The organism is Gracilibacillus orientalis, assembly GCF_900114645.1.
GTDB classification, from domain to species: Bacteria; Bacillota; Bacilli; order Bacillales; family Amphibacillaceae; genus Gracilibacillus; species Gracilibacillus orientalis.
Map to the genome: position 1 here is coordinate 689,659 of NZ_FOTR01000001.1, position 84,838 is coordinate 774,496.

General features: G+C 36.1%; 69 protein-coding genes and 1 pseudogene (1 of these 70 cut by a window edge). 18 read left to right on the forward strand and 52 right to left on the reverse strand.

The features are described from left to right. The 5 genes from BM121_RS03235 to BM121_RS03255 form a co-directional block, all read right to left on the reverse strand. A protein-coding gene (locus BM121_RS03235) for an ABC transporter substrate-binding protein (protein WP_091481039.1) crosses the window boundary here: on the reverse strand, nucleotides 1-388 show its beginning. 650 nt of this gene lie to the left of the window's left edge; 388 of the gene's 1,038 nt are visible here — the first part of the coding sequence; its start codon is at nucleotides 386-388; the stop codon falls past the left edge of the window. Between the two features lie 273 nt (nucleotides 389-661). After that, nucleotides 662-1,912, reverse strand: coding sequence for a TRAP transporter large permease (locus BM121_RS03240; RefSeq protein ID WP_091481041.1), 1,251 nt, complete (start codon nucleotides 1,910-1,912; stop codon nucleotides 662-664). Next, nucleotides 1,909-2,421: a TRAP transporter small permease gene (locus tag BM121_RS03245; RefSeq protein ID WP_091481044.1), complete on the reverse strand. Its 513-nt coding sequence runs from the start codon at nucleotides 2,419-2,421 to the stop codon at nucleotides 1,909-1,911. The genes BM121_RS03240 and BM121_RS03245 overlap by 4 nt, the downstream gene beginning before the upstream one ends. Nucleotides 2,422-2,553: 132 nt before the next feature. After that, complete coding sequence (locus BM121_RS03250; RefSeq protein ID WP_091481046.1) at nucleotides 2,554-3,618, reverse strand: TRAP transporter substrate-binding protein; 1,065 nt, start codon at nucleotides 3,616-3,618, stop codon at nucleotides 2,554-2,556. A gap of 283 nt (nucleotides 3,619-3,901) precedes the next feature. Further along, the gene (locus tag BM121_RS03255; protein WP_245780714.1) at nucleotides 3,902-4,789 is read right to left on the reverse strand and encodes an SMP-30/gluconolactonase/LRE family protein; all 888 of its coding nucleotides are present in this window, start codon (nucleotides 4,787-4,789) and stop codon (nucleotides 3,902-3,904) included. A gap of 460 nt (nucleotides 4,790-5,249) precedes the next feature. On the opposite strand from BM121_RS03255, the gene codB reads away from it, so the two are divergent. Then, on the forward strand, nucleotides 5,250-6,503 hold the full coding sequence (codB, locus tag BM121_RS03260; protein WP_091481049.1) for a cytosine permease: 1,254 nt from the start codon (nucleotides 5,250-5,252) through the stop codon (nucleotides 6,501-6,503). Nucleotides 6,504-6,506: 3 nt separating this feature from the next. Then, nucleotides 6,507-7,763, forward strand: coding sequence for a cytosine deaminase (gene codA / locus BM121_RS03265; RefSeq protein ID WP_091481051.1), 1,257 nt, complete (start codon nucleotides 6,507-6,509; stop codon nucleotides 7,761-7,763). A 52-nt stretch (nucleotides 7,764-7,815) separates the two neighbouring features. Here the strand turns inward: codA and BM121_RS21955 are convergent, their stop codons facing one another. The 4 genes and pseudogenes from BM121_RS21955 to BM121_RS03280 form a co-directional block, all read right to left on the reverse strand. Then, nucleotides 7,816-7,956, reverse strand: coding sequence for a hypothetical protein (locus BM121_RS21955; RefSeq protein WP_175495304.1), 141 nt, complete (start codon nucleotides 7,954-7,956; stop codon nucleotides 7,816-7,818). Nucleotides 7,957-8,322: 366 nt separating this feature from the next. Further along, nucleotides 8,323-9,837, reverse strand: coding sequence for a transposase (locus BM121_RS03270; RefSeq protein ID WP_091481053.1), 1,515 nt, complete (start codon nucleotides 9,835-9,837; stop codon nucleotides 8,323-8,325). A gap of 67 nt (nucleotides 9,838-9,904) precedes the next feature. After that, nucleotides 9,905-10,012 (reverse strand): annotated as a pseudogene (locus BM121_RS03275) (IS200/IS605 family transposase); the annotation flags it as partial. A gap of 322 nt (nucleotides 10,013-10,334) precedes the next feature. After that, on the reverse strand, nucleotides 10,335-11,168 hold the full coding sequence (locus BM121_RS03280; RefSeq protein ID WP_091481055.1) for a metallophosphoesterase family protein: 834 nt from the start codon (nucleotides 11,166-11,168) through the stop codon (nucleotides 10,335-10,337). A gap of 488 nt (nucleotides 11,169-11,656) precedes the next feature. Between BM121_RS03280 and BM121_RS03285 the strand changes: the two genes are divergently transcribed. Then, nucleotides 11,657-12,193, forward strand: a complete 537-nt coding sequence (locus BM121_RS03285) for a GNAT family N-acetyltransferase (protein ID WP_091481058.1) — start codon at nucleotides 11,657-11,659, stop codon at nucleotides 12,191-12,193. A gap of 474 nt (nucleotides 12,194-12,667) precedes the next feature. Here BM121_RS03285 and BM121_RS03290 read toward each other — a convergent pair whose 3' ends face one another. The 3 genes from BM121_RS03290 to BM121_RS03300 form a co-directional block, all read right to left on the reverse strand. After that, on the reverse strand, nucleotides 12,668-13,042 hold the full coding sequence (locus BM121_RS03290) for a hypothetical protein (RefSeq protein WP_091481060.1): 375 nt from the start codon (nucleotides 13,040-13,042) through the stop codon (nucleotides 12,668-12,670). 24 nt (nucleotides 13,043-13,066) lie between these two features. Further along, nucleotides 13,067-13,276, reverse strand: coding sequence for a hypothetical protein (locus BM121_RS03295; RefSeq protein WP_091481063.1), 210 nt, complete (start codon nucleotides 13,274-13,276; stop codon nucleotides 13,067-13,069). Nucleotides 13,277-13,550: 274 nt separating this feature from the next. Next, the gene (locus tag BM121_RS03300) at nucleotides 13,551-14,834 is read right to left on the reverse strand and encodes an NCS2 family permease (RefSeq protein WP_091481066.1); all 1,284 of its coding nucleotides are present in this window, start codon (nucleotides 14,832-14,834) and stop codon (nucleotides 13,551-13,553) included. Nucleotides 14,835-15,096: 262 nt separating this feature from the next. On the opposite strand from BM121_RS03300, the gene BM121_RS21730 reads away from it, so the two are divergent. Then, complete coding sequence (locus BM121_RS21730; RefSeq protein ID WP_139220238.1) at nucleotides 15,097-15,243, forward strand: BH0509 family protein; 147 nt, start codon at nucleotides 15,097-15,099, stop codon at nucleotides 15,241-15,243. 99 nt (nucleotides 15,244-15,342) lie between these two features. Here the strand turns inward: BM121_RS21730 and BM121_RS03305 are convergent, their stop codons facing one another. The 21 genes from BM121_RS03305 to BM121_RS03400 form a co-directional block, all read right to left on the reverse strand. Next, nucleotides 15,343-16,308, reverse strand: coding sequence for a carbohydrate kinase family protein (locus BM121_RS03305; protein WP_091481069.1), 966 nt, complete (start codon nucleotides 16,306-16,308; stop codon nucleotides 15,343-15,345). A gap of 156 nt (nucleotides 16,309-16,464) precedes the next feature. Continuing rightward, nucleotides 16,465-17,913 carry a glycoside hydrolase family 32 protein gene (locus tag BM121_RS03310; protein WP_091481072.1) on the reverse strand — a complete coding sequence of 483 codons (1,449 nt, stop codon included), beginning with the start codon at nucleotides 17,911-17,913 and terminating at the stop codon, nucleotides 16,465-16,467. Between the two features lie 5 nt (nucleotides 17,914-17,918). Beyond that, a complete protein-coding gene (locus tag BM121_RS03315) occupies nucleotides 17,919-19,520 on the reverse strand; it encodes an extracellular solute-binding protein (RefSeq protein ID WP_245780715.1) in 1,602 nt (533 codons plus the stop codon). A gap of 29 nt (nucleotides 19,521-19,549) precedes the next feature. Beyond that, entirely contained in the window at nucleotides 19,550-20,440 is an 891-nt protein-coding gene (locus tag BM121_RS03320; RefSeq protein WP_091481077.1) for a carbohydrate ABC transporter permease, read from the reverse strand. 16 nt (nucleotides 20,441-20,456) lie between these two features. Continuing rightward, nucleotides 20,457-21,431 (reverse strand): ABC transporter permease, encoded by a 975-nt coding sequence (locus BM121_RS03325; RefSeq protein WP_091481080.1) that lies wholly within the window; start codon nucleotides 21,429-21,431, stop codon nucleotides 20,457-20,459. Between the two features lie 232 nt (nucleotides 21,432-21,663). Continuing rightward, nucleotides 21,664-22,284 carry a YesL family protein gene (locus tag BM121_RS03330; RefSeq protein WP_091481081.1) on the reverse strand — a complete coding sequence of 207 codons (621 nt, stop codon included), beginning with the start codon at nucleotides 22,282-22,284 and terminating at the stop codon, nucleotides 21,664-21,666. A gap of 163 nt (nucleotides 22,285-22,447) precedes the next feature. Further along, nucleotides 22,448-23,779, reverse strand: a complete 1,332-nt coding sequence (locus BM121_RS03335) for an ABC transporter substrate-binding protein (protein ID WP_091481084.1) — start codon at nucleotides 23,777-23,779, stop codon at nucleotides 22,448-22,450. A gap of 13 nt (nucleotides 23,780-23,792) precedes the next feature. Continuing rightward, on the reverse strand, nucleotides 23,793-25,394 hold the full coding sequence (locus BM121_RS03340; protein WP_091481087.1) for a response regulator transcription factor: 1,602 nt from the start codon (nucleotides 25,392-25,394) through the stop codon (nucleotides 23,793-23,795). Continuing rightward, nucleotides 25,372-27,183: a cache domain-containing sensor histidine kinase gene (locus BM121_RS03345; protein ID WP_091481089.1), complete on the reverse strand. Its 1,812-nt coding sequence runs from the start codon at nucleotides 27,181-27,183 to the stop codon at nucleotides 25,372-25,374. Before BM121_RS03345 ends, BM121_RS03340 begins: the two co-directional genes overlap by 23 nt. A gap of 222 nt (nucleotides 27,184-27,405) precedes the next feature. After that, a complete protein-coding gene (locus BM121_RS03350; protein WP_245780716.1) occupies nucleotides 27,406-31,191 on the reverse strand; it encodes a GH32 C-terminal domain-containing protein in 3,786 nt (1,261 codons plus the stop codon). Between the two features lie 252 nt (nucleotides 31,192-31,443). Then, complete coding sequence (locus tag BM121_RS03355; RefSeq protein WP_091481091.1) at nucleotides 31,444-32,415, reverse strand: LacI family DNA-binding transcriptional regulator; 972 nt, start codon at nucleotides 32,413-32,415, stop codon at nucleotides 31,444-31,446. Between the two features lie 398 nt (nucleotides 32,416-32,813). Beyond that, nucleotides 32,814-32,969, reverse strand: a complete 156-nt coding sequence (locus tag BM121_RS21735; protein WP_139220239.1) for a glycoside hydrolase family 32 protein — start codon at nucleotides 32,967-32,969, stop codon at nucleotides 32,814-32,816. A gap of 501 nt (nucleotides 32,970-33,470) precedes the next feature. Further along, nucleotides 33,471-34,970, reverse strand: coding sequence for a glycoside hydrolase family 32 protein (locus BM121_RS03360; protein WP_091481094.1), 1,500 nt, complete (start codon nucleotides 34,968-34,970; stop codon nucleotides 33,471-33,473). Between the two features lie 2 nt (nucleotides 34,971-34,972). Further along, on the reverse strand, nucleotides 34,973-37,183 hold the full coding sequence (locus BM121_RS03365; RefSeq protein WP_091481097.1) for a glycoside hydrolase family 32 protein: 2,211 nt from the start codon (nucleotides 37,181-37,183) through the stop codon (nucleotides 34,973-34,975). A 13-nt stretch (nucleotides 37,184-37,196) separates the two neighbouring features. Then, a complete protein-coding gene (locus BM121_RS03370) occupies nucleotides 37,197-38,039 on the reverse strand; it encodes a carbohydrate ABC transporter permease (RefSeq protein ID WP_091481099.1) in 843 nt (280 codons plus the stop codon). Then, nucleotides 38,036-38,941, reverse strand: a complete 906-nt coding sequence (locus BM121_RS03375; protein ID WP_091481101.1) for a carbohydrate ABC transporter permease — start codon at nucleotides 38,939-38,941, stop codon at nucleotides 38,036-38,038. Before BM121_RS03375 ends, BM121_RS03370 begins: the two co-directional genes overlap by 4 nt. 66 nt (nucleotides 38,942-39,007) lie before the next feature. Then, a complete protein-coding gene (locus BM121_RS03380) occupies nucleotides 39,008-40,324 on the reverse strand; it encodes an ABC transporter substrate-binding protein (RefSeq protein WP_091481102.1) in 1,317 nt (438 codons plus the stop codon). A gap of 153 nt (nucleotides 40,325-40,477) precedes the next feature. Next, a complete protein-coding gene (locus tag BM121_RS03385; RefSeq protein WP_091481105.1) occupies nucleotides 40,478-41,443 on the reverse strand; it encodes a LacI family DNA-binding transcriptional regulator in 966 nt (321 codons plus the stop codon). Between the two features lie 707 nt (nucleotides 41,444-42,150). Continuing rightward, the gene (locus BM121_RS03390; protein WP_091481107.1) at nucleotides 42,151-43,524 is read right to left on the reverse strand and encodes a multi antimicrobial extrusion protein MatE; all 1,374 of its coding nucleotides are present in this window, start codon (nucleotides 43,522-43,524) and stop codon (nucleotides 42,151-42,153) included. A gap of 182 nt (nucleotides 43,525-43,706) precedes the next feature. Beyond that, the gene (locus BM121_RS03395; RefSeq protein WP_091481109.1) at nucleotides 43,707-43,997 is read right to left on the reverse strand and encodes a hypothetical protein; all 291 of its coding nucleotides are present in this window, start codon (nucleotides 43,995-43,997) and stop codon (nucleotides 43,707-43,709) included. A 233-nt stretch (nucleotides 43,998-44,230) separates the two neighbouring features. After that, entirely contained in the window at nucleotides 44,231-44,638 is a 408-nt protein-coding gene (locus BM121_RS03400) for a VOC family protein (protein ID WP_091481112.1), read from the reverse strand. 237 nt (nucleotides 44,639-44,875) lie between these two features. On the opposite strand from BM121_RS03400, the gene BM121_RS03405 reads away from it, so the two are divergent. From BM121_RS03405 to BM121_RS03425, 5 genes are all read left to right on the forward strand, one after another. Further along, a complete protein-coding gene (locus tag BM121_RS03405; RefSeq protein ID WP_091481114.1) occupies nucleotides 44,876-45,652 on the forward strand; it encodes a MurR/RpiR family transcriptional regulator in 777 nt (258 codons plus the stop codon). 124 nt (nucleotides 45,653-45,776) lie between these two features. After that, nucleotides 45,777-46,715 carry a 1-phosphofructokinase gene (pfkB, locus tag BM121_RS03410; RefSeq protein WP_091481117.1) on the forward strand — a complete coding sequence of 313 codons (939 nt, stop codon included), beginning with the start codon at nucleotides 45,777-45,779 and terminating at the stop codon, nucleotides 46,713-46,715. Next, complete coding sequence (locus tag BM121_RS03415; protein ID WP_091481119.1) at nucleotides 46,708-48,150, forward strand: PTS fructose transporter subunit IIC; 1,443 nt, start codon at nucleotides 46,708-46,710, stop codon at nucleotides 48,148-48,150. The genes pfkB and BM121_RS03415 overlap by 8 nt, the downstream gene beginning before the upstream one ends. Continuing rightward, a complete protein-coding gene (locus BM121_RS03420; RefSeq protein ID WP_245780717.1) occupies nucleotides 48,131-48,586 on the forward strand; it encodes a PTS sugar transporter subunit IIA in 456 nt (151 codons plus the stop codon). Before BM121_RS03415 ends, BM121_RS03420 begins: the two co-directional genes overlap by 20 nt. Before the next feature lie 24 nt (nucleotides 48,587-48,610). Continuing rightward, complete coding sequence (locus BM121_RS03425) at nucleotides 48,611-49,522, forward strand: class II fructose-bisphosphate aldolase (RefSeq protein ID WP_091481124.1); 912 nt, start codon at nucleotides 48,611-48,613, stop codon at nucleotides 49,520-49,522. Nucleotides 49,523-49,945: 423 nt separating this feature from the next. Here BM121_RS03425 and BM121_RS03430 read toward each other — a convergent pair whose 3' ends face one another. The 8 genes from BM121_RS03430 to BM121_RS03465 all read right to left on the reverse strand — a co-directional run bounded on the left by BM121_RS03430 (nucleotide 49,946) and on the right by BM121_RS03465 (nucleotide 60,632). Beyond that, on the reverse strand, nucleotides 49,946-51,073 hold the full coding sequence (locus BM121_RS03430; protein WP_245780725.1) for an MFS transporter: 1,128 nt from the start codon (nucleotides 51,071-51,073) through the stop codon (nucleotides 49,946-49,948). Between the two features lie 391 nt (nucleotides 51,074-51,464). Continuing rightward, on the reverse strand, nucleotides 51,465-52,043 hold the full coding sequence (locus tag BM121_RS03435) for a YdcF family protein (protein ID WP_091481129.1): 579 nt from the start codon (nucleotides 52,041-52,043) through the stop codon (nucleotides 51,465-51,467). A 406-nt stretch (nucleotides 52,044-52,449) separates the two neighbouring features. Beyond that, nucleotides 52,450-53,412: a D-2-hydroxyacid dehydrogenase gene (locus tag BM121_RS03440; RefSeq protein ID WP_091481132.1), complete on the reverse strand. Its 963-nt coding sequence runs from the start codon at nucleotides 53,410-53,412 to the stop codon at nucleotides 52,450-52,452. 440 nt (nucleotides 53,413-53,852) lie between these two features. Next, entirely contained in the window at nucleotides 53,853-54,731 is an 879-nt protein-coding gene (locus tag BM121_RS03445) for a carbohydrate ABC transporter permease (RefSeq protein ID WP_091481135.1), read from the reverse strand. Then, on the reverse strand, nucleotides 54,731-55,621 hold the full coding sequence (locus BM121_RS03450; RefSeq protein ID WP_091481137.1) for a carbohydrate ABC transporter permease: 891 nt from the start codon (nucleotides 55,619-55,621) through the stop codon (nucleotides 54,731-54,733). The genes BM121_RS03445 and BM121_RS03450 overlap by 1 nt, the downstream gene beginning before the upstream one ends. A 98-nt stretch (nucleotides 55,622-55,719) precedes the next feature. Then, nucleotides 55,720-57,051, reverse strand: coding sequence for an extracellular solute-binding protein (locus BM121_RS03455; RefSeq protein ID WP_091481140.1), 1,332 nt, complete (start codon nucleotides 57,049-57,051; stop codon nucleotides 55,720-55,722). A gap of 334 nt (nucleotides 57,052-57,385) precedes the next feature. Then, entirely contained in the window at nucleotides 57,386-58,897 is a 1,512-nt protein-coding gene (locus tag BM121_RS03460; protein WP_091481143.1) for a response regulator transcription factor, read from the reverse strand. A gap of 10 nt (nucleotides 58,898-58,907) precedes the next feature. Next, on the reverse strand, nucleotides 58,908-60,632 hold the full coding sequence (locus BM121_RS03465; RefSeq protein ID WP_091481145.1) for a sensor histidine kinase: 1,725 nt from the start codon (nucleotides 60,630-60,632) through the stop codon (nucleotides 58,908-58,910). A 275-nt stretch (nucleotides 60,633-60,907) separates the two neighbouring features. Here BM121_RS03465 and BM121_RS03470 point away from each other — a divergent pair, with 275 nt between their 5' ends. From BM121_RS03470 to BM121_RS03485, 4 genes are read left to right on the forward strand one after another with little or no spacing between them, the layout of a single operon-like run. Further along, entirely contained in the window at nucleotides 60,908-62,008 is a 1,101-nt protein-coding gene (locus BM121_RS03470) for an amidohydrolase/deacetylase family metallohydrolase (protein ID WP_091481148.1), read from the forward strand. Beyond that, the gene (locus tag BM121_RS03475) at nucleotides 61,986-63,089 is read left to right on the forward strand and encodes a DgaE family pyridoxal phosphate-dependent ammonia lyase (RefSeq protein WP_091481150.1); all 1,104 of its coding nucleotides are present in this window, start codon (nucleotides 61,986-61,988) and stop codon (nucleotides 63,087-63,089) included. The genes BM121_RS03470 and BM121_RS03475 overlap by 23 nt, the downstream gene beginning before the upstream one ends. Nucleotide 63,090: 1 nt before the next feature. Continuing rightward, nucleotides 63,091-63,846 carry a 2-dehydro-3-deoxy-phosphogluconate aldolase gene (gene dagF / locus BM121_RS03480; RefSeq protein ID WP_091481153.1) on the forward strand — a complete coding sequence of 252 codons (756 nt, stop codon included), beginning with the start codon at nucleotides 63,091-63,093 and terminating at the stop codon, nucleotides 63,844-63,846. Then, entirely contained in the window at nucleotides 63,839-64,855 is a 1,017-nt protein-coding gene (locus tag BM121_RS03485) for a sugar kinase (RefSeq protein WP_091481157.1), read from the forward strand. Before dagF ends, BM121_RS03485 begins: the two co-directional genes overlap by 8 nt. Nucleotides 64,856-64,957: 102 nt before the next feature. Here the strand turns inward: BM121_RS03485 and yicI are convergent, their stop codons facing one another. The 5 genes from yicI to BM121_RS03510 form a co-directional block, all read right to left on the reverse strand. After that, nucleotides 64,958-67,222 (reverse strand): alpha-xylosidase, encoded by a 2,265-nt coding sequence (yicI, locus tag BM121_RS03490; protein ID WP_091481160.1) that lies wholly within the window; start codon nucleotides 67,220-67,222, stop codon nucleotides 64,958-64,960. Between the two features lie 24 nt (nucleotides 67,223-67,246). Continuing rightward, nucleotides 67,247-68,071 carry a carbohydrate ABC transporter permease gene (locus tag BM121_RS03495; RefSeq protein ID WP_091481162.1) on the reverse strand — a complete coding sequence of 275 codons (825 nt, stop codon included), beginning with the start codon at nucleotides 68,069-68,071 and terminating at the stop codon, nucleotides 67,247-67,249. Next, complete coding sequence (locus BM121_RS03500; protein WP_091481165.1) at nucleotides 68,068-68,931, reverse strand: carbohydrate ABC transporter permease; 864 nt, start codon at nucleotides 68,929-68,931, stop codon at nucleotides 68,068-68,070. The genes BM121_RS03495 and BM121_RS03500 overlap by 4 nt, the downstream gene beginning before the upstream one ends. 63 nt (nucleotides 68,932-68,994) lie before the next feature. Continuing rightward, on the reverse strand, nucleotides 68,995-70,290 hold the full coding sequence (locus tag BM121_RS03505) for an ABC transporter substrate-binding protein (protein WP_091481168.1): 1,296 nt from the start codon (nucleotides 70,288-70,290) through the stop codon (nucleotides 68,995-68,997). Between the two features lie 290 nt (nucleotides 70,291-70,580). Further along, nucleotides 70,581-71,639, reverse strand: coding sequence for a LacI family DNA-binding transcriptional regulator (locus BM121_RS03510; protein ID WP_091481170.1), 1,059 nt, complete (start codon nucleotides 71,637-71,639; stop codon nucleotides 70,581-70,583). A 277-nt stretch (nucleotides 71,640-71,916) separates the two neighbouring features. Here BM121_RS03510 and BM121_RS03515 point away from each other — a divergent pair, with 277 nt between their 5' ends. From BM121_RS03515 to BM121_RS03525, 3 genes are read left to right on the forward strand one after another with little or no spacing between them, the layout of a single operon-like run. Beyond that, the gene (locus BM121_RS03515; RefSeq protein ID WP_091481173.1) at nucleotides 71,917-72,930 is read left to right on the forward strand and encodes a TRAP transporter substrate-binding protein; all 1,014 of its coding nucleotides are present in this window, start codon (nucleotides 71,917-71,919) and stop codon (nucleotides 72,928-72,930) included. Nucleotides 72,931-72,934: 4 nt separating this feature from the next. Continuing rightward, nucleotides 72,935-73,429: a TRAP transporter small permease gene (locus tag BM121_RS03520; protein ID WP_091481176.1), complete on the forward strand. Its 495-nt coding sequence runs from the start codon at nucleotides 72,935-72,937 to the stop codon at nucleotides 73,427-73,429. 19 nt (nucleotides 73,430-73,448) lie between these two features. After that, nucleotides 73,449-74,753, forward strand: a complete 1,305-nt coding sequence (locus BM121_RS03525) for a TRAP transporter large permease (protein ID WP_091481178.1) — start codon at nucleotides 73,449-73,451, stop codon at nucleotides 74,751-74,753. A 125-nt stretch (nucleotides 74,754-74,878) separates the two neighbouring features. Here the strand turns inward: BM121_RS03525 and BM121_RS03530 are convergent, their stop codons facing one another. Together BM121_RS03530 and BM121_RS03535 are read right to left on the reverse strand one after the other, a co-directional pair. Further along, nucleotides 74,879-75,460: a thioredoxin family protein gene (locus BM121_RS03530; protein WP_091481181.1), complete on the reverse strand. Its 582-nt coding sequence runs from the start codon at nucleotides 75,458-75,460 to the stop codon at nucleotides 74,879-74,881. 151 nt (nucleotides 75,461-75,611) lie between these two features. After that, nucleotides 75,612-76,223 (reverse strand): class I SAM-dependent methyltransferase, encoded by a 612-nt coding sequence (locus BM121_RS03535; protein WP_091481183.1) that lies wholly within the window; start codon nucleotides 76,221-76,223, stop codon nucleotides 75,612-75,614. A gap of 606 nt (nucleotides 76,224-76,829) precedes the next feature. Here BM121_RS03535 and BM121_RS03540 point away from each other — a divergent pair. Further along, complete coding sequence (locus BM121_RS03540; protein WP_091481270.1) at nucleotides 76,830-77,804, forward strand: pectate lyase family protein; 975 nt, start codon at nucleotides 76,830-76,832, stop codon at nucleotides 77,802-77,804. Between the two features lie 612 nt (nucleotides 77,805-78,416). Continuing rightward, nucleotides 78,417-78,740, forward strand: coding sequence for a helix-turn-helix domain-containing protein (locus tag BM121_RS03545; RefSeq protein WP_091481186.1), 324 nt, complete (start codon nucleotides 78,417-78,419; stop codon nucleotides 78,738-78,740). Between the two features lie 157 nt (nucleotides 78,741-78,897). Here the strand turns inward: BM121_RS03545 and BM121_RS03550 are convergent, their stop codons facing one another. From BM121_RS03550 to BM121_RS03565, 4 genes are all read right to left on the reverse strand, one after another. After that, nucleotides 78,898-79,644, reverse strand: a complete 747-nt coding sequence (locus BM121_RS03550) for a helix-turn-helix domain-containing protein (RefSeq protein WP_091481188.1) — start codon at nucleotides 79,642-79,644, stop codon at nucleotides 78,898-78,900. A 51-nt stretch (nucleotides 79,645-79,695) separates the two neighbouring features. After that, a complete protein-coding gene (locus BM121_RS03555) occupies nucleotides 79,696-81,372 on the reverse strand; it encodes a hypothetical protein (RefSeq protein ID WP_091481191.1) in 1,677 nt (558 codons plus the stop codon). Nucleotides 81,373-82,004: 632 nt separating this feature from the next. Beyond that, nucleotides 82,005-83,717: a hypothetical protein gene (locus BM121_RS03560; RefSeq protein ID WP_175495307.1), complete on the reverse strand. Its 1,713-nt coding sequence runs from the start codon at nucleotides 83,715-83,717 to the stop codon at nucleotides 82,005-82,007. 113 nt (nucleotides 83,718-83,830) lie between these two features. Then, nucleotides 83,831-84,838: LPXTG cell wall anchor domain-containing protein (locus tag BM121_RS03565; protein ID WP_139220240.1), on the reverse strand; the 1,008-nt coding region annotated here is incomplete at its 5' end.

Here is an 84,838-nt window from a genome sequence, read left to right on the forward strand (position 1 = left end):
CTGTTAAAACCGTTTCCCATCCAGATTCTACTACAGGAGCTAAAGCTATAATATCTACCTGTTGAGCAATAAAATTTCTTAGTGCCTTTATCTGATTTTCTTGTTTTTGTTGAGCATCAGAAAATTTCAGTTCAAACTGTGGATCATTTTCTAATGTGTCTTTAATAGATTCTGTCTCAGCTGTTCTCCATCCACTCTCTGCACCTATTTGTGAAAAACCAATCACAATAGGACCAGAAGAGTCTTCATTTGAAGCTTCCTCACTATTGTTGTCTGATTCATTATTTTCATTAGTTGAGTTTGTGTTTTCTGAATTACATGCTGAAAGAATCAATACTAATGATAGCACCGTAACCAAGATTACAAATACCTGTTTTACACTTTTCATTTTACTCTCCCCCTTTATCTAATTTAAACTCCTCTTCATAATAAAAGGGATCTCCAAAAATGTATTTGTAATAATGCTTGTTTATTTATAAATTTCCGTACTTTTATAACGAACTAAAAAATAACCCCATTTCATATGTAGAAACAAGGTTATTATCAAACATATTAGACGTCTCCACCTTGCCAATCGAAATTCCTGGTAACAGTTCCTGCTCCATCATTAGTGGATGAGAGACGAATAATTAGCAAAAAGCATATATATTTTTGAACATTCTTATATAAACAAAAGCGATAACCCCGGTATAAATAGAATAAACAGTGCAGCAATAATCAGTACAATAATGAATGGAAAGGTTCCTTGAACAACATTAGAAAAGGGTGTTTTACTCACACCTGAAGCAACAAAAAGGTTCAGTCCAAATGGAGGTGTTAGCATCCCAATCGCTAACGTGACGATCATAATAATTCCAAAGTGAATCGGATCAATACCAAATTCATATACAATCGGTAAAAACAACGGAACGAAAATTAATACCGCAGCGCTTGTATCCATAAACATCCCAACCACTAACAAAATCACAAACACCATAAGCAGGAAAACAACCTTAGTATCTGCATATTCTAAGAAAAAGGCTGCGATTTCTTTCGGAATATTTTCATAGGTTAAATACCAACTGAACACGTTAGATGTTGCAATCACCAGCATAATCATCGAAGAGGTAATCACAGACTTTCGCGTGACGTTATATATTTTCTTCCACGTTAGTTCTTTATAGACAAACAAACCGATTAAAAAACTATAAACAATAGCTACAGCAGCCGCTTCTGTCGGAGTAAAAATACCAATATAAATACCACCAAGCACAATGATTGGCAACAAAATCCCCCAGAAAGCATGGATAAATGATCGCAACAATTCACCGAAGCTTACCCGTTTTTCTGGCTGATGTCCTTGCTTTTTGGCAATCACATAACTGACGACAATTAATACAAATCCTATAAAAACCCCTGGCATAATTCCCGCAATAAATAGATCTCCAATTGACACTTCAGCAGCAGAACCATAAACCAGCAACGTAATACTCGGAGGAATAATTATCCCTAAAGATCCAGCTGCAGTCATTAAACCAACAGAGAATTTTCTTGAATAATTTGCATCACGCAATGATGGAATCATTATGCCCCCAATAGCTGCTACAGTCGCAGGGCTAGAACCTGACAATGCGGCAAATAACATCGAGGATAAGACTCCAGCTATTGGTAATCCACCTGTCGTCCACCCAACCAATTTCCGAGCAAAATCGATGATCCTTCTTGATGTTCCTCCAGATAACATTAAATCTCCAGCGAAAATAAAAAACGGTATTGCCATCAATGTAAAAGAATCAATTCCGGAAAAAAGCGTTCGCGCAAAGACATCAAGTGAAATTCCTTGCTGATACATCGCCACAAAGCTAGCTATTCCAATGGCAATAGCAATAGGTGCACCGATCAGCAGCAAAACGATAAAAATGAATAAAATCATTTCTCCATGACCTCCTCTGGTTGTCCTTGATCATCAGAGTAAGATCGCTTTACATCAACAACTAGCATTTGAACAAAGCGAAACAACATCAATCCTCCACCAACTGGAACCGTTAGATACGGTATCGCCATTGGTACACCTAATGCAGGGGTAACATTCCCAAGCTCCACTACACTGGAAACCATTTCAGAGCCTGCCAAAATCATAATCAAGCAAAAAACAATACCTGCTAAATTAGCAAAAATGGAAAAAAACTTTTTTCCTGCCGATGGAAGAAATGCCACCAACGCATCAACCGTCGCATGCCCTTTTTCCCTGACCGCAATACTGCTGCCAATCAACACCAACCAAATAACTAAAAAGCGTGCAGTCTCTTCCGACCAAATCAAAGAAAAATTAAATAAATAACGTAAAATAACTTGTACAAAAATTAAAATAGAAGCGACTATCATGGAAAACACAGCAAAAGATTCTTCAATATGATTGACGACTTGATTGAACTTCTTCATACAAAGCCCCCTTTATGGTTAGGAAAATTTTCCATATAAGTTTTTTTATACTATAAACCATAAAATTATATACATACTTATAGCGTGAAATAAGAGCGATCCCTCGCTCTTATCCACCTCAACACTTTCCTTCTATTCGATTAACTCGATCATCTTATCCGAATCCTCAAATTTATCATGGAATTCATCAAATACTCCACTTAATGCATCCTTAAAAGCCTCTTTCTGTTCACTAGTCAATTCATTTATTTCGACGTCAGACTCTTCTAATATTTGCATGTACTCCTCTTCATCACTTTCTGACATATCCCATTGCCATTCCGTAACTTCCATCGCCACTTCTTCCACCACTTCCTGCAATTCCCCAGGCAGACTGTCATAGAAAGACTGGCTAATGATAAGAGGATACCCCATGTAACCATGAGAACTTAACGTTACATAATCTTGCACTTCATAAAATTTTTGACTGATAATGTTTGATAGAGGGTTTTCCTGTCCGTCGACAGTACCTGTCTGTAAGGAAGTATACAATTCCGAAAAGTCGATCGATACTCCACCCGCATTTAATGTTTTAAATTGCGAAATTAATAATGGACTTTGTGACGCACGCATCTTTAATCCATCTAAATCTTCTGGCGTTTCAATCAGTCTTTTCGAGTTGGTAAAATGTTTAAATCCGCCATCCCAGAAACCAATTAGTTTTAAATTTTGTTCCTCTAATTTTTCACTAAGATAATCCCCTAAATCTCCATTGACTGCTTCAAAAGCATGCTCACGATCTTCAAAAAGATAAGGCAGATCAAATACTTCAAACTCTTCTACAAAAGTTGGCAGTACACCAGTAAACGGAGCATTCATGTGGACTGTACCAGATTGCATTTGCTCCAGAATCTCTCGATCACTGCCAAGTTGAGAGTCCGGGTAAATTTCTACTGCTATTTGTCCATCTGTTCTCTCTTCAAGTAACTCTCCAAATTTTTCTGCACCCTTCCCTTTTGCAGTAGAAGGGCTCACCACATGCGCAAATTTCAAAACATATTCTTCACCGTCTTCATTATTAGCTTCCGTTTCCTCATTTGTTTCGTTGTTACCACTCTCTGTATTACCTTCTTCCGTATCTCCATTAGGCTCTGAAGAACTGCAAGCAGCTAGAGTAAGTAAAATCAATCCCATAACACTCATTAAAAGCCTCTTCATACCAAAACCCCTCTCTATAAAACTCTCCACTATTAACTATATGAAGCTCGTCCTGAAAAATAACTAAATAATAAACGAACAACATCTTGAGAGATGATGATAGAAGGATTCAAGACAGTTTGAAAGTTGAAGAATACAAAAATCCCTGATCAACTCCACTAAGAATCAATCAGGGGCAACACAATAAAATTCCCCATTTTCCACTTAATATAAGCACGCTGGATACTCCTCGTCACCAGATGAAGAAAGACCCGGAATCGCAAATTGATTCCGAGTCTTACGGTTATGCGTTGTGATTGTTTTTAAAGCGATTCGCTTCCAACCCTTTTGCATTCGGTTTAATAAAAAAGAGGCTGCCGGACAATGGAAGTTTTCCCAGTTCTTCCTCTGTCATTCCTTCCCTTGCAGTTGTAATGTATAGTGTGTCAAAATCCTTACCGCCAAAAGTGCAGGATGTAATGTTTTTGGCTGGCACTTCTACCACAGACAAAACCTCTCCAGTTTCCGGATTCCATCTGCTTACTTTTCCTGATCCCCACCCTGCGATCCAGAGCATGCCTTCGGTATCAATTGTCATGCCGTCCGGAAAACCATATGTTTCGGTGAATTGGAAAGCAACACGCTGATTCGTAATAGTTCCAGTTTCCAAATCGTATTCGAATACATAAATATTTCTAGTCGGTGTATCGATAAAATACATTCGTCTATATTTCATATCCCAGGCCATACCATTGGAGGTTCTCAGTTCAGTTAACTTTGCTTCCACTTCAAGCGCATGATTCATGCAGTACAAAGTGCCTTCTGGCTCATTATCACTTTTTTGCATCGTTCCCGCCCAAAATCTTCCTGCAGGGTCCACCTTACCGTCGTTGAATCGATTGTCTGGCCTGTCTAGTTCTGGATCATGTATAGCATTCATTTGTTTTGTTTCAGTATCATAAAAATAAAAGCCATTCTCCGCCGCCAACACTAATTGTCCATCTTCTGCTACAACAACTGCACCGACCATCTCACCAATCTCAAACGTGTCGTTCTGCTCCTTTTGCGGATTGAATCGATGAATTACTTCTCCTGTAATATCGGTCCAGTATAATACCTGATTTCTTTCATCCCAACAAGGCCCTTCACCAAGCAATGCTTTGATTTCATAAGCTACTTCTGCTTTCACCATTTTTTCCTCCTTCTTCTATTCGCATTCATACGAGCACACGGTTAGTTGAATGCTGGAGAATCTATTATAGCGCTTTCTTTTTCTAATATTATTATAGTGTAATTAGATAATAGAATAAAAGCATAATACACAGTTAGAAACAAAAGATCTATTGTTATGAGAAAAACAGAACGACATATTGACAAAGCTAGTAAACATTGAGATAATGTCTAAAATTATATATTGGTACCTTTAATTCAGTCCCGTGAGGCTGACAAGGACAACGGATTTGCTAATAGCATGCATAAGTGTGTACAAAACACGTGCATCTATTTGCCAAAAGCTTCTTGTCAGTCGGGCAGGAAGCTTTTTTTATTTGTTTAAAAACCTTCCAAACTATTAGTACAACATGTACAACTACTTTACAATCAAATAAACTGCTCGGCTTTGGTACTAATACAATGACAAGGAGGAACCAAAAATGGACAAAGAATTTTCTTTACAAGCTGTGCCACAATCACACCGAAATGGCTTTTTAAAAATGTTTGTGGTGATGCTCGGATTTACTTTCTTCTCTGCAAGCATGCTTTCAGGTGGAGAGCTAGGGTTAGGATTAACGATGAAAGAATTTATCTGGATCGTTTTACTCGGAAATCTAATACTCGGTTTATATACAGGTGGACTAGCCTTTATGGCAGCCAAAACAGGTTTATCTACTCACTTGCTTGCACGTTTTGCATTTGGTGAAAAAGGATCCTATTTAGTTTCATTTTTATTAGGTGCTACACAAGTAGGTTGGTTTGGAGTCGGGTTAGCCATGTTTGCTGTACCCGTTCATAAAGTAACTGGAATTAATATGTTAACATTAATCATTATTGCAGGAATGGTAATGACATTTTCAGCGTTCTTTGGCATGAAAGCATTAGCCATATTAAGTTTTATCGCTGTACCAGCTATTGCGATTTTAGGAAGTATTTCTGTTGGAGTTGCGATTAGCGATTTAGGTGGAATATCCGAATTATTTGCTTATCAACCTGAAACAACATTAGGTTTCGCTGCAGCTTTAACTATTTGTGTTGGGTCTTTCTCAAGTGGTGGAACTTTGACGCCAGACTTTGCCCGTTTCGCTAAAACAAAAAAGACAGCTGTTATTACAACACTGATTGCCTTTTTCATCGGAAATTCATTAATGTTTTTATTCGGTGCTATTGGTTCCATCTCAACAGGTCTAGGAGATATTTCGGAAGTAATGTTTGTGCAAGGTTTGATCGTTCCAGCGATTATTGTATTAGGATTAAATATTTGGACAACAAATGATAACTCTTTATATGCATCCGGTTTAGGTTTTTCCAACATAACAAAAATCAAAAAAAGTAAAGTGGTTATATTTAACGGAATTGTCGGTACCATCTTTGCGATGTGGTTATATAATAATTTTGTTGATTGGTTAACATTACTAGGAGCAGCACTTCCACCAATAGGTGCGATATTATTAGCTGACTTCTTCTTGTTAAGAAAAGGCCGTTACCCAGCATTAAATGAAATGACATTCCAAGTTATTCGTTGGCCAGCTATTATTGCTTGGATAGGTGGATTTGCATCAGCACAATGGTTACCAGGGATTCCGCCATTAAATGGCATTATTTGTGCAACTGTGTTATATATAGGTTTGACAATGGTATTAGAAAAATCTTTTAAAGCTGAAAAAAGCATGAAATTAGGAAAAGAGGTATAAATCATGATTCTTCAAAATGCAACATTACCAAAACAAGAAGGACTTTGGAATATTCATATTGAAAATGGGTTGTTTACAAAGATAGAAGAAGCAAAACAAATAGATGGTGCGCTAGATATTGGTGGAAAACTAGTGAGTGCGCCTTTTATTGAACCACATGTTCATCTTGATACGACATTAACAGCAGGTGATCCCAAATGGAATGAAAGTGGGACACTTTTCGAAGGGATTTCTACTTGGACCGAACGAAAAAAATCACTGACTATAGAAGATGTGAAAGCAAGGGCAACGAAAGCATTAAAATGGCAAGTCGCACAAGGTATCCAGCATGTCAGAACACATGTCGATGTTTGTGACCCATCTTTAACAGCGATGAAAGCATTGCTCGAAGTGAAAGAAGAGATGAAGGAATATATTGACCTCCAGTTGGTTGCTTTTCCTCAAGAAGGGTACTTGTCTTATCCTAATGGTACCGAACTGGTTGAGGAAGCATTGAAAATGGGAGCCGACGTTGTTGGAGGAATTCCGCACTTCGAATTCACTCGTGAATATGGTGTAGAATCGATGAAAATTGCGTTTGACTTAGCAGAAAAATATAACCGCTTAGTCGATATTCATTGTGATGAAATCGATGATGAACAATCGCGTTTTGTTGAAGTAGTAGCAGCAGAAGCATATAATCGCGGACTAGGTAGTAAAGTGACGGCAAGCCACACAACTGCCATGCATTCTTACAATAGCGCCTATGTATCAAAATTAATGAAACTATTAGGACTTGCTAATATTAACTTTATTGCAAATCCACTCGTTAATATTCATTTACAAGGCCGTTTTGATGATTATCCAAAACGACGTGGTATTACTCGAGTTAAGGAATTATCAGAAGCAGGACTTAATGTTAGCTTTGGTCATGATGACATTTTTGACCCATGGTATCCACTTGGAACAGGAAATATGTTGCAAGTATTACATATGGGAATACATGTAACCCATTTAATGGGATATCATCAAATTATAGATGCCTTTGACTTCATTACTGAAAATAGTGCAGTAACATTAGATATCCAAGATACATATGGTATAGAAGTTGGAAAACCAGCCAATTTTATCATATTAAATGCTAACAATGTTTATGATGCAGTTCGGAAACAAACAGAAGTGTTAGCATCATACCGTAATGGTGTGAAACTAGCAGTCACAAAACCAAAAGAATCTACTATTTATATAAATACGGAAGAAAAAATTGACTTTGAAAGGTAGTATCTTTTCTCTAATAAAAAGGGAGTTATCCTAAGATAGCTCCCTTTTTACATTAACCTACTATTCTATTAACAAAATGATCAACAAATTGTTCGGCATCTACTTCAAGTGCCACCTTCACATTCCCATTCTTATCTTCTGTTTCGATAGTTTGTCCACTTTCGTCTCCGTCTGTTATAACATTTACTGACATTTGTTTTGTCCTCACTAGTGATGGGAATACTGCCACACCGATTGTAAGTGGGTCATCTGACGGCTCCCACGCCTAAAGACGTGGGGTTCCCACGACCTAGACAGCAGGTGACTTACAGCTTGTGTTCCGCGAAGAATACAAGCGTTCCATCGTCTCAAAGGTACCTTATCAACCTTGCGGTTGAGTTTGCATCCTAAGTACTGAATGGGTTCAGCAAGTCTTTCACGATAGCGCATGACATTTAGTCTACTTACACATGCCTAGCCTCCGAAGAGACCGTACATCGACTTAACTATCGAATCCTTGAGTTTAAGGAGAACTCTCTTGGTGCCAGTCAGTCCAAGCGACAACCTATATCGATTCACCTTAGACCGCTACAGCGGTCTTTCTCTGTTTATCTGGTTTCACAAACCAGTGAAGTGTCTTGTTTGTAGATTGTTGAAGCCGTGCAATCTCACGATTATGCAGTTCTACAAATTGTTCCCATTGAGAGTCGCATAAATCCACATCAATGGAATCAAGACTATCAGTTGTATTTCCGATAAGGAAAGCACTATATAGGTCTCGTTGAATCGACAAGCCTTGAATGTCATTCCAGCGTTGCTCTAGTTGTTTCTTAGTATATTCGCCAGTTTTATGATTGAATTGACTGGCTTTTGTTGCGTAGGTATCAATTTTTTTAACCGATTTTCCTTGATACCCAAGTTTTCGGTCTAATATGGTGATTAACATGGCAGGTGCATGGTTCAACAAGCTCTTACCAAATCGTTTCTTCTTGTCGATACGCCCATTCTTCTTGTTTCGAGTTGTCTTTTTAGCTTTCTTCTGAAGGGATTGAAACCGCATCGTTTCTACTCGCACATCTGAACCTTGCGACAATATGTCATTCGCCAATTCTTCGTGTGCCTGTTTTCGTTTAGTAGCTATCTTGCGGTGCAAGTCTTTTCTTTTCGCTTTCCGTTTCATGTAGCGGTTAGAGAATGACCACTTTACGCCTTTCTTGACCACACCATTTTCTTTGAAGTTATGAGGATTCGTTGCACGTTTCGACCGGTCCATAGCGCGTTCCATACGACGTAGCTCTTTCGCATCAGCCTTACAGGCTTCCGCTAACTCGACGAGTTGAATTTTATCTTCAGATACGACAGCACCAGTGGAAGTCCCCATATCAATTCCTACTCGACTGTTAAATGTATCTACTGGATTCTTTTCCAAGCCAGTATCTTTATCTCGCTTAGTAGGTGGCAATCCCTCTTGAATTAGCTGTACGAAGAATCGTGGTTTCCCTCGAATCTCACGCATGACTACTCGGCAATACTTTGTCTTATCGCAAAGAGCCATGTGTGCATATTCATCATTTGGTTTGATAAAAACTTTCAGTTTGAGCGAACCCTTAGCGTTCTTCTTTCCCCAAAGCAGAAATTCACCATCGAAACGTATCCCGGTTGCATTGTTCTTGTTTTCAACCGACATATCATCAAACGGTCGTTTGAAGTGTACTCGTTTCGCTTGGTGGTATTTGAGTTTTTCAACTGATTTGAACGCTCGGGTTGCCAACTTTTGTGCTTCGAGTGACCCCATATTTTTGGCATACTTTGCCTGCATAGGAGCGACAAATGCATGGAGTTGATACTCAGAATAGCCATGTGACCGTTCTATTTCTTTGAGTCGTTTAGTTCTACCTTTGGCAGACTTATCAGCAACTAGCACATGGTATTCTTTGTCTGAACGAAGTTCAGCTAAACGCTTGAGGGCAAACCCAAGGCAAGCGTTATAGATTTGTTTAGCTATCTTTATCTTTTTCTCTAAGATGACTCGTTCAGCTTGATTTGTTTGAAGTTCTAGTTCGAGCACATAGCTTGGTGTTTTCGCTTTTGCCATGAGGTCGCCTCCTTTCTAGCGTTTTCGTTGCATCTCAACATACCTCAACCAGGTGTTTAAATCTTCAATCAACGGCTTCATTCAGGAATATCTTTCTCCTGTATCGTGGGCAGAAAACAAAATGATAGTTGAGAAGACTCACAGTTGTTTTGGTGTGCCTATAATCTTCTGTCATGGTTCTATTATACCACACAGTTCGTATGTATTAACGATAAAATCACGAAAACACACAACAAAAAAGAACTAGGATAGTGGTTATGTCGGACATGTACGACCCGCAAGGGGCCGCCCCAGTCCGAACTCACTATCATCCCATCCCTAAAGGAGTGGGCTTTCTCGTTCGTAAAATCTGTAACATTAGAGTAAGCCTTTGTGATTTAGAATATCTTAGTGAACATTGTTCTCACAAAAAGACTGCTATAAGTTAGTATTACTTATATGACAGCCTTTTAGATATCATAGTATTCATTTTTAAATAATACGTAATGGTACTTATTTTATGAAATAATATCACTGGTTGCAAGAATAGGAATTACAGATTGTACGTCTTTATCTGTACCTGCAGCTTCCGGGGACGGGCGAAAATGATTAATCTGTTCAGAGACAAAATCTGCTTGCTCTGACATAACTTTATGATGGGAGATAATGATATGATTTTCTGTAATCTCTATAGTACGCCATGCTTGTTCATCTAAACAAGCCGCAACTTGAACAAAAGTCCAGTTACCTTTATGTACAATAGAATTCTGATGATTATGACCATTAAAATAAACAGCTTGACCTTTTTTCTTATCTAAAATACGCCACATATCTATGTTAGGGTCAACAGATAATTTATCCATATCCGAGCGAGAAGTTGTATTATATACTGGATGATGTGCAAAAACAAATAATGGTTTTGTACCAGAAGCTTCGACTACCTCTTCAAACCAATCTAATTGCTCCTGATTTATGGAACCACCCCAGTCCTCATAGTCCATTTCTTTCGCAGTATTCAAAAAGGCAAAAATGGCATCATCTTTAGCAACGGTATGATACAAAGGCTGCTTGGTAATCTCCAGCACCCTTTCTATAGACTGGCCATATAAATCGTGATTCCCTAGTACATGATGAAAATGATTAGGCTTGTTATGAATAATCTGATAAACTCCTTCGAGTTCCTCAGTAGTACCAAAGTTAGTTAAATCACCTAACGAAATATGCATGTCCGCCTCATTATCAAGAAAATGGCCTAGAAAAGAACGATAAAAATCCCGCTTTGCTTCCTTTAATCCTTGAACATTTTGCTCAACTTCTGGAAAATGCAAATCACCTAATACAGAAAATTTCATTCTATCCCTCCTTACCCAGAGGATAACTTATCAATATTAATGCAATATAAATGTTTAGTTAAAAAACGTAAATTTCCTATGAGCGATACACTGTTAAGAACATTACATTTCCAGTTAAATGAGCAATTTGGAAAGAACACCTTTCAAAGATGACAACAGGATATCAGCTGTGACAGCTATTCAGTTATTAGACGAATATTAATTGACCTATATTTACGAGGTTCTTGATCGTCGATGGACGTTTGATGGTCTCCCTTTTTGCCCCTACCTAAAAGAGGATGGAAATATTTTTTGGTCTTTTGATCGGAATGATCCCTCCAAAATATTTCGCTTGTTGTAAGGAATTATTTCCACATTTGTAGGAAATAAAAATAATAACTCGTTATTTTCTGGTAAAATCTTGTTATGAGGAATTATTGGTTTGTGAAGTGTTGATCTTAAATTAACTAGCAGGTTAATGGAACAAAAGAAACGAGGGGAACTTTATTATGATTGAATTAAAATTTTTCGAGCGTTCAGATTTCCAACAACTAATAGATTGGATTGAAACACCAGAGTTTCTACTGCAATGGGGAGGTCCTAATTTTAGTTTTCCATTAGATGAACTGCAATTAGAAAACTACCTAAACAATGCAAACAGTGACAATTTTAATACTTTTGTTTATAGCGTTATAGAAAAGGAAACTGGAAAAGTCATAGGACATATTTCGTTAGGGAATGTTGATAGAAAAAACAAATCAGCAAGAATTGGAAAAGTTTTAGTTGGTGATAAGAATGTAAGGGGAAAAGGGATAGGTCAACAAATGATGACAGAAATTCTTAAAGTTGCATTCGATGAACTTCGCTTACATAGAGTTAGTCTCGGAGTGTTTGACTTCAATTCCTCTGCAATTGCATGTTATGAAAAATCAGGATTTGTAAAAGAGGGATTATTCAGAGACGCAAGAAAAATAGGTGATGAGTATTGGAATTTATGGGAAATGAGTATTTTAGAAAATGAGTGGTTTGAAATAAATAAAGGTTAGCCTTATTGTGCTAACGGGTGCGTTAGTTGAACAAGCCAAATTTAAAAAGTCGGTTCCTTAGCTTATAAAACTCGCGTTGTGTCGGCAGGCCCTATAAAATGCAAAATAAAAAAGAGTGCACATTTTTACCATTCTGACTTCAATTTTCATATCGTTACACACATGTTAACAGTGAAAGAGGAAGATTATCCTAAACTTTTTTGTAAAAAGGTATTGATAATTTTTTGATGATCTCTTCCGCAACACTAGTCGTGGCTACACTGTCATTTCATCAAAAAAATAACCACCCTAGCCTGATCAGCTAATGAGGGTGGTTATTTTTCACCTTATTAAGCAAGTCGCCCCCTTAAAGGGCTATGCACTAACCGTTTGGTGTACCAGTACCAAACGGTTTTTATTATGATATGTCTTTTCTACTTACATTATACCCGAATGCATAATTTTTAACAACTGATCAAAGCACAATAATAAATGCTAACTATATTTTTTAATAAAAACATTTACAACACGTTCCCTCGTTACAGAGTCCCAACCATCTTTTACTTTATTGTAAAGTTGCAATGCTAACCTATTATACATTTCTTTTATAATTAGTCTTAGTTCAGGAGTTATCTCTATATCTGGGGCAATACCAGAATAGTCCAAAGGTATCGGATATCTTCCCCAATAAGGAATAGCTTCTTCGACTTTTTTACATATGTCTAGTTCTTCTTCAGAAAGTCTTATCCCATCTATTTCTTTAACAAGGAGAGTGATTTTGTGAGATTTTATTTTCCCTCGTGTGATTGTTGATGGATCATCAAAAACAATAAATCCTTTCAACAAATTTTCAATAGCAAAACCAACCAATAAAAAATAAGTTCTGGATATTCCTTATATTTTCCTTGATTCATTGAATTTTATTTTTTCATCCAAAACTGGACCCCGAATTTCGGATTTCATAGAACCATTATTACTTTCCCACAAAATCTCTGCTGACTCCATTAGTTCTTCAGCATAGAATAACCATTCACTTGGAGCACCATCAATTATAAATTTTGATAATTTTGAACGGTCATCAATATTAAAGTATAGTTCATCCATATAAATCACCTCAAATTTAAGACATACCAATAGTAAAGAGTACTTGATCCTTACTTTTTTGTATTGCAATCATAACATAGTCAGAAATAACTTCTACATCCTCTTCTGGTAACCATTATTCGATTACATCTTCATTCGGATGTAATCGATTTTTAGCACCTAATATGACGAGATCAGGTTTGCTGCTTAGGCAGATTGGTTCCAACTTCTACTCATTTACAATTAATTAATTTTTTAAGAGAGTGTAAAAAAGAGCCTTTGAAATTTCAAAGGCTCAAACAGCAAACTGAATAATGAAATGGAGTAAAAACAAGCAAGCTATCACGTAAAGTGTAAAGGATACTTTTCTTGCACTGCCAGTACTCAATTTCAAAATCACATATAGAATGAATCCAATGGCAATTCCATCCGCTATACTATAGGTGAATGGTATCATCACAATAATAAATATCGCAGGGAAAGACTCCGTTAGATCACGTAAGTCTAACTGCTTAATACCTTGAACCATAAGTCCTCCGATAATAATTAATACCGGTGCAATCGCATTGGAAGGAATCATTTGGATATATGGAATAAAAAACGTTACAGCTAAAAATAAGAAACCTGTGGTAATCGTAGTTAAGCCTGTCCGTCCTCCTGCTGTAATCGCCGCCGTTGTTTCGGCAGTCGATACTGTCGGGCTGGAGCCAAACATACCGGAGAGCATAACCGAGATCCCATTTGCTTGAAAGGCTTTCTTAAATTTCTCCGGATGATTCGTTGCCGCAACATGGCTATATGTTAAGCCAATATTTTCAAACAACACAACCATTGTAATCGAAAATACCGCTACTAAATACGGAAAGGAAGACCAATCCGCCAAAGAAAAAGCCCAAAATACTTCCTGATATCCTTGCAGTGAGAACGATTCATTTGCTTTTGAAGGCAGTACTCCTAAAAAGAATGCTATTCCGGTACCAAACAAAATCGTCCATAAAAAGTTACCTTTTACATTACGAATAAATAATATTAGCGCAATGATAAAGGTAATAATCGTCGCAAAGACAGCGGGATCACTGAAATCACCTAAGGCAAGGATTGATTGGTCGCCTCGTTCAACCAGATGACCTTTCTCTAAACCGATCAACATAAGAAACAGACCGATGCCGATATTAATAGCTTCCTTCAATGACTCCGGAATCGCATTCTTGATCACAGTCGTTAAAGATGAAAATGCAATCAACGTAAACACAAGACCTGAAACAACAGTTACACCGAGCGCCTGTTGCCACGTAAGTTCCATTGATTGTACAAGCGTATAGGTAAACATCGCATTAATACCCATACCAGGAACGATCAGGATTGGTGCATTGGCCCATATTCCCATAATCAAACAACCAACAAATGAAGTAAGAATGGTTCCTAGGACTGCTCCTTCTAATGGAACACCAGCTTCTGATAAAATCAAGGAATTCACAGCAATAATATAAGCAATCGTGAAAAACCCGATTAATCCAGCAGATAGTTCTTGTTTTACACTCGTCTCATGTTGTTTTAATTGAAAAATATCTTTTCTCAATGTATTTCCCTCTATTTAATTGTCCCTCTCCCGACCCGCTCTAATAAAAGAGCCAACTTATATTGTATTAAATTTAGGGAACTTGTCAACTCTAATCGGGAAAGGTTCACTTAACCATAACAACTTCATATCACTTCATGTCCTACCGTTCTCAATTTGATATTTGCATTATCTCATATTGAGATTTATAATTAAGTCAACGAGATGAAAACGCTTTACTAAATGAATAACTCTTTGAATAGGAGCATGAGGAGGACTTAGCATGAGCCAATTAGAAAGAAATGACAAAATGGAACACCTACTAGAGAAAAACAAATTTAATGAGGAAACCATATACAACATGACAGACGAACAAATTGAATATTTTCACTGGCTCTATTTCGAAGATTCTGTATATGACTTAATGTAAAATTAATAAAAAAATATATACACAGCTCTTGGTTAAAGTAAATCCGAGAGCTGTTTTTTAATGGCAAAAATTCATACAAAATCTTGCTAGTTTAAATAATTATTCTTCTTTTACCTCTGATATAAATTTACTTATTTCATTTAAATTTGGAAGCGCTGGAATACCTCCTTGTTTTTGAGCAACATATGCCCCCATAGCGTTTCCAAATAGAAGTAATTCACTCATTTCCTTTTCCGAAATATTTTGATATGGCATGTTGTTTTCTAATATCTTGTATAAAACTCCTGCAAAGAAAGCGTCGCCACATCCGGTTGTATCGATAGCTTTTATAGACAATCCTGGTTTAAACAAAATAACATGTTTGTTACAACAATAGCTCCCTATACTACCAGCTGTAATAAAAAGTAAAGATACATCATATTGCTGAAAAATCAGTTTAGCACCTTTCTCCACCTCGTTCGTACCTGCTATAAATTCTAGTTCTTCCTCTGAGAGTTTTACTATGTCTGCATAATATAATAATTCTACTATTCTTTCCTTTGCCCCTTCTAAAGAATCCCATAAATCACGTCTAAGATTTGGATCATATGAAATAGTTACACCATTTTCCTTTGCTATTTTTAAAGCTGTTCGCGTAGCTTTTCTAGATGGCTCGTTTGTCATCGAAATAGAACCCACATGAAAAATCTTAGTTTGAGCAATTGATTCAGGCTTTAGATCATCTTTTGATAACATTGTATCTGCTCCTGGATTTCTGCAAAAACTAAAAGAACGATCTCCGCTTTCATCTATATGAACAATTGCAAGTGTTGTATGTATATCGGAATACACCATGCCCGATGTGCTGACCCCATTGTTGTACAATGTTTCTTCAAGCATATTTCCAAACTGATCATTCCCAACGGAGCCTATAAATGATGTTTCTTTACTTAATCGAGAGAGTGCTACCAATAGATTACCGGGAGCTCCTCCTGGGTTTGCAGCATAAACCGGATTCCCATGCTCACTAACTCCGTTTGGTGTAAAATCAACTAAAATCTCGCCTAATGCTGTTACATCTACCATTTTTTCACCAACTTTTTTATAATTTACTCTTTCACAAGTCTCTATAGACAGTTTAAACTTTCATTTTTTATATAGTTTCACTACTACATACTTCTAAGAAAAAAGTCAGAATCTTATTTCTCGGTCTTCTGGCTTGCTTCACACATTTTAAAATTGTTAAGTTCTAGGCTTTAAAAGATATCCCTCTTCAACCTTCATCTCACCATCTAAAGCATGAAGCGAAATTTCTTCACATGCTTTATCCGGATATACTAGGCTTGTTAAAGCAAACTCTCCTCCATTTCCAAATATTTCTATAGAAGAAGAATCAATAACCAAGTTTAGTTTAAGCTTTTGTGTATCAAATAATTTTATTTCTTGTGGCATTGAGAAATTATCTGAAAAAGAATTCATGCCTGAATTTTTACGATCCAATATTAATAATTGTTTTTGTGTATCAATTATTATGGATGTTACATTTGATTGTGTATGATGAATATCCACTCCATATTTTGTCGCATCCATATTTTCGATATTTAGCGTTATCATCCCATACGATTCATCAAAATCATATCGTAGTTCCTTATCTATCAATTTATTATTGATTACTTCTTTTCTCGTAAAATAAACATCTAATTCTTGTACAGGTTTCTGTATCACGGAATAGGAATCCTTGACTTTACGAATCCCTAGTTCCCTAGGTAATGTCATTTGACTTCTCCAACCTTGAGTTGGTACCTCATTAGCATAACGCCAGTTACTCATCCACCCTAAATAAATACGTCTACCATCTTCTACTGGTATATCAGAAAAGCTTACACCTGCATAATTGTCTTTGCCGTAATCTAACCATTTTTCATCCTCATGTTCAGCCTGAAATACAGAACCATTAAATGTCCCGACAAAATATTGAGTAAGTGAACCTTTTTCGAATTTAGGATTATCTCCTATACTTACAAAAAGTACCCACTTAGATTCTTCGCTATTTTCTACCTGTAATTCAAATAAGTCCGGACACTCCCAAACCCCGTCATGAGATCCAATGTTATCTCCAAACTCACTTTCAAAACACCAATCTATTAAATTAGGAGATGAATAAATAGATATAGTTTGACCAGTCGCCAACACCATCATCCATTTGTTAGAGGAGTGATGCCAAAATACTTTTGGATCTCTGAAATCAACATTTGAGTCATGTTCTAATACAGGATTATGTTGATACTTTACCCATGTCCTTCCATTATCATAACTATAAGCTAAACTTTGTGATTGCTTTGGTGGGATGTATACTTCGTTCTCTAAGTGATGAGTAAAAATCGCGACAAGCCCCGGTTCATCAGGAAAGAAACCTGTGGTATTATTCCAATCAACTACAGCACTCCCTGAAAAAATGGTGCCATTTTCATCGGGATATAAGGCAATAGGTAACTCTGTCCACTTAACCAGATCTTTACTGACAGCATGGCCCCAATGCATGGGACCCCATTTGCTGTCATTTGGATTGTATTGAAAAAAAAGATGGTATTCTCCTTTAAAGTAAATTAAACCGTTTGGATCATTCATCCAATTTTCTTGTGGTGAAAAATGTAAGTGTGGTCGATATTTTTGCACTTGACTTAGTGACATAATTATTACTCCTTCGCATTTCTATCATAGGCTGTTTGTTTAATTTCTAACCATTCTTGATAACCAAGACGGTCTAATTCTGTCAGATACTCTTCCCATTCCTCATCAACATTGCCATTTGAGATCCATTCCGCCTTTTTCCTTTCTACATAAGGAAATAAATCTGCTTCAATGGTAGAAAGGTCATCTAATTCTTCTAATGTCATAAATACTTTTGGATAAATATTGTCATTATTCATATATGGAACCAGCTCTTCATGAAGTATTTCTAATCTCCACGCTGCATCATCCGGCATTGTTGTGACATCACCATAATATTCATCTAGAATCGCTAACGGTCCACCAACCGAAGTTTCTTCACGCAATTCTACTGGCGCAGTTCCTTCTAGAGATAAGTGTCTTAGCATGTTTTCGCCTTCATCATATTCAAAGATATTTTGCTTTTCTTCATCACCATATGTCCCCCAGTTATTTTGTACAGACTGATGAGGATCATATAGTTGATCAATCCATTTCGCCGTTAATTCTAGATTTTCATTTGCACTAGTAATGACCATTCGGGCCCGATCAAATCCCATTCCATTCGAACGAGCAACATGTTTACGCCCATCAGGACCTTCTACCGGCGGCAACAATTGATACTTATCGTTCTGACCAGTGATATTTGCTTTATCCCAAGTAAAATACAAACCATATCTTTCTTCTTTACCCTTAGCTAGATACGAATTCCAATCTTGCTCAAAAGCTTCTACATCCATTAAGTCTAATTCATATAATTCATGTAGATAATTAATTCCTTCCCTGTATTCTTCTTGTGCAGTAGTAAATATAACCTCATCATCGTTACTTACAACAGTATGATCCCAGTTATCGCCCTCACCAAATGGAGAAAATAAAAATGAAAGATCTTCCCCACCATGGTTGATAATAAATGACATTGGAATGGTTTGGCCATCGCCAGCCATATCATTTTCTTTAAATGCAACTAGGGCCTCTTTGAGTTCTTCAGTTGTTGAAGGCATATCCAAACCAAGCTCATCTAACCATTCAACATTAATCCAACCTGTAGCATCTAGTGAATGGATACTTTCCTTGCCAGCTCCTAATTCTTCAATCCAAGGAAAAGCATAAATATGACCATCAGGTGCTGTCATCATAGCACGATATTCAGGTGCTTGCTCTAATACCGCCTGCAGATTTGGCATATATTGATCAATTAAATCTTCAACAGGTATAATTGCTTCGTCGTTCGCTAAGTCCAGTAATTCATAATCACTATAACCTGCATTCATAATTGCATCAGGTAATTCACCGCTTGCTACTGCTAAATTTCTTTTTTCAGCAAAGGATTCGCCAGTATAATTCTTCCATTCTATGTGTACTCCTGATTCTTCCTCTAAACGTTGTAAAATTAATTTATCATTAGGATCTTCAGGAGCCATTGGTGAACTTTCCGTCATGAATTTTAGTGTTACTTCCTCCTCTAAAGGGAACGTGATATCATTTAATTCATAGTTTTCTGATGAAGCTTTTTCACTATTACCACATCCAGCAATTAATAAAATACCGAGCAACACGCTCGTTAGTGTTAATAAACTTCTGTACATATTTTTCATCCTTTTAACCCTCGCTTTTATTATTTTAATGATCCAACCATGACACCTTTTTCAAAATACTTCTGGAAGAAAGGATACATGATCATTAATGGTAAACTTGCTATAACAATGGCAGAATACTTAATCATTTCTGCAATTCTTTGTAATTCTGCTCTCGCCAGTTGATCTCCAATCATACCTGGCTCTATTTCGTTTTGAATTAAAATGTCACGTAGAACCAACTGTAACGGATACAGACTTTTATCCTCTAAGTAAATCATGGCATCAAAGTAGGCATTCCACTGTCCGATAAATGAGTAAAGTGCAAGAACAAAAATAATAGGTTTCGCTAATGGCAATATAATACTAATGAAGATCTTAGCATCTGATGCACCATCAATTCTCGCAGCTTCTTTCAATTCATTAGGCAAGCCTTTAAAGAATGTCCTTGCCAAGATAATATTCCAAACAGTAATAGCTCCCGGTAAAATAATCGCCCATGGACTGTTAAGCAAACCTAAATCTTTTACCAGTAAATAGACAGGAACCATTCCCCCATTAAAGAACATGGTAAAAAGAAAATAAAGCATAATTATTTTCTTCCCCACCAGATTATCAATAGATAATGAGTAACCCGCAAGAATAGTAAACCCAACTGAAACAAGAGTAAAACCTGTTGAATATAAAATAGAATTTATAAATCCTCTCACGATCGACCCATCATTAAAAATTCGAACATACCCATCAACTGTCCAATGTTTGGGGTCGAATGAAAGTCCTTTCGTCAAAAGAACATCAGGCTGTAAAAAGGAACCTAATAGTACATACAAAAGAGGTAATGTAACAATTAGCACTACGACAACCAAAAGTATCTTATTAATAAAGAGTAGCACTTTGTCTGTTTCCGAATTATTAATGAGATTATTATTCATTTTCACTACCTCCTCTCTAATAAAGGGTTTCGCCATTTGCTTTTTTTACAACTGTATTAACTGTTACTAACAGAACCAGGCTAATTATAGAATTGAATAAACCAATTGCCGCACCAAATGACCAATCAGCAGCTTGCAGTCCTCGTTTATAAACGTAGGTATCAATAATTTCTGATGCAGGTAAATTCATCGAAGTCTGAAGTAAGTATGCCTTCTCAAATCCAATCGTCATTATTCCTCCAACAGCTAAAATAAACAACACCGCCATCGTTGGTTTCAATGTTTGCAAATCAATATGTCTGATACGTTGAAATAATGAAGCACCATCAATAGTGGCAGCATCATGTAATTGTGGATCTACATTCGATAGAGCTGCGACGTAAATAATCGATGCAAACCCCGCAGACTGCCAAATTCCAGATGCTATGAAAATGGTTCGGAAATACTCAGGCTCAGACATGAAGGAAATCGGACGATCTATTACTAATGTCAATAGTACATTTAACGGTCCTGCAGGTGATAAAAATATAAAAGTCATACCAGCAATAACCACCACAGAGATAAAGTGTGGTGCATAAAGCACTAGCTGAATATTCTTTTTAATATTCGCTCTTCTTACTTGATTTAACATTAGAGCTAATATTACAGGTACCGGGAAGCCAATCAGCAATTCGAATGTACTAAGCTTTATCGTATTCATAAAGATTTGATGAAAGTTTGGCGATTCCAAAAACTTGATAAAATGTTTAAAACCTACCCATTCGCTTCCCATAATTCCCTTTAATGGGCTAAAATCTTTAAATGCGATTGTCACACCATACATCGGAATATAATTAAAAATAAAAACTAAGATAACAGCAGGTAATAAGAACAAGTACAAAATATAATTCTTTTTGATATATTCTAATGAACTTTTCTTCTTTTCCCTCCCTTCATTTATCTGTTTGGTCAGTGCATCTGACTTAGGTGAAGTATCCCAGCCTTGCCCCATTAGAAGTCCTCCTTAGATCAATTGATTTCTTTAGAATAAAGTGAGATTTCCCTCAGTGGGATTTTTGTCCCCCACTGAGGGTTAGCGAACCCTTTCATGTGTTTAATATACCAAATAATGAAAACGTTTTATTTCAATATTTTAGGTTGATGAACTTCAAAATATTTGGATGGTAAATTTTGATAAAACAAAAAAATCACTAGTACAAACTAGTGATAGTGAATGCTTTTTATTAATATGACTCTTTAAGTCCTTGCTTTCTCGGAAAAGATAATGCCGCTATTTTCATTACGACAAAGCAAAACAAACTGATTCCAAAAAGGAGAATTAACGCCGGGATATACATATATATAAATAATATAGCGCCTAGAAAAGCGATCAACATAATAGTGTGAAAGGGTCGAGCTATTGTCAGTATGCATGCATATCGAAAATACTGTATCAACTTAAAATCGAAATGAACATACAACGGAAAAATATACAATATACTAATCGCATAGAATATCCCTATGACCAAAATCAAATTAAACATCATAATTTGCAAATAATCGTTGCTTATTTGTTGGACAATTTTAAAATCTAAAAATAAAAATACTCCTATGAAAGTAACACTGTATCCCATCAGGTTTGATTTCATAAATTCGTTTTTGAACTGTTTTATAAACTCTGGTAAAACTGGTATGTCCTCATCTTCTAATATAAATTTTCTGATAACAGCAAATAATGCTACTGTCGACGGGAAGAAACCGAACACAATGAGACCTAATAAAGAGAACGTAATCCATAATATATTTAGTAAAATTAAATTAAATCCTAAATTCCCCAGTCGTATATACCACCTTTTTTCCAGCATGTTGATTCATCCCCTCATCTAAATGCCATTAATGCCTATAACTACTTTCACTTTAACAAAAGGAGCGTTTTTAGGATTATAATATTTTTGGATAATGTCATATAAAATTTTTGGGAACTTTGAAAGTTCCTAAATACAGGAAGGGAATCTATCAATCTTATGGTTACTCTATTTCTTTTAAACGTTTATTAATTGTTTCAACTGCTTCATCAACAGAAGACCCAACATCTTTGTTAGCAATACCAATATCCTCAAATAATTCCTTTACTGCAGTGCTGATATCAGGATAAGCAGGGGTTACAGGACGATTTCTTGAATAATAATATGCTTGATGCAAAAATATATTGTAAGGATATTCATCAAATACTGGCAAAGCCTCTGCAACCGAATATCTTGCTGGAATATCTCCAGTTATGGTTACATACTTTTTCATTCCTTCATAGCTTGTGACATAACGAATAAACTTCCAAGCTTCTTCAGGGTGTTCTGTTTTAGAGGAAATACCTAACGCCCAACTTCCATTTGGAACTACCTGTTTATCTGCTTTCGGGAGCGGCGCAACTCCAAAATCTTCCCCTAATATGAATCCGTTTTTTTCCAAATCGATTAATGCCCATGAACCAAGAACTGTCATTGCCAGTTGATTGGTTTCGAAAGCTTTATCTGGTAACTCAAGTGCTGCGACTCCTTCTTTATGATACAAGTCTTGGTAAAACTGAAGAGCAGCAAGAGCTTCTTCTGAATCCAGATAACCACTTACTGTAGAGCCATCAGGGCTTAATACACTAGCACCGAACTGCCATAGGAAGGGTAACTTAAAATAAGCTGGAGATTCCCCATTACTGAAACCTTGAGCTGGATCAATCCCATACACACCTTGCTCTTTGTTTTGTACAGCTTTAGCTATTTCAATAGTCTCTTCCCAAGTCATAGGCTTTACAGGACTTTTCTCTGGAAAAGGTACACCAGCCTCTTCAAAAATATGCCTATTATAGTATAATGCAATACTAGATTCTACGATTGGCATTAAGTAGATTTCATTTTGATACGTTAAACCCTCTATGATTGATTCTGGAAAGTTTCCCTTTATATCTACATCTTCTTCCACAAAAGGATCTAATGATAGCAAAATTCCTGAATTAGCGTACAATGCTAAATTAGGACTGTCGATAGCCATAATATCAGGTCCAGTTCCAGTAACGATTTCCGTACGCAATTTCACTTCATAGTTACTATATTCTATTTCTTCCATATTAATATTTATGTTAGGATGCGCAGTTTCAAAGTCACTAATCAACTCGTTGTATGCTTCATTTTCAGCAGAATTACCAAAATTACGCCAGAATGTCAGGTGCACCTTGTCTTCCTCATTTATCACCTCTTCAGCACTATGACGACCACGATCAGATGTTAGTGGTTTTACTACCATTAATAAATAACAAGTGACAATACTAATTAATAAAATGAAGACTAAGATATAGACTATTTTTTTCATATGCATACACCCTTTATTCAAAATCAGAAAATACTGTTAGAGACTTACGATATTCTGCTGGTGTTTGACCGACATGTTTCTTAAAAACTGTACTGAAATAAGCGGAACTAGAAAAACCGACTAAATTAGCAACATCAATAATCTTTAAATGTCGGTCTTTTAGAAATTTTTTTGCTTCCTTCATTCGTCTTTCAACAAGATATTCACTAAAGTTTTGACCAACTTGAAGCTTGAAAATTTCTGATAAATAAGCACTATTAATATGAAATAATTCCGATAAGGCGGTTAAAGAAACATCATTTCCATAATGCTGATCTAGGTAGCGTTTAACACCATCAACAATTAATTTCCCATCGGTTATACGGGTATTACTTACTTGTTCAATGATTATACGTGCAAGTTGAACAAGGTGATCCATCACTCTCTTTTGGGAATTAAGTTCCCAAATTGCTTGTTGGCTTTCCCATATAAATCTTTGTGTTTGGGTCGTTTCCATATCATATTTTTTAGCAATTGCGCTTAAAGAAAATAATATTCTGTTTGACATGATGGAGAAAGATAACACAGATTGCTTATTCGTTTCGCCAAGCAACAATTCAAGTTCTGACTTAAACCGTTCCAAATTGGTTTGTTCAATTGCATTCGTTATTCTTTTTTCTAACTCTGGTGAAAAATCGGCAATTCCTTCTTTTTTCACTGTTTCATCAATAACTTGCGAATGAGTTCCTAATTGACTTTGACTCCAAGACAGTAAACTAGAAATATACCCCATTTTAAATTCGGTTATTCCCGTCACAATATTGCCGATACCAATCACCGCTTCTAATTTAAGTAAAACTTTCACATTATGCTGAACTGACTTAACTAAATAAGACGGGTTGTTTGAGTCATCTACCAATCTTAAAAAATGGATCATATTCGTATAATTGGGATCATAAAAAGATAAGACACCAGATTGTTTTTCGGCAATTTCTTTACATAACATTTGAAAAGTCATCTGTAATTGTTTAACTCGATTAGAATGCTCGATTAGATCCCGTACCTCCACTGTGATAAACTGAACCTTTACGTTTTCCTGCAGAAGACTGTGTAATTTTAATTGTTTTAATCTTTCTTTGACAATACTATGCTGCAGCCATTCTTCTTTCACTAAGTAAAGTAAATATTGCTCTTGCACTTCCTGTAGTTGGGTACTGACAAGTCTTTGCACTCTCTCTAATTCTAATTGTTTACTCTTGTCATTTTCTATTTCTTGTCTCATTCGCTTTAATACTTCTTGTAATTCGTCTGGATCTACTGGTTTTAATAAATAATCTCTCACCCCTTCTTTCATTGAATTCTTCACATACTCGAAATCTGAATAACCTGATAATACGATAACTTTCGTATTTCGATAATTTTCCTGACACTGCTTTGCTAATTCAATTCCGCCCATTATCGGCATTCTAACATCAGTCAGTACCAGATCAATTCTATTCTCAGCAATTAATGCGAGTGCCTCCTTGCCATTTGGTGCTTCTGCTACGATTTGAAAATCTTCCTCTTCCCAGTCAATCTTCCAATGTAGTCCTTTACGTACTTGCGCTTCATCATCAACAATTATGACTTTCCTCATTCATTTCCCTTCCCTCATAGTTTATACCTAACGTAATTCTTGTCCCTTTATTTATTTCTGAGTCTATCTGATAAGAGAATTGTTCTCCGTAATATAACTGTAAGCGATCCAAGACATTTTTAAGGCCAATACTATTTCCGCTACTTTCCAATGTACTAGATTTAGTATTGTTATCATCATTATCTATCAAATGATAAATAACTTCCTCGGACATTCCTATCCCATCATCTTCTATAACGATTGTGAGATGATTTGATTGATAACTCGTTTTTATATACACTTTTGCATGGTTTTTGGCAATGAAGCTATACTTTACTGCATTTTCAACTAGTGGTTGAATAATAAATTTAATAATTGGAAGATTTTTGCATTCCGGATCTTCATCAATAGATATATGGAGCGCATCTTCATATCGAAGTTGTAAAATAGTTGCATAGTTACGAATATACTGTATCTCCTCACCAAGTGTGACAGTATTAGACTTTGTATCCAAAGAATATCGCAACATTTTCCCTAAATAAACACTAACATTCATCACATCTTTATTCTTACCTTGAGCTGCCATTCCCCCCATAATTTCCAAGGTATTATTTAAAAAATGAGGATTTATTTGCAACAGTAATGCCTTATACTCTGCATTACGCCGACGAATATTAGCTTTATATTCATTATCAATTAAACTCTTTAACTGTTCGAGCGTATGAGCAAATACACGTAAAACATAACGTACTTCATTATTTTCTGATTTTATTGTTGGCATAATCTGCTTGGCACTATTAAAATCCCCCTTCTCCAGGTAATTCATTGCTTTCGTTAGCTCTCGAAGTGGATTAGTAATAGAAGATGAAAAGACAAATGAAGCAATAATGGTAATTAAAAACACTCCAAAACTCAGTAAAAGCATACTTTTCTGAATTTGATAGGGATGGGCAAACAAATCCGCTTCAGTAACTTCACTCATTAAAATCCAATCACCTACTGATAAGTGTTGATAAAATAATAAATATTTTTCATTATCACCTTCTATTTCTAACAATCCTTGCTCGTTTTGCCTGTCTTTCATCTCTTCTAAAGAATCAGTAACAATCTCTTGAGGTGTCTTTATTTCCCCTGTTAATACATTTGCTCCCTGTTCGTTGACGATAAAAGTATTTCCCTGCTCACCAATCTTTATTTTATCTAATGCATTTTCAATCAATTCTGTAGAAAAATTAACCTTAATAACACCGCTATCACCAAAGGAATTCATATCAACTAAAGGGATAAGATGACTATTAATATGCAAATCTCGCATTACAGCTGACTGTTGATTAGGGTCTATATGTGAACGTGTATATGTTTTATTATGATTCTCAAACTCGCTATACCAAGTGTTATTTTCTATATCAGCATAATCTCCCCAAATCCCTTCCCCGTCATGTGTAAAGATGGACACTGAAATATTATTAGAGTTATTGACCATCATCGAACTTAGTAAAGCGTTTAATTCATTTCTTACTAATAATCGAGCAATGTTCAGTGTATCATCATCTTTTTGTTTTGTTTCCAATTGTAACCATTCCTGCGTTATCGGGTTAACCAACACTTGTTGTCCTACATCTTCAGCCTGCTTGGTAATGGAATCAATATAAAGTGAAAATTGGTCCATTATCTCAACCGTTAATTCTTGCGTTTGATCTTTAATATAAATAGTAAATAAACTAGGAATAACTAAAGACAAAACAAGAAACGGGATGGTTAATAAACAAGAAAACACTAGAAATAGCTTATTTCGCAATGAAAAAAACATATTCGTTCCTCCAAATACAGATAGAACATTTTAAGCTTTATTAAATTAACAAATAGATTAATTTCACTTCTCATTATATCACGGGAAAGATTCCTCTCTTTAGCGTTATCATTACAAGGTGAGACTTCAATCATTGAGGGTACTACGGACGGTTAGGCCATGATAAATTAATTTAGAAAAGGGAAGTTTACCAACCTCCCTTTTCAGCCTATTGCTTACCAGTTAATCTACTTCTGAAGATAATGTCCACTGCTGATGTAATTTCGATGGGTCATATTCCTGTAACGTTAATTCACCTTCTTCTGTTACTTCCATTGCTTGACTATTAAAAACAGATATTATCGATACAGTTGCATTCTCGTTTTCTTTTATTATCCAACGTTGATTCTCGTAACCGAGGTAATCATATAGCTGAGTTTTATTCTCGCCCGTATCTAAATCGATAGTTTTTCCATCTTCATTCCTTATTGAATAGGAGTCGTGTTCATCTCCAGTAGGATTTAAGGTCCAATTTGTCAGCTCATCTTCTTTTCCTACTGTAACCAATTCACCATTATTAGAAGTAGCTGCATAGATGGATTGCCCAGTATGAGAATTGATAAAGGAAGTTTCCATTAAGTCAGCTTCCGTTACATTACTAATTTTCACATTTTGATAAGTAGCTCGCCCTCCGAATACGTTTAACCCAAAGTGTCCTTCTGCAAAGGTACCATCTTTAATATTTATAATGTTCTCACCACCTACATTAATTCGAATCTGTGGACCATTTGCTTCAATTTTTACTTTATATATTTTTCCAGGCTGAATAAATGCTGGGACTTTCTTGATTATCATACGTTCTTCAAAACGTCCATCCAATTTATAAAAAAGACGAAAAGCTTGCATATTAGGATCTAAGTTAAAGTAATATCCACTCCTCCCATCTTTGCTTGCACGGAATAGTATGGATCCAGCTCCTCCAGCTTCATCAAGCATCATGTCTGCTTCGTATATAAAATTTCCTCCATTTTCTTTTGCCATGTAATTAACATCACTGTTATGCGAACCTCGTATCCCATCTTCCGTAGTAATCCAAGTGGCACCAGATATATCTGAAGTCCAACCTGTAAGATTTGTATGAAACTCACCATCGTATACGCTTACATGAATCTCTTCAGACACTTTCTTATCTGGGGTTGATGCTGTAATAGTTGCTTCTCCATCACCTAGTGCTTTGATTACTGCATTACGATTATTAACAGATTCTATCTTTACGATATCAGCATTTGATGCCTCCCATTTTATTGGCTGCATTTCATTCTCTTTACTGCCATCAATCGTTGCATACACTGAGTGGGTATCTCCAATATTCATCTCTATCTCTTTCGTATTTGTCACGATACTTGCTTTCTCATTTATATCTCGATTCCAGATATCATTAAGTGTATGGACTTTAAGCGACACTATATTAACAGCGCCGTCTTCCGTGTAAAAGCTAACTCCTCTACTCGTTGCTTTAGGAAAGATGACATCAGAAAATACTGATTTTCCATCGTTCGCAAACACTTCAACAGACGCATTATCCACAAAAATATTCAGTTTAATGCGTCTATTTTCTAGTAGTAGCGGAGCTTCATGTAAAGTTGTAAATTGTTTAGAGAAATCTGTATAACCTGAATTGGAACGATCAATAAACATTAAATTATCTGTTATGTTGTAACCGACCAAAGTTTTTTCTTCTGTTCCCTCTCGAAGTTGGAAACCAAACTCGGTTACGTCACTATTAGATGGTATTTCAATCTCCGCTTCGATTTCATAGGATCCTTCGTTTACTTTTTTTAATAAGTTCAAGGCATCTTCAGGTTTTATATATTTATTCTCTGTTTCAAAAACTGTTTTGCGAATCATTTGTAATTCTTCAATCGGCGCTTGAGCAAGTCTAATTCCTTCATCTGTTTGTATTAACCGTAATTCTCTTGGAATAGTAAGTTGACCCTGCCATCCTTCTGTTGGAAAATCAAATGGATAGTCCCAATTTGTCATCCACGCCATCGTTACACGGCGATTATCCGGCATATTGGCAAACGACATGGAAGCATAGAATTCTTTACCATAATCTGTCTTCAATTCCTCTCCAACTGAGTTGTCATTGATGAATTTCCCATCTGGTGTCAACTCTCCAATAAAATATTCTGCATCAGAACCTTCAGTATTCGGATTTGCCCCGGTACTGATCATAAGCACCCATTTCTTCTCGTTTGTATCTTCGACTTGCAGTTCAAAAAGATCCGGACATTCCCATACTCCTCCACGAATATAATCACCATAGCCAAAGTTATCTGTATGTTCCCACTGAATAAGATCTTTAGAAGTAAAGAATCGAATATGGTCTCCGCCCGATACAACCATTATCCAACGATCATTCGCTTCATCACGTACTACTTTCGGATCGCGAAAATCCCAGCCTCCTGGATCTTCCTCGTTTTTCCCCGGATTTTCAATTACAATCGGGTGTTCTGTTGAATATTCCCATGTACGGCCTTTATCCTTACTATAAGCAAGACCAATTCGCTGATTTCCATTGTGAGCATCAGGGTTAAAAGAAGTATAGTACGCTATCAATCCTTTGCCACCAGAATCAGTAAAAAGCCCCGAATCATTATGCAAGTCTGCTACTGCAGATCCTGACCATACATGCCCATAATCATTCCACGGCAAAGCTATAGGTAGATGTTTCCAATGAATTAAATCTTCACTAACTGCATGCGCCCATTTACCACCATCTTGATGGAAGAGATGGTACTCACCTTCGAAATATACAAGTCCATTCGGGTCACTGGCGGATCCTCGAGCTGGCGTATAATGATAATCCGGTCTATAATTTTCTTTGTAATAACTATTTGTTGGAACTACATAGACATCTTGAAAATAAGCTTCCCCTTTTAAAACCGTCAATCCTGTTAAACCATCCGAGTAACTGCTATCTGTAACTTGTACTGCGGGATCTGCATAACCATCTAGATATAATGTTATTTGCTCTTTATTCACTATTATTTCCAAATGGTGCTTAGTACCATTTGGTGATTTAAAGCTTCGTGTAGATTTTCCAATCACTGTTCCATCTGTTTTTTGTAACCGAACTTCCATTTCCTCTCCATGCTTCATAAGTATAGCTTGATAACCGTCAGTCCCATCTTCATTCATACGGAATGTAAGACCTGCCTCCGCTTGTTCGTCATCAAGAGAGACATTACCTTCTAACACAAAGTCACTTGCTTGTGTTTCATATGCTTTCTTAGCTATTTCGTTCTCATCTGCTAGTCCTTTTAAACCTTTAATATTTGGTTCCCAATTCCCTTCCTCAACTAAAGTTGAACCTAAATTTGTAGTAACTTCACTCACTTTTACATTCTGAAATAATGCAGAGCCATTCCATACATTTAGTCCTAGATATCCGTTATGATAGAGCGATACATTAGAATCTATGACTGGAGTATATTGATCTTCCCAATATACTTTAATATTATCTGCTACTACTTTTATTTTTAAATGATAGATTTCTCCTTCTTGAATATTTACGTGAGTTTCTTCTTTTAATCTACCTTCATCACGAGCATCACGAAGTCGAATAATTCCTGAATCTGGAGCTATTTGAACCATATAAGAATCCCTACCATCTTCACCAGATCGAAAAATCAAGGTAGCGTCTGCTGATTGGTCCAAAATTTTTATATCTGCTTCATAAATAAAGTCTTCTGATTGAACACTTGAAATCGCCATTACATTCTCATTTGGTTCGGATGTAAGCTTTAATCCTTGTTCTGTGTCTTCAAGTGTGCCTGCTCCATGCACTATCCAATTAGCTAAATTTGTGTTTGCGTTAATCACAGAAACCTCCTTATCTTCATTTGTATTTACTACTTGCTCTGTTGCCAATGCTTCCATATAGATCAATTTAGTGATTATTAGTCCTGTTACAATTAAGAAAAGCAAACGAAAAACAACCTTTTCATTTAATGTATGATTCATCAACAAAACTCCTTTCCAAAAGAAAGATTTATTCGGATTATTGGTCAGCCATGTTTTTCTTAAATATTCACCTCCTTGACATTTTGATTTAACAATAACTTTCGCAATAAGTTTTTTTATAATGTCAACCGGTTGACATTATGCTTAAATCAGGGTCTTACTTTATTATAAAACCAATAATAAAGTAAGCGTTTTCAATTGTCAACCGGTTGACACATAGAAAATAAGCCATTAGTTGAACTATAAAGGCCCTTATGTCGTTTTATTTATGATGATCTGAGGTGATAGAAAAGTTTCCCTGTGAAGCTCTTTATCTGGATGCTTAATAAGCTCCATCATTTGCGATACAGCTGTTGAAGCAATATCTTCTATTGGCTGCTTAATCGTAGTCAACTGTGGTAATAACCTGTTTACAGTGGAAGTACCATCATAACCAACAATTTTCAGCTGCTTAGGTACTTCAATATTCATTTCCTCAGCAATTTGCAAACAGCTTGCTGCCATCAAGTCATCACTAGCAAAGATACCATCTGTTTCAGGATATTCGTTAAATATTTTTTTGATTGTTTGGATGATTTCTTCTTCATCGAAGGGACTTTTTACTACATATGTTATAGGTTTTTTGATTAAATCTTCGTATGCTTTTCTTCTTAACTGAGTTGGTGTCTCCAGTTCAGCAGGTCCATTAATATGAATAATAGATTTACACCCACGTTCAATCAAATGTTGAACTGCCATTTTACCTCCTTCATAATTATCTGATCCCACGACTGGTATCGTCTCAGCAAGGTAATGATCAATGGCTACTATCGGGAGATTTGACTTCTTATACGTCTCAACATCTCGATTGTATGAACAAACAATAATACCATCTACTTGGTTTCTTATCAGCATAACGGAATACGCTTCTTCTTTTTCCGGTTGGCCAAGACTGTTACATAAAATCACTCTATAACCCACATCGGAACAAATTCCTTCTATAGCTAAAGATAACTCACCATAGAAAGGATTCGAAATATCCGGAATGATCAAACCTACTAAATAGGTTCTTTTTTTATATAATGATCTAGCTACATCATTTGGATAGTAACTTAATTCCTTCATAGCGCTTTCAACTTTTTGTTTTGTTTTCTCACTAATATACCCGCGATTATTTATAACACGTGAGACAGTTGTGGGTGATACACCTGCAACTTCAGCAACATCATTTAGCTTAATGGTCATGTGTGTTTCTCCTTGAAAATAAATATTAAAGAATTATACTAGTCCAAATCATTCTTTTTTATGATCATACAATGATTATTTGAGAGTGTAAAATATTTTGAGTAAGTTTTTTATTAACTGTTATTCTTTATCCACTAAAATACGTTTCTAATTAAAAATATTTAAAATAGTTTTGGTAACTTTTGTATCCAAAAATTCAATATTTTTCACCTTAATAGTAATTTAAACAGAGGCAACCTCAAACGGAAAATGGTGACCATGCTACATCTAAGGGGATTTTTGTTTATCGTTCAAATGGTCCAAATGGAATTCAAGTTGGGGATGTTGCTCGCCAAACAGCAGAAGTTAGTGACAAACTGTTCTTGTGCATCATTTTCTGCGGCTAGTAACATCACCCATTAACTTGAACTTTCATGCCAGAATACTTTTGGACCTCTAAATACTGGGAGATTTTCAGTATTATGAATGACAGGATTACCTAAATATATATACCAAGTTCTTCCTTTATCCGTACTATATGCCAAACTCTGGCTTTGTCCCCAAAAACTCCGCAAATGATACTCTCCTTCGTGATTGAAGGAGCAATCCCATCTCTACTCATGATTTGCCAGCCTGTTAAATCTCCACTTTCAAAATTGGCATCGGTGATATCTTATTTTTCTCAGGGGGGATGCACAGGAGCATTTACAACATCACTGTTAATATGTCCATGAGATGGTGTAACTGTTGCTGTGAGCCATAAAGGATTGTTTATCCCAATATTCTGATTTCGAGCTGATATCTGTGTCAGTAAAAGCTGTTCCATCGACGATTTCCTAAGCTGACAAGTCTCCTGTTTCAAATCCTGGGTTTGTAATGGTATTGGCAGCTTTTACATCCGGTATATCTCCTGAGATCATCCAATGACTCCCATAAAGCAAGATTATCAAAAAACATATACTAATCTGTTTGGCCATTTTTTCTTTTCATAAAACGCTTTTATTTTGATTAACCCGTATTACCCAAACCTATTCATAAAGAGGAAGCTACCTTCTACTCCCTCTTTAATTTTATGGCTATCTAAGTTCCCACTTAATCAATTTATCAATATGTGTATGGCCTTCTGAATGAAGCAACACTTGCTCTCCTAATTCTTTTGAAAAGAATAACGAAGTAAATACGTGTTCTCCATCATTCACAAAAATTTCAATCGAAGAAACATCTAAAAAAATGTTTAGCTTAACTTTTTGGCTTAAATCTATAGAATGGCTTCTCGTAAAATCATTATGAATCGCCGTATTTTTAATAGGGAATTGAGCATTTCGACGATCTAGGACTATTTCATTTCTAGATTTATCAAAGCTTAACAATAATTTTTCTCGGTCCCCTTTAAAAAATTCCATATTAAAATAATCACTATCATTCATACAAAATTTAATCTCCATTTTCTTACAATTCCCGCGTAATTTATCGTTCTCAAAGTAATCCTTTATACTAAAATGACTCCACTCTATCCTTTCCTCTCTATACTTGTCTATCGTATGATAAGGTTTTTGAATAAGCTTTCCATCTTTTAGCAATAGTTCTCGGGGCAGTGTCATGGAACCATTCCAACTATGTCCTAGTTCATGTAAAGGATATTCCATGTCCCACATATTCATCCAAGCAATCATCACCCGTTTTCCTTCTTCTGACAAGGTAGTTTGCGGAGCGTAAAAGTCGAAACCTTTATCCAGTTCCTGTTCGTTTTCCACTATGAATTCACCTGTCTCATAATCGAACTCACCGATTAAAGCCATCGTAGAATGAATATTTTCATAGCGATAGCCGATACGCGGAATTTCTTGAGGTGAAAAAATCAATACATGTTTTCCATCTAATTCAAATAAATCCGGGCATTCCCATGCTGTTCCATACTCTGGACCTAGTGAGAGTTGATTTAAATATTCCCATGTAACGCCATCATTGGAACAATAGAATAAAACATGTCCAACATTCTCATGACTCTTTGCACCAACTATCATATAAAATTGATCATGGTGCTCCCAAACTTTTGGATCTCGAAAATCTTCCAATCTTATGTTGGAAGGAACTTGTTGGGAGGAAATGACAGGATTATGTTCATATTTTTCGTATGTTATACCATCCGCTGACTTAGCTAAACATTGAACCTGTCTAATAGGAGAAACAATTTCTTCGCTTTCTATCACCCCCTCTTTCTTTTTCAAATTTTGATCATATAAAAAATCCAGGAAAGAATCATTATGCCCGGTATAATAAAGCCAATGTTCATTCCCTACTTGAAGCCCTGATCCTGAGAAAACACCATTTTTGTCATAACTTTTATCAGGTCTTAAAGCGATTTTTTCATGATCCCACTTTATTAAATCATCACTAACGGCGTGAGCCCAATGCATTGGCCCCCATACAGTATCATATGGATAATACTGATAAAATAGATGATAGCTATTGTTAAAAAATGAAAAGCCGTTAGGATCATTCATCCAGCCATATTCCGGCATTAGATGATAATGATGTCGATAAGTCTCGTTTGTATTTTTTGTATTTATTGTCATATCTAATCACTCATTTCTTTCTGTTTCCAAATAGATTGAAGTCTGAAAATTTTGATTGATTTAATTCTAATATCAGTGTTACCAACAATAGACAAGTAATCACTATTGGATGATACGGGGTAGGCTCTGCTGGATATCATTTTTTTCTGATTCAAATAACATTCCATCGCAGAATGATCAATAAAAATATGGGCTTTAAAACCTTCATCCAGTTTTAGTGATCCGCCTTGAATGTCACCCTCTTTATCCTTTCTGCTTTCCGTTCTATCCAGCCAAACCCTATCGTTTGCTTTGTCAAAAAGCAGCTTTGTTTTTTCTTGATTAGCGGGATCCTTCTTTAACTCGAGTCCAACTAGATTCTCGGTTTCTTCAAATTCAATCATGATCTCTAGCATTTTATCCTGAATATTTTTCACTTTATGATTGACTTCTTCAATAGATTTATTGCTTTCATGGATTAACAGCTCTTCTCTTAATGAAGCTAAATTTTCTAAAGGTTGGATACGTAATGCCTGATTCTCCAAGAATAACTCAATTGGCAGGCCTGCATGATGAGCCCATCCTGCTTCATATTCTTCTTGTTCCTCTCGATCTCCTTGAAGAATGGAGAAAACAATCGTTTTATTCGTAACAGGATCCACAAATCCACTTGGACCGCTAAATTTAAATCGACCGTAATCCATTAATTCCGGCTCTATTGTATCCGGGATAAATTGGGCTTTTTGCTTATCGAATTCTCCTAAATAATAATAAGTATCCACTTCATATTTCGATTCATCATCAAAGAAACTCATAAAAATAAAGGCATACTTCACTTGCCCCTGCTGATCACGTACTGGTAATAAAACTGGGAGCTCCCAATTGGTTCCGAGGTATGGATATAGGCTACTATCTACTGAAAATAATTCCCCTTTAAAATCCCAATGCTCACAATCAGTGGATGTATATATCCAAACTGTAGGTCCCTTATCTTTCACACCGCCTCCAATGATCAAATACCATTTTTCTTCTGTTTCATCTTTCCAAACAAATGGATCTCGAAATTGTGAAGGGATTCCTTGTTGGTCGGTTTGATAGATAGCTCCTTGTGGTTTCATTTTCCAATCGACTAAATGGGTATCTTCAACATTTTCAGGACGAGCAATCGCTACACCTTGATTGTATTTTTTGTTTAAATTAGCAAAGGTGTAGAAAAGATAAGGCTTGTTATTGGGCCCTATAGTTGCAGAGCCAGACCATACACCTGATGGCGACAATTCTCCCTTTTGCGGAAAGAGAGCCGTTTTTTCATTTTGCCAAAATACTAAATCATCACTCGTCCAATGCCCCCAATGTAAATGGGAAAAATAAGGACCAGATGCATTTTTTTGATAGAATAAGTGATATTTCCCTTTATAGTAAAAAGGGGCATGCGGCTCATTCATCCAATGTTGCGGAGGAATGGCATGATATTGAGGACGATGCACATCATCTAATAGTTTTTGTTCATCGAGATCGATATCTTCTAATGGCACTGATCGCTTGTCACGTATTTTGTCATATTCTTTTTGAATGTCCTCATCTGTCAGTGCATGATCATATACCTTTATAAAATCTATCAGTCCAGCAAACATGCCCCCTTTAAACACCTCACTAATCTCAAATAGGTGATTATTTAATCCGATGGATAACGCGATATCAGCTGGACGGAAATATTTTATGTTAGTACTTTCAAGCTCCTTCTTTCCATTGATATAAATCATAACGGAGAGTTCTTCTTGGTTATATGTCACCGTTAGGAAAGATTTAGTAAACAATTCAAGTTGTCTATCGGTTCTAAATCGATAAATATTTCTTCCATCTCCTAATTCGAATTGCACTTCTCCGTGTCGAAAAATACTTAAAGCGAATCCTTGTTGACTCGACTGATTAATCTGATCGATTATGGTAGTAGGTACATCCCCGTGACATGCTTCAAAACACCGAGGTGCAAGAAAGGCAGATATAGAAAAAGACCCATTTACTTCTAAAGGTTGATCTTTGATATAAGTGGAATATCCATCAAAGTCCACTGCATATCCAGATACGGGTGATTCCACCCAATTAGGAGAAGAACTTGCTTTATATTTTGCGTGATTGAATACATAATGAATGGGTAATATATTGCCGCTAATTGCTTCTTTTGTTTGATTACCTTTTCCTTCACGAAAAGGTAGATCATATATTAAACTCATAACTCACCTCTCATTATTTAATTCCAGATGAAGAATTCTGAGGAGTAATGTATTTTTGCCCCAAAATAAAGATTAATAGAATCGGAATGGTGGTGACAGTTAATCCTGCCATGACTTGGTTTAAATAAGCAGGCTTCGTTTCATTCATAATATTTACCGCAACTGATAATGGATATTTACTCTCTTCTGTAAAAACCATTAGCGGCCAAACATAATCATTCCACGCGCCGACAAAAACCAATATACCAATGGTCATAAAAATAGGTCGGGAGATTGGTACCACTATTTTGGTAAATATCTTCCAATTAGATGCCCCATCTATATAGGCAGATTCCCTTAGTTCTTTAGGGATTCTTTGAAAAAACACCATAAACAGATAAATATAAAAGGCACTTCCAATATGAGGAAGCGCTAATCCCCAAACTGTATTCGTCAGATTCCATTGATTGATAATGATAAAAATTTGAATAAATACAGATTGAAATGGAAAAATAATTAAAATAATTAAAGCGCCTGTAATAAACTTTTTAAAGGGTACATCAAATACAGCTAAAGCATACCCTGCCAACGAATTAACGAATAAGCTTCCGAATACAATAATAAAAGTGTAATAAACACTGTTAAAGAAATGGATCGAGAAATTAAATCGGCTAAACATTTCTTGGTAAGGTATTAACCAATTTTGAATATTACTGAAATTCGGTATAAAACTTTGCATCGAACCTATTTCTTCTGAAATTTCCACCACGGTTTTTGTACTGCTTACCAACATCCAAACAGTGGGAAATAAGAACAAAATAGCAAAGGCGATTAATACGATATATTTTAATAAACGAATGACCGTAATCCCTTTCACCCTTCTTCCTCCTTTACTAGCTTTCTTTGGACAAAGGCAATCATAATCAATATGATGGCAAAAATGACGGTGATGGCACTGGCATAACCTATTTGACGATACCTTGTTCCTTGTTCAAACATATATAAAAGAATACTTGATGTACTGCCTTGCGGTCCGCCATTTGTTATAACTAAAGGTTCAATGATGATTTTAAAAGTTCCTGTGGTCACGACAATTAGTACAAATACGACCTGACCTTTTATACTAGGAAGCGTAATATGTTTGAATTTCTGCCAAGCATTTGCCCCTTCCATAGAAGCTGCTTCATAAAGAGAAGATGGTATATCCTGAAGAGCAGCCATTAAGATTAACATCTGAAAACTGATCCCTTGCCAAAGAATAATGAAGGAAATGGTCGGGAGTGCTAAATTTGGGTCAGAGAAAAACTCTTGTTTTGCAAAGCCTAATGAAGCCAAAAATTCGTTTACAATTCCTGAATTGGGATCTAAGATGTTTTTCCACAATAAGGAAACAACGATAATAGACAAAATATACGGTGAAAAGAAAGCCGTTCGAAAAAGTGTGTTCGTTTTGGACTTTTTCGCAATCAGCGTGGCCAAAAATAAAGATAAAATAACCTGTAATGGCACAATATAAATAACGTATTTCGCTGAATTAAAGAAAGCCTTCTTAGCATATTTGTCATAAGCTATTTCCATGTAGTTATCAAAGCCAACAAAAGATATATCATTTGGTTTCAGCAAATAATAATCAGTAAAAGAATAACCAACGGCTAAAATTAGTGGATAAATAACAAAGATACTGATCAACGCAAAAGCCGGAAGCAAAAATAATATTTTTCCACTAAAAATAAAATCAAGAGTTTTATTTTGTTTTATCTTTTGCTTGATATTATGCATAACAAATACTCCTTTGACGGGATAGCAAGTGTACGACTTAGCGTTACACTTGCTATTTTCTAATCCTTACTTAAACCTATCTGCCTCACGATCTACTTTTTCCTTCGCATCATTGATAAGACTTTCGAGTGATCCATTATCTAATGCAATTCCTTCCATAATGTCACCAAGTGCATCTTCCAACACTGGGAAAATGGGGGATTTTGGCTTAAGATGGTTCGTATTGACTAACTGATCTAACATAAGCTTTCTCGGGTAATCGCTATATGTTTCGGATGAATCTAGCAACTCTTTATGACCTGGAATTAATCCAGTCGCTTCTTCCATTTTGATCGCACTATCTTTGTTTGTTAAATGCGCTACTAGCTCAGCTGACAGTTCTGGATACTCTGTGTTTTGCGTTGCTGCGATATACCAGCTGCCATGAGGTGCTGATTGATGCCCATCTTTTCCATACGGATAAGGCATGATCGACCAATTTAAATCTGGATATTCATTTTGAAATACATCCACCATCCATGGTCCTTCAAAACTAATCGCCGCTTCCTCTAATGCAAAAGCGTCTTCTCTTGTTGTGGAAGCTACAATGCCATCTCTAAATAATGAGTCTATGAATTGTAATGCTTCCATTGTATTATTGCTATCTAAATATCCCTCTGTATCGAGACCATTTTCTCCGACCATTCTCGCATCATTGGAAAAAATAATAGGAGAATGGGCATACATATGCCAACCGTTATTTTCTGTAAACATATGGACAGGTTCTTGTCCCATGTGATCTTTAAGCTTTCTCGCATTCTCTAAAAATTCTTCATAACTCCAAGCTAAATCCAACGTCCAATTGCCATTTTCATCTGCCGGCACCTTAATGCCCGCTTCTTCAAATAAATCGACGTTATAGTAAACAGGTGATGATAAATCAAATGATTGCAAGGCGTAAATATTATCTCCTACACTACCAGCTGAAATAATGGTATCTAGGTATGAATCCAATGTTGCTTGATCTAAATATTCATTGAGCGGTAAAAGAATATCAGAATCCGTATACGAAGCAGCATATACGCTCTCTAATGCGATAATATCTGGCAGTTCTCGAGTAGTGATCGCTGCATTGACCCGATCATTATAGCCGCTTCCTCCTCCTGTTTTGACGATATGTTCTACCGTCACGTCTACATTTTCATGAGCTTCTTCGAATTCTTTCGCTCTCACATCATAGTTTTCTCCTTCTGGTTCATCAGCAGGAACATGGACCCATACTTCCAACTCTTTTACATCCTCTTCTGCATCACTGTTTTCCGAAGCATTATTTGATGAATTAGAACAAGCAGCTAATACCAAGAAAATCAAGGGGATCACCAGAAAACTAATTATATTTTTCATAACTTCTCCTCCTTTTATAAGGAAACGTTTCCACAATAGTAAATTTAAAAAGGGGTTAACCCCTTTTTAATGTTATGTGGAAATGTTTCCATCTTTGAAGTTAGTATATATAATCCCCTTCATATTGTCAATCCGTATTTTAATATTTTTCCATTAACGCGTTGTTTCCCCTTTTACAAATTCAACCGGGTGTATTACTGGCGTTACATAAGAACCATTTACTCTTTTGATTAATAATTCCACCAAACTTCTTCCCATTACTTCTACTGGTTGTCTAATCGATGAAAGTTTTGATTTTAACACTTCATAAACTTTAATGCCATCATACCCTATTATAGACAGCTCTTCAGGAACTTTAATATTTTGTTCCTTTGCCAGTTCAAAAAGCTCCAATGCCATAAGATCATTTTCAGCAAAAACCCCATTTACGTTTTTATATTGAGATAGAAATCGCTTTAAAAATGCTGTTTGGTCTTCTATCGGGTCTTGTTCTGTATAAATAATATAATCCATTCCATCTTCTTTTGCTGCATCTTCAAACCCTTTTTGCCGTTTCTCAACTTCTGTTAGTACGCTGTTTGAATAAGATCCAATATAAGCAAGATGCTGACACCCCGTGTCCTTTAATACTTGAAAAGCGATTTTTCCTCCACCGTAATTGTCACTGGATACATAAGGAATTGTACCAATATGGCGATCTACCAACACAATCGGCATAGAATTATGAATTTCACTTTCAATTTCGTTATAAGAAATCCCGATAATACCAGAAACTTTGTTCTGTTTAAGCATACTGATGTAACTCAACTCTTTTTGAATGTTGCCGGTAGAATTACATAAAAGCATTTTGTAACCGTTTTTATCTAGTGCATCTTCAATATAATAAGCAAGTTCCGAGAAAAAGGCATGATGAATGGACGGTAAAAATAGTGCCACAATTTTACTATTTTGCGTCACAAATGCTCTAGCCGTTTCATTGGGAACATATCCTAATTTATTAATTGCATCTTGGACTTTTATTTTTGTACTTTCACTCACATATCCAGATTTATTAATAACTCGCGAAGCCGTGCTAATCCCTACACCAGCTAGCTTCGCAACATCTTTTATCGTTGCCATAGTATCACCTCAAATAAAAGCATACCATAAATGAAAACGTTTCTCTATTTTTAGAAAAGGTATGTTTCCATAATCAATTTTTTTGTTCATGGTTCTATCTATTCCGAGCTATGGTGAAAAAGGCGACATTTTTAACCAATACGCAAATAATAGAGATGAGAGGGAATTAGAAGGTTTTTCTGATTCTTTTCCTATATTGTATGCAGGTTGCCATACTGGCCATTTTCGCTTTACTAGCAATCTAAAAAAGAAGCTGCGTATAAAGTTTCTAGCTTGCTTACGCTTTCCCCTCACATTAAAATAATCTAGAAAATCTTTAAATTGTGCTAGTACTTCTCGGTTCCTCCAACATAAAGCTATTATACAATAAGAAAAGGTAAGCGGTTACCTCCTTAACTAAATCTGCAAAGGCTTTGTATGCAATGCTAGTGTACTGATGAAGGCAAGTAAACCCTATAAGGGATTCAGTGTCTTAGTAAGCGGACATTTGTTCCGTTAAATGGCGGAATGGATCTCCGTATAATCTTTTAAAATAGGTATTTTAGAAGATTATACGGAATAAATGTCCGTTGATTGTTTTATCACTAGAAACCATTCCTTTTTTCTTCTTAGGTGGGTTCACCTTCTTTTCTCAAACATCTCATCTCCAGTGATAATTAGCTTCATGCCAATTCAAATCATAGAACATTCTTCCTTCACAATTCCGACTAGTTTACATAGGCTTTTTTCCTTCTGGTAAACACTTTTAAGAACTTCATCCACTTTGGATTTTCAGATGTAGCATTTAAAAATAATAACAAAATGATCAATTCTATTAAAAAGCCAATAGATTGCGCCAATGCTCCAATCGATCCGCCACCACTAGGAAAAACATAAATAAGGATAAACAATGCCGTCACTGCCGCAACAACGTTTCCAGTTTGTGAAAATGACATGACCTTTGTTTTATTTCTAATCATGAGTATCCCATTGGCAAAATCAATCCACGGAAAACAGAGTGTAAAGAGAACAAAAAAGCGTAATGCTAAAATACTATGATCAAGCAGTTCTCCAGAAACTCCGATAATATGTTGAAATATCCATACACCGACAGGAGAATAAGCAAAAACCGTTAACATTAAGCTAGGAATCAAGCTCATGATAACAGTAAAACGGATGACAGATCGTTGGTCTTGTTGATAAAAATTGATAACAATTTGATGAATATAAGAGGCAATACTGTTCAACAAATGTACTACAGACAAAGCAACAGCATAAGAAGCAATTGCAATTTCCGCCTTCGTACTCCAACCAAGAACAGCATTTATCGTTGGAGTAACACTAACTGCAATTAATGATGCCACCATTAAAGGACTATAAAAGCGAAAAATCTGTGATTGTTGAAAAATCCTATGTTCCTCCTTTTTTTGCGGTAATTCCCTAACAATCAATCTTCCTTCCAGAACACTGACAAGTGCCTCAATGGCCATACCAGCTAAAAAGATATAAGCACCTATGTAGCCATGGTTAACCCAACCATTCCTAAGTAAAAGCCAAGCCAAAAAAGCCATAATTATAAGTCGTACAAACATTCCAATTGTCAGCCATTTGGTTTTCAAATTCGATATAATTACACCTTGATACAAACAACGAATGCCTGAAAAAATGGTAACGAACATCAGCACGCGGTAGGCATTCAACGTTGGTTCAAGCATTCGATCACTGACGCCAAGCAATACTGAAAAAAAGCCTTTGCCTAAAGGTGAATAGGCTAGGATAAGACTCAGCAAAAAAATAGCTGACAACACATACAACGTGGCATTTTTCATTAATTTGTAGGAAATCTTATCTCGTACTAAAGTGGAACACGTTTGCCGTAATATGACTGCACAGCGTTCCAATAACCCAAATAGACTCATTGCTACAGAATAACTGGCAATAACAACGGCTGGTTCTGGCGCACGGGCCAGTGTACTGTTTATAATAACGTGTGAAATCGTCACTAAGCTTGCCGATAAGCCTAATGGAATAAAAAAATAAAGAAGAGTACGAAATGTAACTTGATCATAGTCACTTTTTGGAATCGCTTTCTCTTTGTTCATTACTTAACACTTCCTAAAGTAAGGTTTATAACACATCATAGAATAATTAAAAAAATAATGCTAGTTATTAGAACCTTTAACCTCAGGAAGAAGTTTATCTCCAAGCTAAAAAAACCCCTTACAGAATACAGTTTCATTCCATAAGGGGCTTTTTCATTATCACTTAACCTAAATATGAAGAATTACTGTTCATACATAACAGAGTTATTATTGTCATCTTCAGCAAATGTCTGAACAGCATTTTGTACTGCATTAGTTGGTTGCATCATATTTTGATTTTGGCTTTGGTTTTGGTTTTGATTTACCATATTTCGTATCGGCTGCGTAAACTGTTGCATTTGGCCATTGTTGTTCAATGCATTATTAATGGTTTCAGGTAATCGCTGAAAAGTTCCGTTTTGAACACCTCTTGTAATTCCATAAATCGCTGCACCAGCTGCGCCTGCCGCCAATATCCTATTCGTTACACCCATTATCATCATTCCCTTTCTTAAAATTTAGGAACAGTAATAGCTTTTTATTAAACGTGGATTTTTATACAATTATTCAATTTCCAAATAACAGTTGAACAAAATCCATATAAAGTGGGAATAACGTAATCAATGTTGCAAATAATAATGATGACAAGCTATTCGGATAAGTTTATGGTGTGATGTCACAAAAACTTGAAGATGCCGAGCATTTTCAGGTTTTTGTCCAAATATAATTATTTATTTAATTGCGGAGAGTCTGGATGTAGTTGCATGAATTCGATTCGGTTACCATCTGGGTCTTTAACCCAACATTGATGGTTTAAATCTAATCCTTGCTGTGGTTCGACATCTAGTGTTAAACCCTTTCCTTTTAAGTGACCTGCAATTTCATTTATATCGTCTACTTCTAAACACAAATGATTATAACCAATGGTCTCACCATCTATGTTATTTCGTTTCTTTCCGCCATAGAACAATTCTATAAATTGTCCTTCACAAACTTTTAAATATATAATCCATGGCTCATTATCTTGATTATGTAATTCAAACAGCTTTTTAAAACCCAAATGATCACAATAAAACTCTAATGACTTCTCCATATTTTGAACGGTAAATGCGGTATGACCAATGCCTTTAATCATCTTTTCTCCTCCTTTACTAACATAAATCTTATTTTCATCACTATTGATATCGCTTTCAACATTTTAACACAATACCCACGTTCCTTAAATAAAAAATACATTCTTCCAACTAGTTAGACAATAGGGATATTTCTTTCGTTCGCGCCATTATGTTACTCCAAAAAGTTAATTATCTAGTGTTCTTAGTAAATCTTCGTTAAAATATAATCAAACGTTTCAAATACAGGGGGCCCTCTCATGAGCAATATATTATTCGATATTCCTGCAAACACTTATAAAACGTTAAGCGAAACGGAAAAATATTTATTAGAATATATTCACAATCATTTAGATGAAATTTCATCTATGTCAATTGTCAAACTAAGTGAACACGCTAATGTATCCACCGCCACTATAGTAAGATTAATGCAGAAAATTGGATATGACGGGTATACTTCATTTAAGTATAGTCTAAAAGAAAAAGTGAAGCTTTCAGATGATAATAATGAAATGGAAAATATCGATCAAAAGATCAAGCATGCCATTCAAAAGAATGAGCATGAAGTCTTAAAAACCATTCAATTACAAAGTATCGGCCAAATAGAAGATGCTGTTCAAAAAATTGATGATGCTGAGAAAATATTCGTGTTTGGGCGTGGATTCTCTGAAATGATAGCTAAAGAAATGACAATTAAACTACAGTTAATGGGGAAAAATTGTGAAGAACACAACGATCCTAACATCATTAGAATAAAATCAAGAAATATACAACCAAATGAAATAGCAATCTTTGTTTCGCTAAATGGTGAAACAGAGGAATTAGTCGAAGCTTGTAAAAACTTAAATATTAGGCAAATCACTACAATCGCTCTCACTACGAGATTCGATTCAAGTCTTGGTCAGATGTCAGAGATGACTTTTGTCGGGTACAAGGGAACCCAGTCCTACTTCCCCGATTACGAAGTGCGTTCCCGTCTTCCTCTAAGTGTAATCTCACGAATTTTATTAGATGCCTACGCAATACGAATGCTTTAAAACTTGGCTGTACGCCAAGTTTTTTTATTTTACAAAGCACGAAAACCTTTACATATTCTGAAAACATTTACACTATTTCCTGTGCCATAATGAAGACAAATAGAAAAGCAAGGCAGGTGAGCACATGATTTATACACTGACCCCCAATCCAGCCATTGATCTTTATGTTGGATTAGACCAATTAAAACCTAGTGTTGTCAATCGGACATATGAAGAAGACTATCAGCCAAACGGTAAAGCAATTAATGTATCTATTATTTTAAGTGAACTAGGAATTTCCAATACTGCCATGGGCTTTATCGGTGGATTTTCTGGAGAATTTATCGAACAAGAATTAAAGAAGAAGTCTATCAACACTTCCATGGTTTACGTAGAAGGAATTACTAGAATAAATGTATTCGCTAATGCTGACAAAGAATACAAGATTGTCAATAAAGGACCTCTGATTTCAACAACAAAAAAAGTAGAACTGCTCGAAAAAATTCAGCGAATACCAGCTAATAGCACATTATTTGTTTCAGGTAGTTTACCAGGAGGTATAGAAGATGATTTTTATATCAAAATCGCCAAAATATGTTATTACAACAACATCAAACTTATTTTAGATATTAGTTCTCATGCTTTACTAGAGTGCTTGGCATATAAACCGTTACTAATTAAACCAAATGATGATGAACTTGCCTCTTTTTTTCAGCTATCAGTATCAGAACTAACACAAGAGAAAATCATCGAGCTCAGTCAAACACTTTTAAACATGGGAGCTCAGCAAGTTCTGGTTTCAAGAGGTGAAAAAGGGGCGATTTACACCTCTTCTAACCGTATTTTGAAGGTAAGTTCAACTAAAGGAACAGTAGTAAACACTGCATGTGCAGGTGATGCTATGCTAAGTACCTTTATCGGAAAATTAGATCTAAATGAGTCGTTAGAAAATGCTTTAATTTATGCTTCAGCTGCAGGAGCAGCTACCGCCTTCAGTAAAGGGATTTGTAGCCTGTCAGATATCGAGGCACTTGTTCATGAAATTCAAATCGAAAAATTAAAGGAGGAAAATATGTATGGCTAACGTAAAAATCGTTGCAACAACAGGTTGTCCGACAGGTATAGCACACACCTTTATGGCAGAAGAATCTTTAAAGAAAGCCGCTAAGAAGCTAGGTGTAGAAATTAAAGTAGAAACACATGGACAAGTTGGAGTTGAAAATGAACTTACCAAACAGGACATTGCCCAAGCTGATGGTGTCATCGTTGCAGCAGATAAAGATGTATATGCGTATCGGTTCCATGGAAAACCGACAGTTGAAGTATCTGTTGCAAAAGGAATCCATGAAGCAGAGCAATTAATTCAAACAATCATTGATGGCAAAGCAATCGTATATAAAACGAAGGAAAGTGATGCAGAGAATGAAGATGAAAGCGTATCAAGCAATAACAAAAATAATGTAGTACATTCCATTTACAAACACCTTATGAATGGTGTTTCACATATGCTTCCATTTGTCGTTGGTGGTGGGGTTCTTATTGCACTTTCATTCTTATTTGGTATACACTCTGCCGATCCAGATCACGAAAGTTATAACCCTATTGCCGCAATGCTCAATGATATTGGAAGTCTTGGCTTTCAAATGATGGTACCAATACTAGCAGCGTTTATTGCCGAATCAATTGCGAAGAGACCGGGTATGGTAGTCGGCTTTATCGGTGGTTTGATTGCAAGTAATGGTGGAGCCGGATTTTTAGGTGGTATTGTTGCTGGTTTCATTGGTGGTTTCATTATTGTATTACTAGGTAAGTTACTGGAGAAAATGCCAAAATCATTAAATGGGCTTAAATCGATCTTTTTATATCCTTTAATCGGTATTCTGTTAGTAGGTGTGATCATGACATTATTAGTAGAGCCGATGACAACAATCAATGAGGGCATGATTAATTTCCTAAGTAATTTCCAAAATGCGAACCCTGTTTTACTTGGTTTAATTGTTGGAGCCATGAGTGCCTTTGATATGGGTGGTCCTGTCAATAAAGCAGCATATGTAACGGGTACTGCTTTACTTGGAGAAGGTAATTTTTACTTTATGGCAGGTGTTTCGGCAGCATGTATTACACCGCCACTAATTACAGCATTTGCAACCGTGTTATTTAAAAAATATTTTAATCAGGCAGAACGTAATGCCGGTGGAGTTAACTTCATTCTTGGCTCCACCCACATTACAGAGGGCGCTATTCCCTTTGCAGCGAAAAACCCTATTATCGTGATTCCGATATTAATGGTTGGTTCATCTGTATCAGCTATTTTGACGTATATGATGAACATCGAAGTACCAGCTCCACACGGCGGATTCCTTGTGTTACCAGTAGTTACAGGAGCTATACAATGGGTAATTGCTATATTAATCGGCTCCTTAGTTGGAGCATTTATATATGGATTTCATAAAAAACGTGCTTATTTAAAAGACCAACAAAGTAAAGGTGGAGGAAATGATGGACAACAAATTGCTTGATATCAACCAAATTAAATTAAAACAACAGCTGACAACACAGGAAGAGGTTTTCGAACAAATAGCTGCCATTGCTGTTACTCAAGGGATTGCTTCAGATCCTGAAGAGGTAGTAGTTGGATTACAAAAGCGCGAACAAGAAAGTACAACAGGTTTTCAAGATGGATTTGCCATTCCACATGCACAAGTGGATGCGATTAAACGACCTGCTATTGTTGTTGTATCTTCTAAAGAAGGAATAGAATGGAATGCTTTAGATAGAAAACCAGCTACCTTCTTTATCGCCTTACTAGTGCCAAAAAGAGAAGCAGGTACAACACATATTCAATCACTAGCATCTATTTCAAGAATGTTAATTTATGAAGAAAAACGAGAAGTACTAGCACATGCTGAAGATGCAAACACCGTAATGGAAGAACTTGCGGGAGCTTTCGCATAAAATTTAATTTAAGGGGAGAATCATATGACACTCGTATCATCAACACCAATGTTACAAGAAGCTAGAAAATCCGGTTATGGAATAGTCGCCTTTAATGTTCACTCTTTTGATATGCTATATTCCGTTGCAGAAGCTGCAGCCGAGATAGATGCACCTGTCATCATTCAAACAACTGTTGGAACAGTTCAAAACTTAGGCCCAGATAGCATTGTAAAAACAGCAAATGCCGCATCTGAAAAATATGATATTCCAATGGCACTTCACTTAGATCATTGTACAGATTTAGATGTAATTATCCAGTGTATTCGCGCGGGCTACACATCTGTCATGATTGATGCTTCCATGCATCCATTTGAGGAAAATATAAGTCTTACAAACCAAGTTATAAATATTACAAAATATATTGATGTGAATGTAGAAGCAGAACTAGGAAAAGTCGGTGGTGTAGAAGACAATATTGTTGTCTCAAATAAAGATGCGGAAAAAGCAGTACCATCTGAATGCAAGGAATTTATTGAAAGAACCGGTGTACCTACATTAGCGCCAGCAATTGGAACGGCACATGGTATTTACAGCGGTGATCCGGATATAGACTTTAAACGAATTGAAGAAATCGCCAGCCTTGTCGATGAACCGCTCGTTCTACATGGTGGATCTGCGATACCCGAAGAAGATGTAAAACAATGCATAACATTAGGGATGGCAAAAATGAACGTATCAACGGAACTTAAAAATGCTTACTCAGAAGCAATCAAGGATCACTTTTCCCAAACACCAGATTCCTTAGACCCTAGAAAGTATCTATCCAAAGCAAAAGAAGTAGCTAAGAAACTAGCAACAGAGAAAATGACTTTAGTCGGTTGCGCTGGAAAAGCACAAGAAATAAAAACACAGGCATACCCGAATCAATATAAAATAGATTCATTACGTGTATAACAATAATAAAGGAGCCCGCTAAGAAAAGCGTAGAGCGCCCGTTTAAAAACGTAGCGACTGGAGCGAATCAACTGAGATAAAGGAATCACGGTGAGTTTACGAACCGATGATGACTTTCGCCTAAAGGCATAAGTGCGATTAAGCCTCTGGTTCCACCAATCGGCAAGTCTTCTTTATCGTAGGGGGATTCGTGAAGTCGCCTAGTTTTTGGCGCTTGGAGCTAGACATCTCCGTTTATACTTTCTTACATCATTAGAAAAAAGCGAGCTCCTTTCACATGTATAATTGTATTGGAGAATCATCCTCTTGAAAGCAGGTATTATAACGGCTCCTCAAACTCATCTAACTTCTCTACATCTGTTGTCTGAAGAATAATGTCTTCATGTTAGGTTTGTTCATTTTCACTAAATCTAGCACTTTTTATTAAACTATTTTCTTTTGCTGCACCTTTCTATCTTTCACCAACAAAGATATATATAATACAATCGAAATCATCGCTGAGGCGGCACCTGTAATATAAATGTAGCTATAACTCAATACGGATGCAATAAAGCCAAAGCCAATCGCACCGACACCTACACCTAAATCAAAAAAGGAAAAGAATGTCGCATTCGCCATTCCTTTGCGATTATCAGGCGCCTGATTTACTGCCCATGCTTGAAGCGCTGGCTGTACGGAACCAAACCCTAACCCATATAACGCAGCCGCTACATACAAAACAAATTCATTTGGCAACCATGCTAATAAAATCATGGCCAAAAAAATTAAAAACGTCCCAGGTAAAAACACCACAATATGCCCTTTTCTATCATACAATTGCCCAGCAAACGTCCTCGTGATCATTAAGAAAATAGCAAAAACAACAAAATAAACCTCAATTCCTGCAATTCCTTCTTGCTCCGTATATAACGGCAGAAACGAAGCAATACCACCAAAACATGTCGTAATAAAAAACAATAACAAGGACGGTCGTAATGCCTTTTTCTCAAACACATCAAATCTTGGAGCAACTACCTTTTTAGCTTCAGGATCAACAGGCTTGTATGTAATTAGACTAGACAACAATAACGCTACTAATCCTAACGCTGAACAAATTAAAAATAATGTCGTAAACGAGATATAACCATATAAAGTGAGTCCTAATGCAGGCCCGAAGGCAAGCGCAATATTACCAGAAAGACCGAAATAACCCATTCCTTCCCCACGCCTGCTCACTGGAATCAAATCCGTCGCAATCGTACCAGTAGCCGTTGTTGAGAATCCCCAACCTAACCCCTGTACACAACGCATTAAAATCAAAAAGACAATACTCGTAATAAATGCAAATGAACCAATTGAAATCACAAATATTCCTAGTCCTATCATATACACAAACTGTCTTCCTTTAGTTTCCAACGCATGGCCAGCAGTTGGACGTAAAAGTAATGCCGAAAATGTAAAAATACCTGTAATAATTCCAATAAATTCATCACTGCCGCCCAAGTGCTGGACGAACAACGGAATTGTTGGCAACGTCATCTGAAACCCTAAAAATATAAAAAAATTTGCCATACAAATTAGGGCAAAATCCTTCGTCCAAATCTTCTCTTTTTTCTTTTGCGATTGACTCACAAGCAGGACTCCTTTATTTCGATAGTCGAAGTAATTATAACGCAAGATACACTGACGATAAAAACAATATGCACATAATAAATGTATATCCAACTACTTTTTTGTGAAAAATGGAGAGGAAAACCATACGTATGCTCTGCGTACACGTCATTCGACATATGGACATCAAAAGAGAGGGTCGTGCGATATGTGGTGGATTATCAGCGGTTTATTTTCATTCATAACGTTTGTACTATACTGCTGTCTAGTTGTGGCTGGCAGGTGCGATCAAGAAATGGAACAGTATATGAAAGGGAAGTAGCTTTTTGCATGCTTACTTCCCTTTTTGTTGTTATAGTCGGAAAAGTTCCCAAATGAATTTTAATACTTCGCTTGCTCCCTGCTTTCTTGTTTCATGGTCTTTCCACCAATTCTTGTCATAAACGTCATCACGGACAGGGACAGAAATGACTTCAATATTTTCATCTTGTAATGTTTTTCGGAAAATCCATTTTGCCCGTGCGGAGTGAAATTTATTAGTTACGAGCATTAGGCTGTCTACGTTTAGCTGGCGTAGCAGTGGTTGGGACAATTCTGCTTCTTCTCTGGTACTTGTCACTTCTTTGAAAGAATAAATAGCATCTGCAGGCACATCCAATTCGATTAAGTGCTCCGTCATAATCTCCGATGAGTAAGTATCCCAACCGACAAGAGCACCAGTAACTATTATGGTATCGCTCCATCCTTCATGATAGAGTTTAGCTGCCTCTGCCTCTCGCTCGCCTTTTCCGCCACTTAGTACTAAAATTGCATCTGCTTTTTTTGGTTGTTGTTCTAATACCAAAAACTTATGTAAATTGATCAAAACAATCAAGCCAATTACCAGCAAAAATAGAGGCAATGAGATGAACAACCATTTTTTCCAGTCCATACCGCCACTCCCAACTAAGAAAAGCGCAGAGCGCCCGTTTAGAAACGTAGCGACTTCAGAATCAACTGAGATAAAGGAATCACGGTGAGCTTGCGAGCTGATGATGACTTTCGCCTAAAGGCACGACGAATACGATGTTCTAGTATCGACGTTGGTCACAGGACGTGACCGAATTTAGTCGATGAAAGTGCGACTAAGCCTCTGGTTTCACCAATCGGCAAGTCTTCTTTATCGTAGGGCGATTCGTGAAGTCGCCTAGTTTCTGGGCGTTCGGAACTAGACACCCGCGCAAATTTTATACTTTATTGTCTTACAAAAAATTCACTTGCCCCTCTACTTTACCATCAGAATATCGATTCAACAAAATGTTACTATGGATACAAATTCAACAACTGCTACCGAACATTTAATACCCCTTCTCAAAATCTACGACATTCACTTCGGGAGCACCATACTTAAGATAATGTCTTAAGTTAGGAATAAATATATCCCGAATAACACGCTCGGTATAGTGTTCTGTTGCTCCTGCCGTGTGCGGAGTTACAATGACATTATCCATAGTCCATAATGGACTGGCTTCCGGTAAGGGCTCCACCTGAAACACGTCAAGTCCAGCTCCGGCAATTTCCTGATTTTCTAGCGCTTGAATGAGCTCGTCCTCTTTTACAATTGGACCCCTTCCAATGTTAATCAGAAAAGCACTATTTTTCATTTGGCGGAACTCTTCTGCCCCAAACATGCCAGTTGTTTCTTCTGTCAATGGAAGTGTTATTACAACAAAGTCACATTGAGGTAAAATGTCAACCAATTGATCAGGTGTATACATTTCATCAATATGGTCTGTTGGTTTTCCTGAATGGCGAACGCCAAGGACATTCATGCCAAAAGCTTTTGCAATTTTGGCTGTTTCTTGACCAATGGCACCAACACCTATAATACCAATTGTTTTTTCATGAATTTCTAATTTTAGTCCTGCATTGTGCCACGTTTTCTCCTGCTGTTGACGCACGTATGTATGAATTTTTCGCGTTAATCCAAGCATAAGAGCAAGAATTGTTTCGGAAATCGGGTAAGCGTGTACGCCATTTGCACTCGTCAATGTCACGTTTTTTCGTTGTAACGCATCAAGCGGAAGGCCGTTTACTCCAGCGCTCCATGTTTGAATCCACTTTAAGCGATCATTTTTCTCAAGCAAAAACGGTGCAGTGGCATTTTTCCAATGCAATACTACTTCCGCCTCGACAAGTTCATTTTGAATCTTATCGATGTCTTTGTTTGCGATGATGTTCCAGTCAGGTACTTCTTGCTTTATTTCTTTGAACAAGTTTTCATCTAAATTCAAGTTTATGACTAGTGTCCGTTCAGACATAATAGCCCTCCCTATATGTGAAACTACCAAGATTTATATGTAGTTTACCACTTTTTTAGACATACCTCCTAATTATTCTATATTCTTTTACTACCTAAAAACCCCTGATCACCTTCTACTAAAAAGCAATCAGGGGCAGCATCAAAGCCCAACTGATAAAACGCCTTACCAGCCCTGTATAATTATCTAATTCTCTCAGTTCATTCCGCTCATATAGCCAAAAATATGGATAATTTTCAATTTCAAATGTATCCTCCATATATAACATCATTGTATTAAAGCCCATCAAAGCTATTTTCTTAAAAGATTTTCAAATGTAGTTATGGGAATGACTGCATTTCTGGACAAATCAAACATTGGACCAATTGTGGTTCTTCCACAATCTGAAAATCTTTATTTAGATGAAGATTTTCAATGTCTTGTTCTGTAAACCAATACTATTACCCTTTCACTGAACCTGCTACCATCCCTTTCATAATTTGCTCCTGAAAGAAGACGTACATGATAATTGTTGGAATCACAGCAATTGCCATCGCTGCCATGGTTAACGAATAATTAGTACTATATCCATCCGAAAAAATCGAGAGGCTAAGTGGTAACGTTTTAAGTGATGAATCGTTAATGAATACTAGTGCAAATACATATTCATTCCAATATCTTAAAAAAGCTAAGATAGCAACTGTTGCCATAGCAGGTATTGACATAGGTAACATCATTCGAAAAAAAATCCCCCAATAGCCTGCACCATCTATTACCGAAGCTTCTTCAATTTCTTTCGGAATAGAAGACATATAAGCGGTAATGAGAAATATTGCAATAGGCAATTCAAAAGCTGTGTAAGGTAAAATCAATGCCCAATACGTATTTAACATATCCACTTTATTCATCATCGTAAATAAGGGCACTAACGTACTATGAACTGGTATAAGCATCCCAATCACAAAAAAAACCATTACCAATCCTTTCAGACGAAAGTCAAATCGCGACAATACATATGCTGTAAGTGCACCAATAAATACCGTCAACAGTGTGCCACCAACTGTGACAATTGTTGAGTTAATCATAGCTGTACCTAGATCTGCTATTTGCCATGCCTCTATAAAATTCTGAAAGGTCCATTCTTGAGGTAGTGCATATGGAGAGGCAAAAAATTCTTCGTTCGATTTAAACCCACTAATCATTAGCCAATAAAGCGGATAAATCATAAGGAACGAGAATACAAGCAAAAAAATAATTCTTAAAACAGAACCTATTCCTCGTTTAGTAAAAAAAGGAGATTGATAAGTCGATTTATTTTCCACTCTTATATCTTGTTGCATTACTCCTTCCCTCCTTTTTTATTTCTTTTTTTCATTACCACCTGACTGACTACTATCAAAATTAAACTGATGATAATAATCATAGTCGATATTGCTGATCCAAACCCATAACGGTAAACAACAAAAGTATTATTGTACATATACGTAGCTAACAATTCCGTTGATTGAGCTGGACCTCCACCTGTCATAACAAACACTTGGTCAAATGCTTTTAAACTTCCTGATATACATAGTACAATAGCCACTTTTATTGTTGTCCACATCATTGGCAATGTTACGTAGATTAACTTTTTCAAACCATTGGCACCATCAATCTTTGCGGCCTCTTCAATTTCTGAAGGAATGTTTTGCATGGCAGCAATAAATATAATTAAATACGGACCAATATAGTTCCATATGATCGGCACCGAAACCGCATACATGTTCACGCTTGGATCAGATAGCCATGACTTAGTCCATGACTCAAGTCCAATCCATTCTAAAAACGAATTCACAATCCCAAATTGCGGATTATAAATATAACCCCAGATTAACCCTACAACAACTGTAGAGATAACCATCGGCAAAAAAACAGCCGAACGTACAAAACGCTGAAATAAAGATATTTTACGCAACATCAGTGCTAAAAACAATGCAACTGGAACTTGACCAAAAACCGAAGCAGCGACAATTATAAGATTATTCTTAAGTGCGCGCCAAAAGATAGGGTCTTTTATCACTTCGATATAATTTTCTAATCCAATAAATTTAGGGTCAGTTGTACCTGTCCAGCTAAAAAAACCATAGTACGAGGACCAAAATATTGGCACAATAACAATAACTGTATAGATTAACAAGGCAGGCATCAGCGACAGAATCAACCAATATCTTACCTTTAAAATATTCTGCATGTAAATCTCTCCTTTACCAAACTAGGAAAAGACGAACGAAATGGAACGATGAGTGATAGTCCTAAGTAACGATGTAGGACTACCACTTTTGTCAAACATTATTCTTCATTTTGGGCATTTTCTTGTGCTTGTTGTAGCTTATTTGCTACCGCTTCCACATCTCCATCTAACATAATTTCTTGCAATCCGTTATTAATTGCTTCACCCGCACCCGAAGATAAATGCAAATCATACACAGGGGCAAATTCAACGCTGCGCACCAATTCAAAAGCTTCATAATATAATGTGGATACTTTGTCTTGATCAATCTCAACATCGTACATAACCATGGAATCACTCTCAGCTATAGCTTTTTGTGCTTCGTCATTGCTTAAGGCATAAATTAAATCTAATGCTGCATCCTTTACCTCACCTTCAGCATTACTATTTAATACAAAACCTCCACCTGGACCGCCGGTTATCGTATTAGCTTTACCTTCTCCCTCAGGAATACTAGGAATAACCGTGACACCAATATTATTTAATTGATCCTCAGAAACAGTTGAACCGAAACTACTGATCGTCCAGGATCCATTAATCATCATAGCTGCATTTTCTTGCAGGAAATATTGCTCAGCTTGGGTATTATCCATGCTATTTGCTCCTTCTGGATATGCACCAGCATCAACTAATTGTTTAAAATACTCTAATGCTTCGATAAAAACGGGATCTGTAAAAGAAGCATCTTCTTGAGCAACTGCGTCCATAAACCATTCAGTACCTGTTACTCGATCAGCAATAGCTCCGAAGGTTGTAGATTGAGCTACCCATGGAGCCTTATTTCCAAGTGCTAGTGGAGTAACTTCTTGCTCATTTAAGGTGTTAATTACATCTAAAAAGTCATCCCATGTTTTTGGAACTTCAAGCTGATATTTGTCAAAAAGCGATTTGTTATAAAACAAATAAGATGTTGAAGACATTCCTACGGGTGCAGAAAATATATCTTCATTTTCTCCATATTGATAAGCTTCCAATGCAGTTGGTAAAAAGGAATCTGCCCATTCTGTATTCTCATTAATTAACGAAGTAATAGGTTGAATAAGGTCACCTTCATAAAAACGTTCCGTAAAACTGCCTGCATAAGTAAAGAAGACATCCGGCAATTCTTGAGCAGCTGCAACAGTACTAATCCGCTGTCTATAACCATCTACAGGTATCGCCTCTGCTTCAACTTGAATATCTTCATTTTCTTCATCAAATTTTTCAATTAAATCCCGTACCGTCTTAGCTCTAAGGTCATCTCCTGCGAAATTATGCCAAATTGTGACCGTTGACGAATCTGTATTTTCTTCCCCGTTATTATTCTGATTCGCATTCGTACTGTCATCATTACCACATGCCGCTAAGATCATCATTATAAATAAAATTATAAATACAATACACTTTTTCATGAAAAATCCTCCTCTTTCTTTGTAATACAATCATTTTAATGTAAACGCTTTATTTTTGAAGGGGGATAAATTAAAGGTTGTGGGTGGAATTTTCCAAGTAGTCGAATGCTGCATTTTTTTAGTTCACTACTTATGACATTCGTATTATAGGGCAAGCGCCCATGCAATACGGGTAAATCAATATTTTTGTACAATATGAATATGACGGTATAAATCGAACACAGCAATTACAGTGACAAAGGAGGCTGATGACGACTTATCTGAAGAAATGATACTAGATTTTGCCCGTTCTGTGCTAGACAGCATAATCTGAAATTTCTTTTCTTCCAGCTAATCAAACATCTTCCTTCTCTTTCTCCCTATATTGCGTTGGTGTCATTCCAGTATACTTTTTAAATTGAGATGCAAAATATTTCCAATCTGTATATCCTACTTGGGACGCTATTTGTCTTACTGGAGCCGGGAGTGAGAGAAGCAATTCTTGAGCTTTTTTCATACGCATTTCTTTCATTAATTCTACGTAGGGTTTCCCTGTTTTTTTCTTCAGTGATTCACTTAAATAATTGGGATGAACATGTACTTTATTGGCAATATCCGATAATGTGAGGGATTCATTTAGATTTTCTTCCATGACGTGTAGAGCCACATGGATAAAATTACTATGTTCATTCATCACGTTTTGATACTCTCGACGTAGTCGTTCAAAATAAGATAACAATACGTTAATGTCTGATAACCATTGATTTGTATCAGGTAATGTGATCACATCCCATTCTGGTTTTCCAATAGATTGCGCTGCACGATTCATAAATCGAATTTTGGTAATATATAACGATTGGATCACAAAATGAATGGAGTCTGGAGTTGCATGTGGATGTCGTAATAAATATTGCATGAACGTATTTAACCACATTTCTAAGTCCTCAGCTTGCCCTCTAGTGATTAAACCCACTAACTCTTCTTCTTTTTCTTTAATAAAATTTGAACTTTTAATTCCTGCTCGATGTTGTACATCATTTGGGTTAATTACATCTAAATCTGTTAAAATCCATTGGTAAAGTATAAGCGACTGGGCACTTCGATAAGAGATAGAAAGTTGTTCTAACTTATGGACAGCTTCTCCGATAAGCAATGTACTACGTAATTGTTGACAGACTTTTTTTGAAGCCATTTTTAATAAATAATCACTATTTGTCTGACTATTTTGATGAACAACGATAATGGTTTGATCTTGAATCGATACCCACAACCCGAAAAGATACTTATTCCATATTTTCTCCATTTCTTTTAATTGATCGCCAGTGATTGATTGCTTGATAATTACTACTTTATAAACTGAATGATGCGATTGGGGAATGAGTTGTAGTGCTGTCTCATTTAATGACAATGCATCGGAAGAAATAATGAGCTGCTGAATGCTTTCTTCGATTCCTCTAATATCTTCCATCTTTTTTCTGTCCCTTTCCTTTCTTTTTTCTAACAGTCGTTCCTTTGCCTCATGAACAGCTGCAAGAATCTCATCTGGGTTACTGTTCTTGAGCAAATAATCACCTACACCTTTTCGCAATGCCTCTTGAACAAACTCGAAATCATCATATCCTGTCAGTACAATCATTTCCATCAATAAATTCATCTCTTTGACATACTTAGCCAGATCTAATCCACTTTTTCCTCCCATTTTTATATCTGTAATCATTATTTCAGGAGCATATCTTTCCATTTTGAGTATCGCATCTTCCGCTGATCCAGCAGGTTCGATAACTTCATAACCGTACTCCTCCCAACAAATAACATCTTTAATAGCTTCACGAATGACAACTTCATCATCTACGATTAATACTTTCATCCTGTCACCTTCAATCTAATGGAATTTTAAATGTAATACTTGTTCCTTTATTTGGTTCACTTTTAATTTTTAGTTTCGCAACGGATCCATAATGAAGCACCAAACGCAAATGCACATTACGCAATCCGTAATGTTTACCTAGCACACTTTGCAATTTTTCATCTTCTATAAATTGTTGGTTAAGTTGTGCTATTTGCCGTTCAGACATCCCTGCTCCATTATCTTGAACTTTTACATGTAATAAAGATCCATTCCAATCACCCGATACTTCAATGATACCGTTTTCATTGTTATTTGATAAGAATCCATGTACAATACTATTTTCGATTAATGGTTGTAGAACGAGCTTCAACATATGATAAGACTTAATTTCTTCTGGAAAATTTAACTTTAATTCAAATTTATCAGGATAGCGAATTTGTTGAATGCGAACATAGTTATATAAATGTTCTAATTCTTGTTTTGCCTCACAATATTCGTCTCCTTTGTTTAAACTAAATCGCAAAACGTTACTCAATGATGAAACCATTGTTGAGATTTGCTTATCTCTATTCACTAATGCCATCCATTGAATCGATGCAAGGGTGTTGTATAGAAAATGTGGGTTAATTTGCGCTTGCAAAGCTTGCAAATCCACTTCTCGTTTATGGGCTTCTTGCCTTTTAATTTTATCCATCAACTGACGAATTCGGCTAGTCAATGAATTATAACTCGTCAATAATTGACCTACCTCATGATTATTACTTCGTGGCAGTTCTTTAATTCCTTGGTCCGGTTGAGCATGACGAATAGTATTTGTTAACCTGGTTAATGGACGAGTAACTTTTCGAATAAAAAATATAACAAGTCCTGCGATTAAAAATAGTGAAATAAAAACAACAGCTATTGTTAGGAAAATAAATTTTCGATTTTGTGCTGTATATTCTTTGGTTGGAATCACTCGAATTAATTTCCAGTTAACATCTGATAACTCCATTGTCAATATGGTACTCTCGACACCGGCTATTTTTTTGTTTAGTGTCTGTTGTGGACTACTAGTTAACGACTGTAGTAATTGAAGATCTTCCTCTTCGATCGAATGTTCCAGACTACCTGCAATAACAAAGTCATCTTGTAATATTAACGTGCTGCCTTCCCATTCAAAATTAATAGCATTCAATTGTTTTTCCAAGTATTGTTGGTCAAGAAAGATAGTTAAATATCCCGAAGTCGTATAATTATGAATACTTCGAATGGGTCGTACAAATGAAATTACATCTTGTGTTTCCATAGAATTTTGATTCCTATACCGGCCTGACCACCATTTGTTTTGATTATCATATGTCAAATGGTCTTCCTCTACATTTAGGATCGGTATATAAGAAATGGACGATATGTTATTATTTGGTTCAATCAAAATATTGGCAATATAAGGTTTTGAAAAGATTAAATTAGCTAAAAAACCACTAATGTTGCGACGTTGTTGAATCGTTGCGTCCATGGACTGAGTATAACTTTGTACTTCTTGATTACCGATTAGAAACACCGACATACTGTTCACATCATTTACTATAAATTCTACCGATGTTTTTAACTGTTGTAGTGAAGACCAACTTGACACCGTTGCACGTTCTTTAGATAAGTGATTTGCCATCGTGTAAGAAAAAGCACCTAATAAACAAATAGGAAGTATAACTGCTAAAAGTATCAACACCATCAATTGATTTTGTAAAGAACGTTGAAACCATTTTTTCATATTTTGTACGCCCTTTTCTAGAAAATTAATTCCTTTTTTAAAAACATTAATTTTAACCTTTATTTGGAAAATTAACCCATGATTTTATTAGAAAAGATTATAACACTATGTTATTATCTAGTAAATCTATCATTTAGTTTACTATTTTTTGAGTACCTCTTAAAAAAATCTTAAAATAGGTATAGACAACTATACTTTAAATTGATATTATTTTAGCTAGACATAAAAAGAAGGGAATAATAACATTTCATTATGAAAAGGAGAGCTGTAGAGTCATGGCTAACAAGTTTGCACTTCAAAATCTTAAACTGCTCTCAGGAGAAAAAGTAGATTTTGTGATTGACGACCGGAAAATTTCAGAAATCATACCAGCTGGAAGTAGCCGATTAGCTAACTCCAAAAATTTTTCTGATTGCTATGTATCTAGTGGATGGATTGATTTGCATGTCCATGCATTTGAAGACTTACAACCTTATGGAGATAACATTGATGAAATTGGCATCAAACAAGGAGTAACTACTATCGTTGATGCTGGGAGTTGTGGTGCAGATCAATTGGTGGATTTAGTCAATAATAGTCGCATTAGTAAAACAAATGTATTCGCTTTCCTAAATGTTTCTCGTATAGGGTTAACAAGAATAGATGAACTGTCCAATATGGCATGGCTTGATGAATCAAAATTAATGAAAGTTGTAGAACAGTATAATGATTTTATTGTTGGATTAAAAGCACGCATTAGTAAAAGCGTTGTCAAAGAACAAGCATTGCTTCCACTAAAAAAAGCACGTCTTTTTTCAGAACATACTAATCTTCCACTCATGATACATATCGGATCAGGTCCACCGTCAGTTGAAGAAATCCTTCCATTATTAAAAAAACACGATATCGTTACACATTTTCTTAATGGAAAGGCTAATAACTTGTTTGATAGGAGCGGAAAGCCCCTACCTGCATTTATCGATGCTATCAACCGCGGTGTACACATCGATGTCGGCCATGGAAGTGCCAGCTTTTCATTTTCTACTGGAGAACTGGCGAAAAGAAATGATATTTATCCATTCTCCATTAGTACTGATATATACAGAAAAAATCGGATGAATGGACCTGTCTACAGTTTAGGAATGACAGCAAGCAAATTTCTGTATCTAGGATATACACTTGAAGAAGTTATCCATGCCATTACCGTCGAACCAGCCAAGAGAATTAACCGAAGCGATTTAGGAAGAATTCAGGTTGGAGACATAGCCAATCTATCAATTTTTTCTGTAGAAAACACTAAAGTACAATTAGTAGATTCAGATGGTGAATCGAGAGTAGGCAATCAGATTATTAAACCAAGAGGAGTGGTCATTAATGGGGAATTCATTACATGCTAAATATGGTCTCAAACAAGTCATCAACGCAAGTGGGAGAATGAGTATTTTAGGCGTATCTGCTCCGAGTGATCGAGTGATGGAAGCTATGAAAGTGGGTGGACAAAACTATGTAGAGATAGCAGATTTGGTTGAAAAGTCTGGCAGCTATATTGCTCACATGTTGAATAGTGAAGCGGCTGTCATTGTCAACTCTGCTTCTAGTGGCATTGCACTTTCAATTGCTGGATTAGTGACAGAAGGTAATAAGCGAAAAAGTATGCGGCTCCATCAAGAACCGCTTTCCCAAAATGAAATAATCATGTTTAAGGGTCATAATGTGCAATATGGTGCCCCAATTGAAACAATGATTTATCTAGGGGGAGGTAAGGTAGTTGAAGTAGGTTATGCGAATGAAGGAAAAAAAGAACATATGGAGGAGGCTATTAATGACCAAACTGCTGCCATCTTATATGTTCAGTCCCACCATGCCGTGCAAAAAAACACCATTTCTGTGGAGGAAGCTTTTGAAGTAGCACAACAAAACAATATACCTTTGATTGTAGATGCCGCGGCTGAAGGGGACCTAAGAAAGTATATATCTTGTTCAGACCTTGTTATTTTTAGTGGATCAAAGGCTATAGAAGGACCGACATCAGGAATAGTTGCAGGTAAAAAGCAATATGTTGAATGGGTGAAACAGCAACTTCATGGGATTGGACGTAGTATGAAAGTGGGTAAAGAATCTAGTTTTGGTTTACTCCAAGCATTAAATGACTATTTTGACAACACTGATTCCAACCAAGAAGATCACAAACAGCTTGAAAAACTACTACCTTTAAATGATTTACAAGGTGTAGAAATATCGATTGTTCAAGACGAAGCCGGACGTAATATTTTCAGAGGGAGAATTTTTATTGATTCAAACTCCTTGAAACTTTCTGCCAAGCAATTAACCGCAGCACTAGAAGCAGGAGATATTGCAATCTATACAAGAAACTATGGTGTATCACAAGGATATTTTGATATTGATCCACGCCCTTTGAAAAAAGGTGATATAGACATTATTTTTGATCGTTTACACACTATCTTAGGAGGGAAATAATTTGCCATCTATATATGAACATTTCTACAAAAATCGTGTAGCACTCAATGTATTGGCAAAGGATTTAAAAAATGCAGAAGAAGTATATCTTGCTGCTAATAAATATGTTTTTATTGGTCTGTTATCTAAAGACTATCCAGACACCAAACAAGCAATTAAAAACATGAAACATTTCGGTGCAAAGCTTGATGACGCCATCTCAATTGGTCTCGGAGGTGGTGATAGCAAACAAGCAAACGCTGTGGCTGAGATTGCAAAGGGCTATAGTGCACACCACATTAATCAAGTTTTTCCATATGTAGGAATTACAAGAGGCTTACTTTCTGATGGTAGTAGATGGATAAATGCTTTGGTCTCTCCAACAGGCAAAATAGGATATGTCAATATAGCTACAGGACCTCAAAGTGAAGCAACAGGTCAACCCGCAGATATTCCAATTAAAACAGCTATTGCTCTCGTGCGAGATATGGGAGGAAATGCCTTGAAGTATTTCCCAATGAAAGGACTTACTTTTGAAGAAGAGTATCGTGCGGTCGCTACAGCATGTGGGGAGGAGAACTTTGCTTTAGAACCTACAGGTGGAATCGATCTTGATAATTTCGAACAAATTTTAGACATCGCTCTAAAAGCAAATGTCCCACATATTATCCCTCATGTATATTCATCTATCATTGATTCCACAACAGGTATAACAAATGTGGAAGATGTTAAAACATTAAGAGATAAAATGAAGAAGTTGGTAGATCAATATGTCTGATAATATCGCAGCATATGGAGAAGTGATGATGAGGTTAGAGGTTCCAGGATATCATTTATTGTCTCAATCAGATACATTATCATATACCTTCTCAGGTACAGGCGTAAATATATGTGGAAGCTTATCAAAGTTAGGACATAAAGGAATGTTAATCACTACATTACCGGAGAATACTATGGGCGATACCGCTTTAGCTTATTTAAGAAAACTCGGCATTGACACTCAATATGTAAATAGAAATGGCAACTATATCGGAATGTATTTTTTAGAAAACGGATTTGGAGTTAGGCCACCTAGAGTTACCTATTCTAATAGATTAGAGAGTAGTTTCAATACCACCCAATACGAATCAGACTATGTTGAGCATATTGCCAAAAACATAAATTTCATTCATTTTTGCGGAATCAGCTTGGCAATGAATGATACGGTCCGAAATCAGATGAAACATTTGGCCCTTTTAGTTAAAGAACGAGGAGGAACAGTATTTTTTGACTGTAATTACAGACCGTCCCTTTGGGGTGAAAACGGGCATTCAAAGGCGGAACCACACTATGAAGATATGTTAAGATTAGCAGATATCGTAATCATGAATGAAAAAGACGCGATACATACCTTAGGTTTTGAAACGACGGCTCACAATGAACGAGAAAAACTTACATCACTAATTCCACTTGTAGCTAAAGAATATAATATCTCTATCATCGCGGGAACTCGTCGTTCTGTACATACAGAAAACAAACACTCGATTCAAGGGTATATGTATAAAGAGAAAATCTTTCACTTTTCCAATCAAAAAACATTCAACGTACTAGATAGAATCGGTACAGGTGATGCATTCGCAAGTGGCATTATCCACGGTGAATGTAATGCGTACTCATCAGAAGATACAATCAATTTCGCAACATCAGCAGCAGTACTGGCACATACAACTAAAGGGGATACACCAATGTCAACCGAACGAGATATTATATCTCTAATGTCACATAAAAATCATGATGTCATTAGATAAAGTGAGAATTTCATATAAAATCATCCAAAAAAGGGGAGCATAATTGCTCCCCTTTACCTTTAATAAAGTAGTCTAGCTTATTGTTGATATTTCACTCTGAATTTAAATTTCAATCACATAAGATTCTGTTCCTTTATCTAAATGCACCGTCTTATAACCTACAATTTCAACCGTGCACTCACCTTCTATACCAGAAAGCTCGACATGAAACTGATTACTCTGACGCTTGACATGTACACTGCCAACTTCTACACCATGTTGGTTATATAATGTTCGTGTTGCACTAGCCCCATCTGCTATCTCGTAAACTTTCAATCTAATATCCTGGTTATAGTTATAAACCGGGGACTCCTCATTAAAGCCGATTGGTAAGATCGTATTTTCTCTTACAAACAGTGGCAGGCTGAAGTAGTCATATGGTTGTTTGATCCATGTACTACCTTCAACAACTTCCCCTGTTAAAAGATGTGTCCATCTTCCCTTAGGTAAGTAGAAAGAGCCAATCCCTTCCTCATTAAAAATCGGTGCAACAAGAATCGAATCGCCCAACATATACTGTCTGTCTAACGTCTCACATAATGGATCATTATGAAAGTCCAACACCATCGAACGCATAACCGGAACACCTGTCTTGCTGTTTTCGACAGCTTGACCATACAGATATGGCATTAAACTGTTTTTCAGTTTGGTAAAATAACGTGCAACATCCACAGCTTCCTCATCAAAATTCCATGGTACACGATAGGAAGAACTTCCGTGAAAACGACTGTGGCTTGATAATAAACCAAAAGCCGTCCAACGTTTGAAGACATCTGGTGTTGCAGTATTCTCAAAGCCACCAATATCATGGCTCCAGTAACCAAATCCACATGATGTTAAGGACAAACCGCCACGAAGACTTTCCGCCATTGCGTCATAGGTTGAATCACAGTCACCGCCCCAGTGGACAGGGAATTTCTGACCGCCTGTTGTTGCTGAACGTGCGAAGACAACTGCTTCTTGTTCACCCTTTTCTTCCTTTAAGAGATCGAATACGACTTCATTGAATATATAGGAATAATAGTTGTGCATCTTCTGTGGATCTGATCCGTCATGATAAACAACATCTGTCGGAATGCGCTCACCAAAGTCGGTTTTAAAGGAATCCACACCCATATCTAGTAACGCTTTTAATTTCTCTTGATACCATTTGCATGCCTCAGGATTGGTGAAATCGACAATCCCCATTCCGGCCTGCCATAGATCCCACTGCCATACATCTCCATTTGGCTTTTTTATTAAGTAGCCTTTTTCCATTCCTTCATCAAAAAGGACTGACTTTTGCGCAATATATGGATTAATCCAAACGCAAATCTTTAAGCCTTTATCTTTCAAACGTTTTAACATACCTTCTGGATCTGGGAAGTTACGGCGATCCCAAATAAAATTGCTCCATTCAAATTCCTTCATCCAGAAACAATCAAAATGGAAGACACTTAACGGGATACCACGGTCTGCCATGCCATCGACAAAATGGTTGACTGTCTCTTCATTATAATCTGTTGTGAACGATGTCGATAACCATAAACCAAATGACCATGCAGGCGGTAGTGCGGGCTTCCCTGTTAATTCAGTATAACGGCTTACTACATCTTTGGGTGTCGGACCATTGATAAAGTAATAATCTAAATATTCGCCCTCTACACTAAATTGGGAACGTGCTACCGTTTCAGAACCTAATTCAAAACTTACTTCTTCCGGATGATTTACGAAAATACCATAACCTTTACTGCTTAAATAAAAAGGAATATTTTTATAAGATTGTTCCGAGCTTGTACCACCATCTTTATTCCAAACATCGACGGTTTGCCCATTTTTTACAAATGGTGTAAAACGCTCTCCCAAACCATAGAGATGCTCTCCTACGCCAAGTCGTAATTGCCCACGCATATATGTTGTATCTTCTGGAGCCTCGATCCAGGATAAACCTTTTCCATCTGCATCGGTTAAACGTCCATTTTCATTATCAAATGCTAATGAAAAGTCTTGTTTTGAAATAGATAACGATAAAGTCCCACTTTGGAATGTTACTTTCTCTTCATGGTCTGTTACTTCAACTGCTTTCGCTTGTTCGATCACATCAAAATTTGGATACTTTGTTTTGCCGCCTTTAAAATGCCATGTTTGGACACGGATCACATCTTCGAGAGGTGAAGAAATGTTAATCGTTAGTATCGGTCCATCTAGTGTATCCCCGCGATGATTAAGATATTTACAAGGTGCATACAAAGTGAGCGTACCATCTTGCTCTTCTACTTCATGAACTATTCTCGGAAAGTGTATTTGATAACCTTCTCGCACGAGCCAATTGCCATTTGTGAATTTCATTTTTCCATCTCCTTTATCTTTATTTTATTTAACTGCTCCATCTGAGATTCCGTTGATAATATATTTCTGCAGAATCACATACAAAATAATGATTGGAATGATCGCTAACACTAATGCCGCTAAGGCTAAATGCCATTGCGTTGAATATTCGCCAAAAAAGTAAAAAGTCTTTAATGGAATAGTGTACATTCCTTCCTTATTGATGACGATTGATGGTAATAGGTAATCGTTCCAAAACCAGATGGCATTTAAAACAATGACAGTTACAGTAGTCGGCTTCAACATTGGTAGAATAATATACCAATAGACTTGCAGACGATTACAACCATCGATAATTGCAGCTTCATCCAGTGCTCTCGGGATACCTTTCATAGCACCTACATATAGAAACACCGCCATACTGGAACCCAATCCTAAATACATGATAGCTATTCCTGTTCGATTTAACATATCGACTGCACCAAACAAGGAAACTAAAGGAATCATAATTGATTGAAACGGTATGAGCATACAAATCGCAAACAAAAAGTATATGCCTGAACTCGTTTTACTTGGATTCCTGGATAGTGCATAGCCAGCCATAGAAGTAAACATGACGATAATCAAAATACTTCCTCCGGTTACCAGAAAAGAGTTCATAAAACTTTGGATAAAATCCAACTCCATAAATGCGGTTGGATAATTTTCAAGTGTTGGTATCTGCGGCAATCCTAATGTACTATTAAAAATATCTGCTTTGGTTTTAAAAGAATTGACAATTACTAAATAGAAAGGATATATCCATATTAAAGAGACGATCAAACCAATTAGGATCATACTATATTTGTGTATACGTATTTTATTCTTCATAGTTCTGTCTCCCTCTTTCTAGTAATGTATAGCTGTAGAACCGAAATAAATGTAATAATAATAAGAAATAGAATCGCCTTTGCTTGTGCATATCCCATCTCTTGCACTTTAAATGCTGTATTATAGATGTTCATCGTAACCATTTCCGTAGAGCCAAATGGTCCACCAGATGTCAATGCCATGTTCTGGTCATATACTTTAAATGCGTTCGATAAAGTTAAAAATAAACTGATTGTAAAGGCAGGTGCTATCATCGGGAACTTAACTTTCCAAAAACTTTGCCAAATATTAGCTCCATCAATCGTTGCTGCTTCCATCAGTTCTTTCGGCACATTATTGAGGAAGGATACATAAATCACCATAATATAACCGCTCATTTGCCATACAAAGAGAATAACAAGTCCCCAGAAGCCAGTCTCCGTATCAGATAACCACCCACGGAAAATATCCAATCCTGTCAAATCTGCTATACCGGTAAATGCTTTTAGAAAAATAAACTGCCAAATAAAACCTAAAATAATCCCACCAATTAAATTCGGCATAAAGTAAACTGTCCGAAACAATGTACTTATTCTTCCTAGTTTCTGCGTAACTAACATCGCTAATGACAGACCAATTACATTAATCCCAATAACAGATGCAATAGAGAATCCAGCGGTAAACCATAAGCTGTAAACAAATTGATCATCGCTAAATAGGTTCTTATAATTATCCAAACCAACAAATGCACTCACTTCAAACCCATTATATTGAGTAAATGAATAGTAAATACCTTGGCCAAAAGGTATGATTAAAACCAGTAATAAAGCCAGTAATGTCGGAAACAAAAATAACCAATACGTGCGCTTGCTAAAATTCACTTACTCCACATCCTTTCCAAGTTCAGAGTGGAGCCATTGCGGTAACTCCACTCTTCACATGATTTAGCGCATTTCTTTAAATTTCTCCGCTGCTACTTTTTCAAATTCTTCCCATGTAATTTTTTCACCTAGATATTTCTGGAATTCAGGAAATAAGGCTGTTGAGAAAAACCCATCAGGATATTGGTTGTGCGCCCATACTCTTCCTTTATCATCTAGTAACATTTCATATACTTCTTTAGATACCGGATCTGTAATAGATTCTATATCATAGCCTTCATGTGCAGGAACATATTTAAAATCAGTGACAATGAGTTCTTTTCCTTTTTCAGATGTATACATCCAATCAATGAATTTCTTGGATTCTTCTACTACTTCATCATCTTTCTCTTTATTAATTCCCCAGAACCATGATGGCCCCGCACTAATGTAGCCTTCATCATCAGAATCTGTGAACAATGGTAAAATACCAAGCTTTTCCTGTGTGAATGTTTCATCAATACTATTTAATGACGGAACAATCCAGTTACCTTGATGAATGATAGCTGTACGATCATTCGCAAACAATTCTTCTACCGATGTACCATAGTCTAAAGAAAGAATCGGCTGATAATTATATTGATTAATTAAATCTGTATACTCTTTCATACGCTCGCCATACTCAAATTGTAATTCGTCTGCCTCATATGCAACATTCACATCATTATCGAATTCTGGTGCAGTAAAGTGATTAGAAAATTGACTAACTACCCAATCTTCCATTGCACTAAAGGCAAACACTGAATCAATACCTAATTCTTCTTTTTGAGAGTCGATTGTTTCTACCGCTTCAACAAATTTGTCATAACTATCAATTGTACTCGGATCGACCCCAGCTCTTTCAAAAATATCCTTATTAATCATCCAGCCAAACCCTTCAATGTTTAAAGGAATACCGTATGGAGTTCCATCAAGGGTAGCACCTTGTAATGTACCGTCAATTGCCGTTTTCGCACTTTCCATATCAGAAACATCCAATAAGTATTCACTATATTTTTCTGTATCAGATAGACCACCTAGTAAGAAGATAGAAGGTTCATCTCCAGATGAGAATTTAGCCTGTAATGCAGAAGAAGCATCCTGTCCTCCACCTACCGTTGTGACATTAATATTGACATGCTCATTCTCACTTTCATAATCCTCTATCAGTGAATCTAATTGATCTGTTGTTTCTACTTTAATATTAAATAATTCAACAGTTACTTCATCTTCCCCTTGTTCATTATCTGACGAACTATCATCACTTTCATCAGAACAAGCAGCTAACACCATCATCGTTACTAATGCTATAACACCAATCCATAATTTTTTGATATTCATTATTATCCTCCTCAAGATATCTTTCTTTGATAACCCTTTCATTTTTGACGCATTTTGCTGTGAGCCTCGAATAACTTCTGTCATATCATCGTTTAAAAAAGCTACGTATGCCCTTTCATTATGTTATAAAGCAAACCACCTCTGTTATCTGATGTACGTACATCATCCAAGCTAAAAAATAATAATAAATACCGCTGAGTTTATTGGATAAATGTTGATGTACGTACATCATATTGAGCAAAAGTTAGTATCTTTTACTGATTATATCATAACCAATACCGTGATGTACGTCAATCACTTTTTGTATTTTTTAAATAATATTTAGCATTCGCTCTTGTTACAATTTCTAATTTTACGATGTGATTATCTAACTCCGTTACATTCTCATCAAGAAAATATTTAGTCAATTTTTTTAGCGTGATAGCTGCTTGCGCCATAGGATCCTGACAAATGGTTGCAGTGATAACTCCTTTATTTATCGCATTATAAATCGTTTGGTTAATATCGTGCCCAATAATAATATGTGTTTTTTTTGAGAAGAACCAATATTTTTGCAATTCATCGATAATACCTCCTGCCACATATACCGCTTCAGATTGATTAAACAATTCTTTATGGTCGTGTAACAATTCACCGACTTGTTCTTTTTGTATATAGGCACTTTTGTTATATTTCACAATCTGGACTTTATTTTCCATCCTTTTTTCTTTAAAAAAATCTAAAAAACCGTTTTCTTTTTGTTGCATTTGAAAGGTGTTTTCTTTTTCTCTGATTAATACCATATTGGAGAGATCTTTTTGAAACAAATAAATTAATTCTCCAGCAAGATATCCAGCATCGTAATAATCACTACCAACATACGCAATACGTTGACTGTCAGGTACATCAGTGTTGATCGTAAAAACCGGAATATTTTTATCCATTGCCTTGTTAATAACCGATTCAGTTGGTTTAGCGTCATGAGGTGCTATCACAAAAGCCTGGTATTTGTCTTGCTCGATAAGTTCCTCCATATAGTCCAGTTGATCATTTTGCGGAATCGTATGTATTCTATGCACATCCGTTTGAAAACCAAAATCTGCATATAGGGAAGCAGCTTCTTTTATTTCCATCTCCAATTCATTCCAAAAATAATCTGGAAAAACAGGTAAAATAAATGCAACACGTACAACTTTTTGGGTTGATAAAAATTTTGCAGCTCTATTTGGTTGATATCCAAGTTCTTTCGCTTTTTGCTTCACTATGTGAATGTTCTTTTCACTTACTCCTTTGCGATTATTCAACACACGATCTACCGTGGCTGTTGAAATTCCTAATTCTTCTGCTATCATCTTTGCAGTTACCTTCATACACTTTCCTCCAAGTTATTTATTCTAATCGTACTTAATTATTTCATAACCTATGATGTTATTGTCAAATTTTTTAACTTTTTTTAATTAACAAATGAACACGCTGTTGTATCCGCTTTCGAAACACAGACAAAACCAACAAAACAAAAATATATAAACATTATTTTTTGACTTTATTTTTATCTGTTAGTATACTTTAAATCGAATTATGTAGATTTAAAAATGTAAGGGATTTCCCATTAAACAACTGAGAAACTAAGTGCTTGGGGGTAAAATGATGAAACGAACAATATTATGGGCACTGTTTAGTGTTTGTATCGTGCTAATTGTAACCGGATGCAATCAACAAACACATGCAGATGAGCGTGTCGTCTTGCGCTTTGCTTATGCAAGTAATGCGCAACCGGTGAAAGATGCTATGGCAAAGTTTGGCGAATTAGTAGAAGAAAAGACGAATGGACAAGTAAGTGTAACATATTTCCCTGACGGACAATTAGGTGGAGAACGCGAACTAATTGAATTAACACAAACAGGGGCAATAGATATGACAAAGGTAGGCGGATCTGCACTTGAAAGTTTTTCCGATAAGTATTCTGTCTTCGGTATCCCTTATCTTTTCGATGATATTGATCATTTTGTCCGTGTCATGGAAAATCAGGAAATAATGAAACCGATTTATCAATCTACTAAAGATTTAGGTTTTATCGGATTAACGTATTACAACTCTGGCCAGCGAAGTTTCTATTTAACGGATGGACCTGTTCAAACTCCAGAGGATATTGAAGGTAAAAAAATTCGTGTCATGGAAAGTGAAACCGCTATCCGAATGATCGAATTATTAGGTGGAACAGCGGTACCACTTGGAAGTGGAGAGGTGTTCACATCTATACAACAAGGCATTATCGATGGTGCAGAGAACAATGAATTTGCTCTTGTTACAGCTGGTCATGGAGATGTGGCTTCCTATTATTCCTATGATGAACATACACGGGTTCCAGACATTGTGATTATGAATGATAATTCTTTAGAACAACTGACCAAAGACCAACAACAAGCTATACAAGAAGCCGCTAAAGAATCGACTGAATACGAAAAAGAAGTTTGGAATGCCGCTGTGGAAGCAGAAAAAAATGAGGCAGTAGAAGAATATGATGTCGAGTTTAATGAAGTAGAGAAGGAGCCTTTTTTAGAAAAGGTGCAGCCTATTCATGAAACGTTCAAACAAGATGAGGAATTAGGCAAGATTTATCAAGCAATTCGCGATGCAAGTAATAATTCCGAAGGAGAGTAAGTGTATGAACAAAGCTTTTCGTAAATACCTTGACCGTACGATCGAAGTCATTACCTGTACTTTGCTATTGATTATGGTTATTGTCACGAGTTGGCAAGTAATCAGTCGATATATATTAAATAATCCAAGCTCATTAACAGGCGAATTCCTTCGATTTGGTTTAATCTGGTTCTCTTTATTAGCAGGTGCCTATGTTGTTGGTAAAAAAGGACATATCGCCATCACTTTTCTTAGTAACCGAATAAAAAGTGAACAGATAAAACGGATGTTGGAAATTTTCGTGCAAATCAGTTTTGCCCTCTTTGCTGTCATTATGATCATGGGAGGTTTCAAGGCTGTATCACTGACGATGGTGCAAATTTCTCCATCACTTCATTTACCGATGGGATATGTGTATTTATCCCTTCCAGTTGCGGGAATATCCATCTTTTTATATTGTTTAATTAATTTAATCGACCTAATCGGTTCAAAACCAGTACATATACAAGAAAACTCTTAAAGAAGTAGGTGACTTTGATATGGTTGCAGAAGCTAGCATTTTGTTAGTTCTTGTTTTTGCTATATTACTAGCAGTCGGCATACCGATTGTGATATGTATCGCCGTAGCATCATTGGCTACGGTTCTCTTGATGCTGCCATTGGATATTGCAGTGTTTACTGCCGGACAGAAAATGGTGTCAAGTCTGAATAGCTTTTCATTAATTGCGGTTCCTTTCTTTATTCTTTCAGGTATTATTATGAATAATGGTGGAATCGCTCATAAATTAGTAGATTTTGCAAAGCTAATAGTCGGTAGGGTTCCAGGATCTTTAGCCCATACTAATGTGGTTGGAAATGCATTGTTTGGTTCGATTTCCAGTTCTGCCATTGCAGCATCTACAGCGATTGGTGGGGTTATGGTACCACTACAGGAAAAAGAAGGTTATGATCGAAAATTTGCAGCAGCTGTCAATATCGCTTCTGCCCCGTCAGGAATGGTAATACCGCCTAGTACGGCATTCATTATCTTTTCCTTAATTAGTGGAGGCACATCGATTGCCGCATTGTTTGTGGGTGGATACGTCATCGGCATATTGTGGGCCATAACGATTATGGCAGTTGCATTTGTTATTGCTAGAAAACGAAAGTATCCAATTGTAGAAAAATCTGAAACCGCCAACATAAATAAAAAGAAAATAGTCTTAGATGCAATCCCTAGTATTCTCTTAATCTTTATTATTATCGGTGGAATTTTAACCGGTGTGTTCACAGCAATTGAAGCATCTGCTGTCTGTGTGGTTTATGCCTTATTTTTAGCACTGGTGTATTATCGAACGTTAACTATCAAGCAATTACCTGCAGTTTTAATCAAATCTGTCGAAATGTCTGGTATGGTCATGTTACTTATCGCTGCATCTTCACTTATGTCGTTTGCGATGGCTTTCACTGGGATTCCTGATGCGCTTAGTCAATTTATTCTTGGTTTATCCACTAATCCATTGATTATCTTATTGCTGATTAATATCTTCTTGTTAATTATCGGTATGTTCATGGACATTGCGCCAGCGATTCTAATATTCACACCCATTTTCTTGCCGATTGCAGAGGGAATTGGGATAGACCCGGTCCATTTTGGCATTTTCTTCATTTTAAACTTATGTGTCGGTACGATTACACCACCTGTCGGAACCGGTTTATTCGTCGGATCCATGGTAGGAAAAGAAAAGGTCGAAAATTTGATCAAACCATTAATGCCGTTCTATATCGCCATGTTTGTCCTATTGATGGTTGTTACCTATGTCCCAGAAATAAGTTTATTCCTTCCTAACTTGTTAGGGTTATAATGCAGAAAAAAGGCTGACAGGATTTTTTCTGTCAGCCTTTTTTAATGTGGAAAGAAAGTATAAATCGGAAAAGCTGTCTTCGAGATTGCCTGTTTTTCTTATGCTTCTTCTAGTTAACATTGCTCCTAAACGAGATCACATGCTTCTGCTGGCATCCAATGTTCATCTTCACCATGCCATTTCACGTTACAACCGAGTGGGTTAGTTAATGGTGTTGAAATCTCTTTACCTGCCAAATGTTCAGAAAGCGCATTTTGCAAATCATTTACCGTTGCTTTTTCAGACTCACGTGGATCATCAAGGCCACGACCAGTATAAATCAACTCACGATTTTGATTGAATACGTAAAAATGTGGTGTACGCAAAGCACCATATGCCTTGGCTACATCCTGCGACTCATCATGTAAATATACCCACGGATATTTCTCCTCTTCCATCTGTTCCACCATTACTTCAAAGGAATCATCTGGTTTGGTATTTACACTATTAGAGTTGATCCCCACAAACTTTACACCTTGATCCACATATTTTTCAGCGGTCGCTCGTGTCACTTCATTCGATCCAACAACAAATGGACAATGATTGCAAGTGAAGAAAACGACTAAAACATTTGCATCATGAAAATCTGCTAAGCTATACGACTTACCTTCAGTTGCAGGAAGCATAAAATCTGGTGCCTTCTGACCCAATTCCAACGTAAAAGCCATAAAAAAACTCCTCCTTATCATACGATATTTATGAAAACGGTATCAAAAGGAAGAGATAGATTCAAAGATAATGCTCAACTAACATGAGAAAGGCAAAGTCTTCTGAAACCAGAATCAAAAAAAAGTAATCTAGCAAGTTAACAGAACAGTCCTAATTCTTATTAGGTTTAGCGCAAATCATGTATACAATACCTGACCAATATGTTTCGATATTTATAAGCTGTAGATCTGATTTTTCAACTATCTTCAAGATATCTCGATTACAGTGACAGCCAGATATTTTTGTGAATAACGGATCTAAAATCTTCTGTGAATAGGATAAAAAAAGGTTTGAACTAAGTCCGTGTTCCATTAATAACACGATGCCATCTTCTCGGCACCAGTCATTAAATTTATTCATTAACTCATGGGGCTTTGCATAACTGCATAGTGAAAGGGTTGATACAATACAATCATAGGAGTTTGGTGCCAATGTTAAATGATCAACGTCTTCTTGCAGAAACTCTGCACGGAAATGGTAATCAGATGCAGCCTGTTTCGCACTCTTTATCATCTCTGAGCTAAAATCTACTCCTGTGACTTGAACAGTTTCTTCAGTGTAGTAAGGGAAATTTGCTCCTGCTCCAACTCCAACCTCTAAAACATTGCCATATGCCTTATTTATTAGTTTCTTTCTCCACGTTGACAGTGTTGAATGATTGCGATTTTTTTCATACACCTTCACCTGCTTATCATACTTTTTGATCAGCTTTTCTTTTTTCATCCTTCCACCTCCATTAAATTTCTTACTATTGAAATTTGTTGTTTATCTTGCGACAAATCTTTAGTGAGGGTTCTCGGATTTATTGATTATCTTCATTTATACAACAAATCTTTGTCAATTACACTTAGATTTGGTAATTATCTTCATTTTTAAGACAAATCTTTATGAATGGCACTTAGATTTGGTAATTAAAATTATGTCAGCTCTTTGTAGATTGTAAAACGTTCAGCTCCCCATCGCACTAGGAGCTTGAACCTCCATATATACTTTATGATTTTGCTTCATTTAAAAATCAGTCCATACGATAACATTATTCTTTCACCCAAAAAATAATCATTACTTCATATTCCAATATGAGAAAATCCACTATTTGGGATTTATTGTTAGAATTTTTTACACTCAAAGGCTTCGTTCGTGGTAAAATATTCTATTATAAGGTAAATATATGGTAAAATGATTATTTTAAGAAATCGTTTTCATGTTATGGTTAAAGTATTACTTGCGAAGGGAGGGTTGATATTTTATCGCATCGGTGTCAGTCCTAAACTTCATTAAAAACTTTTAAAAAAGGACGTGGGAAAAGTGAAAAAGAATTTGCTTAAATGGATGTCTTTCAGTCTTTTCGTTACTCTATTATTATGCTTGTCGTTTCAATCTGTATCTGCGAGTACTCCTGATTTCAACATGACAGGTTTTGCCACTCAAAACGGTGGTACAACGGGTGGTGCTGATGGAGATACCGTAACGGTACAAACTGGAGACGAGCTTGTCCAAGTATTAAAAGATAAAGACGATGCTACTCCTTTAACTATTTATGTAGACGGTACAATTACACCTGACAATACGCCTGACAGCAAAATCAATATTAAAGATGTATCAGATGTTTCTATCTTAGGTGTGGGTACAAATGCTGAATTTGACGGAATAGGTATTAAAGTGTGGCGAGCAGATAACGTTATCATCCGAAATCTCACGATTCATGAAGTACGCACTGGTGACAAGGATGCCATTAGCATTGAAGGACCATCGAGTAACATTTGGGTTGATCATAATGAACTTTATGCAAGCTTGAATGTGGACAAAGATTATTATGATGGTTTATTTGATGTAAAACGAGATGCATATAATATCACATTCTCATGGAATTATGTCCATGATGGCTGGAAAGCTATGTTAATGGGGTCATCAGATAGTGACAGCGACGATCGAAACATCACGTTCCATCATAATTATTTTCAAGATTTAAATTCACGCGTTCCTAGCTTCCGTCATGGTGAAGGTCACTTGTATAATAATTATTTTGAAGGAATTATTGATACAGGGATTAATGCCAGAATGGGTGCTGAATTACTTGTAGAGAATAACGTATTTGAAAATTCAAATGATCCCCTTGGTGCTTGGTATAGCAGTTCACCAGGCTATTGGAATGTTTCTAACAACTTATATATAAACAGCACTGGCAGCCAACCAACGACATCTACAACTAATTATACTGTTCCATATAATTATACACTCACACCTGTTGAAGATGTAAAAGCAGCTGTTACACAATATGCTGGAGTTGGAGTAGTTCAGCCTTAATTAATGAGGAGAGTGTCACATTATAGTGGCACTCCCCTTTTTTATATGTAACAAAAATGGAAATAAAAAGTTGCTTCATTTGGTATAATTAAATTGTAGTTTCTCTTATAAAGTGAGACTTCCATCAGTAGGGATTTTATGGACGATTAACACCGAATAAAAGCACACAAGTCACAAATACCTATAAAATTCTTTCAATTAACTAGTCAAAAGATCTATTAAGTTATATAATGTAGGTATAATGAACTGTTATTTTAACACAACTATGTCAGTTAGGATTCAAAATTCAAGCACCAGCTAACCTTAACTTAAATCAAACACATATGTGATAGTGCCCTCAGTACATTTCAAATGTTTATAAGTAGTTTTTCCTAATAATACTCGATTGGGAAATATTTTATCTCTTTTATATTTATTTGTGTGTGATCTAATGAATAAAATAAAGTAGATGTGAAAATACTAAACAAGACAAATAGTAAATATAATTTTATGGGATGTTTTTATGCAAAATAAGAATAAACAGGATTATTCCTATTACTATTTGTAATAATTTGCTTTTTCCTGCATTTTTTAACAAAATAAGAAGATAATAATCTAAAGAAAGGATTAACTATGGATAAATTGAATATAGGCAAACAATTAAGGTCATTAAGGAAATCTTTAAATTTAACAACTCAGGAAGTAGCCAATCGCGTAAACATCTCTCAATCATATATCAGTCGATTCGAAAATAACCGTTCCGTCCCGGATGTTGATATGTTATCCAAAATATTAAAAGCTCTTGGTACGGATATGGCATCCTTTTTTTCTTATGCGGAAGATAATCAAAGCATTCCTGAAGATTTAGCTCAACTTATTGAAATGAGTAAACAATTAACACCTGAGGAAAGAATCAAGTTAACAGAGTTCCTTAACGTTTTAAAAAGGAACACATAGAAGTAACCGTTCTCTAGCATGATGAACGATTACTTCTTTTTCTTTAGGAAGCAATTAGCCTCGCGATTTATGAAACATCTCCTAAAACTTTCTCCCATCTTCAAAACATTATTAAATAATAAATCCCCATCCAATAACAGATGGGGATTATGAGCCATTACATATTCCGAAATCCTTTAGGCGTACATCCAACAACTTTTTTAAATTGAACAGTAAAATAACTTTGACTATCAAATCCACACAAATGAGCTATATCAATAAACAAATAATCTGAATGGGTGATAAGATGTTTCGCTTTTTTTATACGCTCTTCCAAAATATAGCTTTGAATGTTCTTATTTGTTTCGCGTTTAAACAATGCTGATAAGTAGTTTGGGTGTCTGCCACAATGTAATGCCAAATCATCCAACGTAATGTTTTCAGATAAATGTTCCTGGACATAATTAACAATCATCCATGATGTTTTGCTCAACCCTTCGACTCTACTCTGCTTTATTTTTCTTATAAAAATCAATAATACCTTCGTCTCTAATTCAAGAAACGCTTCTTGATCAATAGGAGTGAGTCGATTCTCCAGATTCTTCACTGTATTAGCCATTAATAAAACCATTTCTTTAGGATTACATCCTGCCTCTATCGCTGCACGTGTTAAATTTGATACTAAAACTATTAAATTATTTCTCAGATTTCTATTTTTCGATGTTGCTAATGTTTGAACAAAGTTCTCTCGATCATTTTTAAAAAGTTCCAACGAGCGCATATCTCCGTTTCTAAATAACCTCAAAAATTCTGCTTCTGTTTCGAAACAATAGTGTGTATTATCAGATACTAAGTACTCGTGCTGCAGGTCATTAATTTCTGGTGTAAGTCTTTTTGGATTAGAAATATCGCTTGTGTTTTTCATTTAAGCAGTCCCTTCTACTTGATGTAAAATTAACCGTGATTATCATGCTACTTAAACTTTTTCTACCTGAGAAACTTTTTGAAAATAATAGTGATAGCTCGAAATATAATGTTTTATATCGTCAATTCTGGTACGAAAAGAGTGATCCCTTGTAAAGAAGCTGCCATTAATTTTATTTGGATATTCCATATACATAGCTATCTCAGGAAAGAAATACCCATTTAATTGGTGCTCTGCCCGCTTATTTATCGTTTTAAAGATATATTCTATTGGATATTTGTCTAATAAATACTCCTTTCTTAATGCCCTAATCCGTTGAATCATTTGGTCCGTTGCCATTAATAACTCTAAAAACTGAGGACAGGTTGTATCTCTGTTAAAAATATAATCTAATTTATAAGTTGCATTTTTTAATCCAAATTCAAAATATCGATCTTCCAATTTATATTTTGTTATTTCATCAGCACAATAGCTTAACCAATGGTCTGCATTCTTCCATCGTTCGTTTTTTATAAAGTTATCAAAGGATAAAGATGCTGTCTTTAACCATTTGTTGTCACTATACAACTCATACAGTCGCAGTAACGAAAAAACGGCCACACTGTCATAATAAGCTCTGCTATGTATTTCTTTTACACTCAAATCCTTGGCATTGAGAATATGTGTGAATTGTCCATTATTATGTTGCATAGTAAGAATACCGTTTCCTAATGAAATTGCTATGTCCATGTAAGAATCATCATGAAATACTTCCGCATATTTGGTAATTGCCAGAATAGATACACCGAGTGTTCCCAATTTAATTTCATTATTATTTTGCTTATCCACAACATATGAGACTTTACCGTATTCAGGATGTTTTCTAGTAATAATTGCTTGATTGATTAGATAATTTAATGCTCGTTTAATGGACTTTTCAAGCATTGGGTTTTTAGTCACAGTATAAGCTTCCATTAATGAATATATTGTACTGGCATGGCGCAACATATTGTACCAACTAACACCATGGTGAAGATGACTATAATACTCATAAATAAATTCACCTGTTGGTTTAACTTGATTAGCTAAGAAATGGGAAGCGCTATTTATCATTTGATAAACAATTTCCTCATCAACTTCCTCTACTATTCTTCTACCATTATCCAAACCACCTGAATGCAATGGATAAACATTATTTTTATCACAAAAATAACTTATTGTATCAAACACTACGACTTCATTTATACTTGCTTCGCGAATTGGATATTGGATATCTCTGTATGACTGTAAATAATAATTAATATTATTCATTGAAAATGTGCCGTCTTTCATAAATGCATTGGCAAGGAATTCTTGCTCTAAAAAAGCTAGATTGAATTGTCTATCGAATGATACTCCTTTGCGAAAGTAATTATTTTTCGTATTATTATATTCTTTGAAAAACTCTTTTTTTGATAATACTTTCATATTTATTACTAAATCTACTTTGATCCATATGGGCCTTATTCTTTTTTTATTAATATACGCTAAGCTCTTTGTTTCAGCATTCTTCCATGATGTTTCCAGAGAATTCCCTATACCTATCGAAACTGAAGCTCTTGTGTTACCATCAGAAACTGATAAAAAAATGATATATTTCATATTTTGACCAAATACAGAAGTATTGCTTTTCGCAGCCTGTTCTTTGTAAGCGAAATGTTTGTTTTTTACATGGACTAAGTGTGGAATGTATCTTTCTAAACTATTCAAAACAATACCACCTTCTTCATATGGAGTAGATAGATTGATAAATTGTTTATTAACCCATTCATTTTTAATTAGTTTAGCGCTTACATGCGGTTTTCAGTATGAAACTTCTGCTAAACTCTTTTTATCCTTTTGTTTGAAGGATTAACTCATGTGAGAGTATGAAGTGTTATGAGGCACCATTTATTACTTTTGTCGAAAGTCTTATATAAATTGGTACTTTTTATGGAATATATTAGTATCTATGGACTATTTTATGATAAACGGTCATAAAATGTCAAAGATTTTATAACTATATGTACTAAACAGTCTAACCTGTAACTTCAAAGGAGTTGGCTATAAATACATTAAATAGTAGAAAAATTGCATTCCTTACGATCTAAGTTAGGCATGAGAGCACGTGAAATCGCAGGTCACGGGACCGTTTCACTACCTCCTATTAGTCGAACTGAATATAATCATGCGGAACTAGATATTAAGTTTCTAGCAACTATTTCAGAGACCTAGCTTATGCTTTCTTGAAAAATACCGACTTTAGTCTTCTTAATTCCCACAAATAATTGAAATAAAACATCCAAAATAGGAAAATAGACTAATAAAAAGTAGCAAATCGGCTCATCTCTAGTTCTTAACTATTAGATGATATTTTTAGTAGCATCCGCTAGATTATCTGAACTTATGAGATGCTGTTGAAATGTTTTATAATATTCTATATACCCAGATAGATTATGTTCCACGTCATCTATACGCGCACGAAATGAATGATGACGGATAAAAAATGCACCTGAAATTCTGTCTGGTTTTTTGTAGTACATCGCTAATTCCGGATAGAAATAACCGTTTCTCTGGTAATCAGCTCGTTTGTGTATAGTATTGATCAATTTTTGTTCGTCGAAATTTGCTAATAAATGATCTGATCCTACTTCTTTGATTCTGTCCACCATCCGGTATGCTGCCACCGTTAACTCCAAAAATGTCGGGAAAGTGGTGATACGATGATAAATAAAATTCAATCTACCTTCCGCATTTTTCAGACCAAACTCAAAGTACTGATCTTCTGGGCAATATATCGTCAATTCATTCGTACAATAGCTTAACCAATGGTCATGATGTTTCCAATAATCATTTGCAAGGAAATATTCGAAAGCCTTCTTCACCATTTGTAAGTACTTCTCACTTTTTGTCAGTTGATAGAGTCGCATTAATGCAAGTGCCGCTTCCCCGTCATAGTAGACAATCCGATACTTATCTTTAACATTTAAAGTAGGAAAGTTTAACACATGGACAAAGGAACCCTCTTCGTTTTGCATCCGACCGATACCAGCAGCTAATTTTTCCGCAATTGCTATGTGACGATCATCTTCAAACACTTCCGTGAATTTTGTGATGGCTAAAATTGCTGCGGCATTACCTCCTAGTTTTACTTCAATACCGTCGTTTATTTTTTCTAACAAAAAGGCTTCAGAATCTGATTGGTTGGCGCCGATGCAGTTATTAAGCAAGTACTGTAAACTGCGGATAATCGCAAGCCTCAACTCTTGTGTCGGAAAAAATTCATACGTCTCACACATAGAATACAGCGTACTGGCGTGACGTAATGTATTATAATGGTTTATTTTCTTATCAAAACAGGAGAAATAACCATAGGTGAACACACCTGACTGTTTAGATAAATGAACTAAATAGTCTCGTCCACCTTCTATCAACTTTTCAAGTTCCTGTTTGTCTAATGGAGTCGATCGTCTACCGTTTTCTCGTTCATCTATATGTAGCTCATAGCAATTTTCTCCTTCAATGATATAACCCTTCGTCATGAAGGTATAAACAGACTTTACATTGGAGAAATTTATTGCTTTTAATTGCGGTCTATGTTTTTTTATGTAAAAATGCAAATTTCTTTCATCGATATATCCTCGTTTACTTTTAGGATCAATTCTGATAATAGCGTTTCCGTTCAATTCCTGTTCCAAAAAGGCATGTTGAAATTGATCGTCGAAACTAATTCCATATCGAAAATAATTCTTTTTCGTCTTTGTAAGTTTTTCAGCAAACTCTACATCATTTTCTTTTTTTATGTTTTTGACAATGTCAACTTTAAGCAGTGGCTGTTCTATCGATTTAGCTTGAACATATGCTTGACCTTTGTGGTGAAGCTCTTCCCAGGCATTGCTAAATGATGTGTTTTTTTCAACTAAAACCGTGGCACGCTCACTCTTATGAGCAATTGATAAAAACAGAGTAGTATCTTCTGATTGGGATAGTGAATCTTCTTTTTCTTGGATAAATTGATGTAACTTCTCCATCTGTAAGTTATATTGCTCTTTAACATCAGCTTTCATCTTTACCATCGTACATTTCCTCCCTGTTCAGATGATCGTGATCCATAATTGTATGCACCTCTATTTAATTTTTAAAGCAAGGAGCAAATGCCGTAAATAAGCATTTGCTCCTTGACCTTAAACTATGACTGTCTACGACGGCCAAATACTCTTGCGGCAATACCAGCTAATAGAGCTGCAAGCCCTCCAGCAAAGTAAGTCCAAGTATTGGTAGCTGTATCGGGAAGTTCGTTATCATCTGTATCATTATCTGTTGATGCAGATGAATCATCTGTGTCAGAATCACTATCTGTGTCTGTGTTAGAACCACTATCACTGTCAGTGTCTGTGTCAGAATTATTATCTGTGTCAGTATCTGTATCAGAATCGCTATCTGCGTCTGCGTCTGCATCGGCGTCTGCGTCACCATCAGCAGGATCTTCAGGTACGATGACTGACTCTGAATCATTGGCATTTCCAAACTCATCTGTTGCAATGATGGTTAATTCATCTCCAGCCTCAACAGTATCTCCTGAAACAGCGAGTGTATATACACCAGCCTCACTATCGTAAGTAACTTCATCAGTTACTGTTTCTCCTTCACTATTTTCAAGAGAAACTTTAGTTAATGGTTCATCTGATTCAAATGAAATTTCATAATCAGATTCACTATCACCATCGATTGTAATACTATCTAATACTGGTGCATCTGCATCTGGTTCAGTCGGCTCATCATCTTCATCCAATACTGTGACAAATGTGGATTCACCTTCGTTTCCATCCTCATTAACCTGATACAATTCTACAACGGTACCTGCAGACAATGGCTCATCTACTTCAAGTGCGAATACTGTATTATCATTTGGAACGACTGTGGCAAATGTTTGAAATTCAGGAGCTGTAACTTCCATTTCACCAATTACCTCTCCGTTAACTACTGCATAAACAGTTGCACCTTCTAGTCCAAGACCATAGATTACATCATCGCCATCGTAAATATTATTCACTTCTGGTACATCTGGGTAGACTTCATCCGCATCAGGATCGTTTGGATCTAATGGGTCTGTTCCATTATCTACTTCGTCTCCATCGTTGACACCATCGCCATCAGAGTCAGCATTTTCTGGATCTGTACCTAAGTCTGCTTCTTC

What these genes read in the sequence shown, in the direction of transcription:
- BM121_RS03350 (WP_245780716.1), bottom strand. Translation starts at nt 31,191, where the DNA reads ATGAATCATACATTAAATGAAAAGGTTGTTTTTCGTTTGCTTTTCTTA.
- BM121_RS03320 (WP_091481077.1), bottom strand. Translation starts at nt 20,440, where the DNA reads ATGAATAATAATCTCATTAATAATTCGGAAACAGACAAAGTGCTACTC.
- BM121_RS03520 (WP_091481176.1), top strand. Translation starts at nt 72,935, where the DNA reads ATGAACAAAGCTTTTCGTAAATACCTTGACCGTACGATCGAAGTCATT.
- BM121_RS21955 (WP_175495304.1), bottom strand. Translation starts at nt 7,956, where the DNA reads ATGTCAGTAAATGTTATAACAGACGGAGACGAAAGTGGACAAACTATC.
- BM121_RS03280 (WP_091481055.1), bottom strand. Translation starts at nt 11,168, where the DNA reads ATGAAATTTTCTGTATTAGGTGATTTGCATTTTCCAGAAGTTGAGCAA.
- BM121_RS03250 (WP_091481046.1), bottom strand. Translation starts at nt 3,618, where the DNA reads ATGAAGAGGCTTTTAATGAGTGTTATGGGATTGATTTTACTTACTCTA.
- BM121_RS03385 (WP_091481105.1), bottom strand. Translation starts at nt 41,443, where the DNA reads ATGGCAACGATAAAAGATGTTGCGAAGCTAGCTGGTGTAGGGATTAGC.
- BM121_RS03540 (WP_091481270.1), top strand. Translation starts at nt 76,830, where the DNA reads ATGTCTTTCAGTCTTTTCGTTACTCTATTATTATGCTTGTCGTTTCAA.
- BM121_RS03295 (WP_091481063.1), bottom strand. Translation starts at nt 13,276, where the DNA reads ATGGATGAACTATACTTTAATATTGATGACCGTTCAAAATTATCAAAA.
- BM121_RS03525 (WP_091481178.1), top strand. Translation starts at nt 73,449, where the DNA reads ATGGTTGCAGAAGCTAGCATTTTGTTAGTTCTTGTTTTTGCTATATTA.
- BM121_RS03470 (WP_091481148.1), top strand. Translation starts at nt 60,908, where the DNA reads ATGGCTAACAAGTTTGCACTTCAAAATCTTAAACTGCTCTCAGGAGAA.
- BM121_RS03390 (WP_091481107.1), bottom strand. Translation starts at nt 43,524, where the DNA reads ATGAACAAAGAGAAAGCGATTCCAAAAAGTGACTATGATCAAGTTACA.
- BM121_RS03455 (WP_091481140.1), bottom strand. Translation starts at nt 57,051, where the DNA reads ATGAAAAAGTGTATTGTATTTATAATTTTATTTATAATGATGATCTTA.
- BM121_RS21730 (WP_139220238.1), top strand. Translation starts at nt 15,097, where the DNA reads ATGAGCCAATTAGAAAGAAATGACAAAATGGAACACCTACTAGAGAAA.
- BM121_RS03460 (WP_091481143.1), bottom strand. Translation starts at nt 58,897, where the DNA reads ATGAAAGTATTAATCGTAGATGATGAAGTTGTCATTCGTGAAGCTATT.
- BM121_RS03450 (WP_091481137.1), bottom strand. Translation starts at nt 55,621, where the DNA reads ATGCAGAATATTTTAAAGGTAAGATATTGGTTGATTCTGTCGCTGATG.
- BM121_RS03405 (WP_091481114.1), top strand. Translation starts at nt 44,876, where the DNA reads ATGAGCAATATATTATTCGATATTCCTGCAAACACTTATAAAACGTTA.
- BM121_RS03535 (WP_091481183.1), bottom strand. Translation starts at nt 76,223, where the DNA reads ATGAAAAAAGAAAAGCTGATCAAAAAGTATGATAAGCAGGTGAAGGTG.
- BM121_RS03425 (WP_091481124.1), top strand. Translation starts at nt 48,611, where the DNA reads ATGACACTCGTATCATCAACACCAATGTTACAAGAAGCTAGAAAATCC.
- BM121_RS03395 (WP_091481109.1), bottom strand. Translation starts at nt 43,997, where the DNA reads ATGGGTGTAACGAATAGGATATTGGCGGCAGGCGCAGCTGGTGCAGCG.
- BM121_RS03545 (WP_091481186.1), top strand. Translation starts at nt 78,417, where the DNA reads ATGGATAAATTGAATATAGGCAAACAATTAAGGTCATTAAGGAAATCT.
- BM121_RS03505 (WP_091481168.1), bottom strand. Translation starts at nt 70,290, where the DNA reads ATGAATATCAAAAAATTATGGATTGGTGTTATAGCATTAGTAACGATG.
- BM121_RS03475 (WP_091481150.1), top strand. Translation starts at nt 61,986, where the DNA reads ATGGGGAATTCATTACATGCTAAATATGGTCTCAAACAAGTCATCAAC.
- BM121_RS03330 (WP_091481081.1), bottom strand. Translation starts at nt 22,284, where the DNA reads ATGCTGGAAAAAAGGTGGTATATACGACTGGGGAATTTAGGATTTAAT.
- BM121_RS03310 (WP_091481072.1), bottom strand. Translation starts at nt 17,913, where the DNA reads ATGTCACTAAGTCAAGTGCAAAAATATCGACCACACTTACATTTTTCA.
- BM121_RS03255 (WP_245780714.1), bottom strand. Translation starts at nt 4,789, where the DNA reads ATGGTGAAAGCAGAAGTAGCTTATGAAATCAAAGCATTGCTTGGTGAA.
- BM121_RS03435 (WP_091481129.1), bottom strand. Translation starts at nt 52,043, where the DNA reads ATGGACTGGAAAAAATGGTTGTTCATCTCATTGCCTCTATTTTTGCTG.
- BM121_RS03285 (WP_091481058.1), top strand. Translation starts at nt 11,657, where the DNA reads ATGATTGAATTAAAATTTTTCGAGCGTTCAGATTTCCAACAACTAATA.
- BM121_RS03345 (WP_091481089.1), bottom strand. Translation starts at nt 27,183, where the DNA reads ATGTTTTTTTCATTGCGAAATAAGCTATTTCTAGTGTTTTCTTGTTTA.
- codA (WP_091481051.1), top strand. Translation starts at nt 6,507, where the DNA reads ATGATTCTTCAAAATGCAACATTACCAAAACAAGAAGGACTTTGGAAT.
- BM121_RS03245 (WP_091481044.1), bottom strand. Translation starts at nt 2,421, where the DNA reads ATGAAGAAGTTCAATCAAGTCGTCAATCATATTGAAGAATCTTTTGCT.
- BM121_RS03340 (WP_091481087.1), bottom strand. Translation starts at nt 25,394, where the DNA reads ATGAGGAAAGTCATAATTGTTGATGATGAAGCGCAAGTACGTAAAGGA.
- BM121_RS03415 (WP_091481119.1), top strand. Translation starts at nt 46,708, where the DNA reads ATGGCTAACGTAAAAATCGTTGCAACAACAGGTTGTCCGACAGGTATA.
- BM121_RS03420 (WP_245780717.1), top strand. Translation starts at nt 48,131, where the DNA reads ATGGACAACAAATTGCTTGATATCAACCAAATTAAATTAAAACAACAG.
- BM121_RS03445 (WP_091481135.1), bottom strand. Translation starts at nt 54,731, where the DNA reads ATGCAACAAGATATAAGAGTGGAAAATAAATCGACTTATCAATCTCCT.
- BM121_RS03325 (WP_091481080.1), bottom strand. Translation starts at nt 21,431, where the DNA reads ATGGGGCAAGGCTGGGATACTTCACCTAAGTCAGATGCACTGACCAAA.
- BM121_RS03355 (WP_091481091.1), bottom strand. Translation starts at nt 32,415, where the DNA reads ATGACCATTAAGCTAAATGATGTTGCTGAAGTTGCAGGTGTATCACCC.
- BM121_RS03515 (WP_091481173.1), top strand. Translation starts at nt 71,917, where the DNA reads ATGAAACGAACAATATTATGGGCACTGTTTAGTGTTTGTATCGTGCTA.
- BM121_RS03495 (WP_091481162.1), bottom strand. Translation starts at nt 68,071, where the DNA reads ATGAAGAATAAAATACGTATACACAAATATAGTATGATCCTAATTGGT.
- codB (WP_091481049.1), top strand. Translation starts at nt 5,250, where the DNA reads ATGGACAAAGAATTTTCTTTACAAGCTGTGCCACAATCACACCGAAAT.
- BM121_RS03360 (WP_091481094.1), bottom strand. Translation starts at nt 34,970, where the DNA reads ATGACAATAAATACAAAAAATACAAACGAGACTTATCGACATCATTAT.
- BM121_RS03510 (WP_091481170.1), bottom strand. Translation starts at nt 71,639, where the DNA reads ATGAAGGTAACTGCAAAGATGATAGCAGAAGAATTAGGAATTTCAACA.
- BM121_RS03380 (WP_091481102.1), bottom strand. Translation starts at nt 40,324, where the DNA reads ATGAAAAATATAATTAGTTTTCTGGTGATCCCCTTGATTTTCTTGGTA.
- BM121_RS03465 (WP_091481145.1), bottom strand. Translation starts at nt 60,632, where the DNA reads ATGAAAAAATGGTTTCAACGTTCTTTACAAAATCAATTGATGGTGTTG.
- BM121_RS03335 (WP_091481084.1), bottom strand. Translation starts at nt 23,779, where the DNA reads ATGAAAAAAATAGTCTATATCTTAGTCTTCATTTTATTAATTAGTATT.
- BM121_RS03400 (WP_091481112.1), bottom strand. Translation starts at nt 44,638, where the DNA reads ATGATTAAAGGCATTGGTCATACCGCATTTACCGTTCAAAATATGGAG.
- BM121_RS03530 (WP_091481181.1), bottom strand. Translation starts at nt 75,460, where the DNA reads ATGGCTTTTACGTTGGAATTGGGTCAGAAGGCACCAGATTTTATGCTT.
- BM121_RS03550 (WP_091481188.1), bottom strand. Translation starts at nt 79,644, where the DNA reads ATGAAAAACACAAGCGATATTTCTAATCCAAAAAGACTTACACCAGAA.
- pfkB (WP_091481117.1), top strand. Translation starts at nt 45,777, where the DNA reads ATGATTTATACACTGACCCCCAATCCAGCCATTGATCTTTATGTTGGA.
- BM121_RS03485 (WP_091481157.1), top strand. Translation starts at nt 63,839, where the DNA reads ATGTCTGATAATATCGCAGCATATGGAGAAGTGATGATGAGGTTAGAG.
- BM121_RS03240 (WP_091481041.1), bottom strand. Translation starts at nt 1,912, where the DNA reads ATGATTTTATTCATTTTTATCGTTTTGCTGCTGATCGGTGCACCTATT.
- yicI (WP_091481160.1), bottom strand. Translation starts at nt 67,222, where the DNA reads ATGAAATTCACAAATGGCAATTGGCTCGTGCGAGAAGGTTATCAAATA.
- BM121_RS03430 (WP_245780725.1), bottom strand. Translation starts at nt 51,073, where the DNA reads ATGGCAAATTTTTTTATATTTTTAGGGTTTCAGATGACGTTGCCAACA.
- BM121_RS03560 (WP_175495307.1), bottom strand. Translation starts at nt 83,717, where the DNA reads ATGGTAAAGATGAAAGCTGATGTTAAAGAGCAATATAACTTACAGATG.
- BM121_RS03270 (WP_091481053.1), bottom strand. Translation starts at nt 9,837, where the DNA reads ATGGCAAAAGCGAAAACACCAAGCTATGTGCTCGAACTAGAACTTCAA.
- BM121_RS03375 (WP_091481101.1), bottom strand. Translation starts at nt 38,941, where the DNA reads ATGCATAATATCAAGCAAAAGATAAAACAAAATAAAACTCTTGATTTT.
- BM121_RS03315 (WP_245780715.1), bottom strand. Translation starts at nt 19,520, where the DNA reads ATGTACAGAAGTTTATTAACACTAACGAGCGTGTTGCTCGGTATTTTA.
- BM121_RS03365 (WP_091481097.1), bottom strand. Translation starts at nt 37,183, where the DNA reads ATGAGTTTAATATATGATCTACCTTTTCGTGAAGGAAAAGGTAATCAA.
- BM121_RS03305 (WP_091481069.1), bottom strand. Translation starts at nt 16,308, where the DNA reads ATGGTAGATGTAACAGCATTAGGCGAGATTTTAGTTGATTTTACACCA.
- BM121_RS03440 (WP_091481132.1), bottom strand. Translation starts at nt 53,412, where the DNA reads ATGTCTGAACGGACACTAGTCATAAACTTGAATTTAGATGAAAACTTG.